General features: G+C 52.5%; 104 protein-coding genes and 5 tRNA genes (1 of these 109 running past the window's edge). 58 read left to right on the top strand and 51 right to left on the bottom strand.

The features are described 5' to 3' along the window. The 4 genes from OGY13_RS24635 to tctD form a co-directional block, all read right to left on the bottom strand. Positions 1-815 carry the 5' portion of an outer membrane beta-barrel protein gene (locus OGY13_RS24635; protein WP_213752644.1) on the bottom strand. It extends 472 nt beyond the left edge of the window, so the window shows 815 of its 1,287 coding nt (coding positions 1-815); the start codon lies at positions 813-815; its stop codon lies off the left edge, out of view. Then, the gene (locus OGY13_RS24630; RefSeq protein WP_008785590.1) at positions 805-2,220 is read right to left on the bottom strand and encodes an undecaprenyl-phosphate glucose phosphotransferase; all 1,416 of its coding nucleotides are present in this window, start codon (positions 2,218-2,220) and stop codon (positions 805-807) included. The genes OGY13_RS24635 and OGY13_RS24630 overlap by 11 nt, the downstream gene beginning before the upstream one ends. A gap of 455 nt (positions 2,221-2,675) precedes the next feature. Next, positions 2,676-4,088 (bottom strand): sensor histidine kinase, encoded by a 1,413-nt coding sequence (locus OGY13_RS24625; protein ID WP_213752643.1) that lies wholly within the window; start codon positions 4,086-4,088, stop codon positions 2,676-2,678. Beyond that, entirely contained in the window at positions 4,075-4,749 is a 675-nt protein-coding gene (gene tctD, locus OGY13_RS24620) for a transcriptional regulator TctD (RefSeq protein ID WP_003826032.1), read from the bottom strand. Before tctD ends, OGY13_RS24625 begins: the two co-directional genes overlap by 14 nt. Positions 4,750-4,902: 153 nt before the next feature. Here tctD and OGY13_RS24615 point away from each other — a divergent pair, with 153 nt between their 5' ends. From OGY13_RS24615 to OGY13_RS24605, 3 genes are read left to right on the top strand one after another with little or no spacing between them, the layout of a single operon-like run. Beyond that, positions 4,903-5,880, top strand: coding sequence for a Bug family tripartite tricarboxylate transporter substrate binding protein (locus tag OGY13_RS24615; RefSeq protein ID WP_008785593.1), 978 nt, complete (start codon positions 4,903-4,905; stop codon positions 5,878-5,880). Positions 5,881-5,894: 14 nt separating this feature from the next. Beyond that, a complete protein-coding gene (locus OGY13_RS24610) occupies positions 5,895-6,329 on the top strand; it encodes a tripartite tricarboxylate transporter TctB family protein (protein WP_008321484.1) in 435 nt (144 codons plus the stop codon). Positions 6,330-6,339: 10 nt separating this feature from the next. After that, positions 6,340-7,854 (top strand): tripartite tricarboxylate transporter permease, encoded by a 1,515-nt coding sequence (locus OGY13_RS24605; RefSeq protein ID WP_003826025.1) that lies wholly within the window; start codon positions 6,340-6,342, stop codon positions 7,852-7,854. Positions 7,855-7,945: 91 nt separating this feature from the next. Here OGY13_RS24605 and OGY13_RS24600 read toward each other — a convergent pair whose 3' ends face one another. Further along, the gene (locus OGY13_RS24600) at positions 7,946-8,842 is read right to left on the bottom strand and encodes a LysR substrate-binding domain-containing protein (RefSeq protein WP_213752642.1); all 897 of its coding nucleotides are present in this window, start codon (positions 8,840-8,842) and stop codon (positions 7,946-7,948) included. A 98-nt stretch (positions 8,843-8,940) separates the two neighbouring features. Here OGY13_RS24600 and OGY13_RS24595 point away from each other — a divergent pair, with 98 nt between their 5' ends. The 7 genes from OGY13_RS24595 (at position 8,941) to csiR (ending at position 17,117) form a co-directional block, all read left to right on the top strand. Continuing rightward, complete coding sequence (locus OGY13_RS24595; protein WP_008785596.1) at positions 8,941-9,543, top strand: short chain dehydrogenase; 603 nt, start codon at positions 8,941-8,943, stop codon at positions 9,541-9,543. Positions 9,544-9,792: 249 nt separating this feature from the next. Next, entirely contained in the window at positions 9,793-10,770 is a 978-nt protein-coding gene (gene glaH, locus OGY13_RS24590) for a glutarate dioxygenase GlaH (protein WP_213752641.1), read from the top strand. Between the two features lie 17 nt (positions 10,771-10,787). Continuing rightward, entirely contained in the window at positions 10,788-12,056 is a 1,269-nt protein-coding gene (gene lhgD / locus OGY13_RS24585; protein ID WP_032944687.1) for an L-2-hydroxyglutarate dehydrogenase, read from the top strand. Positions 12,057-12,079: 23 nt separating this feature from the next. After that, on the top strand, positions 12,080-13,528 hold the full coding sequence (gene gabD / locus OGY13_RS24580) for an NADP-dependent succinate-semialdehyde dehydrogenase (protein ID WP_213752640.1): 1,449 nt from the start codon (positions 12,080-12,082) through the stop codon (positions 13,526-13,528). A gap of 25 nt (positions 13,529-13,553) precedes the next feature. Beyond that, positions 13,554-14,837 (top strand): 4-aminobutyrate--2-oxoglutarate transaminase, encoded by a 1,284-nt coding sequence (gene gabT / locus OGY13_RS24575; protein WP_008785600.1) that lies wholly within the window; start codon positions 13,554-13,556, stop codon positions 14,835-14,837. 147 nt (positions 14,838-14,984) lie between these two features. Beyond that, entirely contained in the window at positions 14,985-16,385 is a 1,401-nt protein-coding gene (gene gabP / locus OGY13_RS24570) for a GABA permease (RefSeq protein WP_003839698.1), read from the top strand. Positions 16,386-16,430: 45 nt separating this feature from the next. Continuing rightward, on the top strand, positions 16,431-17,117 hold the full coding sequence (gene csiR / locus OGY13_RS24565) for a DNA-binding transcriptional regulator CsiR (protein WP_032944692.1): 687 nt from the start codon (positions 16,431-16,433) through the stop codon (positions 17,115-17,117). A gap of 12 nt (positions 17,118-17,129) precedes the next feature. On the opposite strand, the gene lysM is transcribed toward csiR, so the two are convergent. Both lysM and OGY13_RS24555 read right to left on the bottom strand, forming a co-directional pair. After that, positions 17,130-17,579 (bottom strand): peptidoglycan-binding protein LysM, encoded by a 450-nt coding sequence (gene lysM / locus OGY13_RS24560; RefSeq protein WP_048215704.1) that lies wholly within the window; start codon positions 17,577-17,579, stop codon positions 17,130-17,132. A 95-nt stretch (positions 17,580-17,674) separates the two neighbouring features. Then, on the bottom strand, positions 17,675-17,833 hold the full coding sequence (locus OGY13_RS24555) for a YqaE/Pmp3 family membrane protein (protein WP_003037242.1): 159 nt from the start codon (positions 17,831-17,833) through the stop codon (positions 17,675-17,677). 183 nt (positions 17,834-18,016) lie between these two features. Between OGY13_RS24555 and OGY13_RS24550 the strand changes: the two genes are divergently transcribed. From OGY13_RS24550 to OGY13_RS24540, 3 genes are all read left to right on the top strand, one after another. After that, positions 18,017-18,316 carry an ArsR/SmtB family transcription factor gene (locus OGY13_RS24550; protein WP_003037247.1) on the top strand — a complete coding sequence of 100 codons (300 nt, stop codon included), beginning with the start codon at positions 18,017-18,019 and terminating at the stop codon, positions 18,314-18,316. A 9-nt stretch (positions 18,317-18,325) separates the two neighbouring features. Continuing rightward, on the top strand, positions 18,326-18,853 hold the full coding sequence (locus tag OGY13_RS24545; protein WP_032944694.1) for a rhodanese family protein: 528 nt from the start codon (positions 18,326-18,328) through the stop codon (positions 18,851-18,853). A 90-nt stretch (positions 18,854-18,943) separates the two neighbouring features. Then, complete coding sequence (locus OGY13_RS24540) at positions 18,944-19,123, top strand: GDFGVC terminal motif YodC-like protein (protein ID WP_003825999.1); 180 nt, start codon at positions 18,944-18,946, stop codon at positions 19,121-19,123. Between the two features lie 36 nt (positions 19,124-19,159). On the opposite strand, the gene stpA is transcribed toward OGY13_RS24540, so the two are convergent. Then, positions 19,160-19,561: a DNA-binding protein StpA gene (gene stpA, locus OGY13_RS24535; RefSeq protein WP_103285678.1), complete on the bottom strand. Its 402-nt coding sequence runs from the start codon at positions 19,559-19,561 to the stop codon at positions 19,160-19,162. Positions 19,562-20,118: 557 nt separating this feature from the next. Here stpA and alaE point away from each other — a divergent pair. Continuing rightward, positions 20,119-20,568: an L-alanine exporter AlaE gene (gene alaE, locus OGY13_RS24530; RefSeq protein WP_213752639.1), complete on the top strand. Its 450-nt coding sequence runs from the start codon at positions 20,119-20,121 to the stop codon at positions 20,566-20,568. Positions 20,569-20,604: 36 nt separating this feature from the next. Here the strand turns inward: alaE and OGY13_RS24525 are convergent, their stop codons facing one another. After that, complete coding sequence (locus OGY13_RS24525) at positions 20,605-20,955, bottom strand: DUF2002 family protein (protein WP_003037262.1); 351 nt, start codon at positions 20,953-20,955, stop codon at positions 20,605-20,607. A 123-nt stretch (positions 20,956-21,078) separates the two neighbouring features. Then, on the bottom strand, positions 21,079-22,413 hold the full coding sequence (gene pdxR / locus OGY13_RS24520; protein ID WP_213752638.1) for a MocR-like pyridoxine biosynthesis transcription factor PdxR: 1,335 nt from the start codon (positions 22,411-22,413) through the stop codon (positions 21,079-21,081). A 90-nt stretch (positions 22,414-22,503) separates the two neighbouring features. On the opposite strand from pdxR, the gene OGY13_RS24515 reads away from it, so the two are divergent. From OGY13_RS24515 to emrB, 14 genes are all read left to right on the top strand, one after another. Beyond that, positions 22,504-22,935, top strand: coding sequence for a carboxymuconolactone decarboxylase family protein (locus OGY13_RS24515; protein ID WP_003825991.1), 432 nt, complete (start codon positions 22,504-22,506; stop codon positions 22,933-22,935). A gap of 281 nt (positions 22,936-23,216) precedes the next feature. Then, a complete protein-coding gene (gene nrdH, locus OGY13_RS24510; protein ID WP_008785607.1) occupies positions 23,217-23,462 on the top strand; it encodes a glutaredoxin-like protein NrdH in 246 nt (81 codons plus the stop codon). Continuing rightward, a complete protein-coding gene (nrdI, locus tag OGY13_RS24505) occupies positions 23,459-23,869 on the top strand; it encodes a class Ib ribonucleoside-diphosphate reductase assembly flavoprotein NrdI (RefSeq protein ID WP_003825987.1) in 411 nt (136 codons plus the stop codon). Before nrdH ends, nrdI begins: the two co-directional genes overlap by 4 nt. Beyond that, on the top strand, positions 23,842-25,986 hold the full coding sequence (nrdE, locus tag OGY13_RS24500; protein WP_213752637.1) for a class 1b ribonucleoside-diphosphate reductase subunit alpha: 2,145 nt from the start codon (positions 23,842-23,844) through the stop codon (positions 25,984-25,986). Before nrdI ends, nrdE begins: the two co-directional genes overlap by 28 nt. A 10-nt stretch (positions 25,987-25,996) precedes the next feature. Next, positions 25,997-26,956, top strand: a complete 960-nt coding sequence (gene nrdF / locus OGY13_RS24495) for a class 1b ribonucleoside-diphosphate reductase subunit beta (protein WP_048215699.1) — start codon at positions 25,997-25,999, stop codon at positions 26,954-26,956. A gap of 354 nt (positions 26,957-27,310) precedes the next feature. After that, complete coding sequence (gene proV, locus OGY13_RS24490) at positions 27,311-28,513, top strand: glycine betaine/L-proline ABC transporter ATP-binding protein ProV (protein ID WP_003825980.1); 1,203 nt, start codon at positions 27,311-27,313, stop codon at positions 28,511-28,513. Next, the gene (gene proW, locus OGY13_RS24485; RefSeq protein WP_008785611.1) at positions 28,506-29,570 is read left to right on the top strand and encodes a glycine betaine/L-proline ABC transporter permease ProW; all 1,065 of its coding nucleotides are present in this window, start codon (positions 28,506-28,508) and stop codon (positions 29,568-29,570) included. The genes proV and proW overlap by 8 nt, the downstream gene beginning before the upstream one ends. Before the next feature lie 188 nt (positions 29,571-29,758). Continuing rightward, positions 29,759-30,754, top strand: a complete 996-nt coding sequence (proX, locus tag OGY13_RS24480; protein ID WP_003825976.1) for a glycine betaine/L-proline ABC transporter substrate-binding protein ProX — start codon at positions 29,759-29,761, stop codon at positions 30,752-30,754. Positions 30,755-30,944: 190 nt separating this feature from the next. Further along, positions 30,945-32,129, top strand: coding sequence for an MFS transporter (locus tag OGY13_RS24475; RefSeq protein ID WP_213752636.1), 1,185 nt, complete (start codon positions 30,945-30,947; stop codon positions 32,127-32,129). A gap of 122 nt (positions 32,130-32,251) precedes the next feature. Further along, a complete protein-coding gene (locus OGY13_RS24470) occupies positions 32,252-32,989 on the top strand; it encodes an AzlC family ABC transporter permease (protein ID WP_003825971.1) in 738 nt (245 codons plus the stop codon). Continuing rightward, a complete protein-coding gene (ygaH, locus tag OGY13_RS24465) occupies positions 32,979-33,314 on the top strand; it encodes an L-valine transporter subunit YgaH (protein WP_003825969.1) in 336 nt (111 codons plus the stop codon). Before OGY13_RS24470 ends, ygaH begins: the two co-directional genes overlap by 11 nt. Before the next feature lie 90 nt (positions 33,315-33,404). Beyond that, a complete protein-coding gene (gene emrR / locus OGY13_RS24460; protein ID WP_003037300.1) occupies positions 33,405-33,935 on the top strand; it encodes a multidrug efflux transporter EmrAB transcriptional repressor EmrR in 531 nt (176 codons plus the stop codon). Between the two features lie 130 nt (positions 33,936-34,065). Beyond that, positions 34,066-35,238, top strand: a complete 1,173-nt coding sequence (emrA, locus tag OGY13_RS24455) for a multidrug efflux MFS transporter periplasmic adaptor subunit EmrA (RefSeq protein ID WP_003825968.1) — start codon at positions 34,066-34,068, stop codon at positions 35,236-35,238. A 16-nt stretch (positions 35,239-35,254) separates the two neighbouring features. Then, positions 35,255-36,793 (top strand): multidrug efflux MFS transporter permease subunit EmrB, encoded by a 1,539-nt coding sequence (emrB, locus tag OGY13_RS24450; protein ID WP_003825966.1) that lies wholly within the window; start codon positions 35,255-35,257, stop codon positions 36,791-36,793. Positions 36,794-36,841: 48 nt separating this feature from the next. On the opposite strand, the gene OGY13_RS24445 is transcribed toward emrB, so the two are convergent. From OGY13_RS24445 to mltB, 16 genes are all read right to left on the bottom strand, one after another. After that, positions 36,842-38,212: a carbohydrate porin gene (locus tag OGY13_RS24445; protein ID WP_213752635.1), complete on the bottom strand. Its 1,371-nt coding sequence runs from the start codon at positions 38,210-38,212 to the stop codon at positions 36,842-36,844. 345 nt (positions 38,213-38,557) lie between these two features. Continuing rightward, complete coding sequence (luxS, locus tag OGY13_RS24440) at positions 38,558-39,073, bottom strand: S-ribosylhomocysteine lyase (RefSeq protein ID WP_003037312.1); 516 nt, start codon at positions 39,071-39,073, stop codon at positions 38,558-38,560. Positions 39,074-39,222: 149 nt separating this feature from the next. After that, the gene (gene gshA, locus OGY13_RS24435; protein ID WP_213752634.1) at positions 39,223-40,779 is read right to left on the bottom strand and encodes a glutamate--cysteine ligase; all 1,557 of its coding nucleotides are present in this window, start codon (positions 40,777-40,779) and stop codon (positions 39,223-39,225) included. A 77-nt stretch (positions 40,780-40,856) separates the two neighbouring features. Next, complete coding sequence (locus tag OGY13_RS24430) at positions 40,857-41,285, bottom strand: YqaA family protein (RefSeq protein ID WP_213752633.1); 429 nt, start codon at positions 41,283-41,285, stop codon at positions 40,857-40,859. Further along, positions 41,282-41,848: a fructose-1-phosphate/6-phosphogluconate phosphatase gene (gene yqaB, locus OGY13_RS24425; RefSeq protein WP_003825960.1), complete on the bottom strand. Its 567-nt coding sequence runs from the start codon at positions 41,846-41,848 to the stop codon at positions 41,282-41,284. Before yqaB ends, OGY13_RS24430 begins: the two co-directional genes overlap by 4 nt. Before the next feature lie 306 nt (positions 41,849-42,154). Then, positions 42,155-42,231 (bottom strand) — tRNA-Arg (locus OGY13_RS24420). A 171-nt stretch (positions 42,232-42,402) separates the two neighbouring features. Further along, positions 42,403-42,479: transfer RNA gene (locus OGY13_RS24415), tRNA-Arg, on the bottom strand. Between the two features lie 192 nt (positions 42,480-42,671). Next, positions 42,672-42,748 (bottom strand) — tRNA-Arg (locus tag OGY13_RS24410). A 60-nt stretch (positions 42,749-42,808) separates the two neighbouring features. Next, positions 42,809-42,885: transfer RNA gene (locus tag OGY13_RS24405), tRNA-Arg, on the bottom strand. Positions 42,886-42,888: 3 nt separating this feature from the next. Further along, positions 42,889-42,981 (bottom strand) — tRNA-Ser (locus tag OGY13_RS24400). A gap of 336 nt (positions 42,982-43,317) precedes the next feature. After that, positions 43,318-43,503: a carbon storage regulator CsrA gene (csrA, locus tag OGY13_RS24395; RefSeq protein ID WP_000906486.1), complete on the bottom strand. Its 186-nt coding sequence runs from the start codon at positions 43,501-43,503 to the stop codon at positions 43,318-43,320. A 238-nt stretch (positions 43,504-43,741) separates the two neighbouring features. Continuing rightward, entirely contained in the window at positions 43,742-46,369 is a 2,628-nt protein-coding gene (gene alaS, locus OGY13_RS24390) for an alanine--tRNA ligase (protein WP_008785617.1), read from the bottom strand. Positions 46,370-46,497: 128 nt separating this feature from the next. Beyond that, on the bottom strand, positions 46,498-46,998 hold the full coding sequence (recX, locus tag OGY13_RS24385; protein WP_032944722.1) for a recombination regulator RecX: 501 nt from the start codon (positions 46,996-46,998) through the stop codon (positions 46,498-46,500). 86 nt (positions 46,999-47,084) lie between these two features. Beyond that, the gene (recA, locus tag OGY13_RS24380; RefSeq protein WP_003037330.1) at positions 47,085-48,149 is read right to left on the bottom strand and encodes a recombinase RecA; all 1,065 of its coding nucleotides are present in this window, start codon (positions 48,147-48,149) and stop codon (positions 47,085-47,087) included. A 92-nt stretch (positions 48,150-48,241) separates the two neighbouring features. After that, the gene (gene pncC, locus OGY13_RS24375; RefSeq protein ID WP_048225249.1) at positions 48,242-48,739 is read right to left on the bottom strand and encodes a nicotinamide-nucleotide amidase; all 498 of its coding nucleotides are present in this window, start codon (positions 48,737-48,739) and stop codon (positions 48,242-48,244) included. A 191-nt stretch (positions 48,740-48,930) separates the two neighbouring features. Continuing rightward, positions 48,931-50,010, bottom strand: a complete 1,080-nt coding sequence (gene mltB / locus OGY13_RS24370; RefSeq protein ID WP_003037336.1) for a lytic murein transglycosylase B — start codon at positions 50,008-50,010, stop codon at positions 48,931-48,933. A gap of 264 nt (positions 50,011-50,274) precedes the next feature. Here mltB and srlA point away from each other — a divergent pair, with 264 nt between their 5' ends. From srlA to gutQ, 7 genes are all read left to right on the top strand, one after another. After that, positions 50,275-50,838: a PTS glucitol/sorbitol transporter subunit IIC gene (gene srlA, locus OGY13_RS24365; RefSeq protein ID WP_003037339.1), complete on the top strand. Its 564-nt coding sequence runs from the start codon at positions 50,275-50,277 to the stop codon at positions 50,836-50,838. Further along, on the top strand, positions 50,835-51,806 hold the full coding sequence (gene srlE / locus OGY13_RS24360) for a PTS glucitol/sorbitol transporter subunit IIB (protein ID WP_008785620.1): 972 nt from the start codon (positions 50,835-50,837) through the stop codon (positions 51,804-51,806). The genes srlA and srlE overlap by 4 nt, the downstream gene beginning before the upstream one ends. A 13-nt stretch (positions 51,807-51,819) precedes the next feature. Then, positions 51,820-52,182 (top strand): PTS glucitol/sorbitol transporter subunit IIA, encoded by a 363-nt coding sequence (srlB, locus tag OGY13_RS24355; protein WP_008785621.1) that lies wholly within the window; start codon positions 51,820-51,822, stop codon positions 52,180-52,182. Between the two features lie 17 nt (positions 52,183-52,199). After that, complete coding sequence (gene srlD, locus OGY13_RS24350; RefSeq protein WP_003037345.1) at positions 52,200-52,979, top strand: sorbitol-6-phosphate dehydrogenase; 780 nt, start codon at positions 52,200-52,202, stop codon at positions 52,977-52,979. A 55-nt stretch (positions 52,980-53,034) separates the two neighbouring features. Next, positions 53,035-53,394, top strand: coding sequence for a transcriptional regulator GutM (gene gutM / locus OGY13_RS24345; RefSeq protein WP_008785622.1), 360 nt, complete (start codon positions 53,035-53,037; stop codon positions 53,392-53,394). 70 nt (positions 53,395-53,464) lie between these two features. Then, on the top strand, positions 53,465-54,238 hold the full coding sequence (srlR, locus tag OGY13_RS24340; RefSeq protein WP_213752632.1) for a glucitol operon DNA-binding transcriptional repressor SrlR: 774 nt from the start codon (positions 53,465-53,467) through the stop codon (positions 54,236-54,238). Beyond that, the gene (gutQ, locus tag OGY13_RS24335; RefSeq protein WP_213752631.1) at positions 54,231-55,196 is read left to right on the top strand and encodes an arabinose-5-phosphate isomerase GutQ; all 966 of its coding nucleotides are present in this window, start codon (positions 54,231-54,233) and stop codon (positions 55,194-55,196) included. The genes srlR and gutQ overlap by 8 nt, the downstream gene beginning before the upstream one ends. On the opposite strand, the gene norR is transcribed toward gutQ, so the two are convergent. Next, positions 55,193-56,713, bottom strand: a complete 1,521-nt coding sequence (gene norR / locus OGY13_RS24330) for a nitric oxide reductase transcriptional regulator NorR (protein ID WP_213752630.1) — start codon at positions 56,711-56,713, stop codon at positions 55,193-55,195. The two genes, gutQ and norR, sit on opposite strands and share 4 nt — an antisense overlap. Positions 56,714-56,904: 191 nt before the next feature. Between norR and norV the strand changes: the two genes are divergently transcribed. Together norV and norW are read left to right on the top strand one after the other, a co-directional pair. After that, a complete protein-coding gene (gene norV, locus OGY13_RS24325) occupies positions 56,905-58,353 on the top strand; it encodes an anaerobic nitric oxide reductase flavorubredoxin (RefSeq protein ID WP_008785624.1) in 1,449 nt (482 codons plus the stop codon). Beyond that, complete coding sequence (gene norW, locus OGY13_RS24320) at positions 58,350-59,483, top strand: NADH:flavorubredoxin reductase NorW (protein ID WP_213752629.1); 1,134 nt, start codon at positions 58,350-58,352, stop codon at positions 59,481-59,483. Before norV ends, norW begins: the two co-directional genes overlap by 4 nt. A gap of 162 nt (positions 59,484-59,645) precedes the next feature. On the opposite strand, the gene hypF is transcribed toward norW, so the two are convergent. The 3 genes from hypF to OGY13_RS24305 form a co-directional block, all read right to left on the bottom strand. After that, the gene (gene hypF, locus OGY13_RS24315; protein ID WP_213752628.1) at positions 59,646-61,886 is read right to left on the bottom strand and encodes a carbamoyltransferase HypF; all 2,241 of its coding nucleotides are present in this window, start codon (positions 61,884-61,886) and stop codon (positions 59,646-59,648) included. 143 nt (positions 61,887-62,029) lie between these two features. Then, the gene (gene hydN, locus OGY13_RS24310) at positions 62,030-62,575 is read right to left on the bottom strand and encodes an electron transport protein HydN (RefSeq protein ID WP_003037366.1); all 546 of its coding nucleotides are present in this window, start codon (positions 62,573-62,575) and stop codon (positions 62,030-62,032) included. 145 nt (positions 62,576-62,720) lie between these two features. After that, on the bottom strand, positions 62,721-63,734 hold the full coding sequence (locus OGY13_RS24305; RefSeq protein WP_213752627.1) for a LacI family DNA-binding transcriptional regulator: 1,014 nt from the start codon (positions 63,732-63,734) through the stop codon (positions 62,721-62,723). Positions 63,735-63,998: 264 nt separating this feature from the next. Here OGY13_RS24305 and ascF point away from each other — a divergent pair, with 264 nt between their 5' ends. The 3 genes from ascF to OGY13_RS24290 all read left to right on the top strand — a co-directional run bounded on the left by ascF (position 63,999) and on the right by OGY13_RS24290 (position 67,312). Then, positions 63,999-65,453 (top strand): PTS cellobiose/arbutin/salicin transporter subunit IIBC, encoded by a 1,455-nt coding sequence (gene ascF / locus OGY13_RS24300; RefSeq protein WP_213752626.1) that lies wholly within the window; start codon positions 63,999-64,001, stop codon positions 65,451-65,453. A gap of 22 nt (positions 65,454-65,475) precedes the next feature. After that, the gene (locus OGY13_RS24295; RefSeq protein WP_213752625.1) at positions 65,476-66,900 is read left to right on the top strand and encodes a 6-phospho-beta-glucosidase; all 1,425 of its coding nucleotides are present in this window, start codon (positions 65,476-65,478) and stop codon (positions 66,898-66,900) included. A 172-nt stretch (positions 66,901-67,072) separates the two neighbouring features. Beyond that, a complete protein-coding gene (locus OGY13_RS24290) occupies positions 67,073-67,312 on the top strand; it encodes a SymE family type I addiction module toxin (protein WP_008785630.1) in 240 nt (79 codons plus the stop codon). Between the two features lie 56 nt (positions 67,313-67,368). Here OGY13_RS24290 and hycI read toward each other — a convergent pair whose 3' ends face one another. The 9 genes from hycI to hycA all read right to left on the bottom strand — a co-directional run bounded on the left by hycI (position 67,369) and on the right by hycA (position 75,247). Next, positions 67,369-67,839, bottom strand: a complete 471-nt coding sequence (hycI, locus tag OGY13_RS24285) for a hydrogenase maturation peptidase HycI (RefSeq protein WP_003037382.1) — start codon at positions 67,837-67,839, stop codon at positions 67,369-67,371. Continuing rightward, a complete protein-coding gene (locus tag OGY13_RS24280) occupies positions 67,832-68,242 on the bottom strand; it encodes a formate hydrogenlyase maturation HycH family protein (protein WP_003037385.1) in 411 nt (136 codons plus the stop codon). The genes hycI and OGY13_RS24280 overlap by 8 nt, the downstream gene beginning before the upstream one ends. Continuing rightward, positions 68,239-69,006, bottom strand: coding sequence for a formate hydrogenlyase subunit HycG (gene hycG, locus OGY13_RS24275; RefSeq protein ID WP_003037388.1), 768 nt, complete (start codon positions 69,004-69,006; stop codon positions 68,239-68,241). The genes OGY13_RS24280 and hycG overlap by 4 nt, the downstream gene beginning before the upstream one ends. Beyond that, positions 69,006-69,548 (bottom strand): formate hydrogenlyase complex iron-sulfur subunit, encoded by a 543-nt coding sequence (locus OGY13_RS24270; RefSeq protein WP_032944742.1) that lies wholly within the window; start codon positions 69,546-69,548, stop codon positions 69,006-69,008. Before OGY13_RS24270 ends, hycG begins: the two co-directional genes overlap by 1 nt. A 9-nt stretch (positions 69,549-69,557) precedes the next feature. Continuing rightward, positions 69,558-71,267: a formate hydrogenlyase subunit HycE gene (gene hycE / locus OGY13_RS24265; protein ID WP_003037393.1), complete on the bottom strand. Its 1,710-nt coding sequence runs from the start codon at positions 71,265-71,267 to the stop codon at positions 69,558-69,560. Positions 71,268-71,284: 17 nt separating this feature from the next. Then, complete coding sequence (locus tag OGY13_RS24260; RefSeq protein WP_003825914.1) at positions 71,285-72,208, bottom strand: respiratory chain complex I subunit 1 family protein; 924 nt, start codon at positions 72,206-72,208, stop codon at positions 71,285-71,287. Positions 72,209-72,210: 2 nt separating this feature from the next. After that, positions 72,211-74,037, bottom strand: coding sequence for a formate hydrogenlyase subunit 3 (gene hycC, locus OGY13_RS24255; protein WP_003825912.1), 1,827 nt, complete (start codon positions 74,035-74,037; stop codon positions 72,211-72,213). Continuing rightward, positions 74,034-74,645, bottom strand: coding sequence for a formate hydrogenlyase subunit HycB (gene hycB / locus OGY13_RS24250; RefSeq protein ID WP_003825909.1), 612 nt, complete (start codon positions 74,643-74,645; stop codon positions 74,034-74,036). The genes hycC and hycB overlap by 4 nt, the downstream gene beginning before the upstream one ends. A 143-nt stretch (positions 74,646-74,788) precedes the next feature. Further along, positions 74,789-75,247 (bottom strand): formate hydrogenlyase regulator HycA, encoded by a 459-nt coding sequence (gene hycA / locus OGY13_RS24245; protein WP_008785633.1) that lies wholly within the window; start codon positions 75,245-75,247, stop codon positions 74,789-74,791. 198 nt (positions 75,248-75,445) lie between these two features. Here hycA and hypA point away from each other — a divergent pair, with 198 nt between their 5' ends. The 7 genes from hypA to OGY13_RS24210 all read left to right on the top strand — a co-directional run bounded on the left by hypA (position 75,446) and on the right by OGY13_RS24210 (position 81,954). Next, positions 75,446-75,817, top strand: coding sequence for a hydrogenase maturation nickel metallochaperone HypA (hypA, locus tag OGY13_RS24240; RefSeq protein ID WP_008785634.1), 372 nt, complete (start codon positions 75,446-75,448; stop codon positions 75,815-75,817). 103 nt (positions 75,818-75,920) lie between these two features. Further along, positions 75,921-76,793, top strand: a complete 873-nt coding sequence (gene hypB / locus OGY13_RS24235) for a hydrogenase nickel incorporation protein HypB (protein WP_003037409.1) — start codon at positions 75,921-75,923, stop codon at positions 76,791-76,793. Next, positions 76,784-77,056 carry a hydrogenase 3 maturation protein HypC gene (gene hypC, locus OGY13_RS24230; protein WP_003037411.1) on the top strand — a complete coding sequence of 91 codons (273 nt, stop codon included), beginning with the start codon at positions 76,784-76,786 and terminating at the stop codon, positions 77,054-77,056. Before hypB ends, hypC begins: the two co-directional genes overlap by 10 nt. Further along, a complete protein-coding gene (hypD, locus tag OGY13_RS24225; protein ID WP_111465147.1) occupies positions 77,057-78,178 on the top strand; it encodes a hydrogenase formation protein HypD in 1,122 nt (373 codons plus the stop codon). It begins immediately after the preceding gene. Further along, a complete protein-coding gene (hypE, locus tag OGY13_RS24220) occupies positions 78,175-79,185 on the top strand; it encodes a hydrogenase maturation carbamoyl dehydratase HypE (protein ID WP_213752624.1) in 1,011 nt (336 codons plus the stop codon). The genes hypD and hypE overlap by 4 nt, the downstream gene beginning before the upstream one ends. A 217-nt stretch (positions 79,186-79,402) precedes the next feature. Next, positions 79,403-81,481 (top strand): formate hydrogenlyase transcriptional activator FlhA, encoded by a 2,079-nt coding sequence (flhA, locus tag OGY13_RS24215; RefSeq protein ID WP_032944751.1) that lies wholly within the window; start codon positions 79,403-79,405, stop codon positions 81,479-81,481. A gap of 44 nt (positions 81,482-81,525) precedes the next feature. Further along, positions 81,526-81,954: a TOBE domain-containing protein gene (locus tag OGY13_RS24210; RefSeq protein ID WP_003825890.1), complete on the top strand. Its 429-nt coding sequence runs from the start codon at positions 81,526-81,528 to the stop codon at positions 81,952-81,954. A gap of 122 nt (positions 81,955-82,076) precedes the next feature. Here the strand turns inward: OGY13_RS24210 and OGY13_RS24205 are convergent, their stop codons facing one another. Further along, a complete protein-coding gene (locus OGY13_RS24205) occupies positions 82,077-82,421 on the bottom strand; it encodes a nitrous oxide-stimulated promoter family protein (protein ID WP_213752648.1) in 345 nt (114 codons plus the stop codon). A 187-nt stretch (positions 82,422-82,608) separates the two neighbouring features. Between OGY13_RS24205 and OGY13_RS24200 the strand changes: the two genes are divergently transcribed. The 6 genes from OGY13_RS24200 to OGY13_RS24175 all read left to right on the top strand — a co-directional run bounded on the left by OGY13_RS24200 (position 82,609) and on the right by OGY13_RS24175 (position 88,649). Further along, on the top strand, positions 82,609-83,526 hold the full coding sequence (locus OGY13_RS24200; protein ID WP_057068101.1) for a metal ABC transporter substrate-binding protein: 918 nt from the start codon (positions 82,609-82,611) through the stop codon (positions 83,524-83,526). Continuing rightward, a complete protein-coding gene (gene sitB, locus OGY13_RS24195; protein ID WP_060683326.1) occupies positions 83,523-84,338 on the top strand; it encodes an iron/manganese ABC transporter ATP-binding protein SitB in 816 nt (271 codons plus the stop codon). The genes OGY13_RS24200 and sitB overlap by 4 nt, the downstream gene beginning before the upstream one ends. A gap of 2 nt (positions 84,339-84,340) precedes the next feature. Further along, positions 84,341-85,198 carry an iron/manganese ABC transporter permease subunit SitC gene (gene sitC / locus OGY13_RS24190; RefSeq protein ID WP_008785642.1) on the top strand — a complete coding sequence of 286 codons (858 nt, stop codon included), beginning with the start codon at positions 84,341-84,343 and terminating at the stop codon, positions 85,196-85,198. Continuing rightward, entirely contained in the window at positions 85,195-86,046 is an 852-nt protein-coding gene (gene sitD, locus OGY13_RS24185) for an iron/manganese ABC transporter permease subunit SitD (protein ID WP_032944764.1), read from the top strand. The genes sitC and sitD overlap by 4 nt, the downstream gene beginning before the upstream one ends. Before the next feature lie 163 nt (positions 86,047-86,209). After that, the gene (locus tag OGY13_RS24180) at positions 86,210-86,932 is read left to right on the top strand and encodes a cysteine hydrolase family protein (RefSeq protein WP_241177030.1); all 723 of its coding nucleotides are present in this window, start codon (positions 86,210-86,212) and stop codon (positions 86,930-86,932) included. Between the two features lie 94 nt (positions 86,933-87,026). Next, positions 87,027-88,649, top strand: a complete 1,623-nt coding sequence (locus OGY13_RS24175; protein WP_191215466.1) for a serine hydrolase — start codon at positions 87,027-87,029, stop codon at positions 88,647-88,649. Between the two features lie 59 nt (positions 88,650-88,708). Here OGY13_RS24175 and OGY13_RS24170 read toward each other — a convergent pair whose 3' ends face one another. Genes OGY13_RS24170 through OGY13_RS24130 form a run of 9 tightly spaced genes read right to left on the bottom strand, consistent with a single transcriptional unit; the run spans position 88,709 to position 100,627 of the window. Further along, positions 88,709-89,068 (bottom strand): hypothetical protein, encoded by a 360-nt coding sequence (locus OGY13_RS24170; RefSeq protein ID WP_003825861.1) that lies wholly within the window; start codon positions 89,066-89,068, stop codon positions 88,709-88,711. Continuing rightward, positions 89,052-89,576: a chemotaxis protein CheW gene (locus OGY13_RS24165; protein ID WP_032944769.1), complete on the bottom strand. Its 525-nt coding sequence runs from the start codon at positions 89,574-89,576 to the stop codon at positions 89,052-89,054. The genes OGY13_RS24170 and OGY13_RS24165 overlap by 17 nt, the downstream gene beginning before the upstream one ends. Before the next feature lie 11 nt (positions 89,577-89,587). Further along, a complete protein-coding gene (locus OGY13_RS24160) occupies positions 89,588-91,264 on the bottom strand; it encodes a diguanylate cyclase (RefSeq protein WP_213752623.1) in 1,677 nt (558 codons plus the stop codon). Between the two features lie 17 nt (positions 91,265-91,281). Beyond that, positions 91,282-91,641 carry a response regulator gene (locus OGY13_RS24155; protein ID WP_003825854.1) on the bottom strand — a complete coding sequence of 120 codons (360 nt, stop codon included), beginning with the start codon at positions 91,639-91,641 and terminating at the stop codon, positions 91,282-91,284. A gap of 22 nt (positions 91,642-91,663) precedes the next feature. Next, on the bottom strand, positions 91,664-93,796 hold the full coding sequence (locus OGY13_RS24150) for a hybrid sensor histidine kinase/response regulator (RefSeq protein ID WP_153686771.1): 2,133 nt from the start codon (positions 93,794-93,796) through the stop codon (positions 91,664-91,666). A gap of 11 nt (positions 93,797-93,807) precedes the next feature. Continuing rightward, on the bottom strand, positions 93,808-95,220 hold the full coding sequence (locus OGY13_RS24145; protein ID WP_213752622.1) for a CheR family methyltransferase: 1,413 nt from the start codon (positions 95,218-95,220) through the stop codon (positions 93,808-93,810). Next, positions 95,217-96,284 carry a chemotaxis protein CheB gene (locus tag OGY13_RS24140; protein ID WP_048215672.1) on the bottom strand — a complete coding sequence of 356 codons (1,068 nt, stop codon included), beginning with the start codon at positions 96,282-96,284 and terminating at the stop codon, positions 95,217-95,219. Before OGY13_RS24140 ends, OGY13_RS24145 begins: the two co-directional genes overlap by 4 nt. Next, positions 96,281-98,371, bottom strand: a complete 2,091-nt coding sequence (locus tag OGY13_RS24135) for a methyl-accepting chemotaxis protein (protein ID WP_213752621.1) — start codon at positions 98,369-98,371, stop codon at positions 96,281-96,283. Before OGY13_RS24135 ends, OGY13_RS24140 begins: the two co-directional genes overlap by 4 nt. Before the next feature lie 45 nt (positions 98,372-98,416). Further along, on the bottom strand, positions 98,417-100,627 hold the full coding sequence (locus OGY13_RS24130; protein WP_008785653.1) for a sensor domain-containing phosphodiesterase: 2,211 nt from the start codon (positions 100,625-100,627) through the stop codon (positions 98,417-98,419). Positions 100,628-101,237: 610 nt separating this feature from the next. On the opposite strand from OGY13_RS24130, the gene OGY13_RS24125 reads away from it, so the two are divergent. Genes OGY13_RS24125 through lapD form a run of 5 tightly spaced genes read left to right on the top strand, consistent with a single transcriptional unit; the run spans position 101,238 to position 107,871 of the window. Next, complete coding sequence (locus OGY13_RS24125; RefSeq protein ID WP_213752676.1) at positions 101,238-103,430, top strand: putative bifunctional diguanylate cyclase/phosphodiesterase; 2,193 nt, start codon at positions 101,238-101,240, stop codon at positions 103,428-103,430. Continuing rightward, positions 103,423-104,355 (top strand): amino acid ABC transporter substrate-binding protein, encoded by a 933-nt coding sequence (locus tag OGY13_RS24120; protein WP_071446382.1) that lies wholly within the window; start codon positions 103,423-103,425, stop codon positions 104,353-104,355. Before OGY13_RS24125 ends, OGY13_RS24120 begins: the two co-directional genes overlap by 8 nt. Continuing rightward, positions 104,339-105,232: a transporter substrate-binding domain-containing protein gene (locus OGY13_RS24115; RefSeq protein WP_032944789.1), complete on the top strand. Its 894-nt coding sequence runs from the start codon at positions 104,339-104,341 to the stop codon at positions 105,230-105,232. The genes OGY13_RS24120 and OGY13_RS24115 overlap by 17 nt, the downstream gene beginning before the upstream one ends. A 2-nt stretch (positions 105,233-105,234) precedes the next feature. Beyond that, positions 105,235-105,927, top strand: a complete 693-nt coding sequence (gene lapG, locus OGY13_RS24110) for a cysteine protease LapG (RefSeq protein ID WP_032941747.1) — start codon at positions 105,235-105,237, stop codon at positions 105,925-105,927. A 9-nt stretch (positions 105,928-105,936) separates the two neighbouring features. After that, complete coding sequence (lapD, locus tag OGY13_RS24105; RefSeq protein WP_198801807.1) at positions 105,937-107,871, top strand: cyclic di-GMP receptor LapD; 1,935 nt, start codon at positions 105,937-105,939, stop codon at positions 107,869-107,871. A 77-nt stretch (positions 107,872-107,948) separates the two neighbouring features. Here lapD and OGY13_RS24100 read toward each other — a convergent pair whose 3' ends face one another. Beyond that, entirely contained in the window at positions 107,949-108,224 is a 276-nt protein-coding gene (locus OGY13_RS24100) for a hypothetical protein (protein WP_048236656.1), read from the bottom strand. Positions 108,225-108,286: 62 nt separating this feature from the next. Further along, positions 108,287-115,343: Ig-like domain-containing protein (locus OGY13_RS24095; protein WP_286593856.1), on the bottom strand; the 7,057-nt coding region annotated here is incomplete at its 5' end.

Here is a 115,343-nt window from a genome sequence, read left to right as displayed (position 1 = left end):
AGCCATGAAATATTCATGTCGACATTGGTTTTCCCCGTCAACTGCGACTTCAGGCCATACAGTAAATAATACTCATTAGTGTCTTTATCTGAGTTGTTATCATAGCGACGCTGGTTAGTAATAAAGCTATAGCGAAAGCGCGTTCTGGATGAGTATTGGTCAAAAACTTCCGCTATCAGGCTATTTTCATGCCATTCCTGTTCCTGAATATAATTGTAGAAGTCCTCACTGCTGTCCCGAACATCAGAGGTGTTACCGAAAGTCAGTTTTTTGTATAACAACGCCAGTTCCGCTTTGCCGCGACCATCAGGCGCACCGTAGCTGTAGCGCAATTCACTATTGATAAAATTCGTCGTCAGCGGAGATTTAATCCCATACTGCTCAAACTGACTCGGTAGAAACCCCTCGGTGATGTCACGACCGCGGGATTCATGCCCAAGCGAATCCTCCAGATTGAGGGTTAAGCCATGCTTGAGCCCATACCGCCAGGCACCGTTAAAACGAAAAAAATGATCGTTGTAGTTATCAGCAGAATCGCTTGAGTAGTTACGATAATCCCCAGAGTACATCAGCAAATACTTATCCTGACCACGCTCTCCAATCATACTCAGAACGGGCGCCGCACTCTGAAACGAGGAACCGATAGCATCGCTGCTATGTGGCTGATAAGACACGTTATCATTATAACCATAGTCCACAGCGACCTTGCTCTGGAAGTCTATCCCCGCAAAGCCAATGTGTGATTTCGGCGTTAAATCAGCCCATGCGGACTGCGATATCACGATTCCGGTAATAACGAGTAATTTAGTATGCATTCTTACCGACAAATCCTTTGAAAATAGTTTTAATAATAATTTTTATATCCAGCCATAACGACCAGTTTTGAATGTACTCAATATCGTACTGAACCCTTTTTTCCATCTTATAAAGCGCATCGATCTCCCCGCGGAATCCGTTGATCTGCGCAAGCCCAGTGATCCCTGGCTTAACTTTATGGCGAATCATGTAATTTTCGACCTGTTTGCGGTACTGCTCATTATGCGTAACCGCATGAGGTCTGGGACCGACAATCGACATACTTCCCTGTAAAACGTTAATAAATTGCGGAAGTTCATCCAGCGAAGTGCGGCGCAAAAAGCTCCCGAATTTGGTTACCCGCGGATCGTTTTTAGTGGCCTGAATAACCGTATCGGAATTCTCCATGACGCGCATAGAACGAAACTTCCAGACCTTAATTTTTTGCCCACTCAAGCCATAGCGGTCCTGTTTGAAAAAAACCGGCCCACGGGACGTGAGTTTGATACCAATGGCAATCGCCAGCATCAGGGAGGAAATCATCACCATAATGATGCTGCCAAGAACCAAATCTTCCGCCCGCTTAATAAACGAGCCCGCCCCTTCGAACGGTGAACTAAAGATACCGATAGTTTGCAGATTGTGGATGGAGCGTAACTTGGACATGTTGTTACTGTAGGTATAAAAGTCAGGGACAATATAGGTATCTACGGTGGTGTCTGACATCATGGCCAAAAAGTGACGAATGCGATGTAAAGCAACCATCGGTAAAGCAATATAGATTTCGTCTATGTTTCCCTTCTTGGCTTCCTCGACCAGATTGATCACCGGACCACGAAAGGGGCTTTTAACCTTATCAACGACATCGCCACAGCGAGATAAGGCGCGCTCATCATAAAAGGCCAGATCTAATGTGATATTGGCGTATTCATTCATTAGCGCGGTTTCTGCGGCCAGACCATTGTCGGTCAGACCAATAATCGCCACACGGATACTCTTTTTCGTTGAATACTTAAAAATAAAAAAACGAATGTAGTAAAGAAAAGGTAATGGAATGAAGTACCAGTAAATAATGGCTGAATAAAAAGGGGAAGGCAGTCTGTCTAAGTAGCCCAGTGACTCAGGTTCAGCCACCGTCATACTGACCAGTTCGTTAAAAAAAATCGCCAGCAGCGTACAAAAAACCAAGCGCTTTTGATTACGTAAACCGATCGTCTTAATCTTTTGCTGGTACATTTTAATGTATTCAGCAAACAGCAAGAAAAAGATTGAGAAGAGAAGACTCAAAATGGCAATGGTGTTAAAGGGCACCAAACCCAGCAGATGGGCGCTAAAAATTAACGTCACATTGATAACAATGAAATCGACCAGTTTTAAAAAGACTGGATATCCTTGGCTGCTAATCTTTAGCGATTTTTTAAGCATATCTCAGCCCATTATTTATTGATCTTTAATTGTTTTTTTCTCATTTCATGTTGCTAATTATATCACAAGTCTAAAAAACGCAATGGTACATTGTCAGTAAATGTAAAAAATAATACTCATTACTGTGACAATACTCCCCAGTGAAATCGTATCTATATGATTTTAATGCAGATGATATCAATAGAAGTTTTATCTACCTCAGCAAAAAAGATAACCTTTAACAACATTTTCGCTATTGACAGATAACATCCCATGGTCTATGAAAAAAGTGTTTTATGTATGATAAATTGCACAAAAGTATTGTTTTAGTGACGTTGAATCACCTTAGAGGTGCTGTTTAATACAGTAATTAAAATAAAAACAGCTGCCTTACGACAACATTTCAAATGATATTAATAATACAATTAATTACCTTTTATTATAATTAAACAACAAATATCATCATCATGAATACCTCATGCGGTAACGCTTAAAAAGCGTACCCGAACCCTCAGCCCACCTAATGTCTCACTACGCGTTAGCTGAGGATGCGTGCGATGCAGACGAGCAATATCATTGACCAGCGCCAGGCCGATCCCGGCGCCTGGGAGATTGCCTACGTTATCAAGACGATGAAACGGTAGCAGGGCCTGATGAACCATCTGCTCATCTATGCCCGGCCCGCTATCTTCGACCACCAGCACCACGGCCTCTCCTTCTCGTTGCAGCCGGGCGGTCACCATCCCCTGCGGTGGCGTGTATTTCAGTGCGTTATCCAGCAGATTCCCACACAGCTCGCCGAGCAGCACTTCATCTCCCTCGACCCACACCGCGTCCTGTTCCCCTTCATAGCCCAGATCGATCCCTTTACTACGCGACTGCGCCAGTCGGGTAAAACAGCTGGTTTGCACCACCTCATACAGATTAACCGGCGAGAAATGCCTTTCCCCCTGCTCTTTGCGCTTCACCGCAGACAGCTGCAACAGCCTCTCCGTCAGTTGAATGGTATTATCGAGCGTGCTACTCATGGCTTGTAAACTCTCATACCATTGCCGCGGTTCGGCGCTGGCGAGAGCCACCGATGCCTGAGTTTTCAGTACCGCCAACGGCGTTTTGAGCTGATGGGAAGCATCCGCGCTGAAGCGCTCCTGGCGAGAGATCAGACCGCGAAGTCGGTCCAGATAACGGTTGAATGCCACAATCAGCAGACGGGTTTCCGACCACGGCAGCAGCTCCGGCAGCGGCGTCAGCAGGCCTGGCTCACGACGCACCATCAGCGATGACAGCTGGCGCATCGGGCGTAGCACCCGGCGCAGCAGCCAGCCAACCAGCACCAGAGTCAGTAACACCAGCAGTCCTTGCGAAACCCACGAGGAAAACAGCAGCTGTCGCGCCAGATAACGCCGCGATTGCAGCGTTTCGGCAACATAAATCTCCGCCATGCCGACAATGCCGCCTTCGTTGACGGGCTGCAGCAGACGCGCCACGCGGATTGCCTCACCGCGATATTCGGTGTGATAAAACCATGCCAGCGCCGGGTAAAGACGCGTGCGCGAGGTAGCAGGCGGCATCGCCGGTAAATCGTCATAACCCGAGATAACCTTCCCCGCCGGATCAACCACTTTGTAATACAGTCGGTCGTTCATATTCAGTTCAAAGCTGTCCAGCACTACCCATGGCACGTTCACTTCCAGCTGTTTATTGCGCACCACCAGCCGCTCGGAGACGGTCCTGGCGGATGAGAGTAGTGTCCGGTCATACGCCTGGGTCGCCGCCTGTAGCGCACTGACATAGCTGTTGAATGCCGACAGGCCCCACAGCAACATTAGCGGCAGGCCCAGAAACATCAGCAGTTGCAGGTACAACGATTGGGGTTTAACCCACTTCATCGCTACGCTCCAGCACATAGCCCAGACCACGCAGCGTAGCAATACGCACATCGCTTCCCTGTAGCTTTTTACGTAAGCGATGGATATACAGCTCAATGCTTTCAGGACTAACCTCATCACTCAGGCTGAAGACCTGCTCAAACAACTGCTGACGTGAAACCGGCCGTAACCGACGGTACATCAGCACCGTCAACAGCGCCTGTTCACGTGGCGTGAGCGCCAACGGCTGCCCCTGCAACAGAAAATAGCCTTCATCGTGAAACGCCAGCTCCCCCAGTTGCTGTATGCCTTGCACCTGTCCCGCACTGCGACGCAGCAAGGCCCGCAGTCGGGCATCCAGTTCCTCGATTTCAAACGGCTTTGCCAGATAATCATCGGCTCCGACGTTCAACCCTTTCACCCTATCGGCCACCGCGCTACGCGCCGTCAGCAGCAGGACAGGAAGCGTCTGCCCGCGCTTGCGCAGCCGCTGAACGACTTCCAGGCCATCCAGCCCCGGCATATTGATGTCCAGCACCGCCAGCGCATACGTTTCGCTATGTAAAAGATGGTCGGCTGCCAGGCCATCAAACACGCAGTCAACGGCAAAACCGTTTTGCACTAGCGCTTTCTCCAGCCAGTGAGCTAACTCACGGTTATCTTCCGCTAATAAGAGACGCATATCACATCCTGTAAAGTTTCTGCCGCATTGAAAGGGAATTGAAAGGTTAATGTTTTAACAATCACGCAACCGAACTGCTACACATCGGCTCACATAATCACAAAAATCTTCTTCCGTACCTGAAAATCCGGTTTTCCGGTGTGAGGATAAACAATGAAAAAACAGTTATTTCGTACCCTTACTGCAAGCATTTTACTGATGAGTACCTCTGTACTGGCAGAACAAGCGCCGTCGCGCACTGAATGTATCGCCCCTGCTAAACCCGGCGGTGGTTTCGATCTCACCTGTAAGCTGATTCAGGTGAGTTTGATGGAAACCGGCGCTATCGAAAAACCGATGCGCGTGACCTACATGCCCGGCGGCGTTGGCGCTGTGGCCTATAACGCGATTGTTGCCCAACGCCCGGCTGAAGCAGGCACCGTGGTGGCCTTCTCCGGCGGCTCCTTGCTGAATCTGTCACAGGGCAAGTTTGGTCGCTACGGCGTGGATGATGTCCGCTGGCTGGCCAGTGTGGGTACCGATTACGGCATGATTGCCGTACGTCAGGACGCGCCATGGAAGACGCTGAAAGATCTGCTGACAGCCATGGAAAAAGATCCCAACAGCGTGGTCATTGGTGCTGGCGCCTCTATCGGTAGCCAGGACTGGATGAAGTCGGCGTTGCTGGCGCAAAAAGCCAATGTCGATCCGCACAAGATGCGCTACGTGGCCTTTGAAGGCGGTGGCGAACCGGTTACCGCATTGATGGGAAATCACGTACAGGTGGTTTCCGGCGATCTCAGTGAGATGGTGCCTTACCTCAGCGGCGACAAAATCCGCGTGCTCGCAGTGTTCTCTGATGAACGCCTGCCGGGCCAGTTAGCCAACGTACCAACCGCTAAAGAGCAGGGTTATGACCTCGTGTGGCCTATCATTCGTGGCTTCTACGTTGGGCCAAAAGTCAGCGACGCCGAGTATCAGTGGTGGGTTGATGCCTTTAACAAACTCCAGCAGACCGATGAGTTTAAAAAGCAGCGCGATCTGCGCGGTCTGTTTGAGTTCAACATGAGCGGTAAACAGCTCGACGACTACGTGAAAAAGCAGGTCACGGATTATCGTGAGCAGGCGAAAGCCTTCGGTCTGGCGAAGTAAACGCAGAGGCAAAGATGATGAGCGATCGTATTTTCGCAGGTATCTGGCTGTTGCTCTGCATAGCCGGGCTGTTCGTGGCCTGGCAAATCAGCAGCGAATACAGCTATGAACCCGTAGGGCCGCGTCCCTTCCCGCTTGGCATTATCAGTCTGATGCTGGTCTGCGCCGTGGCGCTGCTGTTGCGCCATCCGGACACCATCAGTTGGCCCCGTCGCCACGTGCTGCAAAAGCTGCTGACGATGGTCATTGTTCTGTTGATGTACGCCTGGGGTTTTGAGTGGCTCGGTTTTCCCATCGCCACCGCCATTCTCACCGTGGTGATTGGCATGCTGTTCGGCGCAACCATCCCGGCTGCGGGTATTTCCGGCGCGGTGCTCGGCATTCTGCTGTGGTATGCCTTTGACCGACTGCTTGACGTCACCTTACCACTCGGCGCCTGGCTGGGTTAACGGAGAAACGATGGATACCTGGATTTATCTTTCTCAGGGTTTCGCGGTGGCAATGACGCCGGAAAACCTGGTCATCGCCTTGATAGGCTGTTTTGTCGGCACCATTGTGGGTTTGTTGCCTGGACTTGGGCCGATCAACGGCGTGGCGATTCTGCTGCCGTTGGCCTTTGCGCTGCATCTGCCCGCAGAATCCGCGCTGATCCTGCTGGCTACAGTCTACATAGGCTGTGAATATGGCGGGCGCATCTCCTCCATTCTGCTGAATGTTCCTGGCGATGCGGCGGCGATTATGACCGCGCTGGATGGTTACCCGATGGCGCAGCAAGGACGCGGCGGCGTGGCGCTCTCTATCTCGGCGGTCAGCTCTTTCTTTGGTTCGCTTATCGCCATCGGGGGCATCATTCTGTTTGCCCCGGCGTTAGCCCAATGGTCGCTGGCCTTCGGTCCGGCGGAATACTTTGCCTTAATGGTTTTCGCCATTGCCTGTCTCGGCAGCATGATGGCGCAAAATCCGCTGAAATCATTTCTGGCAGCGCTTATCGGTCTCGGACTTGCGACCGTCGGCGTAGACGCCAACACCGGGGTTTATCGCTTTACTTTTGACAGTGTCCATCTCTCCGACGGTGTGCAGTTTATCGTGGTGGTGATTGGGCTGTTCTCTGTCTCTGAAATACTGTTAATGCTGGAACATACCAGCAGTGGCCAGACGCTGGTGCGTAAAACGGGCCGCATGTTGTTCAACGCCAAAGAAGGTGCACAGTGCGTAGGGGCCACCCTGCGTTCATCAGTGATTGGCTTTTTCGTCGGCGTTCTGCCTGGCGCTGGCGCCACCATTGCCAGTGCCATCACCTACATGACCGAGAAAAAGCTCAGCGGCAACAGCGACAGCTTTGGCAAGGGGGATATTCGTGGCGTAGCGGCGCCAGAAGCCGCCAATAACGCCTCGGCTTGTGGCTCTTTTATTCCGATGCTGACGCTCGGCGTGCCGGGCTCCGGTACCACGGCGGTGATGATGGGCGCGCTGACGCTGTACAACATCACCCCGGGGCCAGCCATGTTTACCGAGCAGCCGGATATCGTTTGGGGACTGATTGCAGCGCTGCTGATTGCTAACGTAATGCTGCTGGTGATGAACATTCCGCTGATCGGTCTGTTTACCCGCATGCTGACCATCCCGCTGTGGTTTTTGGTACCGGCTATCGCGGCAGTTTCCGCGGTTGGCGTGTACGCCGTTCACAGCACCACCTTCGATTTGGTATTGATGGTCGCCCTTGGCGTGCTGGGCTACATCCTGCGTAAAATGCACTTCCCAATGTCGCCATTGATTCTGGGCTTCGTTCTCGGGGAAATGCTGGAGCAGAACCTGCGCCGGGCGTTGTCTATCAGTAACGGCAGTATGGATATTCTGTGGGCCAGCGGCGTGGCGAAAGTGCTGCTGGTGATGGCGGTACTGGTTATCGTGGTCCCGCCGGTGCTGCGCATGATCCGTAAACGCAACAGCAAACCGCAGGTGGATATCGGTTAATAATATGCCGGATGGCGGCGCTATTGCGCCCTATCCGGCCTACAATTTGGCTCGGTTGTAGGCCGGATAAGTGCAACGCCATCCGGCATTTTTATTTTCCGCGCAGCCCCTGCGTTCCTTCCAGCACATGTTCAACAAACCGTGTCAGCTTAGGCAAAGGACGCAAATCCTGTCGCCACAGCAAATGAATTGGCCGCGGCTGCGGCGTAAACCCTTCCAGGATCCGAATCAATTTCCCCGTAGCCAGTTCTTGCGCCAGCAGCACCTCAGGTTGTAATAACAGCCCAGCCCCCGCTACTGCCGCCATACGCAGGCCATGACCATCGTTACAGCGCAGGATCGCATCGCGCTTCCATCTGACCTCCCCCGTCACGCCAGGCAGTATCCACTCGTTGCGAGCCGTCCACACGGTATGGGACAGGCACAGATGATCCACCAGATCCGCGGGCGTCCGGGGGGTGCCATGACGAGCAAGATAATCTGGCGAAGCACAAATTGCCATACGGTAGGGACACAGGTATTTCGCCACCACGTCAGTCTGATGGATATCGCCAATGCGGATCGCCAGATCGACACCTTCATTCACCAGATCAACCATCCGGTTGGTGAGATCCAGTTCAATACGCACCTCTGGCCAGGTCTGTAAAAACGCAGCGGCCAGCAGCGAGATCACGCAAGCGCCAAAAGAAGTGGGCGCGCTAATGCGCAGCGTCCCCGCAGGTGCCAGCCGCAGACGCTCTACCGAACGTTCGGCTATCGATACCTGCTCCAGCACGCGACGGGCTTCTTCAAAATAGACGCGTCCGGCATCGGTCAGACTCTGGCGGCGCGTATTGCGCTCCAGCAAACGCGTGCCGAGCTGCGCTTCCAGTTGGGTGATATATTTTCCCACCATCACCGCAGACATCTCGAGCCTCGTCGCCGCAGAAGTAAAGCTCCCACTCTCCACCACGGCGACAAACGTTTCCATGCCGCGCAGTTTATCCATATTACAAACCCCTGGTTAGTAATCATCTAACTTTTAGCCAGTTTATCTGATTTCATTTTCATTAAAGAATAGCGGCTCACACTATTGCGGAGGTGGTTATGAAAATCGTCATTATTGGTGCCAGTGGTACAGTGGGTCGCGCAGTTACGCAAGCATTGAGCCGTAAACATGAGGTGGTCCGCGTGGGTCGCACTCAGGGTGATTACCAGGTCGATATCACCTCGCAGGAGAGTGTCGAGGCCTTGTTTGAAAAAGTCGGTCGGGTAGATGCGATCGTTTCCGCCACCGGTAATCTGTTCTTTGGGCCGCTGTCGACCATGACCGACCAGGACTTTAATCAGGGGCTTCAGGATAAGCTATTAGGCCAGATACGCCTGGCATTAACCGGGCAGCATTTCCTGAATGATGGCGGATCGATAACGTTAATTAGCGGCATTATCGCCCACGAGCCCATCGCCCAAGGGACAAACGCCGCAACGATCAATGCCGGGCTGGAAGGATTTGTTCGCGCCGCGGCCTGTGAACTGGGCCATGGTCAACGCATTAACCTGATAAGTCCGACCGTGCTGAGTGAGTCCGCCGAAGCTTACGACAGTTTCTTCCCGGGCTTTGAAAGCGTGCCCGCCACCACCGTCGCCAACGCCTACCGCCGCAGTGTGGAAGGCATCCAAACCGGGCGTATTTATAAAGTCGGTTACTGATTTTGTCGCTGCCGTTGACTCATCACCAACGGCAGCGTGATTAACCCACTGTTTTAAAAAAACTATATCTTTTCCCTCGCATTAACCCACACCCTTCATAATGTTAAATATTTGTTGCTTTTGATCACAAATAATAAACAAACAAGTTCATTCTGTGCGCGTTTTCCAAAAATGTAGATATTTTTAATTTATGGCTACGAAACGAGCTGCGCCATATCTCCCTGACAATCTACTGAGAGGAACGATTTGATGAACGCACTGACTGCCGTAAAACCGAACGCTGAAGATCCAGCCCAGCACTACAGCGGTTTCACGCTGAAACCGTCAGCCCAATCCCCACGCCTGCTGGAGCTGACTTTTTCTGCTGAGACCACTGAGCAATTTCTGCAGGCCGTCGCGCAGTGGCCGGTTCAGGCGCTGGAATACAAATCCTTCTTGCGCTTCAAAGTGGGCAAGATCCTCGACGACCTGTGCGGCAATCAGTTACAGCCCCTGCTGCTGAAAACCCTGCTCGATCGTGCCGAAGGCGCACTGCTAATCAATGCCGTTGGCGTAGACGACGTGGCGCAGGCGGAAGAGATGGTCAAGCTGGCAACGGCGGTAGCGCACCTCATCGGACGCTCTAATTTTGATGCGATGAGCGGTCAATATTACGCACGTTTTGTGGTGAAAAACGTCGATAACTCAGACAGCTATCTGCGCCAGCCTCACCGAGTGATGGAATTACACAACGACGGAACCTACCTCGAAGAAATCACCGATTACGTGCTGATGATGAAGATCGACGAGCAGAACATGACCGGCGGTAACTCGCTGCTGCTGCACCTCGACGACTGGGAGCATCTGGATCAGTACTTTACCCATCCTCTGGCACGTCGCGCCATGCGCTTTGCCGCACCGCCAAGCAAAAACGTCAGTCAGGATGTGTTCCATCCGGTATTTGACGTTGACCAGCAGGGCCGCCCGGTAATGCGCTACATCGACCAGTTCGTCCAGCCAAAAGACTATGAAGAAGGCGTCTGGCTGAGTGACCTGTCCGATGCGCTGGAAACCAGCAAGAGCATTATTTCCGTTCCGGTTTCAGTGGGTAAATTCCTGCTGATCAACAACCTGTTCTGGCTGCACGGGCGCGATCGCTTCACTTCGCATCCGGACCTGCGCCGCGAACTGATGCGCCAGCGTGGTTATTTTGCGTACGCGACCAACCACTACCAGACCCATCAGTAAGCGCGAAGGAAAAGCGGATGTATGATTTTGTGATTATTGGCGGCGGCATTATCGGCATGTCGACCGCCATGCAACTGATTGATGTCTATCCGGACGCCAAAATCGCGCTACTGGAAAAAGAGTCCGGCCCGGCCTGCCACCAGACGGGCCACAACAGCGGCGTCATTCATGCCGGGGTCTATTACACCCCCGGCAGCCTGAAGGCACAGTTTTGCCTGGCCGGAAATCGCGCCACAAAAGCCTTTTGCGACCAAAACGGCATCCGCTACGACGTCTGCGGAAAAATGCTGGTTGCCACCTCCGCTCTGGAAATGGAGCGCATGCGCGCGCTTTGGGATCGCACCGCCGCTAACGGTCTGGAGCGCGAATGGCTGAATGCGCAGGAACTTCGCGAGCGTGAACCCAATATCACCGGACTGGGCGGCATTTTTGTCCCGTCGAGCGGGATTGTCAGCTACCGCGAAGTCACCGCCGCGATGGCGAAGATTTTCCAGGCCAAAGGCGGTGAAATTATTTACAACGCCGAGGTCAGCGCGCTGAAAGAGCATGCTGCAGGCGTGATTGTCCGTACCCGTCAGGGCCAGGAATATGAAGGCGCGACGCTGATTAGCTGTTCTGGCCTGATGGCGGACCGACTGGTAAAAATGCTCGGCGTTGAACCAGGCTTTATCATCTGCCCGTTCCGGGGCGAATATTTCCGCTTGGCGCCGGAACATAATCAGATAGTTAACCATTTGATCTACCCCATCCCCGACCCGGCGATGCCGTTTCTCGGCGTTCATCTGACCCGGATGATTGACGGCAGCGTCACCGTCGGCCCCAATGCGGTACTGGCATTTAAACGTGAAGGCTACCGTAAACGTGACTTCTCGCTCAGCGATACGCTGGAGATCCTCGGCTCTTCTGGTATTCGCCGCGTGCTGCAAAACAACCTGCGCTCAGGGCTTGGCGAAATGAAGAATTCGCTGTGCAAAAGCGGTTATCTGCGGCTGGTACAAAAGTACTGCCCGAGCCTGACGCTTAAGGATCTGCAACCTTGGCCTGCGGGCGTACGGGCACAGGCGGTGTCACCTGATGGCAAGCTTATCGACGATTTTCTGTTTGTCACCACGCCACGCTCAATTCACACCTGTAACGCCCCTTCTCCGGCAGCAACGTCGGCAATCCCTATCGGCGCACATATTGTCAGCAAAGTTCATGCGCTGCTGGAGAACCAGAGTAACCCCGGACGCACGCTGCGTGCGGCACGTAGCGTGGAGACATTACACGCCGCATTTACCCGTTAAACCGATTAAGACAGGAAGCAATCATGCAACTTAACGATCCAACATTATTTCGCCAGCAGGCACTGATCGACGGCAACTGGCGTGACGCCAACAGCGGCGAGACCATCGCAGTGACCAATCCCGCCAACGGTCAGCAATTGGGTAGCGTACCTAAAATGGGGGCAGATGAAACCCGCGAAGCGATTAACGCCGCTAACCGCGCCCTGCCAGCCTGGCGTGCGCTGACCGCCAAAGAGCGAGCCAATATCCTGCGCCGCTGGTTCAACCTGATGATTGAGCATCAGGACGATCTCGCCCGCCTGATGACCCTGGAACAGGGTAAACCGCTGGCGGAGGCCAAAGGCGAAATCACCTATGCCGCCTCATTTATTGAGTGGTTTGCCGAAGAGGGCAAACGCATCTATGGCGATACGATCCCTGGCCATCAGGCCGATAAGCGTCTGATCGTCATCAAGCAGCCGATCGGCGTTACCGCCGCGATTACGCCGTGGAACTTCCCCTCAGCGATGATCACCCGTAAAGCCGGTCCGGCGCTGGCAGCAGGCTGTACGATGGTGCTTAAACCCGCCAGCCAGACCCCTTACTCCGCACTGGCGCTGGCAGAACTGGCTAATCGCGCCGGGATCCCGGCAGGCGTTTTCAGCGTAGTGACCGGTTCTGCAAGCGAGGTTGGTAACGAGCTGACCGGCAACCCGCTGGTGCGCAAGCTGTCATTTACCGGCTCGACCGAAATTGGCCGTCAGTTAATGCAGCAGTGCGCCAAAGACATCAAAAAAGTATCGCTGGAGCTGGGCGGCAATGCGCCGTTTATCGTCTTTGACGATGCCGATCTTGATAAAGCCGTGGAAGGCGCGCTGGCATCGAAGTTCCGTAACGCCGGGCAAACCTGCGTCTGCGCCAATCGCCTGTACGTGCAGGACGGCGTGTATGAGCGTTTTGCCGAAAAACTCCAGCAGGCGGTGAGCAAGCTGCATCTCGGCGATGGTCTGCAACCTGACGTCACCACCGGACCGCTGATCGACGAGAAAGCGGTTGCCAAAGTGCAGGAACACATCACCGACGCTCTGGATAAAGGCGCACGCATTATCGCGGGCGGTAAACCTCATGCGCTCGGCGGTAACTTCTTCCAGCCCACCATTCTGGTAGATGTGCCTGATAACGCGAAGGTCGCCAAAGAGGAAACCTTCGGCCCGCTGGCTCCGCTGTTTCGTTTTAAAGACGAAGCTGACGTCATCGCTCAGGCCAACGACACCGAGTTTGGTCTGGCCGCCTATTTCTACGCCCGTGATTTAAGCCGCGTCTTCCGCGTTGGCGAAGCGCTGGAGTACGGCATCGTCGGGATTAACACCGGCATTATCTCCAACGAAGTCGCCCCGTTTGGGGGGATAAAAGCCTCCGGTCTTGGCCGTGAAGGATCGAAATACGGCATCGAAGACTACTTAGAAATCAAATATATGTGCATCGGCCTTTAATAAAACAAATACTGGAGAACACCTGATGAGCACCAACAAAGAACTTATGCAACGTCGCAGCAACGCCGTTCCCCGTGGCGTAGGACAGATCCACCCTATTTTTGCCGAGCGGGCAGAAAACTGTCGGGTCTGGGACGTTGAAGGCCGGGAATTCCTCGACTTTGCTGGCGGTATTGCGGTGCTGAACACCGGTCACCTGCATCCGCAGATCGTCTCTGCGGTAGAAGCGCAGTTGAAAAAGCTGTCCCATACCTGTTTCCAGGTGCTGGCCTATGAGCCGTACCTGGAGCTGTGTGAAATCATGAATAAGAAAGTGCCGGGTGATTTCGCCAAGAAAACCCTGCTGGTGACCACCGGTTCTGAAGCGGTAGAAAACGCGGTGAAAATCGCCCGCGCCGCCACCAAGCGTACGGGGACTATCGCCTTTAGCGGCGCTTACCACGGTCGTACCCACTACACCCTGTCACTGACCGGGAAAGTCAATCCGTACTCCGCCGGAATGGGGCTGATGCCGGGCCACGTGTATCGCGCGCTTTATCCTTGCCCTCTGCACGGCATCAGTGAAGATGATGCTATCGCCAGCATTCACCGCATTTTCAAAAACGATGCCGCGCCAGAAGACGTCGCCGCCATCGTGATTGAACCCGTTCAGGGCGAAGGTGGCTTTTACGCAGCCTCTCCTTCCTTTATGCAACGGCTGCGCGCCATTTGTGACGAACACGGGATCATGCTGATTGCCGATGAAGTACAGAGCGGTGCGGGCCGTACCGGTACGCTGTTTGCCATGGAGCAGATGGGCGTTGCACCCGATCTCACCACCTTCGCCAAATCCATCGCCGGCGGCTTCCCGCTGGCGGGCGTGACCGGACGCGCCGAAGTCATGGACGCAATCCCACCGGGCGGTCTTGGCGGTACCTATGCCGGTAACCCAATTGCCTGCGCCGCCGCGCTGGCGGTACTGAACATTTTCGAGCAGGAAAATCTGTTGCAAAAAGCCAACGAGCTGGGGCAAACCCTGCGCGAAGGCCTGCTGGCTATCGCGGAAACCCATCGCGAGATTGGCGACGTACGCGGGCTTGGCGCGATGATTGCTATCGAACTGTTCGAAAACGGCGACCACACGAAACCAGACGCCAAACTGACTGCGGAAGTGGTGGCGCGTGCACGCGAGAAAGGACTGATCCTGCTCTCCTGCGGACCTTACTACAACGTGCTGCGCATTCTTGTCCCGCTGACCATTGAAGATGCGCAAATCCGCCAGGGGCTGGACATTATCGCCCAGTGTTTTGCCGAGGCAAAGCAGGGTTAAACCCCCGAATAAAAACGGGAAATTGTAGGCCGGATAAAGCGCAAGCGCTGCCATCCGGCAATGTTGTGATGCCCGGTGGCGCTACGCTTACCGGGCCTACGGGTAAGGTGCAGGAAGCGACGTCAATAACAATAACGAGGTTTAAAGATGGGGCAAGTGTCACAATCACATGATTTAGGGGGCGGGCTGAAATCACGCCACGTCACCATGCTGTCTATTGCCGGGGTAATCGGCGCAAGTCTGTTCGTCGGTTCAAGTGTGGCGATTGCAGAAGCCGGTCCCGCAGTATTATTAGCCTATCTGTTCGCCGGATTGCTGGTGGTGATGATTATGCGCATGCTGGCCGAAATGGCCGTTGCCACCCCGGATACCGGTTCTTTTTCCACTTACGCCGATAAGGCCATTGGCCCGTGGGCGGGTTACACCATCGGCTGGTTGTACTGGTGGTTCTGGGTGTTAGTTATCCCTCTGGAAGCGAATATTGCCGCCATCATTCTGCACTCCTGGGTACCGGGCATTCCTATCTGGCTGTTTTCTCTGGTTATCACGCTGGCGTTAACCGGCAGTAACTTGCTGAGCGTTAAAAATTACGGTGAATTCGAGTTCTGGCTGGCGCTGTGCAAAGTGATTGCCATTCTGGCGTTTATTACCCTCGGTGCGGCGGCGATTAGCGGTTTCTACCCTTATGCCGATGTTAGCGGAGTTTCACGCCTGTGGGATCAGGGCGGCTTTATGCCCAACGGTTTTGGCGCCGTGATCAGCGCGATGTTAATCACCATGTTCTCCTTTATGGGCGCAGAGATAGTTACCATCGCCGCCGCCGAATCCGATACCCCGGATAAACATATCGTTCGCGCCACCAACTCGGTTATCTGGCGTATCTCTATCTTCTATCTGTGCTCTATTTTTGTGGTGGTGGCGCTGATCCCGTGGAACATGCCGGGCCTGAAAGAAGTCGGTTCTTACCGCTCGGTGCTGGAGCTACTGCATATCCCGCACGCGAAATTGATCATGGATTGCGTCATTTTGCTGTCGGTGACCAGCTGTCTTAACTCCGCGCTGTATACGTCATCGCGTATGCTCTACTCCCTGAGCCGCCGTGGCGATGCCCCCGCCTTTATGGGTAAAACGAACCGCAGCAAAACACCTTATGTGGCGGTATTACTGTCGACAGGTGCTGCGTTCCTCACCGTCATCGTCAACTATTACGCCCCGGCCAAGGTGTTTAAATTCCTGATCGACAGCTCCGGTGCCATCGCGCTGCTGGTGTATCTGGTCATTGCCGTTTCTCAACTGCGGATGCGCAAAATCCTGCTGGCGCGAGGCGGTGAAATTAAACTGAAAATGTGGCTCTATCCGTGGCTTACCTGGCTGGTCATCGCGTTTATTATCTTTGTGCTGGTGGTCATGCTGTTTCGCCCGGCCCAACAGCTGGAAGTTATCTCTACCGGGTTGTTAGCCATAGGAATTATTTGCACCGTGCCCATTATGTCACGCTGGAAAAAACTGCTATCGTGGCAAAAAGCACCATTGCAAAATACGCATTAAACCTGTTCCCGGCGCAGGCCGGGAAATCCTTTCAGGAGTATGACCATGACCGCCATTCCCCAACCGACGGCCATTGATGGATACCGCTGGCTGAAGAACGACATCATCCGCGGTGTGTATCAGCCTGATGAAAAACTGCGTATGAGCCTGCTAACCTCACGCTATGAGCTAGGCGTGGGACCGCTGCGCGAAGCGCTTTCGCAGTTAGTTGCCGAGCGGTTAGTGACGGTGGTTAATCAGAAAGGGTATCGTGTCGCCCCGATGTCAGAGCAGGAGTTGCTCGATATTTTCGATGCCCGCGCCAATATGGAAGCCATGCTGGTCGCGCTGGCCATTGAACGCGGCGACGACGCCTGGGAAGCTGAAATTCTGGCACGCGCACATATGCTCAGTAAGCTTGAAGCCATTGACGCCAGCGAACAGATGCTCGACGAGTGGGATCAGCGCCATCAGGCGTTTCACTCGGCGATTGTCGCTGGCTGTGGTTCACAATATCTGCTGCAAATGCGCGAACGGCTGTTCTCTCTGGCGGCGCGCTACCGGTTTATCTGGCTACGTAAAACGGTGCTGTCGGTTGAAATGCTGGAAGACAAACACGATCAGCACAAGACGCTGACCGAAGCGATTCTGGCACGCGATGCCACGTGCGCCAGCGAATTAATGCGCCAGCACTTGCTGACGCCGATTCCGATTATTCAACAGGCTATGTCCGGTAAATTACTGACGCAATAAGCCTAAATAACATTACTGTTCCGGAATACGTAAAACCTGCCCAGGATAGATTTTATCCGGGCTTTTTAGCATTGGTTTATTCGCTTCAAATATCTGGTTATATAGGTTGGCATTACCGTAAACCTGTTTGGCAATAGCGCTCAGGGTATCCCCAGATTTCACGGTATAAAACTGGCTTTCGCTCGCGGGTGCAGAGGTTTTAACCTGATCATCTACGCTGGCGATACCAGAGATATTACCAATCGCGATCAGAATTTTTTCTTTTGCTTCCTGACTTAATCCATCACCAGAAACAGTGGCTTTGCCTTCGTTAATTTGCACGTCCACTTTATCCGCATCAGGGATGCCGGTTTTGTTCAGGTGTTCCTGCACTCTTTTTGCCAGATCGGCTGTGTCATGGTTTCCAGTGACCGCATCCCACAGTTTTTCACCTGCATCTTTTACGAAATTGAAGAGTCCCATATCCACCTCGGTAATTAACAATCAACACCCAAAAGTGTAGCAGAGGAGAAAGGGACACAAAGAAAACGGCGCCGAAGCGCCGTAGTAGAAAGGAATTAATTACGCGTCTGTATCCAGAAGGCATGGATCAAACCAGGAATGTAGCCCAGCAGCGTCAGAACGATATTGAGGATAAATGCCCAGCCGAATCCCTTCCCCAGCAGCACGCCAAGCGGGGGCAGAATAATAGTAAAAACGATTCTCCAGAAACCCATACACACTCCCTACAAGCAAAAATTAATCATTGTTTAAAAAGAGATTTTATCTCTAAGATTAATCAGTGTAGCTAACTCCTCCCGTCTCGCCCTGCTGTTTTACCCTCCTTTACGCTCTTTACGCTGGCGTACGTTGGTTACTTATTTTAGAATACGCTTAATTTAGATAATGCTTAAATACATATGACTGAACTTGAACAACTCCAGGCCAGCGCTGAACAGGCTGCCGCCCTGCTAAAAGCGATGAGTAACCCGAAACGGTTGCTGATTTTGTGCATGCTCTGTGGTTCACCCGGTACCAGCGCGGGTGAGTTAGCCCGTGTTACCGGCCTTAGTCCTTCCGCCACATCCCAGCATCTGGCGCGTATGCGTGAAGAAGGTCTGATAGAAAGCCAGCGCGATGCCCAGCGCATCCTCTACTCCATTAAAAATGCGGCCGTGAATTCGCTGATCGCCACATTAAAAACACTGTATTGCCCATAAGGAGCCATCATGACTATTGGGACGATTTCCCCACGCGAGGCGCAGACACTGGTCGCGCAGGGTGCAAAACTGATTGATATCCGCGATGCTGACGAGTATCTGCACGAGCATATTCCTGAGGCACATCTGGCGCCATTACCCGCGCTTGAGCAGGGATCGCTGCCAGCGAATTTACGCGCCGAGCAGGTGATTTTTCACTGCCAGTCAGGCAAACGTACACAAAATGCGGCAACAAAACTGAGCGCCATCGCCGCACCCGCACAGGTCTGGTTGCTGGAAGGTGGAATTGACGGCTGGAAAGCCGCAGGGTTGCCGGTGGCGAAAGACAGTTCACAACCGTTACCGCTGATGCGTCAGGTGCAGATAGCCGCAGGCAGCCTTGCCCTACTCGGCGTTATTCTGGGCTATAGCGTTAGCAGCGCCTTCTTCTTGCTGAGCGGTTTTGTGGGCGCCGGGCTGATACTCGCTGGCGTAACCGGCTTTTGCGGTATGGCGCGATTACTGGACATCATGCCCTGGAACCGACGTACTCATTAAGCGGTAATCATTGAAACAGCACTGTACCCGCCGGTTGACGTGATCTATGGTGAGTTCTGCGATAAATGATAAATAAAGGAGCGCAACAATATGTTTAAACCTGGCGATCTGGTTCAACCGCGTATGGGCGGTCCAAAACTGAAGGTTGTTGAAGTCAATGACGATCAAATTGTGGCGGTACAAGCCAGTAATGAAAGCGGTGATAAATTCACGCTGAAAGCAGCTGATGTCACGCGATATACCGAAGAGGGTGATTTCGGCGTTTGCTGAAAATAAGCGGTGAGAATCTCCTCACCGCCTTCGCAATTAGATCAAAAAGTCATCAAGAGATTTACCGGCAGCCAGCGCCTGGGCAATTGGCTTCGGTGTGCGACCTTGTCCGGTCCATGTTTTCGTTTCACCATTGAGATCGATAAAACGATATTTCGCCGGGCGCGGTTGGCGTTTTGTAACTGAACGTGCCGTCGCAGGTGTTATGCTCAGCAGCTCCTCCGGGCTGATCCCGTCTGCCTGCATCTGCGCCAGCAAGGCATTAATTTTTGCCTGCTGTTCTGCACGTTGGCGCTGTAGCTGTTCTTCTTCATCGCGCCGTTCTTTGGTCACTACCCTGAATTTTTCAAGCATATCTTCCAGTACATCAACGGAAAATTCACGAGCCATTGCACGCAGCGAGCGGATATTATTTAAGTTTTTTAACATTGAACTCATATTAACAAAACCTCTTTAACGTAAAACATAAAAACGGTATTACGCTAAATATTGTATGCAACCAATTATTATATTTCCAGTCTAATTTATTCGTTTATCATTAAACAAATAGCCAACTCTGATATTTATAGCATCCATTCTGCTATCGCCCAGACAATATATTCTATTACCCTGATTGCAGCTTTGAATATACCTGCAAGGTATCTCAGCGCGTCACTTAAGAAACAAGCCACGGCATCTCGTGGAACCAACGAGTATACATATTGCACATCAGTCAACATTCAGAAAAGGAGCGCAAAAAATTCAGAAAAACAAGCAACAATAACTCTTTGATCTAAAAAGACTTTAATTAACACAGCAACGAAAACACCAAAACGAACAAAAAACAAACCATTACAGAGCATTTTATCGACAAAAAGACAATAAATAAAAATTTTCAGCTAGTTGCTAGTTATTATCCAGGCAGATATCCTATTAAAACGCGAAAGCAGCAAGACAAATAACTAGCAGTTAAGGTATTCAAAACCTTTTTTCCCCTTTTTACAAGGAGCATTAACATGTTCTCTCCGCAGTCACGCTTGCGTCATGCAGTAGCAGACACGTTCGCGATGGTTGTTTATTGTTCTGTCGTGAACATGTTGATCGAAATATTCCTTTCTGGAATGAGCTTCGAACAGTCGCTGTATTCCAGATTAGTCGCTATCCCTGTCAACATACTGATCGCGTGGCCATACGGCATGTATCGTGATTTGTTCATGCGCGCGGCCCTTAAAGCCACGCAGGCAGGATGGGCAAAAAATCTGGCGGATGTGCTGGCTTATGTCACCTTCCAGTCGCCGGTGTATGTGATTATTCTGCTGACGGTTGGCGCAGACTGGCATCAGATTACGGCTGCAGTAAGTTCGAACATCGTGGTGTCAATGCTGATGGGCGCTGTCTATGGCTACTTTCTTGATTATTGCCGCCGCTTGTTTAAGGTCAGCAGCTATCATCAGGCTAAAGCCTGACACGCTTCTTCGCGACTGGCACTGCCAGTCGCGTTATTAGTTAGAATTAACGTCGCCAAACAGCCCGCTCAGATAACGTTCAAGCGCAATACGCGAGCTAAAGCCGTGCGGAATACCATAATGCTCATGAGTTTCTCCGGCTAAATACAGCGGGAATTGCTGGTAATGATCGCAAGTTTTAATATCCGTTGCCGGTTCCGCCAGCGAAGAGCTACGCTCTTTCAACGTGGGATGGATAATTAATGCGGTACGTCCCATGCGAGCTTCACGATTAACATACACATAATTTTCGCCACGCCGATAGCCGTACGTTTTCTGCGTCACTACATCAACGGTAAAGCCCACTTTTTCAAGTACGCGCGCCACCTCATCAGGTCGTAAATACATATTATTTTCCTCGTTATCTTTTACTGCGGGCTTACCTTACCTGATTCAGCATTAGCAACGCTTTCAGAAAAGTCCATAAACGAGTGAACACGATGAGACGAATATCTTAAGAACCGTACAGATTTATGTCAGCACCAACCGCAGTTGGTAGGCCGCCTGTTGCGCCATTTCCGCCGAGCTGATATTGGTAAATGACAGCAATATTCCCCCCTTTCCTTCTGACGTTATTCGCCAGCGGCTTAGCGCCTGAACCGCTAACCCGGCCTGATTCGCTTTGCGCACCAGCGCAATATCATCTCCGTCTACACTCATCACCAGTTGAATCCCACCTTCCTGAGGAATGACGCTAAATCCTTGTTCGGTCAGGGCGTTTTCCATCCATTGTCGTCGTTCGGCATAATGCTGTCGCATACGTTTTAAGTGTCGCCAGAAGTGGCCGTCTCGCATAAAATCCGCCAGCGTTTGCTGCCATAGAACCGGGACGCTACAGGCCGTTAGCGCCGCTTGCTGGCGAAAGCGTTCAACCTGGGTTAAGGGCACCACCAGCCATGCCGTACGCAAAGCCGGAAACATCGATTTGCTGAACGTTCCGGCATAAATCACCCGCTGAGGCGCATCCAGACTTTTTAGCGGCGGCAACGGCTTACCGTGGTAACGAAATTCACTGTCATAGTCATCTTCGATTACCCATGCCTGCGCGCGAGTCGCCCACTCCAGCAACTGGTGGCGACGGTCCAAAGACAGTGCTACCCCCAGAGGGCTTTGATGTGCGGGAGTGAGCAGTACAAAACGCGCCTGCGGGTAGTCGCGGATCCCGGCGCTGACATCCAGACCATCGGCATCCACCGCTACCGGCATCAATTCAATGCGTTCTTGAGCCACCACGGGCAGGATCAGCGGAAAACCGGGATCTTCGACCCACATTCCCTCACCGGGATGCGCCAGAGCGCGCAGGATTAACGTCATTGATGCCGCATAGCCTGAAGTGATAAAAATCTGCTCTGGCTGGCATTCAATGCTGCGTGAAACGCGCAGATAATCAACAATTGCCTGGCGTAACACCCGTTCGCCACATACATCGCCCACCGCCAGATCAAAACGCGTTTGGGTGCGTAAACGCCGTCCCATCACCCGTGCCCAGACTTCACGCGGAAAAAGATCGAGTGCGGGTAATCCCATCTGAAATAGTTGCGGTCTGGGATTTTCTCCGGCGAAGATGGCAGGCGATGCAGGCGCCCTTTCTGGTCGCAGTTGCTCACTGACAAACGTTCCTGCCTGTCCACGCCGCGCGAGCCAGCCCTGCGCCACCAGCTCTGCATAGGCATTTTCCACCGTCGAGCGTGATACTCCCAGCTCCTGGGCCCAGGTCCGGCTGGAGGGCAATCTGGTACCGGGCTTGAGTTCGCCTTTCTCAATTGCGTTTTTTAACTGACGGGCGATTTGCTGATAACGTGGCATTTATGGTCTGCTTTTTTGGTAACAATATGGCTCTCTGTTGCAGTCCATTATAGTGCTACATTGCGGGTCATCCAAACGAGGAGAAATACCATGACAATGTTACGCCAGCCCTATTACGAACTCAGTCCCGAAATCTATAACGCTCTGGTTCAGGCAAGCCAAGCGCTGGAAAACTGCGCGCTGGAACCTACGTTGACGGAACTGATTTACCTGCGGGTCTCGCAAATCAACGGCTGCGCCTTTTGTCTGGAAATGCACAGTAAAGCACTGCGCAAATCCGGTGTTGCGCAGGCCAAACTGGACGCACTGGCAGGCTGGCGGGTGAGTCACCACTTCAGCGAGCAGGAACGTGCGGCGCTGGCGTGGGCCGAATCGGTCACCCAGATTGCCACTACTCACGCCGAAGATGACGTTTATCTGCCGCTGCTAGACCATTTCAGCGCGAAAGAAATTAGCGACCTGACATTTGCCATTAGTCTGATGAACTGCTTTAACCGTCTGGCGGTGGGGATGCGCATGTGATTTTGCGCTGCCGGATGGCGGCATAAATGCCTTATCCGGCCTACGTTGTGCTCTCCTGTTGCCCGTAGGCCCGATAAGCTTAGCGCCATCGGGCAATTTATAACCACCTGTTAGCCTTCCCCCGCCACGCTCATCACCCCGCTCATCATCAATCTAAAATTCCCATATCTTGTATGGTTGAATCTTTTTAAAACTACATCTAGTATCTCTCCTATCAGGACACACACAACCCGACGCCCTCTATCGCGCCGATCCTTTATTTTTAAATGGAAATACGAATCATGCGTATTATTATTTACACTCGCAATAACTGTGTTCAGTGCCACGCCACCAAACGGGCAATGGAAAGCCGTGGTTTTGACTTTGAGATGGTAAACGTCGATTCACAACCCGATTTGGCTGATAGCCTGCGCGATCAAGGGTTTCGCCAGCTACCGGTCGTGGTCGCGGGTGAAACCAGTTGGTCAGGGTTTCGCCCGGACATGATCAACCGTCTGCATCCGGAACACCGTGTGGCCAGCGCATGAGTCAGCTCGTCTACTTCTCCAGCAGCTCCGAAAATACGCACCGCTTTATGCAGCGTCTGGGGCTGCCAGCCATCCGCATTCCGCTTAACGAACGCGAGCGGATCCGGGTAGACGAACCTTACATATTAATCGTGCCGTCCTACGGCGGCGGCGGCACTGCTGGCGCGGTCCCAAGACAGGTGATCCGCTTTTTAAACGATACGCACAACCGGGCGTTAATCCGTGGAGTGATCGCTTCCGGCAATCGTAATTTCGGTGACGCCTACGGTCGCGCGGGTGATGTCATCTCACAAAAATGCGGCGTGCCGTGGCTCTATCGCTTTGAGCTGATGGGCACCCAAAGCGATATCGACAACGTTCGAAAAGGAGTGAGCGAATTTTGGCAACGACAACCGCAGAACGTGTAATGCAGCCAACGCTGGATTATCACGCCCTGAACGCCATGCTGAATCTGTACGATAAAGCCGGGCGCATTCAGTTCGACAAAGACCATCAGGCCGTGGAGGCCTTCTTTGCCGCCCACGTCCGCCCAAACTCGGTGGCGTTTGCCAGCCAGCAGGAGCGCCTGGAAACGTTGGTGGATGAAGGCTATTACGATGCCAGCGTGTTATCCCACTACGATCGCGCGTTCGTGCTGAAGCTATTCGATCACGCCCACGCCAGCGGATTCCGTTTCCAGACGTTCCTCGGCGCATGGAAGTTCTACACCAGCTATACGCTGAAAACGTTCGACGGTAAGCGCTATCTCGAAGACTTTGAGGATCGGGTCACGATGGTGGCGCTCACGCTGGCGCAGGGCGATGAAACGCTCGCGATGCAGCTGACCGATGAAATGCTCTCCGGGCGCTTTCAGCCCGCCACACCAACCTTTTTAAACTGCGGCAAACAGCAACGCGGTGAGCTGGTCTCCTGCTTCCTGTTGCGTATTGAAGACAACATGGAGTCTATTGGTCGGGCGGTCAACTCCGCACTTCAGCTCTCCAAACGCGGCGGCGGCGTGGCATTTTTGCTCTCCAACCTGCGCGAGGCAGGTGCGCCCATTAAGCGTATTGAGAACCAGTCATCTGGGGTGATCCCAGTAATGAAAATGCTGGAAGATGCGTTTTCTTATGCCAATCAACTCGGGGCACGTCAGGGTGCGGGGGCGGTGTATCTGCACGCACACCATCCGGATATTTTACGTTTTCTCGATACCAAGCGCGAAAACGCCGACGAGAAAATCCGCATCAAAACGCTCTCGCTTGGCGTGGTGATCCCGGATGTTACCTTTCAACTGGCGAAAGAAAATGCCCGAATGGCGCTGTTCTCACCGTATGACGTGGAACGGATTTACGGCAAACCTTTCGGTGATATCGACGTGAGTGAGCGGTATGACGAACTGGTTGCCGACGAACGTGTGCGCAAAAAATTCATTAACGCCCGCGATTTCTTCCAGCGGCTGGCCGAGATCCAGTTTGAGTCTGGCTATCCTTACATCATGTTTGAAGATACGGTGAATCGCGCCAATCCGATTGCAGGTCGGATCAATATGAGCAACCTGTGCTCGGAGATTTTGCAGGTTAACAGTGCCTCCACCTACGATGAAAATCTCAATTACGCGCAGACCGGGCACGATATTTCCTGCAATCTCGGCTCGTTAAACATTGCCCATACCATGGATTCACCCGACTTTGGTCGTACCGTGGAAACGGCGGTTCGTGGCTTAACCGCCGTTTCGGACATGAGCCATATCCGCAGCGTGCCCTCGATTGAGGCCGGAAACAGCGCGTCGCACGCGATTGGTCTTGGGCAGATGAATCTGCACGGGTATCTGGCGCGGGAAGGGATCGCCTACGGTTCGCCGGAAGGGCTGGATTTCACCAATCTCTATTTCTATACCATCACCTGGCATGCGCTGAATACGTCAATGAAGATCGCCCGCGAGCGCGGTCAAACCTTTGCCGGATTCAAACAGTCGCGCTACGCCAGCGGCGAGTATTTTAACCAGTATCTGCAGGGCGACTGGCAACCAAAAACCGCCAAGGTTCGCACGCTGTTTGCCGCCAGCGGCATTACGCTGCCGACGCGCGAGATGTGGTCACAGCTGCGTGAAGATGTGATGCGCTACGGCATTTATAACCAGAATTTACAGGCGGTTCCCCCCACCGGTTCTATCTCCTACATCAATCATGCCACGTCAAGCATTCACCCGATCGTGTCGAAAGTGGAGATTCGCAAAGAGGGCAAAACCGGGCGCGTTTACTACCCTGCCCCGTTTATGACCAATGAGAATTTGGCCTTGTATCAGGATGCCTATGAGATCGGCCCACAAAAAATCATTGATACCTATGCTGAAGCAACGCGCCATGTCGATCAGGGGCTTTCACTGACGCTCTTTTTCCCCGATACCGCCACCACGCGCGATATCAATAAAGCGCAGATTTACGCCTGGCGTAAGGGCATCAAATCCCTGTACTACATCCGACTACGCCAGCTGGCGCTGGAAGGCACCGAAATCGAAGGCTGCGTGTCATGCGCGCTGTAAGGAGGAGAAAATGACATTATCCCGCGTGAGCGCCATCAACTGGAACAAGATTGAGGATGATAAAGATCTTGAGGTATGGAACCGTCTGACCAGTAACTTCTGGCTCCCGGAAAAGGTCCCGCTCTCCAATGACATTCCGGCCTGGCAAACGTTGAACGCCGCCGAACAGCAGTTAACAATCCGCGTTTTTACCGGGCTGACGCTGCTCGACACCATTCAGAATGTTGCCGGAGCGCCAGCGTTAATGGCTGATTCGTTAACGCCGCATGAAGAGGCGGTGCTGTCGAATATCAGCTTTATGGAGGCGGTGCACGCCCGTTCATACAGCTCAATATTCTCTACCCTTTGCCAGACCAAAGACGTGGATGCTGCCTACGCCTGGAGTGAGGAAAATACCCCACTTCAGCGCAAAGCGCAGATCGTTTTGACACATTACGCCAGCGACGAACCGTTGAAGAAAAAAATAGCCAGCGTGTTTCTGGAATCCTTCCTGTTCTATTCTGGCTTCTGGTTGCCAATGTATTTTTCCAGCCGCGGCAAATTGACCAATACCGCCGATCTCATTCGTCTGATCATTCGTGATGAAGCGGTTCATGGGTATTACATTGGTTATAAATATCAAAAAGGTCTGGAGCATATTTCCGAATCCGCACGCGAGGAGTTAAAGAATTTTGCCTTTGACCTGCTGATGGAATTGTATGATAACGAAGCGCGTTATACTGAAGAGTTGTATGCAGAAACCGGCTGGGTGGATGACGTCAAAGCCTTCCTTTGTTACAACGCCAATAAGGCATTAATGAATTTGGGATATGAGGCGCTATTCCCGCCTGAAATGGCGGAGGTTAACCCGGCAATCCTTGCCGCGCTGTCGCCCAACGCTGACGAAAACCACGATTTCTTCTCGGGTTCCGGCTCATCTTATGTGATGGGAAAAGCGGTCGAAACCGAAGATGACGACTGGAATTTCTAGCGCTCATTTTCACGGGAAATACCGTACATTTTTCGCGGAAATATTTTAACAGGATCACACTTTTGTCGTGCAAATATAATTGTGTGATCTACACTCAATATCAGTCGCATTATTCGCCTGCATTCCAGCAATTCAGGCGATTTTTCATTGCCATTTACAAAAAATATTAACCCGTTCACATTCGCGCTCAGCCCTTATATCACGGGAAGTCCCGCCACTTGGCCTTTGGCAATATTCATGCCACAACCAAATTCAGGGTTGTCTCAGATTCTCAGTATGTTAGGGTAGAAAAAGGTCACTATTTCCATCAGGTAATATATCGATATAAACAAATAACAGGAATCATTCTATTGCATGGCAATTAAATTAGAAGTTAAAAATCTCTATAAGATATTTGGAGAGCATCCCCAGAGAGCCTTCAAATATATTGAAAAAGGACTTTCAAAAGAGCAGATTCTGGATAAAACGGGGCTATCGCTTGGCGTTAAGAACGCCAGTCTGGCCATTGAAGAAGGCGAGATATTTGTCATCATGGGATTATCCGGTTCGGGTAAATCCACAATGGTACGCCTTCTCAATCGCCTGATTGAACCCACCCGCGGACAGGTATTGATTGACGGCGTAGACATCGCCCGCATATCCGATGCCGAGCTTCGCGAGGTGCGCAGAAAAAAGATTGCGATGGTGTTCCAGTCCTTTGCCCTGATGCCGCACATGACGGTGCTGGACAATACGGCATTCGGCATGGAATTAGCCGGTGTCGGCGCGGATGAACGTCGTGAAAAAGCGTTAGATGCGCTACGTCAGGTTGGTCTGGAGAATTATGCTCACGGCTACCCGGATGAACTTTCCGGGGGGATGCGCCAGCGTGTAGGCCTCGCCCGCGCATTAGCCATTAACCCTGACATCTTATTAATGGATGAGGCCTTCTCAGCCCTCGATCCATTAATTCGTACTGAGATGCAGGATGAACTGGTAAAACTACAGGCGAAGCATCAACGTACCGTGGTCTTTATATCGCATGACCTCGACGAAGCCATGCGCATTGGCGACAGAATTGCCATTATGCAAAACGGTGAAGTGGTCCAGGTCGGCACGCCAGATGAAATCCTGAATAATCCGGCCAATGATTATGTACGCACCTTCTTCCGTGGCGTCGATATTAGCCAGGTCTTTAGCGCGAAAGATATTTCACGCCGTAGTCCCGAAGGTTTGATTCGTAAAAACCCCGGGGTGGGTCCACGTTCTGCGCTGCAATTATTGCAAGACAAAGATCGCGAATATGGTTACGTGATCGAACGCGGCAATAAATTCGTTGGCGTTGTCTCTATCGACTCATTAAAAACAGCGTTAAGTCAGGCGCAAGGTATTGAAGCGGCATTGATCGATGAGCCGTTAGCCGTAGATGCACAAACCCCTCTCAGCGAGTTGCTTTCTCATGTCGGTCAGGCCCCGTGCGCGGTGCCGGTTGTAGATGAGGAACAGCAGTATGTGGGCGTCATTTCAAAACGCATGCTGTTACAGGCTTTAGATCGTGAGGGGGTAAACAATGGCTGATCAAACTAATCCGTGGGACACCACACCAGCGGCCGACAGTGCCGCACAAAATGCTGATGCCTGGAGTACGCCATCAGGCGCCCCCACTGACGGTGGTGGCGCGGACTGGCTAACCAGCGCACCCGCGCCGGCACCAGAGCATTTCAATATTATGGATCCGTTCCATAAAACGCTGATCCCGCTTGACAGTTGGGTCACAGAGGGGATCGACTGGGTCGTTACCCATTTCCGTCCGGTCTTCCAGGGCATTCGTGTCCCGGTGGATTACATTCTCAACGGCTTTCAACAGCTGCTGTTGGGTATGCCAGCGCCCGTGGCGATTATCCTGTTCGCGCTGATTGCCTGGCAGATTTCCGGCGTGGGGATGGGCGTTGCGACGCTGATTTCCTTGATTGCTATCGGTGCCATCGGCGCGTGGTCGCAGGCCATGATAACCCTGGCGCTGGTGTTGACCGCGCTGCTGTTCTGCGTGGTGATCGGTCTGCCGATGGGGATCTGGTTGGCGCGCAGTCCACGGGCAGCAAAAATTGTTCGCCCGCTGCTGGACGCCATGCAAACCACACCCGCGTTTGTCTATCTGGTGCCGATTGTCATGCTGTTCGGTATTGGTAACGTCCCGGGCGTAGTGGTGACGATTATCTTCGCCCTGCCACCAATCGTGCGTCTGACTATTCTGGGGATTAACCAAGTGCCAGCCGATCTGATTGAAGCCTCGCGCTCGTTTGGCGCCAGCCCGCGTCAGATGCTGTTTAAAGTGCAGCTCCCGCTGGCAATGCCCACCATTATGGCTGGGGTTAACCAGACGCTGATGCTGGCACTCTCAATGGTCGTCATCGCATCGATGATTGCCGTCGGCGGACTGGGCCAGATGGTTCTACGCGGAATCGGTCGTCTGGATATGGGGCTTGCCACCGTCGGCGGGGTTGGGATTGTGATCCTCGCTATCATTCTCGACCGCCTGACGCAGGCCGTCGGTCGCGACTCGCGTAGTCGTGGCAACCGTCGCTGGTATACCACCGGTCCCATTGGGCTTATCACTCGCCCTTTCACGAAGTAATACACCCGTTGCCCGGTAGCGCATTGCTTACCGGGCATACAATTCATTAACTTACACAAAATCATTCAAGTTGCATCGCGGCGGCAAACGAATGTATCCCAGGAGCGTACAAGTAGTACGTGACTGGGGCGCATGAGTGCAGCCAACAAAGAGGCAGCTTGAAGGATGAAGTGTAATAAGGAACAACGATGCGACAGAAAGTAATTATTGCCACAGCGTTTGCCACCCTTGTCTCCACCAGCACTTTCGCTGCCGACCTGCCGGGCAAAGGCATCACCGTACAGCCAATCCAGAGCACTATCTCTGAAGAATCCTTCCAGACGCAGTTAGTCGCCCGTGCGCTGGAGAAACTGGGTTACACCGTTAACAAAACCAGCGAAGTTGACTACAACGTCGGCTATACCTCCATTGCCTCTGGCGATGCAACTTTTACCGCCGTGAACTGGCAGCCGCTGCATGATGATATGTACGCCGCTGCGGGCGGAGACAAAAAGTTTTATCGCGAGGGGGTATTCGTTACGGGTGCCGCACAGGGTTATCTGATCGACAAGAAAACCGCTGAGCAGTATAAAATCACCAATATCGCCCAGTTAAAAGATCCGAAGATCGCCAAAATCTTTGACACCAACGGTGACGGAAAAGCCGATATGATGGGCTGTTCACCGGGCTGGGGCTGTGAAGCAGTAATCAACCACCAGAACAAAGCTTTCGATCTGGAAAAAACCGTCGAGGTCAGCCACGGTAACTATGCGGCGATGATGGCCGACACAATTACCCGCTTCAAAGAAGGTAAACCCATTCTTTACTACACCTGGACACCGTACTGGGTGAGCGACGTAATGAAACCTGGTAAAGATGTGGTCTGGCTGCAGGTGCCGTTCTCTTCCCTGCCAGGTGAGCAGAAAGATATTGATACCAAACTGCCAAACGGCGCCAACTACGGCTTCCCGGTGAACACTATGCATATTGTCGCCAATAAAGCCTGGGCGGAGAAAAACCCGGCTGCGGCGAAACTGTTTGCCATCATGAAGCTGCCGCTGGCGGATATCAACGCGCAGAACGCAATGATGCACGACGGGAAAGCGTCTGAAGCCGACGTACAGGGTCACGTTGACGGCTGGATCAAAGCCCACCAGCAGCAGTTTGACGGCTGGGTGAACGAAGCGCTGGCCGCGCAGAAATAACCCACTCGCAGGCCTGATGAGTGTAGCGCCATCAGGCCAGTAACCGCATAAATGCCGGATGGTGGCGCGATGCGCCTAATCCGGCCTATCCTCCCTCCCCCAATCGCACAATCCATCACTCAACAAATCAGCAACATTTAATCACTTCCGTTATGATTGTTTTCTGCAACCCATTACTCAGTTGAAAACAATGACGAAAACTACTCAGGGACTTAGCCCTTCGCTGATCCTGTTAATGTCTATTGCCACCGGCCTCGCCGTCGCCAGTAACTATTATGCGCAGCCGCTGCTCGACACCATCGCGCGCAACTTTTCGCTATCTGCCAGTACCGCAGGGTTTATCGTCACTGCGGCCCAACTCGGCTACGCTGCCGGCCTGCTGTTCTTAGTGCCGCTCGGCGATATGTGTGAACGTCGGATGCTGATTGTCTCCATGACGTTGCTCGCGGCTGGCGGCATGCTGATCACCGCCAGCAGCCAGTCGCTGGGTATGCTGATTCTCGGTACTGCCCTGACCGGACTGTTCTCGGTAGTGGCACAGATTTTGGTTCCGCTGGCGGCAACGCTTGCCACACCGGACAACCGCGGGAAGGTTGTCGGCACGATTATGAGCGGCCTGCTGCTGGGTATTCTGCTGGCGCGCACCGTGGCGGGATTACTGGCGAATCTTGGCGGCTGGCGCACCGTATTTTGGGTCGCATCAGTATTAATGGCGCTGATGGCGGTTGCTCTGTGGCGCGGCCTGCCGAAGATGAAATCCGATACTCATCTTAACTATCCTCAGCTGTTAGGCTCGGTATTCAGCCTGTTTATTCACGATAAATTGCTGCGTACCCGCGCGATGCTGGGCTGCCTGACTTTTGCCAATTTCAGTATTCTGTGGACCTCAATGGCGTTTTTGCTCGCCGCGCCGCCGTTTAACTATTCGGAAGGAATGATTGGTCTGTTCGGTCTGGCGGGTGCCGCAGGGGCATTAGGCGCACGTCCTGCGGGCGGTTTTGCCGATAAAGGTAAATCCCACCTGACCACAACCATAGGACTGCTATTACTGCTGCTCTCCTGGCTTGCTATTTGGCTTGGGCACGCTTCCGTCCCCATGCTGATTATCGGTATTCTGGTGTTGGACCTCACCGTTCAGGGAGTACACATCACCAACCAGACGGTTATCTATCGCATTCATCCGGATGCGCGTAATCGCCTGACCGCCGGATACATGACCAGCTATTTTATTGGCGGAGCGGCAGGTTCGCTAATTTCAGCCTCTGCCTGGCAGCATGCCGGGTGGGCTGGCGTTTGTCTGGCGGGTACGACCGTTGCCGTACTCAACCTGGTGGTCTGGTGGCGAGGTTTTCACCGTCAGGAAGCCGTAAATTAAGCGTATAGCGCATGTTTACCGCTGATTGGGCTCCACAGGGTGTTAAGGAGCCCATCAGTCTGCTAAGGTTATAACTCATTGAACCAAGTTATATTAATTTCGGTAATGAAACCTATAACCCTATGGAAAGCCCTGTACCCCAGTCTGAATCCTGTTCGGCAACGTTAACGGAAGGATTCAAAGACAGCCTGCCAATAGTCATCAGCTATATTCCGGTCGCTTTTGCATTTGGTCTCAATGCCACTCGCCTTGGCTTTACGCCGGTTGAAAGCGTCTTTTTCTCCTGCATTATCTATGCGGGAGCCAGCCAGTTTGTCATTACCACCATGCTCGCTGCGGGCAGTTCGCTGTGGGTCGCCGCCCTTACCGTCATGGCCATGGATGTCCGCCATGTTTTGTACGGCCCTTCCCTGCGCAGCCGAATAGCCCAGCGACTGAGTAAACCCAAAAGTGCACTGTGGGCTTTTGGCCTTACCGATGAAGTCTTTGCCGCTGCAACGGCAAAACTGGTCCGGGATAATCGGCGCTGGAGTGAAAACTGGATGATCGGCATCGCACTGTGCTCCTGGGCCTCCTGGGTGTTTGGTACGGTGATCGGCGCGTTTTCCGGCAGTGGTTTACTCAAGGATTACCCGGCGGTTGAAGCGGCACTGGGATTCATGCTCCCGGCGCTGTTTATGAGCTTCCTGCTCGCGTCATTCCAACGTAAACAAGCGCTCTGCGTGACTGCCTCCCTGGCCGGGGCGCTGGCTGGCGTCATGCTGTTTTCCATACCTGCCGCTATCCTTGCAGGTATTGTCTGCGGATGCCTGACGGCGCTCATCCAGTCATTTTGGCAGGGAGGTCCTGATGAGCTATGAGGTTCTGCTACTTGGCCTGTTGGTCGGCTGCGTTAATTACTGTTTTCGTTATTTGCCGCTCCGTCTTGGGGTAGGCAATGTTCGCCCGACGAAGCGCGGCGCGACGGGCATACTACTCGACACTATTGGCATTGCATCTATTTGCGCCCTGCTGGTGGTGTCTACCGCACCAGAAGTTATGCACGACGCTCGTCGGTTCGTGCCTACGCTGGTGGGGTTTGTCATACTGGGCGCAAGCTTCTATAAGACCCGCAGCATCATCATTCCAACGTTACTGAGTGCTCTGGGCTATGGATTAGCCTGGAAAATGCTTGTTGGCTTATAGATAAAAACAATCATTTTAAAGAAATAATACATTTACTTTATTTGTCACTGTCGTTACTATATCGGCTGAAATTAATGAGGTTATACCCAAATGGATAGTTCGTTTACGCCCATTGAACAAATGCTAAAATTTCGCGCCAGCCGCTACGAAGAGTTCCCTTATCAGGAAGTGCTTCTGACTCGCCTCTGTATGCACATGCAGGGTAAGTTGCTGGAAAACCGCAATAAGATGCTGAAAGCTCAAGGGATTAACGAGACATTGTTTATGGCGTTGATTACGCTGGAGTCTCAGGAAAACCACAGTATTCAGCCTTCTGAACTGAGTTGTGCGCTTGGCTCGTCACGCACTAACGCTACCCGCATTGCGGATGAGTTAGAAAAACGTGGCTGGATCGAACGTCGTGAAAGCGATAACGATCGCCGCTGTCTGCATCTGCAATTGACCGAGAAAGGCCATGCATTTTTGCAAGAGGTGTTACCGCCTCAGCATAACTGCCTGCATCAGCTCTGGTCGTCTCTTAGCACCACCGAAAAAGATCAGCTTGAGCAAATTACCCGTAAACTTCTGACCCGTCTTGATCAGATGGAGCAGGATGGCGCGGTGTTAGAAGCGCTGCGCTAACGCGCTGACTCGCTCAGAAATCCAGATTTATAAATGAAAAAACCGACAGGCCAGCACGCATACTGCTGGCCTGTCTGATAAACAGGTCGGCTCAGCCGATGTGAAAAAAAATAAGATCGTGGAGAACAACATGAGCGCAAATGCGGAGACTCAAACCCCGCAGCAACCGGTCAAGAAGAATGGCAAACGTAAAAGTATGCTTCTCCTTCTGACCTTGCTCTTTATTATCATTGCCGTGGCATATGGGATTTATTGGTTTTTAGTACTTCGTCATGTCGAAGAGACAGACGATGCGTACGTGGCAGGGAACCAGGTTCAAATCATGGCTCAGGTATCAGGCAGCGTGACGAAAGTCTGGGCTGATAACACTGACTTTGTAAAACAAGGCGATGTGCTGGTCACCCTCGACCAGACAGACGCAAAGCAGGCATTTGAAAAAGCCAAAACTGCGCTGGCTTCCAGCGTGCGTCAGACGCACCAGTTGATGATCAACAGCAAGCAGTTACAGGCAAGCATTGAAGTGCAGAAAACCGCACTGGCACAGGCACAAAGCGACTTTAATCGCCGAGTCCCGCTGGGCAATGCCAACCTGATTGGCCGCGAAGAGCTGCAACATGCTCGTGATGCCGTCGCCAGCGCTCAGGCCCAGCTTGATGTCGCAATCCAACAATATAATGCTAACCAGGCGATGATTCTGGGTAGCAAGTTGGAAGATCAACCCGCTGTGCAACAGGCTGCCACCGAAGTGCGCAATGCATGGCTGGCGCTGGAACGTACCAGAATTGTCAGCCCAATGACCGGTTATGTATCCCGTCGTGCTGTACAGCCTGGTGCACAAATTAGCCCAACCACGCCGCTGATGGCGGTTGTTCCGGCCACTAACCTGTGGGTAGATGCCAACTTCAAAGAAACACAGCTCGCGCACATGCGTATCGGCCAACCGGCGACCGTTATCAGCGATATTTACGGCGATGACGTAAAATATACCGGTAAAGTTGTCGGTCTCGATATGGGTACGGGCAGCGCCTTCTCCCTGCTGCCAGCGCAGAACGCAACCGGCAACTGGATCAAAGTCGTCCAGCGTCTGCCGGTACGTATCGAACTGGATGCGCAGCAACTGGCACAGCATCCATTACGTATTGGTTTGTCTACGCTGGTTACGGTAGATACCTCAAATCGTGACGGACAAATTCTGGCAAGCCAGGTTCGTACCACGCCGGTATCAGAAAGTAATGCACGTGAAATCAACCTTGCTCCGGTCAATAAGATGATCGAAGAGATCGTGCGGGCCAACGCGGGCTAATTCAAAGGTGCGTGTGATGCAACAGCAAAAACCGCTGGAAGGCGCGCAGCTCGTCATTATGACGATCGCGCTGTCCCTGGCGACATTCATGCAGGTGCTGGACTCCACCATTGCTAACGTGGCGATCCCCACTATCGCCGGGAACCTCGGCTCTTCACTGAGCCAGGGGACCTGGGTGATCACCTCATTCGGGGTGGCGAACGCTATCTCTATTCCGATCACCGGCTGGCTGGCAAAACGCTTTGGCGAAGTAAGACTCTTTATGTGGTCAACTATCGCCTTCGTCATTGCGTCATGGGCATGCGGGATGTCCACCAGCCTGAACATGCTGATTTTCTTCCGCGTAATCCAGGGTATTGTCGCCGGTCCATTAATTCCGCTGTCACAGAGCCTGTTGCTGAATAACTATCCACCCGCCAAGCGTTCCATCGCCCTCGCGCTATGGTCGATGACGGTGATTGTTGCCCCGATATGTGGTCCTATTCTTGGGGGCTATATCAGCGACAACTATCACTGGGGCTGGATATTTTTTATCAACGTGCCAATCGGGGCTGTGGTGGTATTGATGACCCTGCAAACCCTGCGAGGTCGGGAAACCAAAACCGAGCAGCGGCGCATTGACGCCATTGGTCTGGCACTGCTGGTTATCGGTATCGGCAGTTTGCAGATTATGCTCGACCGCGGCAAAGAGCTGGACTGGTTCGCCTCGCAGGAGATTATCATCCTGACGGTGGTCGCCGTTGTCGCTATCAGCTTCCTGATCGTCTGGGAGCTTACCGACGAGCACCCCATTGTCGATCTCTCGCTGTTTAAGTCGCGCAACTTTACCATCGGCTGTCTGTGTATCAGCCTGGCCTATATGCTTTACTTCGGCGCAATCGTCCTGCTGCCGCAGCTGTTGCAGGAGGTATACGGCTATACGGCAACCTGGGCTGGTCTGGCGTCAGCGCCGGTTGGGGTGATTCCGGTGATCCTGTCTCCGATTATCGGCCGCTTCGCGCATAAGCTGGATATGCGTCGGTTGGTAACGTTCAGTTTTATTATGTACGCCGTCTGTTTCTACTGGCGTGCGTGGACGTTCGAGCCGGGTATGGACTTTGGCGCATCGGCCTGGCCGCAGTTTATTCAGGGGTTCGCGGTAGCCTGCTTCTTTATGCCGCTAACCACCATTACGTTGTCCGGCTTACCGCCAGAGCGTCTGGCGGCGGCATCCAGCTTGTCGAACTTTACGCGAACGCTGGCAGGTTCCATTGGCACATCGATTACGACGACAATGTGGACAAACCGCGAGTCCCTGCACCATGCTCAGCTAACGGAATCTGTTAACCCCTACAACCCAAATGCACAGGCTATGTACGATAAGCTGCAAGATTTAGGGATGACGCACCAGCAGGCTTCAGGTTGGATAGCTCAGCAGATCACCAATCAGGGGCTGATTATTTCCGCTAACGAAATCTTCTGGATGTCGGCGGGGATCTTCCTGGTCCTGCTTGGCCTGGTGTGGTTCGCCAAACCGCCCTTCGGTGCGGGCGGCGGCGGTGGTGGCGCACACTAACTATCTGATAAAAGGGATCTGCGGATCCCTTTTTTATTAGACCTACAATCAGAAGTAATATTTGAATCTCAGACGCCCGCCGTAACGCGCATCTTCGCTGTTATCACCATTATTCGGATTGGCCTCTACCCATGAAGCATAGGCACCGAGGTAGATGTTAAAGTTTTTCATATCCATCACATTGGGGAATAAATATGAGGCATGAATAGTGTGAATGTCATAATTGCCGGGATCGGTGATCCAGCAATCGTCCTCACAAACGGCATCGATATTGGTAGCATTGAAGGCTTCGATTTTGTTATGCGCATAGATATAACCCAGTTCAAATCGATGCAACAACGCATTCACCCCTGCAGTAAAATCTGTCTCATCGGTCGCATCCATATAGGCGGTATTCATGTTAATCACCGCGCCATCTTCCGGGTCCGTTTTTTGACCATTCCAGGTCATGGTAAAACCATAGCCCGTACGATCTGACTGATCGATCCACGTCCCATTTTGGTAATAACCGTAGGCGTTGTTAACGACGTTACTTTCCATCGCTATCGCCGTTGAAAAACGCCCATTTTGCCAGGCGATAACCGGACGGACGTAAGCCACGTTTTTATCGTTGGTTAAATCCATTCCGTGGTACTGCTTCTCGGTATATAACGTACTGCCATTTTCCAGCAATGTGTTAACTTCGAAATACCAGTTGTCGATGGTTTTGCTCAGCAGGAAGTTCCCCCCGCTGTCGCTACGTCCCCGTCCTTCTTTCATCATATAGATATAGCCGTAACCGTCACTGTAGAGATCGTTCGCTGTATTCCCCGAATATTCAACAAACGTATCCTGATTCAGCGGGAACATATCGTAGGCTTCAAAACGACCAACCTTAATTTTCCAGTCATTCTCACGACCAAAGAAGAAAACGGCATCATCGAGGTTCATTTTTCCGGTCAGGTCCGCCAGAGGCTGTACCGAGAACCCTGCAAAATTACCGTTGTCCCGCCGCTGGTAGCCATCAAAACCCAGCAACAGGCGTCCGTTAATATCCCAGCGTTCATTGGTTCCTGGTGCCCAATCTTTATTCGCTGACGTTCTCGTCGATGTCAGGCTACCGGAACGGCTTGCCGCATCCATATTAAATTCGACATCGCCATAGAACTTAATATCGCTGAAGCCGGATAATGTCAGCTTAGGCGGAGTTTCACCTGCTGCAATCGGCTCGGCAGACTGGACATTCACCGTCGGCGTAGCGGCGACCTGCTGCTGCTTCAGCGAGCGAATTTGCGCCTCAGCATCGGATGCCCGTTTTTCGGCATTAACAACACGTTGCTCCAGTTCAGCCAGACGCTGCTCAATAGTGATATTATTTGCTGCCCAAAGGTTATGAGAAAAGCAAGCACCGATCATCAGCGCCAAATATTTAGCCTTCATTTTCATCCCTAAAGTTTAATGTATACCAGATAAGATTTGATAAAAACCCTATCTACCGGCTATTAAAAGAGTCTTGTTATTACCCGGATATCTGGCGCATTCCATTATGTTTTTCTATTAATTATTTATGTTTTTTAGTTTATGTGATCAATACACTCTGGCATCGTTAATTATCCACCACTTCCTGCTTGCCAGATCACATTTTATTATTTAACAGGTCAGGCATCATTTAAATTAAAATATATTCTCGCCGCAAATATAATAAACACACATTATATTAAGCAATAAAAAACCCCGGATATAAACCGGGGTTGATTTAAATACTGGAACAGCTAATCAATAAGACTAAATATGCAGTTCCTGCAGTTTCTCTTTCGGTAGCGCCAGCTCTTCATTGCTGTTCACGCGTACATCACGCTCCAGAATATGACGCGCGATATCCTGTGCTTCGCTAAGAGAGTGCATCTGATACGTACCGCACTGGTAAACGTTCAGCTCCGGGATCTGGTTCTGATCCTGTACTTTCAGCACGTCCGCCATTGCCGCTTTCCACGCGTCGGCTACGCGCTGTTCGTCCGGCGTACCAATCAGGCTCATGTAGAAGCCGGTACGGCATCCCATCGGAGAGATATCGATAATCTCAACGCCGTTACCGTTAAGGTGGTTACGCATAAAACCTGCAAACAGGTGTTCCAGCGTATGGATACCTTTCTCAGGCATCACTTCTTTGTTCGGAATGCAGAAACGCAGATCAAACACGGTGATTGCGTCGCCATGCGGGGTGTTCATCGTTTTTGCAACCCGGACCGCGGGAGCTTCCATCCGGGTGTGATCGACAGTAAAACTATCTAACAACGGCATTTAGCCACCTCCGATAAATTTTTTAAAAATAATCTGAACTCTTTGTTCCGGGGCGAGTCTGAGTATATGAAAGACGCGCATTTGTTATCATCATCCCTGTTTTCAGAGATGAAATTTTGGCCACTCCCGAGTGGCCTTTTTCTTTTGTATCAAGCGTGCTTTTCCAGCCACACGCTAAACGGCTCAGTATCAGCCGCTTCGATCTCCTGCTGACGACGCTTTGAAGCCTCGGTTTCAGCAATAAATTCAGCTTCCTGCACTATTTCTAACGGCTCTTCACGCAGCAGATTTCGGTAAGCCTCACCCAACGCTTTGCCCGTGCCGCCAATGCCTTCATCAATCATAGACCGTAGGATCCGGGCAGAGAAAGTCAGTTCAGGATTGTCAAAACAGGCAACAAGTTCATCACAGACCTTCTGATACTCCTCTCCCCCATCGATGCTGTCCAGCGTTTGTGCCACGCGTTTCAGATCGCGGAACAAATCTTTCCCAACCTTCGGCAGCGGGAACTGGGCTGTTTCACAGCCAATACCTAACGTCAGCCCAGGCTTACGCCCTTCGAGAATCACGCGATTCCAGTTTTTACGCGTACACAGCAATTCATCGCTGCTCATTTCCGGGGCATCAGCCAGCGCACACCAGACCATAAACAGATCGAGGAAGCGCACCTGCTGCTCGTCCACGCCGATAGGCGAGAACGGGTTGATATCCAGCGAGCGTACTTCGATGTACTCGATACCGCCACGCAGAAGCGCATCTGATGGCGTTTCTCCACGACGAGTGACGCGTTTCGGGCGAATAGGCGCATACAGCTCATTTTCAATCTGCAGAACGTTGCTGTTGATTTGCAGACGCTTACCGTCTTTCTCCAGACCGATCGCCGCGTACTCCTCGGAAGGCGTCTTAATCGCGCGCTTTAATCCTGCCACATACTCATGCAAATCGTTAAACGTAATTCCGAGATTGCTTTGCGACTTATTGGTATAGCCCAAATCACTCAGACGCAGCGACGTTGCGTACGGCAGGTAATACATCCCACAGTCGGCTTTTTCAAACGGCAGAGTTGTCGGTTTTCCTTGCAGGAATGAGGAACAAATGGCCGGGGAGGCACCAAACAAATACGGGATCACCCAACCAAAACGGTAGTAGTTGCGGATCAGACGGAAGTAGCCCGCGGAGATCTTCTCTTTAGCATCCCCACCTTCGGTTACACCGCATTTCGCCTGCCAGAAAGCCATAGGCAGCGAGAAGTTGTAGTGTACGCCCGAGATTGTCTGCATCAACGCGCCATAGCGGTTTTTGAGGCCTTCACGGTACAGCGTCTTCAGGCGACCGGTATTCGACGTACCATACTGCGCCAGTTCGATATCCTGACCTTCGGCAATATAGCAAGGCATGCTCAACGGCCACATACGCTCGTCGCCAAGGTTTCTGGCGGTATAACGATGTAAGTCGCGCATGAACGTGAGCATTTTCTCAATGTCGTCACCGGGTGGAGTAATGAACTCCAGCAATGCTTCGGCAAAGTCAGTGGTTATCCACTTATGCGTTAGCGCTGAGCCTAACACCTCAGGATGGCCTGTCGTTGCTAATGACCCATCCGCATTAACACGCAGCGTTTCGCGCTCCAGACCACGTTGAATCCCCTTTAACGCCTGAGGATGGTTTTCCAGCCAGGCCAGCGCCTGTGATACGTCCGGGATCAAATTGACCTCCCGCCTGTCAAAATCGTTTTAATTAGCATAATGGTATTGGTTACCCTGAAGGCTATCCCACAACACAATTAGTGCCACCACATAATGCCTTGTGTCGTAACCGCTGCGACAACAACATAGCGCAGCGCCTTGCCAAGGCATAAGAAAAAGAGAACTGGGCCCCACGAGATGCGCATCCACCCGGCTAACAGGCACAGCAAATCCCCCACAACCGGCATCCAGCTTAATAATAGTGTGACAGCGCCATAGCGCCGCAGCCAGCCAGTGGCTTTTTCTTGCCAGCGCGATGTTTTACGCAATGGAAAGAAACGCCCAAGGATAACGTTAGTTAACCCTCCAAGGCTATTACCCATTGTTGCTGTTAAGACTAAGACCCAGGGAAGACTGACCCCGGAAACCAACAAAGCAACCAGAACAACTTCAGAATTGCCGGGTAATAGCGTGGCACTGAGAAAACTGCTGGCAAACAGTGACAGGAGCGACAGTCCATCACTCACAATAACCGGACATCCACGGCATCCATTCCCGCGGCATGCGCCGCCTGTATTCCAAAATCGGCATCTTCAAACACGACGCAACGAGCCGGAACAACCCCCATACGTTCGGCACAAAGCAAAAACGTATCAGGAGCCGGTTTATGGTGTTGTACGTGATCGGCTGCGACTACAGCATCAAAATAGCGACGCAGACCAAGGTGAGCGAGCAGCGCTTCTGCAATTGCGCTTTCACTACCCGTACCTACCGACATAGGACGACGACCATGCCAGGCTTTCACGACATCAACCAACGGCAAAGGCTGGACGCTATCCAGCAGCATGCTTCTCACCTTGTCGGTTTTTTCACGTGCCAGCGCATGAGGATCAAGATCGGCATGGTTCAATTCAATTACCGACTGCGCAATACGCCACGTTGGGGAGCCATTGAGGGCGACCATGGCATGTTCATCAAACCGTAGTCCATAATGCCCCAATACCTCATGCCACGCCTTACGATGCGTAGGCTCGGTATCCAGGATGGTACCATCCATATCAAAAATCAAACCCGCATAACGTTCGTACATCGTCTTCTCACAAGCCGAGTGACCAGACGTTATTTTATCGTAATTGATTGATTTTGTCGCTGACAGCGAATTGAGGGGTGTTCAGAGAGTATGTGGAAATGATTTGAGGGGGAGATGGTGCTGCCGATTATCTCGCAGACCATGAAAAACAGTTTCGCTGTTATCTCGGAGAAGATGGTGCATCCGGGAGGATGACTCACTAGTGTTCGCCCTGCGGGCCGTTGCTGAAGCAACGTTATCCTCCCTGGTGCTGGCGATTATCTCGCAGACCGTGAAACAACAGTTTCGCTATTATTCAGGAGAAGATGGTGCATCCGGGAGGATTCGAACCTCCGACCGCTCGGTTCGTAGCCGAGTACTCTATCCAGCTGAGCTACGGATGCATCGGGAATTGCTGATTACTACTGATACTGCGAAGAAGATGGTGCATCCGGGAGGATTACTCGGCTGCGCCTCGCCCTGCGGGCCGTTGCTGAAGCAACGTTATCCTCACTGGTGCTCGCGATTATCTCGCAGACCATGAAACAACAGTTTTGCTGTTGTTTCGGAGAATATGGTGCATCCGGGAGGATTCGAACCTCCGACCGCTCGGTTCGTAGCCGAGTACTCTATCCAGCTGAGCTACGGATGCATCGGAAAACTTGCTTTACTGCCGATATTGATATCGTGATAAGCGATATCAAGTAAGAGATGGTGCATCCGGGAGGATTACTCGGCTGCGCCTCGCCCTGCGGGCCGTTGCTAAAGCAACGTTATCCTCCCTGGTGCTCGCGATTATCTCGCAGACCATGAAACAACAGTTTTGCTGTTGCCTCGGAGAAGATGGTGCATCCGGGAGGATTCGAACCTCCGACCGCTCGGTTCGTAGCCGAGTACTCTATCCAGCTGAGCTACGGATGCATCAGGGAAACTTACTTTACTGCAGATTTGATGTCGCTGCTAAAGCGCTATCAAGTAATATGGTGCATCCGGGAGGATTCGAACCTCCGACCGCTCGGTTCGTAGCCGAGTACTCTATCCAGCTGAGCTACGGATGCAAATGGCGGTGAGGCGGGGATTCGAACCCCGGATGCAGCTTTTGACCGCATACTCCCTTAGCAGGGGAGCGCCTTCAGCCTCTCGGCCACCTCACCAACACGCCTCTTGCGAGTGCTTCGAAGAACTTGTTTCTGCTCATCGTCGCTGCGTGGCGCACATATTACTTTCTGGGACTTATAAGTCAAACAATTTTTCCAGAGCTTTTATCGTTTGCACATTTCACGCGCAATTAGTCTGCAAAAACGGCAAAAAGAGTGTTTTATCAACAGATAAATTGGCAATTTCCTGAAGGAGTGAACAAACGGAAACTTCGCAGGAAAAAACATTACGCGCAGTGGAATCGAAAAAATGGGGAAGACGAAGAAGAAAAGAGAAGAAAAAGAGTAACTCAATCAGGTTGCGCCTCACCAGAAAGGTGAGACGCGAAAACCTTAGTAACTGGACTGCTGGGATTTTTCAGCCTGGATACGCTGGTAGATCTCTTCACGATGGACAGAAACTTCTTTCGGGGCGTTTACGCCAATGCGCACCTGGTTGCCCTTCACCCCTAAAACTGTCACGGTGACCTCATCGCCTATCATGAGGGTCTCACCAACTCGACGAGTCAGAATCAGCATTCTTTGCTCCTTGAAAGATTAAAAGAGTCGGGTCTCTCTGTATCCCGGCATTATCCATCATATAACGCCAAAAAGTAAGCGATGACAAACACCTAAGTGTAAGCAGTCACGGCATCACATTCTGTTAAACCTAAGTTTAGCCGATATACACAACTTCAACCTGACTTTATCGTTGTCGATAGCGTTGATTCAAACGCTGCGGATTGAAGTCCGCAGCGTCGACTTACGCTTATAATTATTACAGTTTTGCGCTGACCCAGCCTTTCACACTGGCTAACGCTGCAGGCAGAGCCGCTGCATCCGTACCACCGGCTTGCGCCATGTCCGGACGACCGCCACCCTTACCGCCGACCTGCTGAGCGACCATTCCAACCAGTTCCCCTGCTTTCACGCGATCTGTCACGTCCTTAGACACACCCGCAATCAGAGAAACCTTACCTTCCACTACCGTTGCCAGAACGATAACGGTAGACCCCAGTTGATTTTTCAGATCATCAACCATGGTACGCAACATTTTCGGCTCAACGTCCGCGAGTTCGCTGACCAGCAGCTTCACGCCGTTGATATCAACCGCTTTGCTGGAAAGATTTGCACTCTCCTGCGCCGCAGCCTGTTCCTTCAATTGCTGCAATTCTTTTTCCAGTTGACGAGTACGCTCCAGCACGGAACGAACTTTGTCACCGATATTCTGGCTATCGCCTTTCAGCAACTGCGCAACATCGCTTAAGCGATCGCTCTCAGCATGCACGGTTTGGATAGCACCTTCACCGGTTACGGCTTCAATACGACGAACGCCTGCCGCAGTACCTGACTCGGACACAATGCGGAACAGACCGATATCACCCGTACGGCTGGCGTGAGTACCGCCACACAATTCGGTAGAGAAATCACCCATGCTCAGAACGCGCACATGGTCGTCATATTTCTCGCCAAACAGTGCCATTGCGCCTTTGGCTTTTGCCGCTTCGAGATCCATGATGTTCGTTTCAATCGGCAAGTTGCGACGGATTTGCGCGTTCACCAGATCTTCAACGGCACGGATTTCAGCAGGCTTCATTGCTTCGGTATGAGAGAAGTCGAAGCGCAGCAGTTTATCGTTAACCAACGAACCTTTCTGTGCCACATGAGTGCCCAGAACCTGGCGCAGCGCTGCGTGCATCAGGTGCGTTGCGGAGTGGTTCAAACGAATACGCGCACGACGGGCTTCATCCACATCAGCCTGTACCGCATCACCAATTTTCAGAGAACCCGCAGACAGCTTGCCAATGTGACCAATGGCCTGGCCATATTTCTGCGTGTCGCTAACGGCAAACGCGAAGCCTGCGCCTTTCAACTCACCCTTGTCGCCAACCTGACCACCAGATTCCGCATAGAACGGCGTCTGATCCAGTACGACAACGGCATCCTGACCTGCGTTAATTGCGTCTACCGCTTTACCATCAACAAACAGCGCGGTCACTTTGCCGTTCAGTTCCAGGTGCTCGTAGCCTTTAAATTCAGAGGCGCCATCAACGCGAATCATCGCATTGTAGTCTGCGCCGAAGCCGCTGGCTTCACGCGCACGACGGCGCTGTTCTTCCATTGCAGCTTCAAAGCCCGCTTCATCAACCTTAATGTTACGCTCGCGGCAAACGTCTGCCGTAAGGTCAACCGGGAAACCGTAGGTGTCATACAGACGGAATGCGGTTTCGCCATCCAGCGTATCGCCAGACAGTTTTGCCAGTTCTTCGTCCAGCAGCGCCAGACCACGCTCCAGAGTACGCGCAAACTGCTCTTCTTCGGTTTTCAGAACCTGTTCAACCATAACCTGCTGACGCTTCAGTTCTTCACCTGCAGAGCCCATGACGTCCACCAACGGACCAACCAGCTTGTAGAAGAAGGTATCCTTCGCGCCCAGCATGTTGCCATGACGTACCGCGCGACGAATGATACGGCGCAGCACATAGCCACGGTTTTCATTCGACGGCACAACACCATCGGCAATCAGGAATGCACAGGAACGGATATGGTCGGCGATAACGCGCAGAGACTTGTTGCTCAGATCAGTTGCGCCAGTGACTTTCGCCACGGATTCGATCAATGAGCGGAACAGGTCGATTTCATAGTTGGAGTTAACGTGTTGCAGCACGGCCGCAATACGCTCCAGACCCATACCGGTATCCACGGACGGTTTCGGCAGCGGTTCCATGGTGCCGTCAGCCTGACGGTTGAACTGCATGAAGACGATGTTCCAGATCTCAATGTAGCGATCCCCATCTTCTTCTGCGCTTCCCGGAGGTCCACCCCAGATATGGTCGCCGTGGTCGTAGAAAATTTCGGTACATGGACCGCAAGGACCGGTATCACCCATCTGCCAGAAGTTGTCTGAAGCATAAGCCGCACCTTTGTTATCACCGATACGGATGATACGTTCGCGCGGAATACCGACTTCTTTTTCCCAGATTTCATAGGCTTCATCGTCAGTTTCATAGACGGTTACCCACAGACGCTCTTTTGGCAGGGCAAACCAGTTTTCACCGGTCAGCAGTTCCCATGCATATTGAATAGCGTCGTGTTTGAAGTAATCGCCGAAGCTGAAGTTGCCCAGCATTTCGAAGAAAGTGTGGTGACGTGCAGTGTAACCGACGTTTTCCAGGTCATTGTGCTTACCGCCCGCACGTACACAACGCTGCGAGGTGGTTGCGCGGGAATAATTACGCTTGTCGAGGCCAAGGAAAACATCCTTGAACTGGTTCATCCCGGCGTTGGTAAACAACAAAGTAGGGTCATTGTTCGGTACCAGGGAGCTGCTGGCAACTACCTGGTGTCCTTTACTATGGAAAAAATCGAGAAACGCCTGACGGATCTCAGCGGTGCTCTTGCTCATAATTATCCTGAAGAAATCAAGCTAACGAAATGTCATTACCAGCATCGGCACGCAAACTGCGCCTCTGGCAATCGAAAAGTGGGAATAAGATAAGTTTTCTTTACTGGGAAGTAAAATCCCGTATGCGGTCAATCGTCAAAATTTCGCCATATTGCCTGAATATCTTCCATCAGATAGCCGCGATAGAGCAAAAAACGCTGGACCTTTATCTTATCTGAAAAATCGACAGGTAAAGGTTCACCGTACTTCCGAATGGCCTGCTCGCGTGCAAGCACTGCCCAGTCAACTTCGCACTCACGCATGGCCCGCTCGATAGCTTCACGCGCGATCCCTTTTTGGTTTAATTCCTGGCGCACTCGGGCTGGTCCATAACCTTTGCGGCTACGGCTGGCGATAAACTGCTGCACGAAACGATCATCATCCAGATAACGACTTTCAATACACCAGGCGATGACCTTGTCGTAATCCTCCGGCGTGGCATCAATTTCTTCTGGTCCATTTTTCCCCATCACCGGAGCGGCCAGCTTGCGCCGCAGTTCCTGCTCGCTGTGGTCGCGCATCGCCAGAATGCGTACGGCGCGGTCAAGCAGTCGGGAATAAGCGGAACGGCGGGAAGTTGCTTCTGTCATAGTAAGCCTTCAGAAATGAAAAAGGGCTGCATGATATGCAGCCCTTTACTATATGTGATTCACAACATGCGATTCAAAACAGATTATCAGAAATCTTCGTTCGTTTCTTTTACGTCTTCGCCGCTGTCATCAACGGAGAAATCAGGCGTTGAATCCTGGTTATTGAGCAGTAACTCACGCAATTTCTTCTCAATTTCTTTCGCAGTTGCCGGGTTTTCTTTTAGCCAGTTGGTCGCATTCGCCTTACCCTGACCGATTTTCTCACCGTTGTAGCTGTACCATGCACCGGCTTTTTCAATCAGCTTCTCTTTCACGCCCAGGTCAACCAGTTCGCCGTAGAAGTTGATGCCTTCACCGTAAAGGATCTGGAATTCAGCCTGTTTGAACGGCGCTGCAATTTTGTTTTTCACAACCTTAACGCGGGTTTCGCTGCCGACCACGTTGTCGCCTTCTTTCACCGCGCCAATACGACGGATATCCAGACGAACAGACGCATAGAATTTCAGGGCGTTACCACCGGTGGTGGTTTCCGGGTTACCAAACATAACGCCAATCTTCATACGGATCTGGTTGATGAAAATCAGCAGCGTGTTGGACTGCTTCAGGTTACCGGCCAGCTTACGCATCGCCTGGCTCATCATACGCGCCGCAAGGCCCATGTGAGAATCGCCAATCTCGCCTTCGATTTCTGCCTTCGGCGTCAATGCGGCAACGGAGTCGACAACGATAACGTCAACCGCACCGGAGCGCGCCAGCGCATCACAGATTTCCAGCGCTTGTTCACCGGTATCCGGCTGAGAACACAGCAGGTTGTCGATATCAACGCCAAGCTTACGGGCATAGACCGGATCCAGCGCGTGTTCCGCATCGATAAATGCACAGGTTTTACCTTCACGCTGCGCAGCGGCAATAACCTGCAGGGTCAGCGTTGTTTTACCAGAGGATTCAGGCCCGTAGATTTCGACGATACGGCCCATTGGCAAACCGCCCGCGCCCAATGCGATATCCAGAGAAAGCGAACCGGTGGAGATAGTTTCCACATCCATGGAACGGTCTTCACCCAGGCGCATGATGGAGCCTTTACCGAATTGCTTTTCGATCTGACCCAGCGCTGCAGCCAACGCTTTCTGTTTGTTTTCGTCGATAGCCATTAATTACTCCTGTCATGCCGCTTTCGGGTTAAACCGCGAAACGTGATAGATAATGTTCTGTTGAGGCAATTATACTGTATGCTCATACAGTATCAAGTATTTTGTAGAAATTGTTGCCACAGGGTTTGTAACGCGTAGACGGTCGCCTGTCGACGTACCGCGTCGCGATCGCCGCTGAAGCATTCCCGACGCGTAATCCCCTCGCCGCTCGCGCTGGCAAAGGCGAACCATACGGTACCCACGGGCTTTTCTTCACTGCCGCCATCCGGCCCGGCAATACCGCTGATCGAGACCGCGAAATGCGCGCGGGCAGCTTTTAGCGCGCCAATCGCCATCTCCACCACTACAGGCTCGCTCACCGCCCCATGCTGGGCCAGCGTCTCTTCGCGCACGCCTATCATCTGTGCTTTGGCTTCGTTGCTGTAGGTCACAAACCCGCGTTCAAACCAGGCGGAGCTTCCGGCAATATCCGTAATCGCTTTGGCCACCCAGCCGCCGGTGCAGGACTCCGCCGTCGTAACGGTCGCCCCACGCGCTTTCAGCGCCAGGCCAACCTGCTCACTTAACTGCATCAGTTCACTGTCGGTCATTTCAGCCTCTGTCAGTTAAAAAATATGCCGGACAAGATAGCACTTTCATAACCAATGTGGGGATGGAGAGAACGTTTTACGAGGGGGATTCCAAAAATTGCTCCGTTGCATAAATAAGACCTGCCAGATGACGATGTCAGGGCATCTTATCCGGCCTACAAGAGATTTCTTCCTGTAGGCCGGTGGAGCGATTACTGCACGCGCGCCAGCGCAACCGCCTGACCCAACTGCCACACGGCCATCGCGTAGTGGGTACTGTGGTTGTAGCGGGTGATGGTGTAGAAGTTCGGCAATCCATACCAGTATTGATAGCCGGTACCAATATCCAGGCGCAGCAGGCTGGCCTGCTGATGATTACCCAACGACTGCTGTGGCGTCAGACCCGCCGCAGCAAGCTGAGAAATGCTGTACTGGGTTTTAAAGCCGTTCGCCAGCCCAGGTGCCTGACCATTTGCCGGCACCGCGACCGTATCGCCTTTCACCCAGCCGTGGCCCTTGAAGTAATTCGCCACGCTACCGATGGCATCAACCGGATCCCACAGGTTAATGTGGCCATCACCATTAAAATCAACGGCATATTGCTTATAGGAAGACGGCATAAACTGGCCGTAGCCCATCGCGCCGGCGAAAGAACCTTTCAAATCGAGCGGATCGTCGCTTTCATCTCGCGCCATCAGCAGGAAGGTTTCCAGTTCACCAGAGAAGTATTCCGCACGACGAGGATAGTTAAACGACAGCGTCGCCAGCGCATCCAGGATCCGCGTTTTACCCATCACGCGGCCCCAACGCGTTTCAACGCCGATAATGCCAACGATAATTTCCGGCGGAACACCATAGACCTGCCACGCACGGTTCAGAGCATCTTCATATTGATTCCAGAAGGCTACGCCATTTTGCACGTTGTCAGGCGTGATGAACTGTTTGCGGTAGCGCAGCCATGCGCCGTTAGGACCGGCTGGCGGTTGAGTCGTCGGTGCCTGGCGGTCCATCAAACGCAATACCGAGTCCAGACGCTTGGCCTGCGACAAGATCTCCTGCAGCTGCTGGCGGTCAAAGCCGTGCTTGTTCACCATTTTTTCGATGAACTGCTGCGCGTTCGGATTATTGGCAAAATCACCGCCCGTTTGCATGACGTTGTGCTGTGGCTCAAGCAGGAAGCCGCCGGATGGCGCACCCGTAGTCGTTTGAGTCTCTGAAGGTTTAGGTTTGCTGCTACAGGCAGCGAGCAGTACGAAAAGGGGGAGTAACGCTACATAACGACGCTTGAACATGAGACATCCATTAAACAAATTCAGCCTGGGAGAAGTATGGTAAAGCATCCTCCGCCATACAAGGAAGCGGTAGTCGCTCTCCTTCACAGAATTTACATCCCCTTTCATCTCTGACCTTCACATTTGCGAGCCTTCACGCAATAACTTTCAAATTAAAATATTTATCTTTCATTTTGAGATCAAAATAACACTTTTATATCTTTCAATCTGATTAAAATTAGCCACCGTTTGGCAAGATAACTAAAATCCCTACAGGAGAGAATAATGATCGACACCATCACACTCGGTGCTGAGTGGTTTATCGGGCTGTTCCAGAAAGGCGGAGAAGTGTTTACCGGTATGGTGACCGGTATTCTTCCCCTGCTGATTAGCCTGCTGGTCATCATGAATGCGCTGATTAACTTTATCGGCCAGCAGCGTATTGAACGTTTTGCTCAGCGCTGCGCCGGAAATCCACTGTCCCGCTATTTGCTGCTGCCGTGCATCGGCACATTTGTATTTTGTAACCCGATGACGCTAAGTCTGGGTCGCTTTATGCCAGAAAAATACAAGCCCAGCTACTACGCCGCCGCCTCTTACAGTTGCCATTCAATGAACGGCCTATTCCCGCACATCAACCCCGGCGAACTGTTTGTCTATCTGGGGATCGCCAGCGGCCTGACCACGCTGGGGCTTCCGCTTGGCCCACTGGCTGTGAGCTACCTGCTGGTCGGTTTGGTGACTAACTTCTTCCGCGGCTGGGTGACCGATTTCACCACCACTATCTTCGAGAAAAAAATGGGCATTCAACTTGAGCAGAAGGTGCATCTGGCGGGAGCAACATCATGACACGTATTCGTATTGAAAAAGGCACCGGCGGCTGGGGTGGCCCCCTTGAACTGGATGCCATTCCGGGCAAGAAAATTGTCTATATCACCGCAGGAACTCGCCCCGCAATAGTCGACAGGATAGCAAGCCTGACCGGTTGGCAGGCAGTTGATGGCTTCAAAGAAGGCGAGCCGCCGGAGAACGAAATTGGTGTGGCGATCATCGACTGCGGCGGCACGCTGCGCTGTGGGATCTATCCCAAACGCCGTATACCGACGGTGAATATTCACGCTACGGGTAAATCCGGCCCGCTGGCTCAGTACATTGTCGAAGATATCTATGTCTCTGGCGTGAAAGAAGAAAACATCACGATTGTCGGCGAGGCATCCGCTGCGCCGCAACCTGCAAGCAGCACTATCGGTCGCGATTACGACACCAGTAAAAAGATTACCGAACAAAGCGACGGCCTGTTGGCAAAAGTGGGAATGGGCATGGGTTCAGCCGTTGCGGTCCTGTTCCAGTCCGGACGTGACACCATCGATACCGTCCTGAAAACTATTCTGCCATTTATGGCGTTCGTCTCGGCACTGATCGGCATCATTATGGCTTCGGGTCTGGGAGACTGGATTGCCCATGGACTCGCGCCGCTGGCCAGCCATCCGTTGGGACTGGTTACTCTGGCGCTGATCTGCTCTTTCCCGCTGCTGTCGCCTTTCCTCGGCCCCGGTGCGGTTATCGCCCAGGTTATCGGCGTGCTGATCGGTGTACAGATTGGTCTGGGGAACATTCCTCCGCATCTGGCGCTACCTGCCCTGTTCGCCATTAACGCCCAGGCTGCATGTGACTTTATTCCGGTTGGGTTGTCGCTGGCCGAAGCGCGTCAGGACACTGTTCGCGTCGGCGTGCCATCCGTACTGGTGAGCCGTTTTCTGACCGGCGCGCCTACCGTTCTCATCGCCTGGTTTGTTTCTGGCTTTATTTACCAATAAGGGGCACTCAAAAATGACCGTAATTTATCAAACCACCATCACCCGTATCGGCCAGAGCGCCCCGGATGCACTGTGCGACCAGATGCTGATTACCTTTCGTGAAGGCGCGCCAGCGGATATCGAAGAGTTTTGTTTCATCCATTGCCACGGGGACCTGAACGGCTCTTTACAAGCAGGGATCCAGTTTGAACTGGGCCAGCACCACTACCCGGTCACCGCCGTGGGCAGCGTGGCGGAACAAAACTTACGTGAACTCGGGCATATCACCCTGCGCTTTGACGGGCAGAGCGAAGCGGAATTCCCCGGCACTGTACACGTTGCGGGCCCCGTCCCGGACGGTATCACCCCGGGCTGTATTTTGAAGTTTGTTGCTTAAGATTGAAGGAGATAAAAATGAATCAGGTTGCCGTTGTCATTGGTGGAGGCCAGACCCTGGGGGCATTCCTTTGCCGTGGGCTTGCGACAGAAGGATACCGCGTCGCGGTGGTGGATATTCAAAGCGATAAAGCTGCCAACGTCGCGCAAGAAATTAACGCCGAGTTTGGCGAAGGTACCGCGTACGGTTTTGGCGCAGATGCCACCAGCGAACAGAGCGTGCTGGCGCTGTCGCGCGGAGTGGATGAAATATTCGGTCGTGTCGATCTGCTGGTTTACAGTGCGGGTATCGCTAAAGCCGCGTTTATCAGCGACTTTCAGCTTGGGGATTTCGACCGCTCGCTGCAGGTCAATCTGGTCGGCTACTTCCTCTGTGCTCGTGAATTTTCACGCCTGATGATCCGCGATGGCGTGCAGGGACGCATTATCCAGATCAACTCAAAATCAGGGAAAGTGGGCAGCAAACACAATTCAGGCTACAGCGCGGCAAAATTTGGTGGCGTGGGCTTAACTCAGTCGCTGGCGCTGGATCTGGCGGAGTACGGGATCACCGTACATTCGCTGATGCTCGGCAACCTACTGAAATCACCAATGTTTCAGTCGTTATTACCGCAATATGCGACCAAGCTGGGCCTTAAGCCAGATGAGGTGGAGCAGTACTACATTGATAAGGTTCCGCTTAAACGCGGCTGCGATTATCAGGACGTACTGAACATGCTGCTGTTTTACGCCAGTCCAAAAGCCTCTTACTGCACCGGGCAGTCCATCAACGTGACCGGCGGTCAGGTGATGTTTTAATGTTGAATTGCCGGATGGCGGCTGCGCTTATCCGGCAAAATCAAAGGAGTACATAATGGTTTCCGCACTGATTACCGTCGCCGCTATCGCCTGGTGCCTGCAACTGGCGCTTGGTGGCTGGCAAATATCCCGCTTTAACCGGGCGTTTGATCAACTCTGCCAGCAAGGTCGGGTTGGTGTTGGTCGCTCCGGTGGGCGTTTTAAACCGCGCGTGGTGGTAGCCATTGCGCTGGATGAGCAGCAACGGGTGACCGACACGTTATTTATGAAAGGTCTTACGGTATTCGCCCGACCAGGCAAAATTGCCACGATAATGGGCAAACATCTTGATGATTTACAGCCTGATGTGATCTTTCCCCATGATCCGTTATCACAGAATGCACTATCATTGGCGCTTAAACTGAAACATGGGTAATTTCGTTGTGAATGCTAATAGCTTGCGAAATTATCATTTTGCAACTTATTAAGTCAGGGTAATCACGCCTATGAAACCTCGTCAGCGTCAGGCTGCCATACTGGAGCATCTGCAAAAGCAGGGCAAATGCTCGGTTGAAGAACTGGCCCACTACTTTGACACGACCGGCACGACCATTCGCAAAGACCTGGTCATTCTGGAAAATGCCGGAACCGTCATTCGTACCTATGGCGGCGTGGTATTAAATAAAGACGAATCCGACCCGCCAATCGATCACAAAACGCTAATCAATACGCATAAAAAAGAGCAGATTGCCGAAGCCGCCGTCCGTTTTATACACGATGGCGACTCTATTATTCTGGATGCGGGTAGCACCGTACTGCAGATGGTGCCGATGCTCACGCGCTTTAGCAACATCACCGTCATGACCAACAGTCTGCACATTGTTAACGCCCTTTCGGAGCTGGACAACGAGCAAACTATCCTGATGCCCGGCGGGACCTTTCGCAAAAAATCTGCGTCATTTCACGGTCAGCTGGCAGAAAACGCCTTTGAGCAGTTCAGCTTTGATAAACTCTTCATGGGCACCGACGGCATTGACCTCAATGCCGGCGTGACCACCTTTAATGAGGTGTTTAGCGTCAGTAAAGCGATGTGCAATGCCGCTCGCGAAGTGATTCTGATGGCTGACTCGTCAAAATTTGGGCGCAAAAGCCCTAATGTTGTATGCAGTCTGGAAAGCGTCGACAAGCTGATTACCGATACGGGCATCGACCCTGCGTTTCGTCAGGCGCTGGAAGCAAAAGGGATTGAAGTGATCATAACCGGAGAAACCAATGAGTGATGCACTACTGAACGCGGGCCGTCAGACGTTAATGCTGGAACTACAGGAAGCCAGCCGACTGCCAGAACGCATGGGCGATGATTTTGTCCGCGCCGCCAATACGATTATCCACTGTGAAGGCAAAGTCATTGTCTCCGGTATTGGTAAATCAGGTCATATTGGCAAAAAAATTGCGGCGACCCTCGCCAGCACCGGCACGCCCGCCTTTTTTGTGCATCCGGCGGAAGCGCTGCACGGCGACTTAGGGATGATCGAAAGCCGTGATGTCATGCTGTTTATCTCCTACTCCGGCGGTGCGAAAGAGCTGGATCTCATCATCCCACGCCTGGAAGACAAATCCGTCGCACTGCTGGCAATGACCGGAAAACCGACCTCACCGTTGGGTCTGGCAGCCAAAGCCGTGCTGGATATTTCCGTTGAGCGCGAAGCCTGTCCGATGCGCCTGGCACCGACGTCCAGCACCGTAAATACGTTGATGATGGGCGACGCGCTGGCGATCGCCGTAATGCAGGCGCGCGGCTTTAACGAAGAAGATTTTGCCCGCTCACATCCGGCAGGTGCGCTGGGCGCTCGTCTGTTAAATAAAGTGCATCATCTGATGCGCCGTGACGATGCCATACCTCAGGTGAAGCTCACCACCAGCGTTATGGACGCGATGCTGGAACTCAGTCGCACGGGTCTTGGCCTGGTCGCGGTATGCGACGACCAGTCACTGGTGAAAGGGGTCTTTACCGACGGTGACCTGCGCCGCTGGCTGGTTGGCGGCGGAGCGCTCACCACCCAGGTTAGCGAAGCTATGACTCAGAATGGCATTACGCTGCAGGCGCAGAGCCGCGCGATTGACGCCAAAGAGATCCTGATGAAGCGTAAAATCACTGCCGCACCGGTGGTCGATGAAAACGGTAAACTCACCGGTGCTATCAACCTGCAGGATTTCTATCAGGCCGGTATTATCTAATCCTTCAGACCCAGACGTTTCGCCAGCCGGTGCAGGTTGGCAACGTCTGTTTCCAGCGCCCGCGCACTTGCCGCCCAACTGTGATTATTTTGCGCCAGTGCCCGGCGGATCATCTCCCGCTGGAACGACTCTGTTGCTTCACGCAGATTGTGATGTTGTGGGATCTCCGCAACAACTTCCGCCGCCTGCGGAGCCGGACCTTCATCCTGCAAGGCAAAATGCTGCGCCTCCAGCACCACTTCATCCCCTGCCCTGGTAGCCCTCGCCAGAACAACCGCCCGGTGAATGGAATGTTCCAGCTCGCGCACGTTTCCGGGCCAGCCGTAATTCAGCAGATGGCTACGCGCGCCGGGGCTTAGCACCACGCGGGAAAGACCCAGCCGCAGTCGGCATTGCTCGCAAAAATAGCCGGCCAGGAGCACCACATCTTCGCCGCGCTCACGAAGAGGCGGTACAGAAAGGGGGAAGACGCTCAGACGGTGGAACAAATCCGCGCGGAAATTCCCGGCCAGCACCTCTTCGCGTAAATCACGGTTCGTCGCCGCCAGCACCCGCACATCCACGCGCAGGCTGCGATCGTCACCCACGCGCTGAATATCGCCGTACTGCAATACGCGCAGCAGCTTAGCCTGTAGCGCCAGCGAGAGTTCGCCTATCTCGTCGAGAAACAGCGTCCCATTGTCGGCCATTTCAAACTTACCGCTACGATTGCTGATAGCCCCGGTAAACGCGCCTTTTACATGACCAAACAGCTCACTTTCGGCTACGGTTTCCGGCAACGCTGCACAGTTCAGATACACCAGTGGATTCACTGCGCGCGGCGAACCTTCATGGATAGCTTTAGCCACCAGCTCCTTCCCGGTCCCTGTTTCGCCGCTAATCAGCACATTGAGATCGGACCCCGCCACAATCTCAATTTCTTTTTTCAGCTGCATCATATTGGGCGAAAGGCCAATCATCTGGGTTTCCGTCACCTGCTCAAAGTTGGTTGACGAACCTGGCAGCATATTCTGGCTTTCCAGTTGTTCAATCAGCAGCGCATTGCTCAGCGCACCCGCCGCCAGCGCGGCAATCAGCCTAAGCTCCTCATCGCTGAAAACATCGAACTGATCGGGCTCCATGCCATCCAGAGTTAACGCACCAATCAAATTTTGACCGGCGAACAACGGCAGCCCAATACAGGCATGCACCTTCAGACTCTCCTGCCCCGGAATCAGACCATCATATGGGTCTGGCAAATCGCTGTCGGCAGGGAAACGAACCACGTCTCCGGCGCGGGCAATCGCCTCCAGACGCGGATGCCCTTCCAGAGTAAAGCGTCTGCCGAGAACATCTTGCGCCAGCCCATCGATCGCCAGCGGAATAAACTGTCGCGACTCGTAGCGCAGCAGTGCCGACGCGTCGCACTCCAGCACCTGACGCAAAGTGGTTATCAGACGTTGAAAACGGTCCTGATGCCCAATACCGCTTTGTAATTCAATGGCGATGCCCGCCAGCACGTCTACGGAAAAGCTCATGACTACCTCATTGTCATTTTGACAATTCATATTGTCATATTGACAATAAAATGAATAGTCATTTTGACTACCCCTTAATAAGCAGGAAACAATAAAACCATTAAAATCAAAAAGATAAAAAGTTGGCACGCAACCTGCAATAAGCAAAACATCTTTTTTAGAAAAACGCTGAATTAATTACTGAGGTTGCTATGTCTATTCTGGTTAAAAATAACATTCATTGGGTTGGCCAACGTGACTGGGAAGTTCGTGATTTCCACGGGACTGAATACAAAACGCTGCGCGGCAGCAGCTACAACAGCTATCTCATCCGTGAAGAAAAAAATGTCCTGATCGATACAGTAGACCACAAGTTTAGCCGTGAATTCGTGCAGAACCTGCGCAGCGAAATCGACCTCGCGGATATCGACTACATCATCATTAACCATGCGGAAGAAGACCACGCCGGGGCGCTGACCGAGCTGATGTCCTGCATCCCGGACACGCCGATTTACTGCACAGCCAACGCCATTGACTCCATCAACGGCCACCACCATCACCCGGAGTGGAATTTCAACGTGGTGAAAACCGGTGATTCACTGGACATTGGTAACGGCAAACAGCTGATCTTCGTTGAAACGCCAATGCTGCACTGGCCTGACAGCATGATGACCTACATGACCGGCGACGCGGTGCTGTTCAGTAACGACGCCTTCGGCCAGCACTACTGCGACGAACGTCTGTTTAACGACGAAGTTGACCAGACCGAACTGTTCGAACAGTGCCAGCGTTACTACGCCAACATTCTGACGCCGTTCAGCCGTCTGGTTACACCGAAAATTACTGAGATCCTCGGCTTCAACCTGCCTGTCGATATGATTGCTACTTCCCACGGCGTGGTATGGCGCGACAACCCGACGCAAATCGTGGAAATGTATCTGAAATGGGCGGCGGATTATCAGGAAGACCGCATCACCATTTTCTACGACACCATGTCCAACAACACCCGCATGATGGCGGACGCTATAGCCCAGGGCATCAACGAAGTTGACCCGAACGTGGCGGTGAAAATCTTTAACGTCGCCCGTAGCGATAAGAACGAAGTTCTGACTAACGTCTTCCGCTCTAAAGGCGTGCTGGTCGGTACTTCGACGATGAACAACGTGATGATGCCAAAAATCGCCGGTTTGGTGGAAGAGATGACCGGCCTGCGTTTTCGTAACAAACGCGCCAGCGCCTTTGGCTCACACGGCTGGAGCGGCGGCGCAGTAGACCGTTTGTCTACGCGTTTGCAGGATGCTGGTTTCGAAATGTCGCTGAGCCTGAAAGCGAAATGGCGTCCGGACCTGGATGCGCTGGAACTATGCCGCCAGCACGGCCGTGAAATCGCGCGTCAGTGGGCGCTTGCGCCACTGCCTGAAACAACCGTGAAAGCCGCATCCAAAGAAGAAGAATGCGCTTGCGCCGCTGCGGCTGCCGCCGATCTTGGCCCTAGCATGCAGTGCAGCGTGTGCCAGTGGATTTACGACCCGGCAAAAGGTGAACCGCTGCAGGATGTTGCGCCGGGAACGCCGTGGAGCGACGTGCCTGACAACTTCCTGTGCCCGGAATGTTCATTAGGTAAAGACGTCTTCGACGTCCTGGCAACGGAGGCAAAATGAGCCGCGGAATTGTCATTATTGGTTCGGGCTTCGCCGCCCGCCAGTTAGTCAAAAATATCCGTAAGCAGGATGCAAATGTCCCGCTAACCCTGATTGCTGCGGACAGCATGGATGAGTACAACAAGCCCGATCTCAGCCATGTTATCAGTCAGTCACAGCGTGCAGACGACCTCACCCGCCAGTCGGCGGGGGAGTTTGCCGAACAGTTTAATTTGCGCCTGTTCCCGCACACCTGGGTAACCGACATCGATGCTGATGCCAACGTAGTGAAAAGCCAGGATCAGCAGTGGCAGTACGACAAACTGGTGCTGGCGACGGGCGCGTCAGCCTTTGTACCGCCGGTTACCGGACGTGAGTTAATGCTCACATTGAACAGCCAACAAGAGTATCGCGCTTGTGAAACACAGCTGCGTGATGCCCAGCGGGTACTGATTGTCGGCGGCGGCTTGATTGGCAGTGAACTGGCGATGGATTTCTGTCGTGCCGGTAAAGCGGTAACGCTTATCGACAACGCCGCCAGCATTCTGGCTTCGCTGATGCCGCCGGAAGTCAGCAGTCGCTTACAGCATCGTCTGACCGATATGGGCGTACACCTGCTGTTGAAATCACAGCTTCAGGGGCTGGAGAAAACGGCGTCAGGTATTTGTGCCACGCTCGATCGTAGCCGCAGCGTAGAAGTCGATGCGGTGATCGCCGCTACCGGCTTACGCCCGGAGACCGCACTGGCGCGTCGTGCCGGATTGAACATCAATCGTGGCGTCTGCGTCGATAGCTACCTGCAAACCAGCCACCCGGACATTTATGCTCTCGGCGACTGTGCGGAGATTAACGGTCAGGTGCTCCCGTTCCTGCAGCCGATTCAGCTGAGCGCCATGTATCTGGCGAAAAACCTGCTCGGCGGCAATGCGCCATTGAAACTGCCAGCCATGCTGGTAAAAGTCAAAACGCCAGAACTGCCTCTGCATTTGGCCGGGGAAACCCAGCGCCGGGATCTAAACTGGCACATCGCCGCCGAAGCGCAGGGGATGGTCGCCAGAGGGATGAACGACGAAGGCCAGCTGTGTGCGTTTGTCGTCAGTGAAGACCGCATGAAAGAGGCCTTTGCGCTGCTGAAAACGTTGCCTGTGTAAGTCTGGGATGCCGGATGGTGCCGCTTCGCGTCTTATCCGGCCTGCGACTTTGCCCGGCAACGCTGCTACTGATTTATTAACCTCACGCACATGGATGTGCGTTGCCACTTGTCGGTATGCCCCGACATGTTTTTCTTGCCCCGCCAGTCCCGGGGCTTTTTTTTATTTTTGCGCCAACGCTCGCGCTGCGGCAATCACGCCCTGCCCCAATGACAACCCGCCGTCGCCCGCCGGTAAACGCTGCGGGAACAGTAAGGTAAAATCACGCAGATAAAACGCCAGACGGGCCGACAATAAGCGGTTATGCATCACGCCACCGCTAAATACTAACGTCTTAATCCCGCGCGCTTCGGCCTGCATTCGCATCAGAGTGGCAAATCCACGCGCCAGCGCGTCGTGAAACGCCCACGCCCTTTCCGCTGGTTTGGCCTGCCAGTTCAGCCATTGCTGCCAAAAAACCGTTAAGTCCAGATGATTGTCATCAAGCGGCACCGTGACTGGGTGATCAACGCCATCACATTGCGATGCCATCGCCTCAAGCGCACAGGCCGCTTCACCTTCATAACTCAATGATTCCGGTGCACATTGCAACGCGGCGGCAACGGCATCAAACAGTCGTCCGCACGATGACGCCAGCGGAGCGTTAATTCCCCGTTCAATAGCGCGCGCCAGCACGTTCCAGTTTTGATGTTGCAGCACCGATGTTTCCGGATAACGCTGCCAGTCAGGAACAAAACGCAGGCACTGCGCGAGCAGATTACGCCACGGCTGTTTTGCCGCCAGATCGCCGCCCGCCAGCGCTACCGCCGGTAAGCCGCCAAGGTGTTCGCATTCACGATAGTTAACCCGCAAACACTCTCCACCCCACAGCGCGCCGTTTTCCCCCATACCGATACCGTCTAGCGTCAGAGCAATCACATCACCGCCATTGAGCGGCCAGCCGTGCTCCGCAAGACACGCAGCGGCATGCGCATGGTGATGCAGCACCGTTTCAGTTGGCAGCTCCATTTCACTGGCCCACTGGCTGGAAACATAGCCAGGGTGTGCATCATGCACGATACGCTGCGGCGTAAAGTCATAAATGTTCTGGATCAGGCGTAGCGCATCACGCCACTGTTGCTGAATGCCATCATCGCTAAGATCACCCAAATGCTGGCTGATAACCGCCTGCTCGCCGCGCACCAGACAGAAAGTATTTTTCAGATCCGCCCCTAAGCACAGCATCGGCGGCACGTCGCGAAATCCTGGCGGTAGTGCGACCGCATCCGGCACATAACCCCGGGAACGACGCAGCATTTCCCCACTGTCGCGCACCACGGAGTCATCCATCCGCTGCACAATTTCGCGATTATGCAGCAGGAAACCGTCGGCAATGTCGTGTAAATCTTCCAGCGCCTGGGCGTTGGTAATGGCCGGAGGCCTGCCGCTGAGGTTGCCAGAGGTCATCACCAACGGACAATTCATCTCTTGTAAGAGTAAATGCTGTAACGGATTCGCTGGCAGCATGACGCCAACCTCCGTTAACCCTGGCGCAATACCCTCGCTCAATGCAGCGACATAGCGTTTCTGCACCAGCACGATCGGCGCAGCAGGGGTAGTCAGCAAACGACGAGCGGGTTCAGGCAATCCTTCATCAGAGGGCAGCATCACTGCCAGAGGTTTCGCCGGACGGTGTTTGCGCAGCCTGAGTAGCGCAACGGCGTTATCATTTCGCGCATCGCACACCAGATGAAACCCACCAATGCCTTTAACCGCCACAATACCGCCTGCTTTCAGCCGCGATACCGCCGCCTGCAGCGCCACTTCTTTCTCCGCTCGCTCACCCGCACAGAACCACTCCAGATGAGGGCCGCATGCCGGACAAGCCACTGGCTGGGCGTGGAATCGACGGTCGTACGGATCGCGATACTCTTTGTCACATTGCGCGCAGAGTGGGAATGACGCCATTACGGTAAACGGACGATCGTAGGGCATGGCGCGGATAATCGTAAAACGCGGACCACAGTGGGTGCAGTTGATAAAGGGGTAGCGGTAACGACGTTCGCTGGGGGTGTTCATTTCAACAAGGCATTCGGGACAGGTCGCGGCGTCCGGAACGATTTGCGTATTCATCGTACCGCCAGCACTTTGACGAATCGAGAAATCGGCAGGCTGCTGCGTCCAGGCGAATGGTTCGCTCTCAACGCTGTCAATGCGCGCCAGCGGTGGGCAGTGTTGATGCAACTGCGCAATAAATTCCGCCGGATCTTCCTGTAAGCGCACAACCACACCGTCACCGTCGTTACACACATCGCCATGCAGTTGTAAGCGCTGCGCCAGTTGCCAGACGTAGGGGCGAAATCCGACGCCCTGTACTTTGCCGCGAATACGCAGCTGTACGCCGGAGTGGTTGTTTATTGTCATTAAGTCGTTCCCGCAGTCATCTATCCCGGTTTGCCTGATGGCGCTACGCTTATCAGGCCTACGTGGATGCGAACAGTAGGCCGGATAAGGCAAAGCCGCCATCCGGCATAAGTACTACCGTATTTTACGCGGATTTTCAGCTATCAGAACAGCAAAGATGCGGTGGAATCCAGCGCGGCGCGACGACGTTTTTCCGCGCTCAGTTGCTCAAGCTTATTGCGATCCACATATATCAGTGCGTGAGTCGGGCACACTTCCATACAGGCAGGACCGGCCTCACGATGGTGGCACAGGTCGCACTTATTGGCTTCAGCTTTTTCTGCGCGGACGTTCAGACCTGCGCCGCTGTTACGCACGACCGGACGCACGACCACTTCCATTGCGCCGTAAGGACAAGCCACAACGCAGGTTTTACAGCCAATGCAACGTTCCTGCATTACGTGGACAAAACCTTTATCACGGCTGATCGCACCGTTCGGACAGACGTTAGCGCACGGCGCGTCTTCGCACTGGCGGCACAGCGTCGCCGTGGAGACATTAACGCCTTTGATGACGTGAATGCGGGGTAAAAAGGTTTCAGGGGTCAGCGATGCGCAGTCCTGGTTATCCTGATGGGATACCACGCAGGCCACTTCACAGGTACGGCAACCAATGCATTTATTGGCGTCTGCAATGATGAAACGGTTCATCAATTTCTCCAGCAATGACAGAATATCTGCCGAAGCATACACAAATCGTGCCAGAATTTAATTTGCTGTTATTAAAGGAATTTTATTCTGAAGAACGCAAGAAGGGCGTGTCATCGTCACTAGTGACGATGACAAATGACAGCCGTCAGCGCGAAACGGGCGGCGCAACTGAGTCGCGCGCAATGAGTTCACCGGTGAAGGTCTTTGACGGCGTAAACGCCCCGTCACCTAACATAAAGATCAGGCGCCCAATCGTTTCCTGAATCATTTCTGTTACCGGAATTTTAACGCTGGAAAGCGCCGGAATAGTGTATGGCGCGAGGGCGATATCATCAAAGCCAATCACCGACACCTGTGCGGGAACGCTCACACCATGCTCGTGCAACTGCTTCATCGCGCCGATCGCCATATCGTCATTGCTGGCCACCAATGCGGTAAAATTGACCTTGCGCGAAAGCAAAGTATCCACACCCGCTGCGCCGCAGGCTGGCGTCCATTTCCCTTTAACAATCAGATCATTATTTAGCGCGATCCCATGATGTGCCAGCGCGTCTTTATAGCCTGAAAGTCGCTCCACGCCGGTTGGCGAATCCATCGAGCCGGTAATAAAACCAATCTCTTTATGCCCGGCGGCAATGAGCTGAGTAACGGCGTTAAAGCTGGTCTGCTTTTGATCGCACCATACGCTATGGCTACTGTTTTTCCGCAGGCGTCGATTAAGCACCATAATCGGCTGGCTGTGGGCATCGATGATGTCATCTATCTCATCCACGCTGAGAAAACGCGGATAAATCATAATCGCGTCACAGCGCAGGTCGAGCAGGTACTGGATCGCCTGGCGCTCTTCCTCAGCGCTATGCTTACCGTCAGCCAGTAACAGCTGGCGCCCTTTATCTTCCGCCATACGCGCGGTATGAGACAGCAGTTCGCTGAAATAGACGCCGTGATAAAGGGTGTTTGTTACCACCAGACCCAGTGTCTGCGTGGTTTTCGCCGCGAGACTGCGCGCCAGCAAATTTGGGCGGTAACCACTCTCTTCAATGGCCTGAAACACGCGGTCTTTGGTTTCCTGGCTGACATAGCCGTTTCCGGAAAGCACCCGGGAAACCGTCGCTTTCGACACTCCGGCACGCTTCGCCACCTTCAGCATCGTGGTCATATTACTCATCCCTTTTATCTCGATGTGACGCAGTGTACTGCACCGTTTTGCCGCTGTCCTTGCTGCTAAATCGCAGACGCTGACATCTGGTGATCGGAGTCACAATTACAAAAATTGATCAAAATTAAATCTTGATCAGTTAATGCAATTTAAACATGATTTTGTGGAACCGGTTTCCTATCTGCGTTTCATCAACCCAGAAAAGCGACCCACGTAAACGGATAAAAAATAACGTACTCTACTGATAAAACAGGATTAAATCCGATGTCCAAGAATTATGCAGCGCTGGCGCGCTCCGTTGTGACGGCTCTGGGAGGCGTCGACAACATCACAGCAGTGACCCACTGTATGACCCGTTTGCGTTTCGTTATCAAAGATGACTCGCAGGTCGACAGCGCGACGCTGAAAACCCTCACTGGCGTGCTGGGCGTGGTGCGCAACGAGAACCAATGTCAGGTGATTGTCGGCAACACCGTTTCGCAGGCGTATCGTGAAGTGGTCAGCCTGTTGCCTGCCAACATGCAGCCTGCTGAGCCGCAAATCAAACCCCGACTGACGCTGAAGCGGATTGGCGCGGGGATCCTTGATGCGCTGATCGGCACAATGTCGCCGTTGATCCCGGCGATTATCGGCGGATCAATGCTCAAGCTGCTGGCGATGGTTCTGGAAATGACCGGCGTGCTGGTGAAAGGATCGTCCACGCTCACCATTCTGACCGTCATTGGCGACGGTGCATTCTTCTTCCTGCCGCTGATGGTCGCCGCGTCGGCCGCTATCAAATTCAAAACTAACATGTCGCTGGCTATCGCCATCGCGGGCGTACTGGTGCATCCCAGCTTTATCGACCTGATGGCGAAGGCCGCGCAGGGTGAGCACGTTGAGTTTGCCCTGATCCCAGTGACGGCGGTGAAATACACCTACACGGTGATCCCGGCGCTGGTCATGACCTGGTGCTTGTCATACATCGAACGTTGGGTCGATCGTATAACTCCGGCGGTGACCAAAAACTTCCTCAAACCGATGCTGATCGTGCTGATCGCCGCCCCGCTCGCCATCGTCATCATTGGCCCGATCGGTATCTGGATTGGTAGCGCGATTTCAGCGCTGGTCTATACCATCCACGGCTATCTCGGCTGGCTGTCAGTGGCCATTATGGGCGCGCTGTGGCCGCTGCTGGTAATGACCGGTATGCACCGTGTCTTTACGCCAACCATTATTCAGACCATTGCCGAAACCGGAAAAGAAGGCATGGTGATGCCGTCGGAAATCGGTGCCAACTTGTCGTTAGGTGGTTCATCGCTGGCAGTGGCATGGAAAACCAAAAACCCGGAGCTGCGCCAGACGGCGTTAGCGGCCGCCGCCTCAGCCATCATGGCGGGCATTTCCGAACCCGCGCTGTATGGCGTGGCAATCCGCCTGAAACGTCCGCTGATTGCGAGCCTTATCAGCGGTTTTATCTGCGGTGCTGTTGCTGGAATGGCCGGGCTTGCAAGCCACTCCATGGCGGCTCCAGGTCTGTTCACCAGCGTCCAGTTTTTCGATCCGGCCAATCCGATGACCATCGTTTGGGTATTTGGCGTGATGGCGCTGGCGGTAGTGCTTTCTTTTGTACTAACGCTGATTCTCGGCTTTGAAGATATTCCTGTCGAAGATGCAGCCGCGCAGGCCAGAAAAAACCAGGCAGCACAACCGGGCAATATCAATGGAGCCAGCATTTGACTGGTATGAACTGAGGTTAATTATGTCTGTTTTTCCGCAAGGATTTTTATGGGGCGGCGCACTGGCCGCCAACCAGTCTGAAGGGGCATACCGGGAAGGCGGCAAAGGGCTGACTACCGTCGATATGATCCCCCACGGCACACACCGCATGCCCGTCAAACTGGGTCAGGAAAAGCGCTTTACGCTGCGGGATGACGAATTTTATCCCAGCCATCAGGCGATCGACTTTTTTCATCGCTATAAAGAAGATATCGCGCTGATGGCGGAAATGGGGTTTACGGTTTTTCGTACTTCCATTGCCTGGAGCCGCCTCTACCCTAACGGCGACGAGCTGACGCCGAATGAAGACGGAATCGCGTTTTATCGGGCCGTGTTTGCCGAGTGTAAAAAATACGGTATTGAGCCATTAGTCACGCTGTGTCACTTCGATGTGCCTATGCATCTGGTCACCGTGTACGGCTCCTGGCGTAACCGCAAAATGGTGGAGTTCTTTACCCGCTACGCCCGTACCTGCTTCGAGGCCTTTGACGGTCTGGTGAAGTACTGGCTGACGTTCAACGAAATCAACATCATGCTGCACAGCCCCTTTTCAGGCGCCGGGCTGGTATTTGAAGAAGGTGAAAATCAGGATCAGGTAAAATATCAGTCCGCTCACCACGAACTGATAGCCAGCGCCCTGGCGACTAAAATAGCCCATGAAATTAATCCGCAAAACCAGGTCGGTTGTATGCTGGCTGGCGGTAATTTTTATCCTTACTCGTGTAAGCCGGAAGATGTGTGGACCGCACTGGAAAAAGACCGTGAAAACCTGTTCTTCATTGATGTGCAGGCGCGCGGGGCCTATCCGGCTTACTCTGCCCGCGTGTTTCGCGAAAAAGGCGTGGTAATCGAAAAAGCCCCGGAGGACGACGACATCCTGAAAAACACCGTCGATTTCGTCTCTTTCAGCTATTACGCATCGCGCTGCGCCTCCGCTGAAATGAACACGGGCAATACTAGTGCCGCCAACGTGGTGAAGTCGCTGCGTAATCCGTACATTGCCGCCAGTGAATGGGGCTGGGGAATCGATCCGCTCGGCCTGCGCATCACCATGAATATGATGTATGACCGCTACCAGAAACCGCTGTTTCTGGTGGAAAACGGGCTGGGAGCGAAAGATGAAATTGATGCCAACGGTGAGATCAATGACGACTATCGCATCAGCTATTTACGCGAACATATTCGCGCCATGGCAGACGCGATTGAAGATGGCGTGCCGCTGATGGGTTACACCACCTGGGGCTGTATCGATCTGGTTTCAGCCTCAACCGGTGAGATGAGCAAACGCTACGGTTTTGTATATGTGGACCGCGATGACGCGGGCAACGGCACGCTGGCACGTACACGCAAGAAATCATTCTGGTGGTACAAAAAAGTCATCGCCAGTAACGGTGCCGATCTGGCATGACGGATCTGCCGGAGGGGGTTACAGCCTTCCGGCAGAAGTACACATTTTCATTTCATTTATTACATTCCGGATTTGGAATCGTCCTTCCAGTTTCAGGTTTGCCCTCCCCCTTTTTTACTGGCATTTTATTCAGTAGTTTTTAATCCTGGCCGTTCGCCACAAGGAAGCGTGCATGTTTGATAAAAAGGGCAAAACAGCGGTGGCAATCACCAAACCGGTACGTCGCTTGAAAGTCAGCTATGTCAGAAAACGCCATGAAGATCCAAAAACGGGTTATACGCGACGAATCAGTCGTCACGCCTCACTCACGCTGAACGGCGACTGGCTGGAACAAGCGGGATTCCCTACCGGTACAGCAGTGAATGTATCAGTGATGCAGGGGAAATTAATTATTGAGCAGGCAATTGAATGACGAGGATACACAGGGAAAACAGGCCGGATGTCGTTCACATCCGGCACTGATACGGTTTACTCTTCTGGTGCTTCCAGCTCGGAGAATCCACCGTGTCCTTCCCAACCGGCTAATCGCTGATAGACGGTATCAACAGCATCTTTGATCGGCTGTGTCATCGGGTAGTAAAAACCGACGATGTCCGGTTGAATGCCGAGGAAAATTACCTCACCAACATCGTCTTTCAGCTGATCTACCAGGTAGTTCAGCGGCATGTTGTGGGTGGTCATCATGAACATCTCGGCAATGTCATCGGGATCGATAATGCGGATTTCACCGGGGTTCAACCCCATATCGGTGGCATCAACAATCAACAAACGCTGCGGACGCAGTTCACGGATGGCGACAATATCGTTCTCCGGCGCGCTACCGCCGTCGATGACAACCCAGTTGCCTTGAGGATTTGCAGCACACATTTCAGCCAGCAGCGGGCCCGCGCCGTCATCGCCCATCATGCTGTTACCCACACATAATAAAACGTCAGTCACGGTGTCTCCTCACCATCAGATAGATGGCGCTTTCCTGGTGTATGTCGTGCAGCATGCTAAGCATCAGCTTGCTCCACTCCTGCTGCTGCGGGGTCTGCACGGCACGCGCATCATCGAACGCGCGCGCCAGCATTTGTACATGGTTGAAATCGATAACGATCTCGCCGTATTTCGGCACGCCTTCCATTTTACGGCGGGCTTCGCTTCCCTCAGCAAGGGTAGCAATCCATGCCAAATATTCGTCCCATGGACAAGTTAACGCCGCTTCCAGGCAATCGATGATCCCAAGGTGGTGACCAATCGCCAGGCTGTAATAGACAACCTGCTGCGCCTCAGCAGGCGTCGCATCGTTCTCATCAATAAACTTACGGCTCAGTTGACTGAACACCACCGTTTCACTCATCGGATACGCGCCTCTTCGACAACATGATTAAGATGCGTGACGATCTCGGTCAGACGCGGATCGTTTTCCGCTTCCAGCCAGCGCGCCACCTGATGCTCGCCCTGCCCTAACTGCGTCATATAGTCATCAGCAATCTGGCGACCATAGCGGTATCCCGCCAGGCGGCGAGCTTCACGATCCACCTTCACACGCAGCGGTTGAACCATGTCCGGATGCAGAATTTCCGCCGGCTGTTCGTCCAGTTCACCCGGCGCACGCGCGTGAATTTTTTGCTCCAGCAGCCCCAACGCCATGGCAAAACCGTACAGCGTTGCCGCAGGCGTCGGCGGACAACCTGGAATATATACGTCCACCGGTACGATTTTGTCCGTGCCGCCCCATACGCAGTATAAGTCGTGGAAGATACCGCCGCTGTTACCGCAGGCACCGTAAGAGATACAAATTTTCGGATCTGGCGCAGACTGCCAGGCACGCAGCGCCGGAGAGCGCATGGCACGGGTTACCGCGCCGGTAAACAGCAGAATATCCGCATGGCGCGGTGACGGGACGACTTTGATGCCAAAACGTTCGGCATCAAACAGCGGAGAAAGCGTAGCAAAGATTTCGATTTCGCAACCGTTGCAGCCGCCGCAGTCCACGCGGTAAACATACGCTGAACGCTTGATGCTTTTCAGCAGCGATGCTTTCATGCTGGCAATGGATTCATCCACCGTCATCGGTACCGGAATACCGTTGGCGTCACGTGGGCCTAATAAATTGCTCATCAGCTGGCCTCTTTCATATGGCGAGTCAGTTCAATACGGTCAGACGGCACCAGGCATTTCTGGCGCTTACAGTCCGGGCAGGTCTCAAAGCTTTCACGGTGGTTTTCCGCGCGGGTATCACCGTTGTGCTTAAGCAGCGCAATGGCGTAATCAATCTCTTTTTGCACCGCAAACGGACGGTTACATACGCGGCAATTGCACAGCGCAAAACGAGACTGCTGCAAGAAATCATCTTTCTTCCACACCGCCAGCTCATACTCCTGCGACAGCTTGATTGCCGCTGTCGGGCAGACTTCTTCGCAGCGGGCGCAGAAAATGCAGCGCCCAAGGTTGAACTGCCACGCCAGCTCATTGGTGACCAGATCGGTTTCTACCGTCAGCGCGTTCGACGGGCACGCATTCACACAGGCCGCACAGCCGATGCACTGCTGCGGATTATGTTCCGGTTTGCCACGGAAGTTTTTATCGACCGCAATCGGTTCCAGCGGATACGACGACGTCGGTGCCCCGGTTTTGATGACTTTTTTGATAAAGGTAAACATGGCGATTCCTTATTTCAGCGGCGAGTTTTTACGCTCGATGCTGTAGCGCTCAAGTTCTTTGTACGGCACGACTTTGCTCTTCTTCTTACGCACATCGACCACAGTCATACGGTCAGTACAGGAGTAGCAAGGATCGAGGCTACCGATAATCAGCGGGGCATCGGAAACGGTATTGCCACGCAGCATGTAGCGCAGCGTCGGCCAGTTGGCGTAAGTCGCCGCACGGCAGCGCCAGCGATACAGTTTCTGGTTGTCGCCGGTCATGCTCCAGTGGATGTCATCTCCACGCGGCGCTTCAGCAAAGCCCAGTGCGAAACGGTGAGGAATATAGGTAAAGCCTTCCACCATCAGCGGACCGCCCGGCAGGTTGTCCAGACCAAAGTCGATCATATTCAGCGCGGTGTAGACTTCATTAATACGGACTTTCAGGCGAGAAATAACGTCGCAGCCCTGCTCGCTGTGAACTTCCATCGGCAGCAGACCATAGCCGACAAACGGGTGATCAGCGCGGGTGTCACGCGCGTGGCCGCTGGCGCGAACCATCGGGCCGACGTTACTGAAGTCACGGGCAATTTCCGGATCAAGACGACCAATACCAACGGTACGCTGTTCCATGTTCGGCGTACTGAGCAGCATATCGACCAATTCCTGCACGTCACGACGCATCTGCTGCGCCAGTTGACGGGTCTGGATCATATCTTCTTTCAGCAGATCACGACGGATACCGCCGATCAGGTTCAGACCGTAGGTTTTACGTGCCCCAGTGAGGATCTCCGCCATCTTCATCGACGTTTCACGCACGCGGAAGAACTGCATAAAGCCGGAGTCAAAACCGGTGAAGTGACAGGCCAGGCCGAGGTTGAGCAGGTGCGAGTGCAGACGCTCAACTTCCAGCAGAATAGCGCGGATCATCTGCGCACGTTCCGGCACCACGATGCCCATCGCATTCTCAACGGAGGTGGTATAAGCGGTGCTATGCGCAAAGCCGCAGATGCCGCACACGCGATCTGACAGGAACGTCACTTCGTTGTAACCCATGCGGGTTTCCGCCAGTTTCTCCATGCCGCGGTGGACATAGAACAGACGGTAATCGGCGTCGATGATGTTCTCACCGTCAACAAACAGGCGGAAGTGACCGGGTTCATCGGAGGTGACGTGCAACGGGCCAATCGGCACCACGTTATTTTTCTTGTCGCCCAGTTCGTTGATGAACTCGTAGGTTTCAGCATCGGTAGTCGGCGCCGGGCGCTGACGATAATCCATGCTGTCTTTACGCAGCGGATAGAGTTCGTCCGGCCAGTCATCCGGTAACACCAGACGGCGCTCATCCGGTAAACCAACCGGGATCAAACCGTACATGTCGCGCACTTCACGCTCGCCCCAGACCGCTGCTGGAACGCGCGGCGTGACGGACGGGAACTCCAGTTTATTGGCATCGACTTCAACGCGGACGGTTATCCAGCACTTGGTGCCCTGCTCCATCGACATCACGTAATAAACGGCGTAATGACCGCACAGCTGACGTTCGTCGTTACCAAACAGCACGGATAACCAGCCGCCCTGTTTGTAGTACAGGAACTCCACCACTTCCGGCAGGTAGTTCACCTTGACGGTGATCGTCAGCTGATCTTTGGTCTGCCAGGCTTCATCCAGCACCACGCCCGGAAAGGCCTGGTGCAGCGCAGCGAGATATTGTTGACCTAATTTTTCTTCAGACATGCTCAAACTCTCTTAAATCACGCCACCAGCAAGGAGACGAACGCTAAAAACGCAAACCCAAAACCGGCCCAGGTCACGCGTGAAGTGGCGCAAAAACGCAGACGCGCCATGCTGTTTTCGAACAGGGCGATGACCAGCACGCCGAGGACCAGCTTGACGACGGCAATCACCAGCGCCAGCAGCAGTCCACCGGCGGTGAAGGTTTCCATCTGACCCCACGGCAGGAACACGCCAACGAACATTTGCAGAACGACCAGCTGTTTGAGGCTAATGCCCCACTTCAGCACGGCAAAACCACTGCCGCTGTATTCAGTCAATGGACCTTCCTGCAGCTCCTGCTCTGCTTCCGCCAGATCGAACGGCAGTTTGCCCATTTCGATAAAGGTGGCGAAAGCACAGGCGCACAGTGCCAGAATCAGCGGAATGCTGCGCGCAGCAGGCCAGTGGTAAATGGTATCGGCGATATTGCTGATATGGGTTGAACCCGCAACCTGTGCCGCTACCCACAGCCCCAGCAGCAGGATAGGTTCAACCAGCACGCCGAGCATCGCTTCACGGCTGGCGCCAATGGCGGTAAACGGGCTACCGGTATCCAGTCCCGCGATAGAGAAGAAGAAACGGGCGATGGCGAACAGGTAAATTAAGGTGATCAGATCGCCCAGTTGTGGCAGCGGTGAGCCAACGGTCACTACCGGCAACGCAGTGGCGATAGTCAGCATCACGCCCACCATCACAAACGGCGTCAGGCGGAAAACCCAGCTGGAATCCGCAGGCGCAATGCTCTGACGGCCCAGCAGTTTGATAATGTCGCGGTATTCCTGCAAAACGCCCGGACCGCGGCGATTGTGCAAACGCGCACGCGCCACGCGGGTAACACCGGACAGCAGCGGCGCAACGGCAAACAGCACCAGCGCCTGAATTAACGGATATAAAACACTCATTCTCAGGCTCCTCGTGAAACCACAATCACCACCAGCACCGCCAGCTCAATCAGCGCCAGGCGACGGAACAGCACCGGTGCAGCCGCATTCTGCCAGCCCGGAACCAGTGATACCGGGTTCAGCCATTTACGCAGTTTGAGTACCGGGGCAAAGGCTTCTTTCACCGGCATGGCAAAACCGTGCGCGGTAATCACCATTGACTGCTCGTGATCGTAACCACACACCCATGCCGCACCGCGTGAACGCGACGGCAGACGGTTGCCTTTGAAAATGGCCATGATGATGAACGGCAGCAGCGGACACGCGATCAGCAGCAGCGTGATCATTGGCTGAGAAACGGTGGTGTTCGCGGTTTCCAACGGCAGCGGAACGGCAGAGGAGATCATCGGCAGCAGCCACGGCGCAGCAACGCCGCCAATCACGCAGCAGATAGCCAGCGCGACGACGCTCACTCCCATCAGGATTGGCGCGCAGCAGGCATTTTCAGCTTCCTTCGTGCGCGGTGCGCCAAGGAACGTAACGCCATAGACTTTCGCCATACACATCACCGCCAGCGCGCCGGTAATTGCCAGCCCTACCGCCAGCAACGGTCCTAACAGGCTACCGACAAACGCGCCGCTGTTGCCAAGCTTAAAGAAGGATTGGTAGATAACCCACTCACCGGCAAAACCGTTCAGCGGCGGCAGTGCGGCCATCGCCATCAGACCAACCAGCATCGCCAGCGAGATAACCGGCATACGTTTACCGATACCGCCCAGTTTTTCGATATCACGATGACCGGTACGGAACCAGATGCTGCCTGCGCCCAGGAACAGAACGCTTTTGAACAGGCTGTGGTTTACCAGGTGGTACAGACCGCCGGTCAAACCCAGCGCAATCAGTGCCGGTTGATTCAGGGAAATTCCCGTCACGCCAGCGCCCAGACCCAGCAGAATAATGCCGATGTTTTCCAGCGTGTGGTACGCCAGCAGGCGCTGGATATTGTGTTCCATCAGCGCATACAGACCGCCAACAAACGCGGTGATCATGCCCAGCACCAGCAGCGTAATCCCCCACCACAGCGGCGCGTTACCGCCCAGCAGCGACAGGGAGAGAATACCCAGCAGACCAACCTTCATGACGACGGTAGAGAACAGCGCCGCAGCCGGTGCGCTGGCATTGGCGTGTGCCTGTGGCACCCAACCGTGCAGCGGAATAATCCCGGCCAGCAGGCCAAAACCTGCCACGCCCAGCAGCCAGATGTCAGACCCGAGCGGCAGCTCCTGGGTGCGCAGGTCTAGCAGACGCAGCTCCAGAGTGCCGTAACGTTGCCACACCAGGTAGCAGGCGACCGCCAGCAGCAGCGTACCAATACGCCCCAGCGCAAACCACAGTTTGCCTTCTTTACTGCATCCGGTGAGGAACACGGCACACAGCGCCATGATTTCCGCCATCACCACCAGCGTACCGAGGTTACTGGCAACCACCGCACATACCGCCGCGGCCATCAGCAGATTCACCAGCAGGCCGTTAGCTTTCACCTGCGGATGACGATGCCAGTCAATGTTGTACAGGCTGACAAACAGGCCGCACAGGCCCAGTGTAATCAGCCAGATAGCATTCAGCGGAGTAATTTGCAGACTGTGACCAATAAACGGCATCACGCCGCTCACTGCCAGCGCATTAGTCAGAACGGTAAAACCCGCGGCTGCCGTACACAGGCTGCCGACTGCACCGCCAACCCCAGCAATCCAGCCGCTCAGCGATTTATGAAATGAAAACAGAAATGCCAGAACCGCAGCCGCTGTAAACCAGGCTACGCCGCTGTTAATCAGTGAAATTGCGCTCATTTTGCATCCCCACTCTGAGCCTGCTGAAACAAGGTGAGATCGCCGAAATCGGTATTGAAAGTCAGCTCACGCTTACGTTTGCTGGCGCGGGCGATATCCATGTTGCTCACCAGATGCAGGGCTTTGGTCGGACACATGCGCACGCAGGCAGGACCTTGCTCGTCAAAACTACACAGATCGCATTTCACCGCGATGGCACGAACGCCAGGAACCCAGTCCAACAGCGAACTCACGCGAGCAGGCGCTGGCGGAGCCGGAGGCGCTTTTGGCGTATTGGCGTTTGCCGGAATGTGTAGCGGACGGCTACCGGAAAACTCTATCGCGCCAAACGGACAAGCGATCCCGCACAGTTTGCAGCTTACGCACAGGCTTTCGTTCAGCTGTACGGCGCCATCAACGCGGTTAATGGCATTAACCGGACACACGGTGGCGCAAGGCGCATCTTCACACTGGTGGCAAAGCTGCGGCGCGGATTCTTTTTCATTTAACATCACTTTCAGGCGCGGCATTGACTGCAGGCCATGCTGGCGATGTGTCTCTGAGCAGGCGGCTTCACAGGTGTGGCAGCCAATACAAAGAGTGGAGTCAGCAATTACAAAACGATTCACCAGGCATTCCTCAGGTGATAGTCATTTTTGACGAAAACATGTCTACCAAATGTCATTTCGACATTTTTCGACATGCCCATTCCCTAAAACGTCGTGACGCAGTATGTAGACCGCATCATGACAAAGTGGGCAGCACCCGAGGCTTAAGCCGGGCTGTGTCCCTCAACCAGCTGGCTTAAATTCACCGGCATATTGTTCTCAACCGCGGTGTACAGGCTGTCGTAGACGGTGGCGATTTTTTCGAGATAGTGCTCCAGCACCTGCTCGCGATCGCGGTTGCTAATACGCTCATCGACCTTACCGTCGATAGTCAATTCTGCCTGTGCAATCAGCTGCTTATCATCACCGTCTTTCGTTTCGACGTAGTATTCGATGGTATGGCTGTTAAAGCCGTCCGCCAGCGTGACATAGATAGTGAAGTGTTCAAAAAGGACGAAGCAGAGATCCTTGTCCGGTGCGCAGCTCATCGCATGATGCAAACGCGCTTTTGACAGGGTGATCCCCTGAACCAGCGAGTTGCAGTAAATACGCCACTGGTCCTGTAGGCGACGATGCCGTTCAGCGATGTAATCGGCTTTTTCGCTTATTTCCCAAATAGTCATGTCAGGTTACCCGTTTAGCAGAGATGAACAGCCTTAAGCACATTTCATGCCAAAATTAAATCACTTAATTTTCATATAGATAAAAAATCAAAGGCGGGTGACGACATGTCATTTCGTCATCGTCGTCATTGTCACGAATGAAAAAATTCAACCTGGCATGCTTATTGCTTTTAATACGTCAACTTCACAGGAGGCGGTATGCACGAAATAACCCTCTGCCAACGGGCACTGGAATTGATTGAACAACAGGCCACGCAACACGGTGCTAAGCGAGTAACTGGGGTCTGGCTCAAAATTGGCGCATTTTCTTGCGTAGAAACCAGCGCTCTCTCCTTTTGTTTTGATCTGGTATGCCGCGGGACCCTTGCAGAAGGTTGTAAACTCCACCTCGAAGAACAAGAAGCCGAATGTTGGTGCGAATCTTGTCAGCAATACGTCACGTTACTGACGCAACGCGTGCGCCGATGCCCGCAATGCAACAGCGATATGCTGAGAATTGTGGCCGATGACGGCTTACAGATTCGACGTATTGAAATAGATGAAACTCCAGCGCCTGATGGCGACGCTTAAGCGTCTTATCCAGCCTACAGAAACAGCTCGTTTGTAGGCCGGATAAGGCAACGCAGCCATCCGGCAACAGATGTATCGCAAGTAAAAAGATCAGGAGTGAGCGATGTGTACGACATGTGGTTGCGCTGAAGGCAACCTATATATAGAGGGTGATGAGCATAATCCCCACTCGGCGTTTCGCAGCGCGCCATTTGCCCCGGCGGCTCGTCCGGCGCTGAATATTACCGGTGTGAAGACCTCAAATTTCACCCCGAGCCAGACTGAAGAAGGCGATTTGCACTACGGTCACGGTGAGGCCGGAACCCACGCACCAGGTATGAGCCAACGCCGTATGCTGGAAGTGGAAATTGACGTACTGGACAAAAACAACCGCCTCGCCGAGCGCAACCGTGCCCGCTTTGCGGCCCGTCAGCATCTGGTGCTGAACCTTGTTTCAAGCCCGGGCTCTGGTAAAACTACCCTGCTGACCGAAACGCTGATGAAGCTGAAAGATAGCGTGCCGTGCGCCGTTATTGAAGGTGACCAGCAAACGGTGAACGATGCCGCCCGTATTCGCGCCACAGGCACACCCGCCATTCAGGTCAACACCGGTAAAGGTTGCCACCTTGACGCACAAATGATTGCTGACGCCGCGCCACGTTTGCCGCTTGACGATAACGGTATTCTGTTCATTGAAAACGTCGGCAACCTGGTCTGCCCGGCCAGCTTCGACCTCGGCGAGCGCCATAAAGTGGCCGTGCTTTCAGTAACCGAAGGTGAAGACAAACCGCTGAAATACCCGCATATGTTTGCCGCCGCATCGCTGATGCTGCTCAACAAAGTGGATCTACTGCCGTACCTCAATTTTGACGTTGAAAAATGCATCGCCAGCGCCCGGGAAGTGAACCCGGGGATTGAGATTATCCTAATTTCCGCCACCAGTGGAGAAGGGATGGATCAATGGCTCTCCTGGCTGGAGACGCAGCGATGTGCATAGGTGTTCCGGGTCAAATCCGCACCATTGATGGCAACCAGGCCAAAGTCGACGTCTGCGGTATTCAGCGCGACGTCGACCTGACGCTGGTCGGTAGCTGTGATGAACATGGCCAACCGCGTCTCGGCCAGTGGGTACTGGTCCACGTCGGTTTTGCCATGAGCATCATTAATGAAGCTGAAGCGCGCGATACGCTCGACGCGCTGCAAAACATGTTTGACGTTGAGCCGGATGTCGGCGCGTTGCTGTACGGCGAGGAAAAATAAATGCGTTTTGTTGACGAATACCGCGCACCAGAACAGGTGATGCAGTTGATAGAGCACCTGTGCGAACGTGCCGCCCACCTCTCCTACACGGCTGAACGCCCGCTGCGGATCATGGAAGTTTGTGGTGGTCATACCCACGCTATCTTCAAATTCGGGCTCGACCAGTTGCTACCGAAAAACGTGGAGTTTATTCATGGTCCGGGTTGCCCGGTTTGCGTTCTGCCGATGGGCAGAATCGACAGCTGTGTAGAAATCGCCAGCCATCCAGAAGTGATTTTCTGCACCTTTGGCGACGCTATGCGCGTCCCGGGTAAGCAAGGCTCCCTGCTGCAAGCCAAGGCGCGTGGTGCGGATATCCGTATTGTCTATTCACCGATGGATGCACTGAAGCTGGCGCAGGAAAACCCAACGCGTAAAGTGGTGTTCTTTGGCCTGGGTTTTGAAACCACAATGCCAACGACCGCTATCACCCTGCAACAGGCAAAGCAGCGTGATGTGCAGAACTTTTACTTTTTCTGCCAGCACATCACGCTTATCCCTACGCTGCGCAGCCTGCTGGAACAGCCGGACAACGGTATCGACGCCTTTTTAGCGCCGGGCCACGTCAGCATGGTGATTGGCACCGACGCCTATAATTTCATTGCTTCAGATTTCCATCGCCCGCTGGTGGTCGCCGGTTTCGAACCGCTCGATCTCCTGCAAGGCGTAGTGATGTTAATTGAGCAGAAAATTGCAGCCCAAAGCCAGGTAGAAAACCAGTACCGCCGCGTGGTACCGGATGCCGGTAACGCGTTAGCGCAACAGGCCATTGCCGAGGTGTTCTGCGTCAATGGTGACAGCGAATGGCGCGGTCTGGGCGTTATCGAATCCTCTGGCGTTCACCTGACGCCGGACTATCAGCGCTTTGATGCCGAAGCACATTTCCAGCCAGCGCCGCAGCAGGTGTATGACGATCCGCGCGCGCGTTGTGGGGAAGTGCTGACGGGCAGATGTAAACCACATCAGTGCCCGTTATTTGGCAAAACGTGTAACCCGGAGACCGCGTTTGGCGCCCTGATGGTCTCCTCAGAAGGCGCATGTGCCGCCTGGTATCAGTATCGTCAGCAGGAGTGTGAAGCATGAGCAGCGTACAACTCGCCCACGGTAGCGGCGGTCAGGCTATGCAGCAGTTGATCAACAGTCTGTTTATGGAGGCTTTTGCGAATCCGTGGCTGGCGGAACAAGAAGATCAAGCGCGTCTGGAACTGGCACAACTGGTGGCAGAAGGCGATCGTCTGGCGTTTTCAACTGACAGCTACGTTATCGATCCGTTGTTCTTCCCCGGCGGCAATATCGGCAAGCTGGCCATCTGCGGTACGGCTAACGACGTAGCGGTCAGCGGGGCTATTCCACGCTACCTCTCCTGCGGTTTTATCCTCGAAGAGGGTCTGCCGATGGAGACACTGAAAACCGTTGTTAACAGCATGGCAGCAACCGCGCGCGAAGCAGGCATCGCCATCGTGACTGGCGATACCAAAGTCGTGCAGCGTGGCGCCGCGGATAAGCTGTTCATTAACACTGCCGGAATGGGGGCAATTCCCGCCAACATTCACTGGGGTGCACAGACTCTCAGCGTGGGTGATGTGCTGCTGGTCAGTGGCTCTCTTGGCGATCACGGGGCAACTATCCTTAACCTACGCGAGCAATTGGGTCTGGATGGCGAACTGGTCAGCGACTGCGCGGTGTTAACACCTCTTATCCAGACGCTGCGTGATATTCCTGGCGTGAAGGCGCTTCGTGACGCCACCCGTGGCGGCGTGAATGCGGTCACGCATGAATTTGCCGCAGCATGCGGATTTGGTATTGAGCTGTCGGAAGCTGCTCTGCCCGTGAAGCCAGCGGTGCGTGGCGTTTGCGAGCTGCTGGGTCTGGATGCGCTCAACTTTGCTAACGAAGGCAAACTGGTGATTGCCGTTGAGCGTCAGGCCGCTGAAAGCGTGCTTGCCGCGCTGCACGCGCATCCGTTAGGACGCGATGCGGCAATGATTGGTGAAGTGGTTGAACGTAAAGGTGTTCGTCTTGCCGGACTCTACGGCGTAAAACGAACCCTCGATTTACCACACGCCGAACCATTACCTCGTATATGCTAGCAGCCGGTTGGCAGCATGCTGTAGGCCGGATAAGACGCATTTGCGTCTTATCCGGCATTAACGCTGCATAACGCCTGATGGCGCTTTGCTTATCAGGCCTACGGATTGCGTGACCAGCGAGTTTGCGGTCAGCCATCCGGCAATAATTTACGACTTATACCTATAATTCATTTACCGTTTTCGCACCGTTCTGCGGTGCTTTCCCTGGAAAAGCAATATGTCGTATACACCGATGAGTGACCTCGGACAGCAAGGCCTGTTCGATATTACTCGTACATTATTACAGCAGCCCGATCTCCCGTCTCTTAGCGAGGCGCTTTCGCAGCTGGTCAAGCGTTCAGCGCTGGCCGACTGCGCGGCTATTGTCTTATGGCAGGCACAAACGCAACGTGCGCGTTATTTTGCAACGCGTGAAAATGGTAAACCCATCGATTATGAAGACGAAACGGTGCTGGCACATGGTCCGGTACGCCGTATTTTGTCTCGCCCTGATGCGTTGCACTGCAACTATCATGAGTTTACGGAAACATGGCCACAATTGGCTTCAGGTGGACTGTATTCTGAATTTGGCCACTACTGCCTGCTGCCGCTGGCGGCAGATGGGCGCATCTTTGGCGGTTGCGAATTCATCCGTAACGAAGACCGTCCGTGGAGTGAAAAAGAATATAACCGTCTACAGACCTTCACTCAGATAGTCGGCGTTGTTGCTGAACAAATTCAAAGCAGAGTCAGCAACAACGTCGATTACGATCTGCTGTGTCGTGAGCGTGACAACTTTCGCATCCTGGTCGCCATCACCAATGCCGTGCTCTCCCGACTGGATATTGATGAGCTGGTCAGCGAAGTCGCCAAAGAGATCCACCACTACTTCGACATCGATGCCATCAGCATCGTGTTACGCAGCGATCGCAAAAATAAACTCAGTATCTATTCCACTCACTATCTGGATGAACATCATCCGGCACACGAACAGAGTGAAGTGGACGAAGCGGGCACGCTCTCTGAACGGGTCTTCAAAAGCAAAGAGATGCTGCTGATCAACCTGAGCGAACGTGACATCCTTGCCCCTTACGAACGGATGCTGTTCGAAACCTGGGGCAACCAGCTACAAACCCTGTGTCTGCTACCGCTGATGTCCGGCAATACTATGCTCGGCGTACTCAAGCTGGCACAGTGCGAAGAGAAAGTTTTCACTACCGCCAACCTCAAGCTATTGCGCCAGATTGCCGAGCGTGTGGCAATTGCCGTGGATAACGCCCTTGCCTATCAGGAGATCCACCGCCTGAAGGAACGTCTGGTCGATGAAAACCTGGCGTTGACTGAACAACTCAACAACGTAGAGAGTGAGTTCGGCGAAATCATTGGTCGCAGCGAAGCGATGTACAGCGTACTCAAGCAGGTCGAAATGGTGGCGCAAAGCGACAGCACCGTCTTGATTCTGGGTGAGACCGGAACGGGTAAAGAGCTGATCGCACGAGCCATTCACAACCTGAGCGGACGTAACGCCCGTCGGATGGTGAAGATGAACTGCGCGGCAATGCCTGCCGGATTACTGGAAAGCGATCTGTTTGGTCACGAGCGTGGCGCGTTTACCGGTGCCAGCACGCAGCGGATTGGTCGTTTCGAGCTGGCAGATAAAAGTTCGCTGTTCCTCGATGAAGTTGGCGATATGCCGCTGGAGCTTCAGCCTAAGCTACTGCGCGTTCTACAAGAGCAGGAATTTGAACGTCTGGGCAGTAATAAGCTGATCCAGACCGATGTGCGCTTGATCGCCGCTACCAACCGCGATCTGAAGAAGATGGTTGCCGATCGCGAATTTCGTAACGATCTGTATTACCGGCTGAACGTCTTCCCGATCCATCTGCCGCCGCTGCGTGAGCGCCCGGAAGATATTCCGCTGCTGGTAAAAGCCTTCACCTTCAAAATTGCTCGTCGGATGGGACGCAATATCGACAGTATTCCCGCCGAGGCTCTGCGCACGCTGAGCTGTATGGAATGGCCGGGTAACGTGCGTGAGCTGGAAAACGTGGTAGAACGTGCGGTTCTGCTTACCCGGGGCAACGTACTGCAACTGTCCCTTCCGGATATTGCCCCTTTGACGCCGTCCACGCCTCCGGTGGCAACCGAAGTCGCGCAGGACGGTGAAGATGAATACCAGTTGATTATGCGCGTACTGAAAGAAACCAACGGGGTGGTTGCCGGTCCCAAAGGCGCGGCACAAAGGCTGGGGTTGAAACGTACAACGTTACTCTCACGCATGAAGCGATTAGGCATCGATAAGGATGCACTGGTTTAGCCAGTGTGGCTATACTGGGTGATATCTCAACGAAAGGAGGCAGTATGGCGGTATCAGCACGTAATCAATTAACCGGTACGGTGAGCGCAGTCGCTACGGGCGCAGTGAATGATGAAGTTGAACTGACGCTGGCTGGCGGCGCAAAACTGGTCGCGATTGTAACCCATAGCAGCCAGCAGGCGCTGGGTCTGGCGAAAGGGAAAGAAGCAATTGCCCTGATTAAAGCGCCATGGGTGACGCTGGCAACTGAAGACTGTGGTCTGAAGTTCTCTGCCCGCAACCAGTTTGCTGGCAGTGTTTCCCAGGTCACAGAAGGCGCAGTCAACGCCACGGTACATATCAAAACTGACGCAGGCTTCGAGATTGTTGCCGTCGTCACCAACGAAAGTCAGCAAGAGATGAAACTGAGTCAGGGAAGCCGTGTTGTTGCGCTGATCAAAGCCTCAGCTATTCTGATTGCCACCAAAGCGTAGTCGCCATTCATCACCACATGGCTAAGTTGCCCGATGGCGCAATGCGCATCGGGCCTACGCGACAGATGCACTTATTCTCGTAGGCCAGATAAGGCGCAGCCGCCATCCGGCGCACAGCGACCTTATTTTTTCCGCTGGTACTTCTCGGGTAACTCCGGCGCTGGACGTTTGTCATCAATCAGGTGACGTACGGTCAGAATCGGGTGACGCCAGAGCATTCTCGGCCCAGCCCAACGCATAATTTGCTTCATCTCTTCGCGTTTAGCAGGTTGATAACAGTGCACAGGACACTGTTTACAGGCCGGTTTTTCCTCACCAAATACGCACTTGTCGAGGCGCTTTTGCGCATAGGCAAATAACGCATCGTAATGCCCCGGTTCGTCTGAAGCCTGCGGGCACTGGCTCTCGTAGAGCGAAATCATTCTCTGGATCGTCATTTTTTCACGTGCAATGCGTTTGCCGGACATGATGCCTCCACAATTAAGTTGCATAAATAATACACCTTAACTAAGCACAGAACTATTACCTGAAGGTGATACATCCTTAGCACCCTACGCAAATAAGAATTATTTTCATTTGTTTATGCCATGTGCTATATAACATAGCAAAGGCTATATTCGATGATAAATTAACCATTTTGTTGCGAGGGATACTATGCCGCATCTGCCCCATCTGAAGTCATTTCTCCTTGCCAGCGTGTTAACAGCGCTGACGCTGTCACCCGCCTGGGCGAAAGAAAAATTCAAAGTGGTAACCACCTTTACGGTGATTGCCGATATGGCAAGCAATGTAGCAGGTGACGCGGCGGACGTTAGTTCTATCACCAAACCGGGTGCTGAAATTCACGAATATCAACCAACCCCAGGCGATATTAAACGGGCTCAAGGCGCACAGCTTATTCTCTCCAACGGTCTAAACCTCGAACTATGGTTTGCCCGCTTCTACCAAAATTTGTCCGGCGTACCTGAAGTGATGGTCTCAAACGGCGTGCAGCCAATGGGCATCAGCGAAGGGCCGTACAACGGTAAACCAAACCCGCATGCCTGGATGTCAGCAGAGAACGCGCTGATCTACGTGGATAACATTCGCGATGCGCTGATCAAATATGATCCGGACAATGCCGCAACCTACCAGAATAATGCGCAGAATTATAAAGCGAAAATCCAGCAGACCCTGGCGCCACTGCATACAGAACTGGCAAAGCTCCCTGCTGATAAACGCTGGCTGGTCACCAGCGAAGGCGCATTCTCTTATTTAGCTCGTGATAACAATCTCAAGGAGCTGTATCTGTGGCCGATCAATGCCGATCAGCAGGGTACGCCCAAGCAGGTACGCAAGGTTATCGATGCCATCAGAGAGCATCATATCCCGACGGTATTTAGCGAAAGCACCGTGTCCGACAAACCAGCGCGTCAGGTTGCCCGTGAGTCTGGCGCACATTACGGCGGCGTGCTGTATGTCGATTCGCTCAGTGCAGCCGACGGTCCGGTACCGACCTATCTGGATTTACTGCGCGTCACCACGCAAACCATTGTTAACGGCATCAACAAGGGTCTGGAGAGCCAACCATGAGTCACTCTGCGATTACCGTAAATCAGGTTACGGTGACGTATCGCAACGGTCATACCGCATTGCGGGACGCCACTTTTCAGGTTCCGGGCGGCTCAATTGCCGCGCTGGTCGGCGTAAACGGTTCGGGAAAATCAACGCTTTTTAAAGCGCTGATGGGTTTTGTCCGCCTGGCGCAGGGGGAAATCTCAATTCTGCAACAGCCGGTAAATAAGGCGCTCAAACAGAATCTGATCGCCTATGTCCCCCAGTCAGAAGAGGTGGACTGGTCGTTTCCGGTACTGGTGGAAGATGTGGTGATGATGGGACGCTTTGGCCATATGGGCTGGCTGCGTCGACCAAAACAAATTGACCACGCCTGCGTAGATGCGGCGCTGGCGCGAGTTGATATGCTGGATTATCGCCATCGTCAGATAGGTGAACTGTCCGGTGGGCAGAAAAAGCGTGTTTTTCTGGCAAGGGCCATCGCACAGGACGGACAGGTTATTTTACTGGATGAACCCTTTACCGGCGTGGATGTAAAAACCGAGGCCCGGATCATCGACCTGCTGCGTGAACTGCGTAATGAGGGTCGAACCATGCTGGTCTCTACCCATAATTTGGGATCCGTCACCGAGTTTTGTGATTACACGGTGATGATTAAGGGCACGGTGCTGGCAAGTGGACCCACCGAAACCACCTTTACCCCCGAGAATCTCGAACTGGCATTCAGCGGTGTACTGCGTCACGTTGCGCTGAGCGGCGGTGAACAGCACGTAATTACCGATGATGAACGCCCGTTTATTTCGCGACGCACGGCAAACGAGGGGGAATAACCATGAACTGGCTAACGGAGCCGTTTGGCTACCAGTACATGCTCAACGCCATGTGGGTCTCGGCGATGGTCGGTGGCCTGTGTGCGTTTCTCTCCTGCTATCTGATGCTCAAAGGCTGGTCGCTGATTGGCGATGCGCTGTCGCACTCTATCGTGCCGGGCGTGGCAGGCGCTTATATGTTAGGGCTTCCCTTCGCGCTTGGCGCATTCCTTTCCGGCGGACTGGCGGCGGGCAGTATGCTGTTTCTTAATCAACGTTCGCGCCTGAAGGAAGATGCGATTATCGGACTGATTTTTTCGTCTTTTTTCGGTATCGGGCTGTTTATGGTGTCGCTCAATCCGATGTCGGTGAACATTCAGACCATCATTCTCGGCAACGTGCTGGCGATTGCGCCAGAAGATATTCTACAACTGGCCATCATCGGGGTTATTTCGCTAACCATCCTGTTTTTGAAGTGGAAAGATCTGATGGTGGTTTTTTTTGATGAAAACCACGCGCGCTCTATCGGTTTGAATCCGGGCCGGTTGAAGCTGTTATTTTTTACACTGCTCTCCGTTTCCACAGTCGCCGCGCTGCAAACCGTCGGCGCATTTCTGGTGATTTGCCTGGTGGTTACGCCCGGTGCAACGGCCTGGCTGCTGACCGATCGTTTTCCACGCCTGCTCACTATCGCCGTAGCTATTGGCAGCCTGACCAGCTTTTTCGGCGCCTGGCTGAGCTACTGGCTGGACGGTGCAACCGGCGGAATTATTGTCGTTCTGCAAACGCTGCTGTTCCTGCTGGCATTTGTCTTCGCGCCAAAACACGGTCTGCTGGCGAATCGCCGCCGCGCCCGTCTGGTGAACAAGGAGTCAGTATGATCTTAACAACGCTGCTGGAACCCTTTCAGTTTGGTTTTATGGTCAATGCGCTGGTCATCTCCACCATTGTCGCCGTGCCCTGCGCGCTGCTGTCTGTATTTTTAGTACTCAAAGGCTGGGCACTGATGGGCGATGCAATGAGCCACGCGGTTTTCCCGGGAATTGTACTGGCGTGGATTGCGGGCATCCCACTGGCAATTGGCGCATTTATCGCCGGGCTGTTCTGTGCGGTGGCGACGGGTTATCTCGACGATAACAGCCGCATCAAACGCGATACCCTGATGGGAATCGTCTTTTCCGGCATGTTTGGCGCAGGGCTGGTGCTGTACGTCTCTATCCAGTCAGAGGTCCATCTCGATCATATTCTGTTCGGCGACATGCTGGGCGTATCGTTCAGCGACATCATACAAACCGCGGTTATTACGCTTGGGATAGCGCTTATTATTGGGCTTAAGTGGAAAGATCTGCTGCTGCATGCGTTCGACCCGCATCAGGCAAAGGCCAGTGGGCTTAACACTGCACTGCTACATTACGGCCTGCTGTGCATGATCGCCCTGACGATTGTCGCCACGCTAAAATCAGTAGGGATTATTTTGTCGATCTCCTTACTGATTGCGCCTGGCGCCATTGCGATTTTAATGACGCGGAAATTTTCCCACGCCTTGTGGCTGGCGGTGATTATGTCGGTCGTTACCTCGTTTATGGGCGTGTACCTGTCTTTTTTCATCGACAGTGCACCGGCCCCCACCATCGTCGTACTATTTTCACTACTGTTTGTGATGACCTTTATTTACTCCACCCTGCGCGATCGTCGTTTAGAACGGCGACGCCAGCAATACGACCTCTAACGGAGTGGGCAGTGATATGCCCACTATCGTTATTAGAATACGTAATGACAATATTCCCAGCGTCCTGAACAAATGCCCCGTTCTGAAACCATGCCATATTTACCAGCGCTATTTAATAATCAGATAGTCACTATCACATTAGATAAAAATACAGGTAAATTTTATGAGCAAGATGAGCATGTCAGAAATCTATTCTGAACCAGAGGCCTATGGCTTACCACGCAAAGGTATAACACTTAATAATAAGGAAGCTGCGTTGGTGGTAGTCGATCCACAGATCGATTTTTTAAGTCCTCAGGGTATTGGCTGGGAGGTTTTTAAAGACAGCATTATTGAAAATAATACTGTAGAAAATCTCGAGACGTTGTTCAAAATGGCAAAAGAAGCACAAATGCCTGTTTTTATTTCTCCACATTATTACTTTCCGCACGACCATAAATGGCAATCTACCGCTCCGGGAGAAACATTTATGCACGGCGCTGGAATGTTCAATCGTAAAGGTCCACTGACGATGGAGAATTTTGAAAATTCCGGCGCAGACTTTTTACCGCAGTTTAAGCCATATATTTATGATGGCGAAACGGTCATTGCCTCACCGCATAAGATTTTCGGACCAGAAACCAACGACCTGGTACTGCAATTAAGAAAACGCGGTGTCTCACAGGTCATTCTCGCCGGTATGGCTGCCAATCTGTGTATTGAATCCCATATGCGTGAATTGATTGAGCAAGGTTTTGAAGTTGTCGTCGTTAAAGATGCGACAGCGGGTCCGCGCATTCCGGAAGGTGACGGTTATCTCGCCGCTCTAACCAACTACCGCATCATTGCCAATGATTTATGGGACACCGACACCACGGTTGAAAAGGTAAAGGCAGCAGCTAAGTAATAGCTATGAGTACGGTTACCGAGGGTAATTGTATGTACAACATCGCTCATCCATTAGCCATCAAAATAAATTTCATTAAGCGCGGAGCTTTTCCATGAATCTTAAGTTAAAGGTTATTTCGGCATGTATTTTACTTTCCATGTCTGTTTCAGCTACTCAGGTATTGGCCGCTGCCAGTACAAATGAGACAACTTACTTAGTTAACCGTGGTGATCCACAATTAAAGGTCAACGGCAAATATATCGATCAGATCATTGCCGAGGTAATGGCGAAAAATAATCTGCCGGGTTTATCCATGGCGATTGTTCAGGCGCCTTATATTCCGCGCTCAGCGGGATACGGTCTGGCAACGGCTGCCAATGATGAGCTTGCTTCCACCAAAACCATGTGGGGAATTGGCCCTATCACGCAAGCTTTTACTGCAGTCGCAGTAATGCAACTGGTAGAGCAAGGTAAATTGGATCTTAATACTCCTGTGAGTGTTTATTTGCCTGGCCTGCCGGAAAGCTGGCATAACATTACGATTCTGGAATTAATGCAGCACTCATCCGGGATCCCTGATTTCAGATCTTTCGGCTATAAACAAGAGCAAAAATATACACCTGCGCAGCTGGTGGATCTTGTTAAAGATAAACCGCTCGAATTTAAAAATGGCACGGACATCAACTCCAGCGCAACTGACTTTATCCTGTTAGGTATGGCTATCGAGAAAGTCAGCGGAATGAGTTACGTAGACTTCGTCAACAAATACCAAATTGCGCCGTTAGGTCTGCAAAGCACCATGTTCGCAAAAGACATGCCAACGAAAGCATTCCTTGATCGCCCGACGCCTGATAAGCAACATAATCAGCATTCGAAATTTAAGTCAGAAATTGACTGGATCAACCCTGTTGAGCCTGCAACAGGTTACGTCGCAGCGGGTGACAAACTGGCGCCTGTCAGCGCGATCGCCACTGATAATCTGTTCGCCTACGGTGGTCTGTGGTCGTCAGCGGAAGACATCAGTAAGTGGGATATCGGTCTTGCCGGCAGCACGCTGGTTAAAGACAAAAAGCTACGCGACATTATCTATAGCCCGGCAAAACTGAAAAATGGCAAAGTCGTGCCTGCCATGGCCGGCTGGGAATTTACCCGCCATCCTGGTTTTCTGGAAATCAAAGGAACCACAGGTGGCTTTAGTGCCTATCTGAGCCGCTTTACCGCCGGTGATGAACTGGTTTGCGTGACAATGCTGACCAACAAAGAAGGCGTAGACATGACTCAGGTGGCTCGTGATATCGCTGAAGCCTATAAAATCGGGCTGGGTTCTGGGTTAAATTCAGAGAAGATCAAAAACCAGGAAAGTAAATTCTCAGTCGATGAGACGGTCTCCCGACTGAAAGCCATTCTGAAAAGCGAAGGCGTTCCGGTATTCACCGAAATTGATCACGAGAAAAATGCCGAGGGCGCGGGAATGAACCTCAGGCCAACGAAAGTCCTGGTATTTGGTAACCCTAAAGTCGGCACAAAACTGATGCAGGATAAACAGGGTGTCGCGCTGGATCTGCCGTTACGTGTTTCCGTATGGCAGGATAAGATCGGGCGAGTTTGGGTCGGTTATGAAAACCTGGATGACGTAGCAAAAACCTACGATCTTCAGGACAAGCAGACCATTGATAAGATTGACAACTTTATGACTAAGCTGGTCAGTCGGGCTGTTGATGCTTATATCCAGTAACGGGATATAGCACTCCCAGCCTTCTCATGCTGCGGGACCGTTAAAGCTCCCGCAGCGTGTCAGCGCCAGCTTAATAGCGGGCTAAACGCCTCACGTCCCACCAGGGCACGAAGCGCAGGCAGATGACAGTTACGCGCCAGAAGCGGAGGTACGGCAAAAATAATGTCGCCGGAGAGCATCACATTCTCAAGTTGTCCCCATAGGTACCAGCCGGTTTCAACGCCACTGTCCGGGACGCGCAAATGCAAATGCCATCCCTCCTGCGGCTCATCAGCAATCCCCAGCCACTGGCTAAATCGGGGGATTTCAGGCACAACCTGAGTCACTAACGAACACACACCAACCTGGTTTGCCGGTATATACAACGTTAGCGCTCCCAAAGTAATACGTACCGCCGCCAGATTAGTGGGAGCCGTCATAACCGCTGGTCTCCTGATAACGCTCAAAGACCAGATTCAGATCGAGCAGCGTGTACCAGGTTTCCATCACGTTAACCACCCCCACAGCGATGCTTTGTAACGCCGGGGGCAACGAATCTCCTGGCAAATGAATCTGGCTTTCGGCGACTTCCAACACATCAATCAGTTTATCTATCAGGATCCCACTTTGCATTTTCTCGGCGCATCCAATCAAAATAGTGCGCTTACCTGCCGAATTGACGGTAGGTTTATCGATCAGGCTGTCCAGTCTCATTACCGATTCCACCCGTCCACGATAGTTGATGACCCCTTCAAGCATTGGCGCGCAACAGGGAACCCAGGAGATCGGGCGCTCTGCAAGGATCTCTTTAATTTGCGCCCCATAGAAGGCAAAATTTTTACCCGCCAGTTGAAATAACACCAGCGTACGCTGGGGTTCATCAACGTTTTCACACTCCGGCTTTTCACCATGGTTCAGCGCAAGAATCTGCTCCAGCTGTTGGCTCATATTGACTCCTTTTACTCGGCAATGCAGAAAGTGTTACGGCCATTTTGTTTCGCGGCATACAGCGCCTGATCGGCGCGTTCGCGTAGCGTTTCAATCCGATCGCCAAACTGCCACTGGGCAATACCCGCGCTGAAGGTACTGTGAAAACTGGCGTCGTTAACGGAAAATGTGACCTGCTCGTAATCCCTACGCAATCGTTCGACCACGCGCGCGGCCTTGTCACTGCTGGTGTTGGGCATAATGATGACAAACTCTTCACCACCATAACGGCCAACGATATCGGTGCTGCGTAAGCGATGGGAGAACAACTGCGAAATACCGACAATTACCTGGTCACCGACCGCATGACCGTAGGTATCGTTAATACTTTTAAAGCGATCCAGGTCCACCATCACCATACAAAACGGGTTGCCGCTGTAGTTCGACTCGGCAATCGCGCTTTTGAGAAAATGGGTGGTCGTTGAGTGGTTATATAACCCGCTCAGACTGTCCTGCGACATGCGGGCACGCAGGACGCGCATTCTTTCCGCGCGAATCGATACGGCGCGGATCAGCTCCTCAGGGTCGCTCTGTTTGAGGATAAAATCCTCCGCGCCGATGCTCATTGCTCCCAACTGCGCATACTTGTTGGTCTCGCTGGAGAGATAGGCGATAGGCAGGCCAATATGCTGCGGTATTTGGCGAATCAGTTTTGTCAGTTCCTCACCGCTGAACTCTGGCATGTGATAATCCATCAACACCAGATCGATCGGCTGCGCATTCAGTACATGCAGTAGATAGTGAGGTTTTTCCAGCACATGCACTTCCATGCCCGCCAAGCGCAGCATCTCCGCGTTGTATTCCGCCACCGCGGGTTCGTCATCGATCAACAATACCTGGTAAGGCTTTTTCAGCGACGGTTGAGTCAGGCGATGAAGTTCCTGGACTAAATCGGTGATAGACGCAGGCTTTACGTAGTAGCCATCACAGCCGGATTTGATGGCGTTGACGCGGGCATTGAAATCGCTATGACACGAGAGGAACAGTACAGGGAAAGGTTTGCCCACTTTTTGTTTCAAATCCGACATCGCCAGCGGTCCACCGTAGGCGTTGTCCGGAAAGCTAACATCCATAATCACCACGGCGGGCGGTTGCGACAATACGGCCTGAGTGAAATCCTGCGTGTTCGCGAACACATGGCAGGTAAAACCAAAACAGCGCAGTTGGGTCGCGAGAAGCTCGACCTGGTCAATATCATCATCACACAGGTAGATAGGCTTACTGGCCCGCCGAACATATCCCTCTTCCGGGCGCTGCGCGGTGATCGGTAATGTGAACTCCGTATCGCTGATACGATGTTCAAGATTGAGCTGCTCCTGAGTCAGGGTGTACAACCACCTGATGATTCGCCGCAGCTCATCGTAATGCAATGTGCTTTGCTCTGTTTCCGGTTCTGTTAGTAAACGCTCACCTTCTGCTGAGGCATTCGCCAGCGGGCTAAAGCCAAAGGACCCTGCCGAACCGTGAATACTGTGCAGCAGGATATGTAGCTGTTTGCGACAGGCTTCGCTAGGCTCTGCGACCAGTTGAACGAGTAATCTTTCCGCTTGTGCCAGCATGTCGGGAATTCGGCGTAGAAACCCCTGCCGCAAACGCGCTATTTTTTCCTGCGCTGCCGCCATCGCTATATGCTTATTTTCTTGTTTCATCAAACACGTAGGCTTATTCAGTTAATCGCAGATGGTTGCAGTAGCGCATTGACAGCAGCCCCCAGATTTTCCGCGAGGTTTTCATCTTTTTTCACCCAACGGTCGTACAGAGCGTCGCTGCCCGTTACTTCATTGGCACTCAGTAAAATAAAAGGCTTAGCCCAATCCTGAGCGCGTAACAGCGCCAGCAAATCCAACCCACTGATCTCTGGCATATGCAGATCGCTAATCACCAGGTCGATGCTGTTATCCGAGTCCAGGCACGCCAGGGCGGAAATCGCGCTTTCCACAATCACCACATCGTAGCCGTCCATTTGCAAAAATATGGATGCCAGTTCAGCCGCAAAAAGATCATCATCAACTAATAAAATTCGCATTTTCTCTCTCGATTTTGCGCCATCAGCACAAAAGCATTTTTAATGTTTTTATCAAACTGTCCTGCTCGAAATCGCCCTTGGCGATGTAGGCATCCGCACCCACCTGAATCCCCCGTCGCCGGTCCTCTTCCTTCGCGCGGGACGTCACGATGATGATTGGCGTATGCTGGTAGTTTTTCTCCCCACGCAACGATTTGGTGAAGGTGAAACCATCCATAAACGGCATTTCGACATCCGTCAGTACGGCATCAAACTGGGTCAGTTTCGCTTTTTGCAGCCCCGACAGCCCGTCTTCTGCCAGAGTCACCTGATAGCCGTGCGCTTCCAGCACGTTCTTTTCTATCTCACGGGTATTCAGTGAGTCATCGACCACCAGCACATGCCAGGCATCCTGCGTTACGCTCGTGGCGGGCGCTGGTGTACTGGTTTGCCGTGATTGTTGCGCCATCGCCATCAGCGCAGGAACGTGCAGGATGCTGACCAGTTGGTTATCCGGTGTTTGTACCATCCCGGAGACCAGCGACTGCTGTTGCATATGCTTCGGTAACGGTTTGATCATCATCTTGCGTTCATCGAGGAGCTTATCCACTTGCAGCGCCATTTTGCTGTACTGGTTCTGCACCACGATTAATCGCTGTCCGGGCGTTGAAAAGCTGCTCTGGCGTTCATGAATGCCCAGTAAGCTACCTACGCAAACCACCGGGATAAACTCGTTATGCAAGATAATTGCAGGACGTCCGGCGATATCGCTGATCCCCTGTGGCGTGCATTCCACCACCTCAACCACATACTGCGCAGCCAGTCCAAAAAGGTGCCCCTGCTCTTCAAATTGCAAAATCCGCATCATGGTTAACGAAACAGGCAACCGCAGGTTAAAGCTGGTTCCGACTCCCGGACGGCTATAAACCTGCAAATCGCCTTGCAGGTCGGTCACCACCGTTTTGCGCACCACATCAAGACCAACACCGCGACCAGAAAGCTCGGAGACTATCTTGCTGGTCGAAAAGCCGGGATGAAAAATCAGCTCATTACATTCTTGCTCGGAGAGCTGCCCGACCATTGAAGCAGGAACCAGACCTTTACTGACCGCCTTAGCGCTGATGGCCTCATAGTTCAGACCACGGCCATCATCTTCGATACGCAGTAATATCCCGCTGCCGTCCTGCTGAGTAGTGATGGTAATCGTGCCGCGGGTGGATTTACCGAGCGCCAGACGTTCGTCGATCTCACCAATCCCGTGATCGACGGCATTACGCAGTAGATGCGTCAGCGACTCCGAAAGCCGATCAATGAGCTGGCGGTCGATTTCCACTTCTCCGCCAACAAAGCGGCACACCACCTGCTTGTTCAGTGTGGAAGCCAGTTCGCTGACCTGCAGCGAAATGGGTTCAAACAATGTTGAAAGTGGCAGCATACGGATCCGCGCCGCCACATCGTATAGTTCAAACATCTGCAAATGCTGAAGCTGAACGCTTTCTTTTAACTGGGCGCTAAAGTCGTGGATCTGCTGGCGAAGCTGTTCAGCGCTTAATCCCGGTAACCGTGGTACCAGTTGACTCAGGTTTTGTATCTGCTGTTCCAGGCGATCATGTCCGGCGAGCACCTCCCCCAGAATGTCGATCAGTCCATCGAGCTTGTTCAGCTTTACCCGAACGAAATCCGCCTGCTTAATACCGGCATCCATGCTGGAAGGTGTCGTAGGCGCTGGGACTACCGGTTTTTCTGTTGCCCCGGCAGTTTCGACAGCCAGCGTGATATCCTCTCCCCGACTGGCACGGGCAAGGCGTTCGCACAGCCCGGCATCCGCCGGTGGCAACTGATTATCCCCTTCGCTGACAAAAAGCTGGGTAAGCTGACCAGAAAGGTACTCCACAGACTCATGGATCAGATTGCCCAGCGCCCTGTCCGGCGTCAGTTTGTTATCACGCAGTTCACTCAATACATCTTCAAGATGATGCGTGACATCGGCAATACTTTGCAGCTTCAGCATCCGCGCCCCCCCTTTCAGGGTATGCGCAGCGCGAAACATCTCACCTATCCAGGCGTCGGTATGCTCATCAGCGGAGAGGAGAAAAGCCCCTTCGCTGATCGTCTGCAAATGACCTCTCCCTTCATCAATAAAGCGCAGAACGAATTTTTTCAGATCGATAGCCATAATCGCTCTTATTAGCCACTTTGGTGGGCGAATTGCGCCAGTTGATGTTCACACAAGAAACGAAACGTATTGCCAGGAAATACCATTGGCAAACGCAGACGACAAACCGAGGACGGATTGTTTATCTCGTCGTTCAGTAACTGCATCACCACACGATAAGTCCGTTGAGCAGGCTGGTATAACTCGCTTTGCCGGTACATTTCAGCCAGATAATAGTGCGCAGGCCAGTAGCCGGGTTCCTGATAAACCACCTGCTTGAACCAGGCGATGGCCTGCTGGGTCTGGTGTTGCCACATCATCGCCAGGCCGAGCAGCATTTTGGCCTCTGCCGACCACTCATCCTGGGCGAGGATCTGCTGTGCGTTTCCGGCTGTTTGAGAAAATTCACGCTGCTCGAGGGCAATAACGCCCTGGATCAAAAGCGCATCCTGATTACGGGGATCGTCACGTAACACACAGGCGATACACTTTTCAGCTTCAGAAAAACATTTTTCATCGAGGCTGGCGCGTGCTTTCTTCAGCCAGTCATTACTCTGCTGCGCCGTGGGCACCAGAGGAACCTGTTCAACCACCGCTCTCGACTGCGGAATGCGCACCGCAACTCTGGGGACAGGCACAATCCTTGCCGCTTCACGATGGTGGCAAAAATAGAAAATCCCCTCTTCCTGCTCCAGCTTCAGAATGTCGAAATTGTTAGCCAGCGTTTCCGCATTGCCAAAAAATAAGGCTCCCTGCGGTTGCAACATCTTCAGCAAATTACCGTGCAGCTCGCGACGCGTTGGCGTATCAAAATAGATGGACACATTGCGCAGCAAAATGATGTCCACTTCCGGCAGTAACTGTTCTTTTATAATGTTGGTGCGATGGAAGGTGACCTTCTCACGGATCTCATCATGCAGCCGGTAGAGGTTTCCCGAGCGGGTGAAGTAGCGTTGCTGAATACTCGGGTCGACGCCACGAAAAGAGTAGCTTGAATAGCAGGCGTTGCGGGCTTTTGCCAGGATTGCCGGGTCAATATCACAGCCGTAAATTTCAATGCGCTGGGCCATCCCGCCGAGGTATTTCTCATGCAGCTTGATCGCCAACGAGTAGGCTTCCTCTCCGGAAGAGCATCCGGCACTCAGAATACGCACCGGGCCACTGCGCTGTTGCAACAGACGCGGGATCCATTTATCGCAGATTAAATCCAGCGTATCGCTTTCACGGAAAAAATAGGTTTCGTTAATCGTAATCAGCGTGATGAAACTATCAAACTCATTCTGCGAGCTACGCAGTTGTTCATAGTATTCATAGTAATCATTGATTTTTCGCTCGGCCATTCGCCGACCCAGCGCCGTTTTCAGCAATGCTTCCATGGCGTTATCGAAGTGCAAACCGACCCGTTCTTTGATCAGGCGAGCATAGTCAGGAAGATTAGGGATCATGGCAATTTACTCTCAACATGCCCGTGGCAAGCCATCGAAAGCAGTACTGCAGCAAGACCATCCAGAGGGATCGTGCGGTGTATCAGTTGCTTGTCGATCGCGTTCTTATTCATACCGAATACCACCGAACTTTCTTCGTCCTGCGCCAGCGTTGTTCCGCCACGGCGGACAATAAGCTCAATGCCGCGGCAGCCATCGCTGCCCATGCCGGTCATAATCAGTCCGACGGCTTTTTCGCGAAACACCTCAGCCACTGACTCCAGCAACAGGTTGCAACTGGGATGGTAAACGTCGCTTTCCTGTCTTGGGATCGCCGCTAAACGCTGGTTGCTTTTGACGATCAGGTGCTGCTCCGGCGGCAATATATACACATACCCCGCTTCCACCCGATCGTCCTCCTGCGCCAGTCGCACCTTCAGATCGGTCACGCTATCCAGCCAATGCACCATATTTTTCGCGAAGCCATCGGCAATATGTTGGGCAATAAGTACCGGGCACGGGAACGTACCGGGCAGCTTCTGTAACAGTTTACTGAGCGCCTGCGGCCCGCCCGTCGAGCAGGCAATCGCCAGCACAAAAGGCCAGTCCTGTGGCGTTTTTACAACGTCTATCATCGGTCGTGCAGTGGGGATTACCGGTTCGCCTGGATAGCGTAATCCCTTGATATGTCGAATGACTTTCACACCGACCAATAATTCTACTTTACGATGCAAAGCATCCGTTGAGAGTGGTGAATCACTGCTATGGTGCAACACCGCCAACGCACCACGGGAAATGTAGTCATCATCCCATTGATTCTCTGGACAAAATCTCATGACAAGGATCGGGATTGCGCTGGTTGCCATGATCGTTTCCACGATTTCGACGTTATCGGCGCCCGAAATATCCAGCGTCAGAATCAGCAGATCAGGCATCAGCTGTTGCAACAGTCGGATCGCCTGCCTGCGATGGGCTGCTTGCCCCACCACCTTAATGTGCGGGTGATCCTCCAGTTGCCTGACCAGCTCATTACGCGATGCGCTGCCCAGGTCGAGGATCAGCACCCGAATGTTGCTGCTATTCATGCATCTGTTTCCGTCAGTGTGAATGAGGACGAAGCCTCTTTCAGCGCTTTCGACAGTTGTGTCATATCCTGACTGACAACCAGAATGTCTTTGATAGATTGCGAGGTATAGTTACTGGCAACAACGATCTCACGTAGCGCCATGACCACCTGATTACTCGCCGTTTTCTGTTGCTGTGTTGATAGCGATATTTGTAGCGCCGCCGTCGAGGTTTGCTCAGCCGTAACAACGATATCGTTCAGATGTTCAGCACTGACTTTACAGGCTATTGCGCCCGCTTTAATGCTCTCGCCGCCTTTTTCCGCGTTCAGCACCAGACGATTAATCGCGTTTTGGATCTCGTTGATCTTATTTTCAATTTCAACCGTCGATTCCGTCACCGAATCCGCCAGACGGCGGATTTCAGCCGCCACCACCGAGAAACGCTTACCGGCTTCCCCGGCGCTGGCAGCTTCGAGCGCTGCGTTAAAGGCGATAAGTTTCGTCTGATCCGCGACGCTGTTAATGATCACCATCACGCGACTGATTTCCGTCGACTTATTACCAAGCATCATGATTTCACGCATATTTTGCTGATTGTCGGTATCAATATCCGTCATACGCATCAGCAATTGCGACATCGACTCGGAGCCTTTATTGCAGTCCTCGAGCGTCTGGTTGGCAATATCCACAACCGCCCGTGAGTGTTCGGCTATCTGTGTCGATGAGGCAGACAGCTCTTCCATGGTGGAGGTAATTTCAGCCACTGAAGATGAGGTTTCCACGCTGGTTGATGCCTGCCCATCGACCGCTTCGGTAATATGCAAAGATGCCTGATGTACCGAATTTGCATGAGAAACCATACCGCCTACCAACGAGTGCAGACGCTGACGCATCATCTCCACCGCACTCAGCAGTTCGCCGATCTCATCGTGGTGATCGACCTGAACATCCACCGTTAAGTCGCCTTCGGCAATGGTTTGTGCAATCCCCAGGACACGGTTTAAGCGCCGGGAAATCAGGAAACGGCTGGCCACAGCAATCAGCAGTAAAATGATGGGCAGCAGCAGCGCGGTGAACAGCAGCAGACCGTTGCGCACCAGATTGCTGCTCTTGGCGACATCATCAACATAGTTGGTGGTGGCGATTATCCAGTTAATCCCTTCAACGTATTCATAAACGGCAACTTTGGTCTTCGGCACTGCGCCATAACCGCTCACCCAGTTGTAGTAAGTGATGCCATTCTTGTGTTCGAGCATGTCGGCAAACAGCTTAAAACCATTGGCATCGGTAATATTAATTGCCTGCTGGTTGCTCAACGAGGGGTGGACCAACATACGACCAGGTTCAAATCCGGCATCCAGCACATAGGCGTAGCCATCTTTACCAATATGCACATTCAACAAACGCTGAATGATCGGTTGCAAACTCTGTTTGACGTCGAAACCCACCGCGACGGCCCCCACGACCTGACCATATTTGTCGGCAATCGGTTCGTAGTGACTAATAAACTGTTTACCGAACAGTGTGACCACACCGGAAAAGGGTTTATTTTTCAAAAGCAGCGGCAACGCAGGATTATCATGCCCTAGCGCTGTTGCTGTTGCCGTATTGCCTGAACTCGCCAGTAACGTACTGCTGACACGTACAAATTGCTCGCCTTGCAGAATAAACGTACTGGCAAATACGCTGGTTAATTCGGTGAAGTGCGCGTTGGTGTTCGGGTTGCTCAGCACCGCTTTTAATTCAGTAGAGTCCATATAACGCAGCGGTTTATTGGCAACGTTTTGATAATTATTAATATAAACATTGCTGTAATGTTCTGCATCGCGAGTCACACGCTGAAACTCGTTAGAAATACTGTTGTGGAATATCCGCGTGTTGGTTTTAATCATCTCCAGCGCATTGACCTGCAATTCTCTGGAAAGATAAGACGATAATATAAAAGAGGCGCCAATCAGCAACGTTGCGATACAAACAACCAAAATCATACCGAGCTTCATCGCCACACCGGGATGGATGTTGTGCAGCCAGGACAATAGTCGAGCGCGCGGTCCCTCACTGGTGGTATTCGCCGTTCGATTTTTTACTTTAATAATGTCACTCATGATTTTTATTCTCTACCTGAGAAGAAATTACTCTTTTTTTGGTCATCAGGAGCTAGCGCCCTGTGATTCGAGCGTGAACAGCGGCGTAGGTTTGCCAATGTGATATCCCTGTAACCAGCCCACATTCATTTTTTCCAGACAGGCCTGAATAGTGGCGTTCTCGACAAATTCAGCGACCACCTGCATTTTTTTCATTTCAGCAACGCGGCAGAATGACTCAACGATGTAGTAACTAATTTCACTTTCGGTGATCCGTCGAATAAACGAGCCATCTATTTTCAGGATATCTGCTTCGATATTCATCAAGCGCGCATGACTCGCAAACCCGGTGCCAAAGTCATCAATTGCCACCCGACATCCCAGCTGACGTATTAAACGTAGCGTTTCCACGGTTTGTTCTTTGTCTGATAACGTATCTGCTTCCGTTATTTCAAAAATAATCCGCTGTGGCTCCACCGCGTAGTCGTGCAGGAGTTGGGTGATCTTCATGACAATATTTGAACGACACACCGTCACCGGTGCCAGGTTAATAGAAAAACAATGCTGCGGGTGGTTACGCATAAATTTGAGGGTATTTTCGATAACCCAGAGATCGATATCCGGTGCCAGCCCCGCATCATGAGCAACCGGCAGGAAACTGTTCGGTGGAATAAATTCTCCCCGTTCGTTAAGCATACGGATCAATATTTCATGATACGGCGCTTCACCGTGGGTACTAACTATTGGCTGTGCCATCAGGACAAACGCATTGTTATCCAGCGCATTTTGCAGCGCAGTGCGAATTTCCGTTTTATCAACAATGTGGTTGCCAAGGATCCGGCTATGCTGCGCCTCAAGGTTTTCCGGCCTGCCGTTGGTGAGTGATAAACCCGCCACCATGCCCAGTTTCCCCACCAGCTGATAAATGTCATCACTTAGATCGTTAATCAGGCAATAGCCCAAACCACTGCGAAAACCCAACCGATGGTTGTTGTAAAAGAGACGAAAACTGTTGGCGGCCTGATACAGATCGCATAGCCGCTCCCAGGTGCCATTTTCCAGCCGGATGAGCAGATCATAACCCGCGTGGTAATAGACTTTCTCGCTTTTCACCAGATGTCTGCGCAAATGCTCAGCAAGGATCTTCTGGTAGCGGGCGCGGAAATGAAAACCATAGCGACGCGAAAAAAGCTCCAGCTCGGGGATCTGTATCAGACATACAGTCGCGCGTTCAGTGGTAAATAACTCCGTCTTCAGCGCCCGTAAATTTGCCATGCCTGTCATCGGATCAGTCAGCCCCAGCAGCAGCGCCTGGTTAAAGCGCTGACGGGTAAATTTTGCCAGTACCCCCATGATCACAATGGTGAGTGAAAAGACAAAGATCAACGTCGAAACCAGCGCCTGATGCAGCATGAAGTTAACATCGCTGGCGATATAGCTGTCGTTATGTTTGCCTAAGATGATTAATACGATCGTCCACACCAGCATTGTGAACAAGTGGCCAATCTTGATTGCTCCCCACAACATCAACGGAAATAACAGGATCAGGCTATAGATAGAGAAAAAAACATCCAAATTATCCGGTGATGTTAAGAAGAACATCAGAAAAAACAGCAAGATGCACCAGGATATAACGCCGTAGACACCGATATTGCCTTTACACTGTTCGGCAATGGCCCGCAGAAAGGTCAGCAGGAAAGACGGTCGACGAATGATGCGGTAAATCTTGTAAAATAAAGGGATCCCCGTCAGGCAACCGTTGATGATCCCCTGAATACGTACCAGCATGCCCAGACTCAACGCCGGAATGTTATCCACATCGGGGCGTTGTCCGTGGGCGACAAACATTGCAAAGAGTTTGCTGAACACCAGATACAGCAGGACGTTGTAGCCACAAAGCCAGAGCAGACGATTAAAGCTAATTTTGATGCGACCAAAGCTAACGCAGCTGCGTCTGCCGGTGAATTTGCGGTACGCGGCATAACTTAAGGTCGACGCGATGATCAGGCACAACGCATCTACCCGTTCATTTTGCGGACCGACCACAAACATGACCGTCAGGAACAGAAGAAATCCCGGCAACACCCGAAAACCAAACAAGACCAATGCGGCAGAAAATACGGCTAGCTTGAGATCGTAAACTGTTAAAATAGTATTATTGAGAATGCTATAACCGTTAAGATATTGTGCCAGCGGGTAAAAAAGGCCAGGTAAGACAAGTGGCAGGCACCATTCCCGAATGTTTTTTATCGTGTTTGAATTTATTATTGCGTCCAAATCAATTTATCCGCTATGCACTATACCAATAGGACTTTAATCCAGACTCGAATGTCACAAACAAATCCTTTTGGGTCAGCCGATGAACCATAGCAAAATTGTCAACATTGACCGCGCACTGAGAAAATAAAATAAGGTTCTATAATGAAGAGAGCATGTTATTCATATCAAATCAGGAAATAAATACCCATTTATAGACAAAAATGGACATCCGGTGGGGATGAAATCACTAAAATGCCTGTCCAAAAAACTGCTAATTCATTGATGTTTAGTAAAAAACAAAAAAGCCTTTGTCAGTTTCCCAACACCTCCAACCAGTACGTATAAAAAATCTTCTCAAGCACCATGAATGTCAACATTAATATCCTGAAAGGGGCATTCAGAAAATGTATTTTTATGTACACTTTTGCCTATTGACGAAAAGAGCAGCGTTATCTATATTCGCATACCGTTATTTTTGTCATTACTCACCATGGTTCAATGTTAGTTATTTGTTACGTCATTACGTTTCACATCTTTCATCTACTTATTTGCAACAATAATATTCCATCAAGTAATAGCAGAAATTAATTTTAGTATCGAATAATCTTTTCAGGAATTAACATAATCCGTGGCAAAGTCTCTGTTTTCCCTTAAAGCAATAAAAGGGTGGCAACATTCAATCACTGGCAAAATAACGCAATTCTTGCTGGCGGGTATCGTTATTGCGTTTAGTGCTGGCGCGTTTACCAACTGGAGCCTGATAGATAACTTTTCTTATCAGCAGTGGGTACAGCGGGCTGAAGCGAATGCACAGATTATGACCTACATCATCCGCAACGTGTATACCACCGTTTCGGTCGAAACCAGCGACGCAGGGCAGATATCCCGCATTGTCTCCGACAGACAGATTGGTGACACCGACTCTATTATGCAAACCGGTTATAACCCGGTTGACGTCCTGGCACTGGCATCAGTACAGACCCATAGCCCCACCTGGTTGTTTCTGTATACGCCGGAGAAAGGGTTTGTTGGCATCAACAACAAGTCAGAAGAGGGTGATGGGATCATCTCTTTCCCCGGTCGTCTGCCGCGCGATGTGCTGGGTAACTACTATGTTGGCTTCGCCCAAATTAATGGCGAAGAGTGCTTTATCAGCGCCGTTCCTATTTTGACGCCTTCAGGTGAGATCCTCGGTAGCCTGATAAGCAGCATTGGTAAAAAAAGCGATCTCTACGCCACCTACGATGCGATGCTGAAAAAAAGCAGTATCATTTTTGTCCTGATTTTGCTGGTAACGCTGGCACTGGTCACGATGTTTATGCGCCGTTTATTCCGTCCGGTTCCGCTGCTGATTAACTCCCTTACCCGCATCGCCCATGAAGAGACGGACTGTATAACGCCCTATCTTGATCAGGACGATGAGATTGGACATCTGGCCGGGGCGATTGAAAAATTGCGCGTCGCCATGAAAGAACGCGGCTATCTGCAACGAATGCATGAAATGTCGCAAAAGATGGAGCATATGGCCCATCATGATTCACTGACCGGATTGCCCAACCGCGTTTCGTTTGGCCAGGCGTTAGATAAACGCGTCAGTGAAATCCATCAGGACGAAAAACCATTTAACCTGCTGTTGATTGACCTCGACAACTTCAAACCAGTAAACGACACCTTTGGTCATAAAGCGGGCGATGAGCTGTTAATCAGCGTTGCCCAGCGCCTACAACTCTTGCTGGGACCTAACGATATCGCAGCGCGTCTGGGCGGTGATGAATTCGCCATTCTGCAACATGTCAGCGATAACGCCATCAAAGAAGCGAATCGGCTGGCGAAGCGGATTATTCGTGCGCTGAGCACCCCGTTTACCTGGAGTACGCATACTTTTTCCATCAGCTGCAGTATCGGTATCACCACCGCGCCGTATCAGGGCAATAATACCTCGACGTTGATGATCAATGCCGACCTTGCCATGTACGCCTCAAAACATCATGGCCGGGGTTGCTTCCATTTCTTCGAAGACGGCATGGTGATGAAGCATACCCACAGTCTGTTTATTAATCAGGAAATCATCGATGGTATTGATAACAAGGAATTCGAGCTTCATTACCAGCCAATCATCAATCTGGAAGATGAAAGCGTATATGGCTACGAATCGCTGATACGCTGGAATCATCCCACCAAGGGTCTGATTTACCCTGATTATTTTATCAACATCGCCGAGAACTCCGGTCTGATTGTCCGTTTGGGCGAATGGATTATTCGTCAGTCCTGTGAAGCCGCTGCCAAATGGCCGGAGCGTATCAGGGTAGCCGTCAATATATCGGCCTACCAGCTGCACAGCCCAGGACTGGTTGACGTTATCAAAGATGCGTTACGCATCAGTCAACTTTCAGCCGAGCGCCTTGAAATAGAAATTACCGAATCCGAAAAGCTGGATAAGTCGATTGCCTTGCCCGTGCTGCAAGAGCTCCGCTCACTGGGCATTGAAATCGCGATGGATGATTTAGGCACCGGCTACGCGGCGCTGGATTATCTGCTGATCTATCCTTTCACTCGCATCAAGATTGCGCGCACGCTGGTCGATAAGCTCCAGCAAGATAATGCCAGTCAGTATTTGATTGTGATGCTGATTCAGTTTGCCCATAAGTACAATATGTCGGTCACCGCTGAAGGGGTAGAAACCGCGCAGCAGCGTGACATTCTGCGCGACATTGAGTGCCAGAATGTTCAGGGCTATTTCTTTAGCTATCCGCTGCGCGAGCGTGAAGTGCTTTCCGCATTTGCCAAAGAGGTCATTGAAGAAGGACTGTGCAATGTCTGACTTCTTTCGCCCGGTAAAGCGCATGCTGACGATTTTTGCCCTGTTAATAGTTTCAGCAACGCCATGCTTAGCAGGCTCAGCCCTGCCGTTGCACACGCTGGAGCAAATCGCCAGCAAGAAAAGCATTACCCTTGGTTATCAGGATGATGCGTTTCCTTTCTCCTGGCAGAATGGCAACGTACCTGCCGGCTATTCCATTGATATTTGCAACAGTATCGTCAGCGCGCTCAAGACAAAACTTCAGCTTAAAAACCTGAAGGTCGAGTGGGTAAAAGCTAACTCGGCCTCGCAGTTTGTCCTGATTAAAAATCACATGGCAGACATCATGTGTATCCCGGCCTTTTATTCGAAAAGTCGCCACAGCATTAGCGAGTTCTCGCTGCCGTTTTATTTTTCAAGTACCCGCTTCGTCATGCGTAAAAATGAAAGCAACGACAATCTGGCAGAGCTTTCCGGACATAGCGTACTGGTAAAAAGCGGCACGATTTACGTTGAGCAACTGCAAAAAGTGAATGCCGCCAATGACCTGGATATAAATATTCAACTCGATACCAACAACATTACCGCCTTCAATGAACTGAAGAATGGTGAGTATTCTGCACTGATCTCCAGTACGGTTTTACTCAAAGGGATGATCGCGCAAACGCCTAATCCTGGAGACTATAAACTTTCCGACATTGCGCTCAGCGCCCCGCTACCGGCCGGCTTGTTACTCCCGTTACACGATAAAGAATTTAAAGAATTTGTTGATGACACTCTCTCCTCGCTGATGGCCAGCAACGAATTTACTGCGCTGTACAATAAATGGTTTCAGTCACCGATCCCGCCTAAAGCCATTAATTTAAACATTCCCATGTCAGATAACCTGAAAGCATTAACGTCTGCTAAAAAGAAGATCAGTTTTGATTATGAAAAATATAATTAATCGTGAGATGACAAGGGTGAACCGCATAGTGCAATGGCTGTTTTTACTGGCAGGCATCGGTATCACCCCCGCGCTGATGGCGCAGCAGAACGCCGCGACGCTCGATCATATTCAGAACAGCAGCGTGCTCAACGTGGGTTATCGCCAGCTGCCACCGTTTTCTTTTACTGACCACAATGGCAAAGTCACGGGTTATACCATCGCGGTATGTAACATGATTGCCGATAAGTTGCGCCAGTATTTGAAGCTCAACAGCTTAACCATTCATTATATTCCCGTGAATTTTGCAGAACGCTTCTCCGCATTAAACACACGAAAAATAGATATGGACTGTGGTGTAAATACTAACGCACCGGAGCGGACCTCCAGCGTTTCATTTTCGCTCAACTACTACACCGCGAAAATGCGCATCATCTCTTTGCGTAAAAATAATATAAATTCAATTGCCGATCTAAAAGGACGCACGGTAAGTCTGACCGGTAGCTCTAAAGATTTGCTGGAATTTAATAAAGCCAACAGAGAGCAACACCTTAATATTTCAACGATTACCACCACCACTATAAACGGCGCATTTGAGAAAATGGCGCATAATGAATCCGCCGCTTTCTTTGTCGATGACATTCTGGCCTGGCCGCTGATTAATCATAGCGAGCAACCTGAACTGTTCAGCGTCTCTTCTGAGAGCATCGGCAATGAGATGCACTATGCCATTATGATGAGGAAAAACGATCCGCAGTTTGTGACGTTTGTTGACAGTACGCTGACAGATTTTTTTGCCTCGCCGGCCAACGTGCAATTACGTAAAAAGTGGTTGTCCCCCTGGTCCTGCGAAAAGATGAAAAACCCGTCACCGGGCAGTTGCCAGCATAGCCATTGAACATTATCCGCCGCTGCTTACGCCACCGCCTGCTACGCCTATGGAAAATCCCCGGGGCGCTGCTGCTATTGCTGTCAGTCCATTCGCTACGCGCGGCCTGGGATTTTGCCAATATTCAACAAAAGTCCGATGCGCTATATGGCCCGGCAACACCAGAAGCACAGCAACGGATCCACGCCTGGCAACAGCTTCTGCTCCAGTTGCGTAATGCTGACGAGCAAACGCAATTACGCGCTGTAAACCAATTCTTTAACGAGAAGATCCGCTATACCGAAGATATTGATGTCTGGCATAACGTCGATTACTGGGCGACCCCTATCGAGTCGCTGCGCAAAGGTGAGGCGGATTGTGAAGACTACGCAATCGCCAAATATTTCACCCTCCGCCAGTTGGGCGTGTCAGAAGACAAACTTCGCATCACCTACGTTAAAGCCCTGCGTTTAAATCGCGCGCATATGGTGCTCACCTGGTACGCCACCCCTGGGGCGATTCCTCTGGTGCTCGACAGCCTGACCAGCACCATTTCGCCTGCTACGCAGCGCATGGACTTATTACCCGTCTACTCCTTTAACAACACTGGCCTTTGGCTTCCCGGCAATCAAAACAATAAACGCGTTGGGGACAGCAAGAGGCTTTCTCGCTGGCAGCAAGTTTTCACCAAAATGCGGGAAGAAGGCTTCCCGATGGATAAATAGGAATCGCCCGTGTCTCTTTTTAAACAGTTACTTCTGGCAATCTCTCTCTTTATGATGGTTGTGTTCAGCGGCAATTTTATTGTGACGCTGGAGAGTTCTCGCAATCAGTCCAATAACCAACTCCTTTCACATGCCCAGGATGCCGCAACGGCGCTAGGCGTTTCGCTGACGCCCAACGTCAACGACCCGGCAATGATCGAGCTGATGGTCAGCTCCATTTTCGATAGCGGTTACTACAAAAAAATCCGCATCGTCGATCTGGCAAACGGCAAAATAATGCTTGAGCGTAGCGCGGTAGCGACAATTCCCAACGTTCCCGGTTGGTTCGTCGATCTGGTGGATGTCACCCCGCAAACCGGTGAAGCAACGATTATGCGCGGCTGGCAGCAGGCAGCTCGCGTGGAAGTGACCAGCGATCCTATCTTTGCCGTGCAGCGTCTGTGGGACAATACCTTAGGCAATCTGTTGTGGATGCTGTCCTGTAGCCTTGCCTGCTTAATCGCCGGTATTTTGCTGCTGCGCAAACTGCTGCGCCCACTCAATTACATGGCAAAACAATCCGAAGCTATTACCCGTCGCGAGTTTCTGACACTCCACGAGTTACCCAAAACGCCGGAATTACGCCGCGTTGTAGGCGCCATGAATTTAATGGCAGCTAAGCTTAAATCGTTATTTGAAGAACAAGCTATCTACAGCGAACGCCTGCACAATGAAGCTTATCTCGACAGCCAGACCGGGGTAGCCAACCGCCGGGCATTCGATATGCAGCTCCAGGCGCGACTGAGTGATGCCGATACGGCACCAGGATATCTGATGCTGGTTCGCGTTCAGGATTTAGGTGGCCTGAATCAGCGCTTTGGCGGACCGCATACTGATAAGCTGTTGCTCAACATCGCCAACCTGCTGAACGCGCACAGAGAAAAGTATGCCCCTCTCGACAGCACGCTCGCCCGTATTCGCGGCGGTGAATTCGCCCTACTCTGCCCTGGCGTGACGCACGGAGAAATGCTGGAGCTGTGTAATTCATTGTCTCAGAAACTCACGGCCTTTTACGCTACTGGAATGTCAGACCAACAGCCGGTTGCCTATACCAGCATGGTGCCATTCAGCGCCGGAGAAAATGCCCAGTCATTGCTGATCCAGGCCGATCGCCTGCTGGTTGAAGCGGAAACACACACCAACCATCAGGTCGTTCCTACCACCGAAATACCTGCAGCTACAGAAGATCAGCATTTGTGGTTTGTTCGCCTGGAGCATGCGCTGACAAATCAACAGTTTCAGTTGGTTTATCAGCCGGTGGTCGATTGCCGCCAGCCGGACAAAATCCTGCATTACAAGGTACTGTCGCGCATTATTGATGAGCAGGGTAACGCCATTACCGCGGGGCGGTTCTTGCCCTGGATCCACCGCTTTGGCTGGAGTCATCGACTCGATAAAGTCATGTTGAAGCTCACATTGAACCAGTTGAAAACCGCGCCCGGAAAACTAGCGTTGAGTATTTCTGGCAGTTCTGTCGCCAGCGCGACCGCCATTGCAGACCTGCTCAATCCGTTACGGTACTCACCGAAATTAGCCAGCAATCTGATTCTGGAACTGGATGAAAATCAGTTACCAGGCCCCCATCAGATGGCGGCATTTGTTAAAGCCGTAGGTCAGCATCGCTGCGCGCTGGGACTGCAACACTTCGGTAGCCGTTTCGATATGATCGGTCATCTGTCGCAATGGGGTCTTGCCTATCTGAAAATCGACAGCAGCTATATCCGCAAAATTGATGAGGAAAATGATAAGCGTTTGTTTATTGAAGTATTGTGCAGTGCCACGCGCAGTATTGATTTGCCGCTCATTGCCGAGCGAGTTGAAACGGAAGGTGAGCTTATGGTGCTGCAAGAATTAGGGATTGATGGTGCAATGGGGCAATTATTAGGTGAGCCCGCACCATTGTGATAAAACTGGCGTCTTGATACGCCTTTGTATAGCCGGATGGCGCTACGCTTATCCGGCCTACAAACTGCCTGCATCAGCTAAAATATACGATCATCGTTGCCAAGCAGTTGTTCTAACCCGCCAAGTTCCTGGCGCGCGTTCGCGCGATTCATTAATTTAACCTGCGCCATCGCTGGAAGATCGGTAATAGCAATCACGCCTTTACGGATCAACAGGTAAATCAAATCGTCGAGCACGCGAACCATCTCCAGGTCGCTTTTTTGCAGCATCGCTAAAGCCTGCTGGTTGTCATTTTCAGGACTTTTTGCCACGCCTTCTGTCTGCACGTTTGCAGCAGATGAATCAGAGTTCATATCAGTGCCTTTTCATTTTGCATGATGCTGCTGCCCTGTTTACACAGGGCAGTAGGCAATCGTTAGTGAGTGTGGTTTTGATCGGGTTTAGCAATCAGGTGATCCAACGAGTAGGTCGGAGAATGCAGATCGCCACTTGCCGGAGTTGACAGCGCGGTATCTATTCCATGCGCCACTTTTGCCGGACTGGCGATCAGGTGATGATCGCCGCCGCTTTGAATGTACTTCGCAATATCCACACCTTCATGCAGTTCACGCGCCAGATCGCTGAGATCGACTTTTTCAAGCACCCCCTTCGCCTTATCGTCAGCGCTGAGTACCGCTGTCGCCTGACCGTGTCCGGTCGCTGCTGGTGCATAAGACAGAGATAATGCGTTATCGTCGAACAGGTTATGCAGCGCATGCTGTATCGCAGCATGATTCCCTTTATCCACCGTATGCCCTTTCACTGGTGCAGGATCGTCCATCGTCACGTTCAACGTTTGGCTATAAGGCGTAATATTACCGTGGTTATCATGCGCCTCGACCAATACGTTCACGCGGTTATGACCGGCACGGAATGCGGAGGTATCGGCCTCAATGTCATAGGTCAACCCATTAATGCCCTGATGAAGAATGGCATCGTACTGATGACCATTTACCAGCGCTTTAATATGATCGCCATCATTCACATCACCGCTCACGCTGCCGGTAATATGCGTGACGGCATCCTGTGATTCGGCACGCGAGATGTGGTTATCACCGGCGATCTTATCTACCACGATACTGGCGTCAGCGTGTGTATCAAGGACGATGGTTTTGTGATCGCTCACATCGATTGTATTACCCGCGTCGTCGTGTAACGTCGTTTTCACATCAATATCATTGATACCTTCCTTCAGATATGCGCTCTGGACAGCAACCTGATAAACCGTTGATGATCCAGGTGCCAGCGTAGCCTTCATAAGGTGACCGTTGATATTCACTTCAACAACATCGGTAGAATGGGTATCCCCAGAGACCGTAAAGCGAATCACTGTGTCTGACTGCGATTCTTTCAGGTTAACGACGTTATCTGCTGCGATGCCGTCATTGATAGTAATCGCACCATCGGCATGAGTATCCAGCACCACGTTTTTCTGATCGTGCACGTCTAACGTATTCCCTGCGTCATCGTGTAACGTCGTTTTCACCTCAATCTTATTATCGCCCTCATTCAGATACGTTCCCGGAACCGCAACCTGATAAACCGTCGAGGAGCCAGGTACCAACGAAGCCTTCATGTTGTTGCCATTGACGCTAACATCAACGACATCGGTCGGGTGAGTGTCGCCGGAAACCGTAAATTTAATCACCGTGTCTGACTTCGATTCATTCAGGTTAACGACGTTGTCGCCTGCGATGTGGTCATTAATGGTAATTGCACCGTTGGCCTGCTCATCAACGGAATAGGTATGTGTCGATTTTGCGGTGAACGGGTTCCCCGGCGCGTCATGGCCGGTAAGCTCAACGTCAATAACTTTGTGCGCATCACTACGTAGAACCGCCGAATCCACGTCAATCTGATAGCCCAGACCGCCGCCGCTCAGGGTGATGACGCTCCCTTGATACTTATGCCCGCCGATGGTCAAGGTAACCGGATCATAAAGCTGCGCGTCACCGCCGACATGGCCGGTGATGGTCACCTTCTGCCCCGACAGCTCCTGGTGGTTGAGGACGTTATCCGCCGTGACGCTGTCAATGTCGACGGTACCTGAAGCCACGCGGTCGATGAGGATCGTCTTATCGGTATCAATCTGCTGGCGGTTACCGGCATCGTCATGGGCGACGACATGGGCAGTAATATGCTGGTCATGAACCAAATCAACCGTACTGACTTCAACGCGGAACACCTTCTTACCGCCGCTGTCGGAGACTATCGCCGGCAGATCTTTGCCATTGACGGTAACGGTAACCTGATCGCCGACCTCAACGTCGCCGGTCACAGAACCGGTGATGATGGTGGTCGGTTGCCCGGCGTCAACGTTATTCAACACGTCATCATTGGACACTGGGTCCAGGACAATTGTCGCATCCACGCGATCGTCAATTATCACGGTTTTGTCATACGTCGCAGTCTGGATATTCCCTGCCGTATCATGACCCGTCACGCTGACATGAATAGTCGGATCAGTCTGAAGATCCGTGGTACTCACGAATGCTTTATACCCCAACTGCCCGTTCATATGCGGCAGCTCAATGACAGTGGCCTCAACCTGGTTGCCATTAACGGTGATATAGACCTTGTCGTTTTTGTGTACGTCACCATCCACGGTACCGCTGACTTCAACCTTGCCAGCCTGAATCTCAGCGGCATTGATAACGTCGTCACCGCCCACGGTATTAACCGTTACCGCTGCCGATGCCGTGGTATCGACAGAAAACGCTTTGATGATACTGGTGTCCTGAACGTTGCCAGCCTTGTCGTGGCCGGTCACTTTAGCGTCGATGGTATGGTCAGCTACCAGGTCTGACGTATTTACATCAACTGTGTAGTGATTACTTGCATTAATAACGGCATTGTAATCATGACCATTGACCGTCAAGGTCACGTTTTCACCGGGTTTAACATCGCCGGAAACGGAACCACTCACCGTGGTCTTTGCTTGTCCAACTTCTTGCGAGTTCAGTACGTTATCAGTTGTGATGTTATCAATCGTAACGCCCGCATCAGCGTTGAGATCGACCCCAACGTGCTTCGACGTCGAGTCAGTACCAGTGTTTCCGGCAGCATCGGTAGCGCTTACCGACGCGGTAATGTCCGGGTTATTACGCAGATCGTTGATGCTGACATCCTGCGACCAGACCCATCCCGTGCCGCCTGCATGTACCACAGCGGTTAAAGTATTACCATTCACCTGCAGTGAGACTATGCTACCGTCATGGATGCCTTCGCCGCTGACCGTACCGCTGATCGTTGTTGTGCCGCTTTTCGCTTCCGAACCATTGATAACGTCATCACCGGCGACATTGTCCATGGTGATGTGGACTGGGTTATCGATATCGACCTGAATGGTTTTCAGCACGCTCGAGGTGTCGCTACCCGCGGAGTTACTGACGGTAATTGATACCTCAAATGTCGGGTGCGCCTTAAGTACGTCGGTAGGAACATCAACCTGATAGCCTAATTCACCCGGCAGACCAGGAATCGCGATCATTTTGCCGGGGTATTGATTGCCGTTAATGGTGACAATAACCGTATCATTGACGCTTACATCCCCAGTGATCAGACCACGAATCGGCGTAGTGGATTTACCCTCTTCAACTTGGTTGATTACATCATCGCCCGTCACCGGATCGACGGTGAGGTGGACATGCGGTTTCTGTGGCAGCGAGGTTCCCGTGCCGGTTGTAGATGTAGTGATTGGCGGCAAATTGGTATTAAAACTGCTACCGCCAGCAACAGGAATTTGTGCTACCCAAGGTAGGTCATAATATTGATGTGCCACCGCCATAGCGACATTGCCATGATTGTCGTGGCCAATGACAGTTACAGTAATATTGCCGTCATCATCCCAATAATCAGTGCTAATGTTCAGTGTGTATCCCAGCTTCCCATCCGGTAAGGTGATAACGGTGGTGTCCAATCTGTTTCCATGACCTACGTCAATATGGATAAGATCGCCGAATTGCGCATCATGATCAACATGTCCCACAACCGTCACATAATCAGGTCTGGCTCCAGCAGCAAGGTCTTGCGGAACCCAGTTTTTAGCTGAGTCAATAGTGATGCCAATCTGAGCAACGGTATCAATCACTACCGGCCTATCATCATGCCCGCGCGCAACGTTGCCAGCTGCATCCTTTGCCGTCACCTCGGCATGGATATTCGGATCCATCAGCAGATCGAGCGTTGAAACCTGAGTGCTAAACACGTGCTGACCGTTGCTGCCATCCTGCACCGGGGCATAGTAGGTCTGATGGTTGATGGTCAGTTCAACCAGATCCCCCACTCGTACATCGCCACCCACGGTACCGGTCACGGTGGTCAGCGGGTTATGCGCATCTTTGTAGCTGATAACATCATCATTATGATCCGTCACCAGCGGGTCAATATGGACGATAGCCTCGGCGCGATCGTCAATTTTCACCGTGCTTGTCGCATCCGCCGTCGCGGTATTTCCTGCGGCATCATGGGTGGTAATCGTCGCCGTAATATTTGGATCGTTTTTCAGCCACTGGGTATCAACCTCGATGCTATAGCCCAGCGCCCCCAGCTTCGGCAGTTCAACAACCGTCGCATCGACTGCATGGCCGCCAATCACCAGATGAACGATATTCCCCTTTTGCGCATCGCCGCCCACCGTACCGCTGATGATCGTTTTCGGCGCCTGCAGTTCAGTACCGTTCAGAACGTCATCACCCGTCACGCGATCGATGGTGATTGCGGCAACGGCCCGGTCATCCAGATTAACGTCATGGTGCGCCACCACATGCGCATGGTTCTTCGCTGCATCGGTAACGTCCATGGAAACTTCAATATGCGGGCTGGCGACCAGATCGGCGGTATTGACGATAATACGGTAGCCCAGATGACCACCGATATCGTCCACCGACCCCTTATAAGTGACGCCGTTGATCGTCATGACCAGCGGGTCACCCTTGTGAACTTCACCGGTCACGGTGCCGGTCACGACGGTGGTGGTCTGATGCTGCTCGTCATAATTCAGCGTGTTGTCTGGCGTAACGGAATCAATCGTAATTGTCGCGTCGATGAGGGTATCGATCACCACCGTGGTCTGAGCATTGGCCGTTGCCGGGTTACCCGCAACATCGGTGGTGCTAACAGTCGCCGTTAAATGCGGGTCGGACAGCAGATCGGCAGTACTGACTTTGATGCTATACCCGAGATGCCCACCCTGATCGATGACTTTCCCGGTCAGAGTGTGACCATTGACGGTCAGATACACGATGTCGTTCACATGCACATCACCGCCGACTTTGCCGGTCACATAGGTGAACGGCTGGCGGGATTCATCGCCGTTGACCATATTGTCGCCGGTAACAGGATCGATAGTCAGCAGCGCTTTCGCGTGCAAATCTACCGCCATATCCTGCGTGGCTTCGGCTTTCTGCTGGTTGCCAACATTATCGACCCCAACCACCTGCGCAACGATATGCGGATCTTTCACCAGATCGCCCGTCAGCACATCCAGCTTATAGCCCAGCGCATTATTGTGCTCCGGGAGTTTCTGTACCGTTGCGTCGTAGTGGTGACCATTGACGGTAACAATCACTTTATCGCCCATGTGCACATCATCAGAAACGGTACCCATCACTTCGGTGGTGTGTTTTGTGGACTCGGCGCCGTTAATCATATTGTCGCCCGCCACGGTATCAATGGTAATCCCTGCCTGGGCGTGGTTATCAATTTTTACTGTATGCGTCGTGGACTTGACAACTTCGTTCCCCACGGCATCGTGCGACGTTACGGTAGCCTTGAAGGTGACATCTTTGTCCTGGTTGCTCTGGTTGTCGCTAAAGTCAGAGGACAGAACCGGGATTTGATACCCCAATTGACCGTTGCCCAGAACGATAACCTTGCCGGTATAGGTGTTACCGTTAATCTCAACGCGCACATCATCGTCAACCTGGGCGTCTTTACCCACGACGCCGCTAACCAACTGCCAGCTCTTGTCCAACTCGAAATGGTTGAGTACGTTATCATCCGTCACCGGATCAATCGTAATCGTCGCTTCCGCGTGCAGATCGATATGCACCATATGGTCGTGCGTTACCGTTGACGGGTTACCGTGTTCATCGACGGTTGAAATGGAGACATGGACCTTCTGGTCGCTGCCATCTTTCAGATTATCGGTGCTGACTTCAATGCTGTAACCCAGCGAATGGTCAGGCAGTTCAAAGACCTTGCCGCTATAGATTTTGCCATTGAAGGTTAAGGTGACAACATCGTCTTTCTGCGCATCGCCGCCAACCGGCCCCGTGATGATCGTCTTATGCAGGTCGGACTCGGCTTTACTGATAATGTCATCACTTGCGACGGTATCGATGCCGATAGAGGCGCTGGCGTCCAGATCCAGACCCACGGTACGATCCGCGGTTGCCGTGGTTTCGTTACCATGACTATCCGTGGTGTGAATGCTCGCATGAATCACCGGATCGTTGACCAGGTTCTGGGTGTCCACCGGGATATGATAGCCGAGGCCACCGTTCGCCAGCTTCTCCACCGTGCCTGAGTAGTGCTGACCATTAATCACCAGCTCAACGGTATCGTACTCTTTCGCATCGCCGCTTACCGTGCCGCTGATGGTGGTCTTACCGTTATGGTCCGTCGATTCTTTGATGTTGATGAAGTTATCATCCGTCACGCCATCAATGGTGATATGCGATTGGGTGTACATATCAGCGCTAATGGTTTTCGTCGCAGAATGCGTGACGCTGTTCCCTGCCGCATCGCTGGAGGTGACCGAAATGGTAATTTCCGGATGACTCATCAGCATATGGGTATTCATCGGGAAGCTATAGCCCAGCTTGCCGCCCGCCAGCGTGACAACAACGCCTTGCATCACCGGGACGCCATCCAGCTGCAACGTCACCACATCCCCGGCCGCCGCATCCACGCCGGTTACGGTACCGGCGATCTGCGTAAAGCCGCCGTTCGCGGAAAACTCTTTGATATTAATAAGGTCATCACCCGCGACGGTATCAATATGCACCTGGTTTACCGCAAAGTTGTCGATATGCACGTCGTGGTCGCTGATCGCCGTCACTTCGTTGCCTACCGCATCATACGAGACAACCGTCGCCCTGATGTTGACATATTTATCCTGGTCGCCCTGGTTGTCGCTGAACGCCGACGGATCGACCGGGATTTGGTAGCCCAGTTGACCGTTATTCAGCGTAATGACTTCACCCTTAAACGTGTGGCCATTGATCTCAAGGCTGACAACGTCGTGAAGCTTCGCATCACCATCGACGGTGCCGGTGATGAGTTGCTGAGCCATATTCAGTTCGCTATGGTTCAGGGTGTTATCGGCGGTCACCTTATCAATCGTAATGCTCGCTTCCGCGTGCAGATCGATATGCACCATATGGTCGTGCGTTACCGTTGACGGGTTACCGTGTTCATCGACGGTTGAA

Source organism: Citrobacter sp. Cpo045 (assembly GCF_030332875.1).
GTDB lineage: Bacteria > Pseudomonadota > Gammaproteobacteria > Enterobacterales > Enterobacteriaceae > Citrobacter > Citrobacter portucalensis.
This window is presented reverse-complemented; position numbering and strand designations above follow the sequence as displayed.

Bases quoted from the DNA above. Each gene is read 5' to 3' on its own strand.
- luxS (WP_003037312.1), bottom strand. From the start codon at position 39,073: ATGCCGTTGTTAGATAGTTTTACTGTCGATCACACCCGGATGGAAGCT.
- OGY13_RS24470 (WP_003825971.1), top strand. From the start codon at position 32,252: ATGGAAAGCCCTGTACCCCAGTCTGAATCCTGTTCGGCAACGTTAACG.
- OGY13_RS24155 (WP_003825854.1), bottom strand. From the start codon at position 91,641: ATGCGAATTTTATTAGTTGATGATGATCTTTTTGCGGCTGAACTGGCA.
- emrB (WP_003825966.1), top strand. From the start codon at position 35,255: ATGCAACAGCAAAAACCGCTGGAAGGCGCGCAGCTCGTCATTATGACG.
- OGY13_RS24115 (WP_032944789.1), top strand. From the start codon at position 104,339: ATGAAAAATATAATTAATCGTGAGATGACAAGGGTGAACCGCATAGTG.
- hycA (WP_008785633.1), bottom strand. From the start codon at position 75,247: ATGACTATTTGGGAAATAAGCGAAAAAGCCGATTACATCGCTGAACGG.
- lhgD (WP_032944687.1), top strand. From the start codon at position 10,788: ATGTATGATTTTGTGATTATTGGCGGCGGCATTATCGGCATGTCGACC.
- stpA (WP_103285678.1), bottom strand. From the start codon at position 19,561: ATGAGTTCAATGTTAAAAAACTTAAATAATATCCGCTCGCTGCGTGCA.
- OGY13_RS24475 (WP_213752636.1), top strand. From the start codon at position 30,945: ATGACGAAAACTACTCAGGGACTTAGCCCTTCGCTGATCCTGTTAATG.
- OGY13_RS24515 (WP_003825991.1), top strand. From the start codon at position 22,504: ATGACAATGTTACGCCAGCCCTATTACGAACTCAGTCCCGAAATCTAT.
- gabP (WP_003839698.1), top strand. From the start codon at position 14,985: ATGGGGCAAGTGTCACAATCACATGATTTAGGGGGCGGGCTGAAATCA.
- OGY13_RS24150 (WP_153686771.1), bottom strand. From the start codon at position 93,796: ATGGCTATCGATCTGAAAAAATTCGTTCTGCGCTTTATTGATGAAGGG.
- pdxR (WP_213752638.1), bottom strand. From the start codon at position 22,413: ATGCCACGTTATCAGCAAATCGCCCGTCAGTTAAAAAACGCAATTGAG.
- csrA (WP_000906486.1), bottom strand. From the start codon at position 43,503: ATGCTGATTCTGACTCGTCGAGTTGGTGAGACCCTCATGATAGGCGAT.
- recX (WP_032944722.1), bottom strand. From the start codon at position 46,998: ATGACAGAAGCAACTTCCCGCCGTTCCGCTTATTCCCGACTGCTTGAC.
- OGY13_RS24180 (WP_241177030.1), top strand. From the start codon at position 86,210: ATGAGCAAGATGAGCATGTCAGAAATCTATTCTGAACCAGAGGCCTAT.
- gutQ (WP_213752631.1), top strand. From the start codon at position 54,231: ATGAGTGATGCACTACTGAACGCGGGCCGTCAGACGTTAATGCTGGAA.
- emrA (WP_003825968.1), top strand. From the start codon at position 34,066: ATGAGCGCAAATGCGGAGACTCAAACCCCGCAGCAACCGGTCAAGAAG.
- ygaH (WP_003825969.1), top strand. From the start codon at position 32,979: ATGAGCTATGAGGTTCTGCTACTTGGCCTGTTGGTCGGCTGCGTTAAT.
- alaE (WP_213752639.1), top strand. From the start codon at position 20,119: ATGTTCTCTCCGCAGTCACGCTTGCGTCATGCAGTAGCAGACACGTTC.
- OGY13_RS24295 (WP_213752625.1), top strand. From the start codon at position 65,476: ATGTCTGTTTTTCCGCAAGGATTTTTATGGGGCGGCGCACTGGCCGCC.
- yqaB (WP_003825960.1), bottom strand. From the start codon at position 41,848: ATGTACGAACGTTATGCGGGTTTGATTTTTGATATGGATGGTACCATC.
- OGY13_RS24280 (WP_003037385.1), bottom strand. From the start codon at position 68,242: ATGAGTGAAACGGTGGTGTTCAGTCAACTGAGCCGTAAGTTTATTGAT.
- OGY13_RS24630 (WP_008785590.1), bottom strand. From the start codon at position 2,220: ATGCTTAAAAAATCGCTAAAGATTAGCAGCCAAGGATATCCAGTCTTT.
- OGY13_RS24210 (WP_003825890.1), top strand. From the start codon at position 81,526: ATGGCGGTATCAGCACGTAATCAATTAACCGGTACGGTGAGCGCAGTC.
- srlD (WP_003037345.1), top strand. From the start codon at position 52,200: ATGAATCAGGTTGCCGTTGTCATTGGTGGAGGCCAGACCCTGGGGGCA.
- norR (WP_213752630.1), bottom strand. From the start codon at position 56,713: ATGAGCTTTTCCGTAGACGTGCTGGCGGGCATCGCCATTGAATTACAA.
- hycC (WP_003825912.1), bottom strand. From the start codon at position 74,037: ATGAGCGCAATTTCACTGATTAACAGCGGCGTAGCCTGGTTTACAGCG.
- hycE (WP_003037393.1), bottom strand. From the start codon at position 71,267: ATGTCTGAAGAAAAATTAGGTCAACAATATCTCGCTGCGCTGCACCAG.
- csiR (WP_032944692.1), top strand. From the start codon at position 16,431: ATGACCGCCATTCCCCAACCGACGGCCATTGATGGATACCGCTGGCTG.
- tctD (WP_003826032.1), bottom strand. From the start codon at position 4,749: ATGCGTCTCTTATTAGCGGAAGATAACCGTGAGTTAGCTCACTGGCTG.
- alaS (WP_008785617.1), bottom strand. From the start codon at position 46,369: ATGAGCAAGAGCACCGCTGAGATCCGTCAGGCGTTTCTCGATTTTTTC.
- mltB (WP_003037336.1), bottom strand. From the start codon at position 50,010: ATGTTCAAGCGTCGTTATGTAGCGTTACTCCCCCTTTTCGTACTGCTC.
- hypB (WP_003037409.1), top strand. From the start codon at position 75,921: ATGTGTACGACATGTGGTTGCGCTGAAGGCAACCTATATATAGAGGGT.
- OGY13_RS24605 (WP_003826025.1), top strand. From the start codon at position 6,340: ATGGATACCTGGATTTATCTTTCTCAGGGTTTCGCGGTGGCAATGACG.
- norV (WP_008785624.1), top strand. From the start codon at position 56,905: ATGTCTATTCTGGTTAAAAATAACATTCATTGGGTTGGCCAACGTGAC.
- proV (WP_003825980.1), top strand. From the start codon at position 27,311: ATGGCAATTAAATTAGAAGTTAAAAATCTCTATAAGATATTTGGAGAG.
- gutM (WP_008785622.1), top strand. From the start codon at position 53,035: ATGGTTTCCGCACTGATTACCGTCGCCGCTATCGCCTGGTGCCTGCAA.
- nrdH (WP_008785607.1), top strand. From the start codon at position 23,217: ATGCGTATTATTATTTACACTCGCAATAACTGTGTTCAGTGCCACGCC.
- flhA (WP_032944751.1), top strand. From the start codon at position 79,403: ATGTCGTATACACCGATGAGTGACCTCGGACAGCAAGGCCTGTTCGAT.
- gabT (WP_008785600.1), top strand. From the start codon at position 13,554: ATGAGCACCAACAAAGAACTTATGCAACGTCGCAGCAACGCCGTTCCC.
- OGY13_RS24160 (WP_213752623.1), bottom strand. From the start codon at position 91,264: ATGAAACAAGAAAATAAGCATATAGCGATGGCGGCAGCGCAGGAAAAA.
- hypC (WP_003037411.1), top strand. From the start codon at position 76,784: ATGTGCATAGGTGTTCCGGGTCAAATCCGCACCATTGATGGCAACCAG.
- gabD (WP_213752640.1), top strand. From the start codon at position 12,080: ATGCAACTTAACGATCCAACATTATTTCGCCAGCAGGCACTGATCGAC.
- recA (WP_003037330.1), bottom strand. From the start codon at position 48,149: ATGGCTATCGACGAAAACAAACAGAAAGCGTTGGCTGCAGCGCTGGGT.
- sitC (WP_008785642.1), top strand. From the start codon at position 84,341: ATGAACTGGCTAACGGAGCCGTTTGGCTACCAGTACATGCTCAACGCC.
- OGY13_RS24615 (WP_008785593.1), top strand. From the start codon at position 4,903: ATGAAAAAACAGTTATTTCGTACCCTTACTGCAAGCATTTTACTGATG.
- hypF (WP_213752628.1), bottom strand. From the start codon at position 61,886: ATGACAATAAACAACCACTCCGGCGTACAGCTGCGTATTCGCGGCAAA.
- OGY13_RS24525 (WP_003037262.1), bottom strand. From the start codon at position 20,955: ATGTATTTACGACCTGATGAGGTGGCGCGCGTACTTGAAAAAGTGGGC.
- OGY13_RS24205 (WP_213752648.1), bottom strand. From the start codon at position 82,421: ATGTCCGGCAAACGCATTGCACGTGAAAAAATGACGATCCAGAGAATG.
- OGY13_RS24595 (WP_008785596.1), top strand. From the start codon at position 8,941: ATGAAAATCGTCATTATTGGTGCCAGTGGTACAGTGGGTCGCGCAGTT.
- OGY13_RS24260 (WP_003825914.1), bottom strand. From the start codon at position 72,208: ATGAGTGTTTTATATCCGTTAATTCAGGCGCTGGTGCTGTTTGCCGTT.
- OGY13_RS24555 (WP_003037242.1), bottom strand. From the start codon at position 17,833: ATGGGTTTCTGGAGAATCGTTTTTACTATTATTCTGCCCCCGCTTGGC.
- OGY13_RS24445 (WP_213752635.1), bottom strand. From the start codon at position 38,212: ATGAAGGCTAAATATTTGGCGCTGATGATCGGTGCTTGCTTTTCTCAT.
- OGY13_RS24540 (WP_003825999.1), top strand. From the start codon at position 18,944: ATGTTTAAACCTGGCGATCTGGTTCAACCGCGTATGGGCGGTCCAAAA.
- OGY13_RS24200 (WP_057068101.1), top strand. From the start codon at position 82,609: ATGCCGCATCTGCCCCATCTGAAGTCATTTCTCCTTGCCAGCGTGTTA.
- OGY13_RS24610 (WP_008321484.1), top strand. From the start codon at position 5,895: ATGATGAGCGATCGTATTTTCGCAGGTATCTGGCTGTTGCTCTGCATA.
- OGY13_RS24135 (WP_213752621.1), bottom strand. From the start codon at position 98,371: ATGAGTGACATTATTAAAGTAAAAAATCGAACGGCGAATACCACCAGT.
- proW (WP_008785611.1), top strand. From the start codon at position 28,506: ATGGCTGATCAAACTAATCCGTGGGACACCACACCAGCGGCCGACAGT.
- srlA (WP_003037339.1), top strand. From the start codon at position 50,275: ATGATCGACACCATCACACTCGGTGCTGAGTGGTTTATCGGGCTGTTC.
- OGY13_RS24165 (WP_032944769.1), bottom strand. From the start codon at position 89,576: ATGAGCCAACAGCTGGAGCAGATTCTTGCGCTGAACCATGGTGAAAAG.
- srlE (WP_008785620.1), top strand. From the start codon at position 50,835: ATGACACGTATTCGTATTGAAAAAGGCACCGGCGGCTGGGGTGGCCCC.
- pncC (WP_048225249.1), bottom strand. From the start codon at position 48,739: ATGACCGACAGTGAACTGATGCAGTTAAGTGAGCAGGTTGGCCTGGCG.
- OGY13_RS24175 (WP_191215466.1), top strand. From the start codon at position 87,027: ATGAATCTTAAGTTAAAGGTTATTTCGGCATGTATTTTACTTTCCATG.
- OGY13_RS24270 (WP_032944742.1), bottom strand. From the start codon at position 69,548: ATGTTTACCTTTATCAAAAAAGTCATCAAAACCGGGGCACCGACGTCG.
- OGY13_RS24145 (WP_213752622.1), bottom strand. From the start codon at position 95,220: ATGATCCCTAATCTTCCTGACTATGCTCGCCTGATCAAAGAACGGGTC.
- OGY13_RS24625 (WP_213752643.1), bottom strand. From the start codon at position 4,088: ATGAAGTGGGTTAAACCCCAATCGTTGTACCTGCAACTGCTGATGTTT.
- glaH (WP_213752641.1), top strand. From the start codon at position 9,793: ATGAACGCACTGACTGCCGTAAAACCGAACGCTGAAGATCCAGCCCAG.
- nrdF (WP_048215699.1), top strand. From the start codon at position 25,997: ATGACATTATCCCGCGTGAGCGCCATCAACTGGAACAAGATTGAGGAT.
- ascF (WP_213752626.1), top strand. From the start codon at position 63,999: ATGTCCAAGAATTATGCAGCGCTGGCGCGCTCCGTTGTGACGGCTCTG.
- OGY13_RS24600 (WP_213752642.1), bottom strand. From the start codon at position 8,842: ATGGATAAACTGCGCGGCATGGAAACGTTTGTCGCCGTGGTGGAGAGT.
- OGY13_RS24545 (WP_032944694.1), top strand. From the start codon at position 18,326: ATGACTATTGGGACGATTTCCCCACGCGAGGCGCAGACACTGGTCGCG.
- OGY13_RS24120 (WP_071446382.1), top strand. From the start codon at position 103,423: ATGTCTGACTTCTTTCGCCCGGTAAAGCGCATGCTGACGATTTTTGCC.
- srlB (WP_008785621.1), top strand. From the start codon at position 51,820: ATGACCGTAATTTATCAAACCACCATCACCCGTATCGGCCAGAGCGCC.
- sitD (WP_032944764.1), top strand. From the start codon at position 85,195: ATGATCTTAACAACGCTGCTGGAACCCTTTCAGTTTGGTTTTATGGTC.
- proX (WP_003825976.1), top strand. From the start codon at position 29,759: ATGCGACAGAAAGTAATTATTGCCACAGCGTTTGCCACCCTTGTCTCC.
- OGY13_RS24550 (WP_003037247.1), top strand. From the start codon at position 18,017: ATGACTGAACTTGAACAACTCCAGGCCAGCGCTGAACAGGCTGCCGCC.
- norW (WP_213752629.1), top strand. From the start codon at position 58,350: ATGAGCCGCGGAATTGTCATTATTGGTTCGGGCTTCGCCGCCCGCCAG.
- OGY13_RS24290 (WP_008785630.1), top strand. From the start codon at position 67,073: ATGTTTGATAAAAAGGGCAAAACAGCGGTGGCAATCACCAAACCGGTA.
- OGY13_RS24305 (WP_213752627.1), bottom strand. From the start codon at position 63,734: ATGACCACGATGCTGAAGGTGGCGAAGCGTGCCGGAGTGTCGAAAGCG.
- srlR (WP_213752632.1), top strand. From the start codon at position 53,465: ATGAAACCTCGTCAGCGTCAGGCTGCCATACTGGAGCATCTGCAAAAG.
- hycG (WP_003037388.1), bottom strand. From the start codon at position 69,006: ATGAGCAATTTATTAGGCCCACGTGACGCCAACGGTATTCCGGTACCG.
- hypA (WP_008785634.1), top strand. From the start codon at position 75,446: ATGCACGAAATAACCCTCTGCCAACGGGCACTGGAATTGATTGAACAA.
- nrdI (WP_003825987.1), top strand. From the start codon at position 23,459: ATGAGTCAGCTCGTCTACTTCTCCAGCAGCTCCGAAAATACGCACCGC.
- OGY13_RS24140 (WP_048215672.1), bottom strand. From the start codon at position 96,284: ATGAATAGCAGCAACATTCGGGTGCTGATCCTCGACCTGGGCAGCGCA.
- sitB (WP_060683326.1), top strand. From the start codon at position 83,523: ATGAGTCACTCTGCGATTACCGTAAATCAGGTTACGGTGACGTATCGC.
- emrR (WP_003037300.1), top strand. From the start codon at position 33,405: ATGGATAGTTCGTTTACGCCCATTGAACAAATGCTAAAATTTCGCGCC.
- OGY13_RS24170 (WP_003825861.1), bottom strand. From the start codon at position 89,068: ATGACGGCTCCCACTAATCTGGCGGCGGTACGTATTACTTTGGGAGCG.
- hydN (WP_003037366.1), bottom strand. From the start codon at position 62,575: ATGAACCGTTTCATCATTGCAGACGCCAATAAATGCATTGGTTGCCGT.
- lysM (WP_048215704.1), bottom strand. From the start codon at position 17,579: ATGGGACTCTTCAATTTCGTAAAAGATGCAGGTGAAAAACTGTGGGAT.
- hypD (WP_111465147.1), top strand. From the start codon at position 77,057: ATGCGTTTTGTTGACGAATACCGCGCACCAGAACAGGTGATGCAGTTG.
- hypE (WP_213752624.1), top strand. From the start codon at position 78,175: ATGAGCAGCGTACAACTCGCCCACGGTAGCGGCGGTCAGGCTATGCAG.
- OGY13_RS24100 (WP_048236656.1), bottom strand. From the start codon at position 108,224: ATGAACTCTGATTCATCTGCTGCAAACGTGCAGACAGAAGGCGTGGCA.